This window comes from Glycomyces lechevalierae (genome assembly GCF_027622945.1).
Lineage (GTDB): Bacteria > Actinomycetota > Actinomycetes > Mycobacteriales > Micromonosporaceae > Glycomyces > Glycomyces rutgersensis.
Window position 1 is genome coordinate 1 of record NZ_JAPZVQ010000011.1, and the last position, 97,855, is coordinate 97,855.

Here is a 97,855-nt window from a genome sequence, read left to right on the forward strand (position 1 = left end):
CTTCCAACTGGGGGAGGCGGCCGGTGTCCTTGCCTTGCAACGTCTCGATGTCCACGACTAGGTCGAGGGTGGCGGTGTGGCCGTGGCGGGTGGCGGCTTGCGGGGAGGATCCGTACCCGGCCAGGAGCTGGTGGAGCGCTTCAGCGTTCCGGTTCGCCTGCGCGGGCAGCAGGCCCTCACTGTCGTCTTCGCTGCCGGCCTCGGTGTCTTCCTGGCGAGGCGGCGGGCAGGCGGTCTTCAAGTACTTGTCCAACAGCCGCCCGGTCGCCTCCGAGAGCGTGCCTTCCAAGTGCCACATGCCATTGCCGGCCTCGGTGAGTTCGAGGCGCTGCAGGGACTGCTCACCCAACTCGTCGAACAGCTCGGTCTCCTCGGCGATCGACGCCCACAGCTCATCGAGGTGCCGCCGCAGGTCTTTGAAGGAAGCATGGGCGCAGTACTCAGCCACCATGGCCTCGGGAGTCGCGCACTCCACCGAGGCATCAAAGGGCGAAGCGACCGGGGCCCTGAACGGGGTGCGGGCGAAGAGTCTCATGGCGGGGGTCTGGTCGAGTTGGCGGACGGCATAGGCGACCTGGTCGATCCTGGCCGTTCCCGTCGTTGCCGCTTTGGCCAGGATCCGGAACTTCCCTGACAGTCTTGCGATGGCCGCGATGGATCCTGCCGTGTTGAACGTGAAGTCGAACTGGGACAGCAGGAGGTCCCTGAGGGCGGAGAACCCGAACTCCGAGCGGTGCAGGCCCTGTTCCTTCATCGCGATGACCGAGGCCAGTACCGAGGCGTGCTGGGTGTTGATCAGCGAGGCGGCCTCATCGAGGGCCGAACGGATCGCCGCGGCCTGAGAACGGCGGTCAGCAGAAGGAGAGAGGATCGAGGCGGAGGAGAGGGCCGGAGTGGTGTGGGTGTCGCATGCGGCCATGGGTCTCGCCTCCTCACCTGTTCTCGAATGATCTGCCTGTTTTCGCTTCCCTGTTCGTACTTCAATGATGACATCCCATCGTGCTGGTGTCATCACCCGATAGAGTGAACATTCCATAGAGGACTATCAATACCTCGCCCCACCTCCACCCCAACCCCCCTGAGGCGCAATACAAACCAAGGGAGAATCGCCGCCCAGAGTCCCACCCCCGCGCTGCCTGTCAGCCGCTGGGCACACCCACCCGCCCTCAGGCCTCTTTGTCGCTGCCCGCCTTAAGTCGGACCCAGACGGAGCGGCAAGAAGCAATGCACACCCGTGCTTTGAAACAAGCCCCTTCTGCCTTGCGCTCGGGCCCTTCGCGCTCATTCGTGGACGAGTCCCACCCCTGCAAACGATTCGAGGGCTTCGATCCTCCTCCGGAACCAGTGGCCTGATCGCAAGTCCAGCCGGATCAACTCGTCCGCCACCGCCTTCAAGCGCGCGAAGTCGACCGCGTTCGGGTCGAACCGGCGATCCTCCAACGACGCACGCGCCCCGACATCGCGCAACGCCAGATTGACCTCGGCCCAGCAGCGTTCGGTCTCATCAAGACCTGGATCATCCGCCAAGGCGCGCAGCCGGTCCAGCCCCTCGCGCTTCTTCTCGTATGAGATCGTCAGTGCCACCGAGACCCTTCCCAGACCGCCGAATTCGGGGTCGTCGGCGAAGCGGCGCTGCAGCGTGATGAACTCGGAGAAGTTCTCCACGGGCACGTCCTCCGCGGCCTCGGCCCGCGCTTGAGCCGGGACCGAGCGATCCTCGATCATCTGGCTGACAAGCTCACCCCCGATTACACGCTCGAATTCGACGAATCGGCGTGCGGCGACTTCACGGGCGAACGGTTCGAGTGAGTCGCCCTCCGCGAGGTCGCGCAGGATCGGCAATCCAGTGCTCCGGTCGCGCTCCGCCAGCTCGTCGGCGGCGATGACCCTGGTCAGCCCGCGATCATTCTCGTTGGCGGCCAACGCATGCAGCAGCCGTTTCCCTTCCGTCGGCTGGAGCTTCGCGATCCCGGCCGCCGCGCAGGCCACGCGCCCGTCGAGTGTCGGCGGCCCCTCGGCGATGTCGCGAAGTGCGGAGAGTCCCGCTTCGCGATCGACCCGGGCAAGTGCCAGGGCCGCATCGGTCTGGGCTCGGCTGTCCAGTCCGAGATCCGAGGCGAACTCGGTCAACAGCTCTGTGCCGCGCACACGGTCGAGTTCCAGCAGCCTTCGGGCGGCCTCCACTCGGGCCTGGTCGTCGAGTTCGCGGCCGGTCGCGTACGCGGTGAGGAGTGCCTTCCCACGGTCGTCTCCGGACTTGTAGAGCCAGTAGGCGGCTTCGACGGTGAACGACCGGCACAGACCGGTCTCTTGGGCGAGCGGGAGCAGGAGTGAACGCCCGGTCTCACGGTCGACTTCCGCGACGTGCTTCGCCGCGTTGACTCGCGCCTTGTCGTCGATGTCGGTGCCGGAAGCGAGGTCGCTCAAGAACGAGACCGCGTGATCGGGATCGAACCTGATCAGTTCACGCGCTGCGGACGCCCGTCCGTTGTCGCTCACTTCCTCGCTCTCCGAGATGCGGCGCAAGGAGACGACGGCGTGGGAAAGGTCGTAGCGTGCCAGAGCGGACGCCGCCTTGATACGGGCGTCTTCGAGCGCCTCGGGATCGTCTGCGAGTTCCGCGAGCTGGTCGGTCGCTTCGCTCTCGTCGAACTCGATGAGGCTCACCAGTACCTCAGCGCGATCCTCCGGCTGCAGTCGCTGGTCCGATCGCAGTGCTCGCAGGATCGTGAGTCCCTGTTCGCCGAGTCGCGGCATCAACGAGCGGACTGCCTCGATGCGGGCCGCGCCGGGAGCGTGGGGATCCTCGGCGAGATCGAGGAGACGCCGGCGCGCCGTCGGATGTCCGGCCCGCATCAGGGTCGAAAGGGCGTGCTCGCGCGCGAGATCGCTGATGGGGTCGTTGGCGATGTCCTCCAGCAAGGGGATCGCCGAGCGAAAGTCGTACCGCGACAAGTAGAACGCGGCACTGACTCGAGCGTGACCGTCGATACTCGGATCAGTCGCGTACCGGCGCAGCCGGTCGGTCATTCGTTCACGGCCGGCTCTCAGCATCTCATCGATCGCGTATACCTGGTCGCCGTCGCTCACGGACGGGTCGGATGCGATCGATTCGAGCATCGCGGTGTCGACCGGATCGCCGTCTTCCGCCCGCAGCCGTGCGACGACCATCCGGTTCACGGCGTCCAGCGACCGATCGGCCATCAGTCCCTCGAGTTCCCGTCGCGCGGGCTCGGGGTCCAGCTCACGGAGCTTGGAAAGAATCCAGATGCGCGTTACATTCGTCGCGAAGCGGTCCCTTGCCAGTTCCCACAGCAGGGCCACACCGGATTCACGGTCGTAGTCCGCCAGGCCCTCGGCGGCACTGGTGCGCAGGTTCGGATTCATCGCTCGGGTGGAGGCGATCGCTCGCAGCACAGCAGTTCCCGCATCTCGGTCGAACTCGCAAAGCCAGGTCGCGGCGAGAACTCGAGCGGAGTCTTCGAAGCCGCGCTCGTCGATGAATCGGCGGAGTCGGTCTTCTGCCACAGACGCATCATGATCGGTCAACGCTCGGGCCGCGACCACCCGGTCGCTCGCGCTCACCTTCGGATCATCCGCGAACTCGATCAACCGGGACACGGTCTGCTCGGGCCAATAACCCGCAAGGGTCCGCAGCGCGGCAAGCCGGGCATAGTCGGGGTTGCTCGGATCCGCGGCGAGCCCATCGAGGGTCTCCCTTGCGGCGTCCAGGTCGTGCCCCGACAGATCGGAAGCGGCGGACCAGCGAATCCAGGGGTCGTTTCCCTCACCTGCGAAGTCGCGGAGCAAGTCGATCCCGCGACGCTCATGGATCGCCAGGCTGCTGGAGATCTCGACCCGATCGGTTTCGGATCGCCGGCCCTCCTCCACGAACCGGAACAGCAGGTCCCTGGCATGCTTCACGGTGCAGAGCCCTCTGATCAATCGCCACCAGTCGGGATTCGGGTTCGGGGGCCAGGCCTCGAACACCGTCTCGATCAGCCCGTTCCGCAATTCGTGATCGATCCGGCCGGTCCCTTTGACGACGCACAGGCCCTCAGCCGCGATCCAGCCCAGCACTTGGGTGCAGTCCGCGCGTTCACCCATCATCTCGATGAGCGCCGACCTCTGGTCGTGCGGGAGCTGCGCGAAGGCGAAGATCGCGCTGATGCGGCGTTCAGGATCGAGGAAGGCGTCATTCCAATCTTTCGGGTTCCGGTAGGACGCAAGAGCATCGGGGGCCGCGAGGTATTCGGCGTAGGACTTGTGGACGAAGTGGGAGGTCGTGGTCCGAACATCGTGGACGAGACCGGTCGCCTCGAGGAGGGTCACCAGGGCCTCCAGTTCGCCGGGGTCCTTCGGGCGGACCTGGATCTCCATCAGGACGCAGGCGAGGCCGACCACCGGCGGCTGCCCGGCGGCCAGATACCGCGATGCCAACACGCGCAGAAACTTCCGGATGGCTAGGTCGGCGGTGTCATGTCCGGGTTCACCTTCGGCGCCGTGCCACTTGTGGAGGAGCCGCAATGCGGGACCGTGCTTCTCGTGCTCGACACTCATGCGCTTGTGGAACTGGGCGATCCAGTGCTCGATCGCGTCGTGATAGATGTCGACGCGCCGAGACGGCAGTTCGAGGTGCCGGTCGTGGAAGTAAACCGTGGCCGCTACTCGGGCGAGCAACGGGAGCTTAAGGAGCTCAAGCAGATCGTCCTCGCCCTCCCAGCGTTTCAGGAAGCGATCTGCCTTCTCGACGGCTGCCGTGAACGCGGGCGACTCGGTCTCGCGGTCGGGAATGCTCGTCTCGGCGTTCACGAAGAACGCATGGAGCTGATCTGTAGTGAAAGGCCGCAGTTCGAACTCGGCCACACCGCGGCTCTCGAAACTCCGTCTGCGGTCGTCGGTGAGACCGCGGGTGGTGAACACGAATTTGCGCGCGCGGCTGTGCTTCGCCGTGTCCTCGATCGCCTCGAACACCAAGCGCTCGACCTGGGCGCGATCCTTGGCCTCGGTGATCTCGTCGAAAGCGTCGATCATCACGAGCCAGGTGAGGCCCTTCCCGGGCGGCCGGGTCAGCACGTCGGCGCTGGTCTCGCCGAATGCCTCGAGGATCGTGCTGCAGCCGACAAGCCTCCTCGCCGCGACGAGCAGCGGCCTGAACCTGGACACCGGGTCCGAAGACGGGGTTCGGTGCCGCAACTCGTGTTCCCAGTACCGGAGCAGGAAGGTCTTGCCGACGCCCGCCTCGCCGGTGATCGCGATGTGCCGGACTTTCGGGTCGAGGACGATGCTGTCGAAGCTGCGGCGCTGCTCGGCCGTCGTCTCCTGCGGCGTCTCCTCGAACCGTCCGCCGCCCCTGGCGCCGGGTTCCGCGGCGAGGTCGTTCTTGGTGTAGACGCGCACGAGGTCGGGCAGGAAGTCGCGGTCGTACTCGAAGCCGGGCGCGGGCCGGTGTCCCGCTTCGAGGAGCTTCGCGGCCTCGGGGAGCACGCGGGGGTGGCGTCTCGCCCGGAGCCACGACCAGACGAGGACCGCGACGAGCACGGCGACGTACGCGCCGGCGGCGATCCAGCTCCATGGTTGGGGCGCAAGGAACACGGCGATCGCGGCAGGGATCGCGGCGAGGGCCAGGAGGCGGCGGACGCGCGCGGTGTTCGACGCCGGCGCGTCGGCGCTCGGGTCGTTCTTGAAGTACCGGGCGATCGCGGGGACCACGATGGGGGCGAGGGCGGCCGCCAGGGTCGCGACGGCGGGCACCCAGACTTCGGGTCGCATCAGTCCACCTTAGCGATCCGGGGCGAGACCAGGTGCTCCGCAAGCGAGGCCGTTGCGCGGCGCTGGTTCGTCGGGCGGCGGGTCGCTATCCTGGGGTTCCCTTCCGCTCCTCGCCCAATGGAGTCGCGATGACGTCCTCGGACGCCCCTCGTCATATCGAGATCCGGTACGCCCGCCGGTGGTCGGTCGTCATGTGCGCCATGGGCGTCGTGCTGCTGATCTGCGCGGCGCTGTCGCTGCTGATGCCGTTCGTGCCGACCATGGGGCCGTTCGCGCTCGCGGGCCTGGCGTTCCTGGCGGGCGGGGTCCGCTCGATGTTCCGGCCCCGGTACCGGTACGACACCGAGACCGGCGCGCTCACCGTGTACATGGCGGTCGGGCCGGGCACCAAGGGGATCGGGGCGGCGAAGGGCGAGCGCGTCTACTTCGACGGCAGGCGCGTCATGCGCGCGCTGCCGGACGGCGGCCGCCGCAAGGTCAGCACTGTCGGCGCGAACCGGGAGGACCTGGCGCGGCTGGTATCGGTACTCCCCAAGGCATAGCCGAGTTTATCGTCCCTAATGGATGTCGATCGAGTCGTGGATCTCGTCGAGGATCGCGATCGCGCCGTCTTCGCCGTCGAGGTCGGCGGTTGAACCGACGGTCATCGTCCAGAGGACCGACTGCTCTTCGCCGAGGTCGACGACCGTGGCGCGCACCCACAACGTCATGTCGTCCGCGCCGACGCCGGCGCCGGGGACGCTCGCGGTCGCGGTGGCGGCTTGGTGGTCGCCGATCGTGAAGGCCTCGGACTCGATGGAGTGGTCGGCGTGCACTACCGCCGGGGAGCTGACGGCGACCAGCTCGGCCTGGATGCGCAGCTCCTCGTCGGGGACCTCGCCGCCGAAGTACGCGCCGAGCGAGTGGACCTCGACCAGGACGAACACGTCCTCCGACGAGTGCAGTCCGGACGTGGGGACCTCGGAGCCGGTGAGTTCGGCGGCCGCTTCGCGTTCGGCGTCGGTCATCGCGGACCAGCCATCGGGGATGCGGTAGCAGAGCCGCGCCTCGTCGTCGATGAGGTGCGAGTCGTCCTCGGCGCAGGTGGAGCCGAACCGGTCCCAGGGCTGCCACACGAGCACCGTGATCGCCAGCAGCCCAAGGACTGTCGCGATGGCGGCGAGAGGCTTCCAGCGCGACCGCCCCCACCCCGGCGCTAGAGGCGGCGTCGGGTCGGGGCGGTCGGCGGGCGCGTGTTCCGTCACGCGCCCAAGGTAAGCGGACTTGCCCGGGACCGGTCCCAGGAGCAGGTCCGGTCCCGGATCGGGTCGGCCCGGCCCTCGGCTTGCGATAGGCGCTGGACGCCGAATCGCGCCTGATCGGGGGCCGGGATGAGCGGCCCTGCACGCCGACCCGGTCGCTCAGCGGCCGGGATGAGCGGCACTGCACACCGGCCCGGTCGCTCAGCCTCGCAGCTCGGCCAGGTCCTCTTCGCTGAGCACGACCGCGTCTGCCGCCATGTTCTCCTCCAGGTGCTCCAGCGAGCCTGTCCCCGGGATCGCCAGCACCGCAGGCGACTCGGCCAGGAGCGCGGCGAGCGCGACCTGCATCGTGGTGGCGCCCAAGCGTTCCGCGACCCTGGCGATGCGACCGAGGTCGCGCGGGTCGAGGCCGCCGCCGAGCGGGAAGAACGGCGCGTAGGCGATGCCCGCGGCCTCGCACTCGGCGAGCATCGCCATGTCGTCCGCGTACGTGTTCTGCACCGCCGCGACCGGGGCGATCGCGCGCGCCTCGGCGAGCTGGGCCGCGTCGACGTTGCTGACGCCCAGGTGCCGGATCAGGCCCTCCTCGCGAAGCGCCGCGAGTACCGCGAAGCGTTCGGCGATCGACTCGTTTCCCGGCCCGGTCATGCCGCCCACGCGCAGGTAGACCAGGTCGAGGCGTTCCAGGCCGAGCTCCTGGAGGTCCGTCTCGACCAGGTCGCGGAGTTGCGCGGCGACGGCCTGACCGCTCGGGATGCCGTCGGGGCCGCGCAGCGGGCCGACCTTCGTCGCGATCACGAGGTCGTCGCGGTACGGGCTCAGGGCGGTGCGGATCATGTCGTTGGCCGACACGCCGTCCCGGCCGTAGAAGCCGGCGGTGTCGATGTGGTTCACGCCGAGTTCGACGGCGCGCTCGAGCACCTTGACCCCGGTCGCGGGGTCGCGAGTCGGGCCGTGGAAGGTGCCCCTGACCAGACGCATCGCGCCGAAGCCGAGCCGGTTGACGGGGAGGTCCCCGCCGAGGAGGTGAGTCGTGTTCGTCATGGATCGAATCCTGTCCGCTGCAGGGCGGCCAAGGTAGGGCGTGGCAGCATGCTGCCACGCCTGCCAGACTTGAGCGATGCGCGAAGAGCAGGTTTTCACCGTTCACGGCGACACCGAACTGATGGTGCGCGCTGGTCACCTCTTCGAGTCCGCGCACACCGAGTTCATCTGCGCCGCAAGGGACCTCAGGACCTGGTCGCAGCCGGAGGCGCGGGCGTCGATCGGCTCGCGGATGCGCGCGGCGGGCGCTGCAGGGTTCAGCGTGCGGAAGCTGCTCAGCCCGGTCGCGCTGGCCGATGAGGAGGCGCGCGCGCATCTGCGGCACGTGGCGGGGCGGGGCGCGGTCGTGCGGATCAGCGGTTCGCAGCTGCCGCACGAGACGATCATGATCGACCGGCGGGTGATGATCCTCGCCGGGCGCGAGGCCGCGGGCGGCCGCGAGTACACGGTGACGACGTCGAAGCCCCTGGTCGACGGGGTTTTCTCGCTGTTCCAGGCGATCTGGGAGGCCGCGCTCGACCTCGAGGCCTATCTCCGGAGCGACGTGCCGCACCTCGATGCGGACGGCCGCATGGTCCTCGAAGCGCTCGCGTCGGGGCTCACCGACGCTTCCGCGGCGCGGCGGCTGGGCGTCTCGGTGCGCACGTACCGGCGTCGCGTGGCCGAGTTGATGGCGAAGCTGGAGGCCGATTCCCGCTTCCAGGCCGGGCTGCGGGCGGGCGAGCTCGGCCTGCCGCGCTGATCGTTCTTCCGCCGGGCCCGAACGTCGTCGCGTCCGGGCCCGGTTCGGGTGTCAGCGGGCCGCGAGCGCGGGGGCCTCGCTCGGTGCCGCCTGGTCTTCGGGTTCCTTGCGGCGGCGGGCGGGGATCGCGGCGGCGGCGATGCCGGCGAGCAGCATGATGAAGGCGGGCAACAGGAACCAGTTGCCGAGGCGGCCGTAGGCCGTCTCCACATGGCCGGTCGGAACATCGGCGACGGCGAGCCGCTCGTCCTCGGCGAGGACTGCTCCCGACGCGTCGCTGACGGTCATGAGGCCGATCTGTCCGGCGCGCACGAGCGAGAATCCTTGCTCCACACCACGAGTGACCGCGACGCGGCTGTGCCACCAGCCGTCCACAGTGAAGTCCAGGGCCGGAGCGAGCACGAGTCCGGCGCCCTCGTCGCCGTACTCGGCGATCGTCGCGGTGTGGTCGAGGTCCTTGCAGATCGTCAGCGCCCAGCCCCGGTCGCCGACGAAGACGGGGCCCGCGTCAGAGGCGGTCATCCAGTCCTCAAGTCCCGGAATGAGGTTCTGCTTGTGGTACTCCCCCGTCGCGGACCCGTCGGCGGGAATCCAGACGGCCGCGTTGTAGGTGCCCTCGGCGTTCTCGATCGCGAGGCCGAGGACCAGGTCGATGCCGGACCCGGCGGCGAGCGCGGACCAGCGGTCCAGATACGGGGCGGTCTCCTCGCCCTTGACGTGGAAGATCTTCTCCGAGAGGACCAGCACGTCGAGGTCGTCGGCCGCGGCGAGGTCGGTGATCGCGTCCTGGTAGTCGGCGAAGAGGGCTTCGGCCTTGTCGGTGTCGACGTCGATGGAGTCCTCGTCGGTCGGCAAAGCGAGCGCCCCGGCGCGGATCGTCTCGCCCTGGTCGACGGGCCGGGCGAGGCCGTAGACGAGCGTGGCGGCCAGGCCGGCGGCCGCGAGGGCGGCGATGCCGATGCGGGCCTTGCGGACCGGGCCCCGGGCGAGGGCCGTCGCGATCGCGGTCGGGACCGCGACGAGGAGGAACGTGAGGCCCCAGATGCCGGTCAGCGAGACGAGCTGGAGGATCGCCGGGTGGCCGGCCTGCGTGTAGGCGAAGCTCCACCATTCGCCGCCGGCCTCGGCGTTGACGACCGAGCCGACGTATTCGACGGCCACGACCCCGGAAGGCATGGCCAGGAACGCGAACCAGTGGCGGCCGCGCCGCATCAGGGCCCGGTACAGGAGCGTGACGGCCGTGTACATGCCGGTGAACATGAGCGCCGAGACGACGAGGAACACCGGCGGCATCTCGAGGGATTCGGCCAGGTAGCGCCAGATCCGGGCCGTGCCGCCGAGCCAGGCGGCCTCGGTGGCGAGCAGCGCGGTCCAGAAGCCGACGCGCGGCACGGCCAGCAGCAGCGGGACCGGGGCGATCCACATGAGCCAGGAGACGGGTTCGAGCGCGAACCCGAACGCGAGCATGACGGCCGTCGCGGCGGCGGCGAGGGCCGCCCGCAGGCGGGGGCGTTCAGGCGAGGATGCCATTGAGGAGCCTTTCGAGGGAATCGTGGCAGAGGTCGCGGAAGTCCTTGTCGGTCAAGGCGATGCGGCCGCCTTGGTGGAGGGCGACGAGGCCGTAGACGTTGGCGGTGAGGGCGAGGCCGACCTTCCAGGAGTCGGTCTCGGCGAGGGCGCCGTTCGCGATACCGGCATCGATGATGCCGGTGAGCAGGCCGAACAGGCGGGAGCGGCCGCCGCTGAAGTCGTCGGGGAAGGCGCGGGCGCCTTCGCGCGGCTCGATGAACATGAACGCGAACTGGCGGGGGCGTTCGAGCGCGAGGTCCACGAGGTCGTCGACGGCGCCGTGCAGGGCCTTGACGGTGTCGGCCGGGATCTCCTTGCGGCTCAAGCGCGCGAAGGTGTCGTCGAACAGGTCGTCGGCGACCCGCGCGAGCAGCGCCTCGCGGTTCGGGAAGTGCCGGTACACCGCCATCGGCGAAAGCCCCAGGGCGTCCCCGATCTTGCGCATGCTCACCGCCGCACTCCCGCCGTCGATGACGAGATCCTTTGCGACAGCCGCGATCTGCTCCGTAGTCGAAACCATGTTTACACCATACACTTTTCTGTGTACGCCGTAAACACACGGCCCGGAGCGAGCCGCCGGACCCGCCCCACCTGGGAATGTCGGAACCCTGTGTCACGGTGTTGAACCGGGGGCCCGCGAATTCGTCGGCCGACCAGGCCAACCCGACACGCCCGACCCCGGAGACGCGGCCGCGCCGGCCGCCGCCCGGACGCCAAACGTCCGGACACCGCACTCCCAGACGCCGACAACACGAAAGCCGGGGCCCGAACGCAGCAGCGTTCGGGCCCCGGCCTCATCGGTGTGCTGTTGGCGCGCTTAGCCGTTCGCCAGCGCGGGCTCCTCGCCCGCCGGGGTCTCGGCGAGGTCGACGGTCTCGCGCAGGCGCACCGGGCTGAGGAACAGCGCGGCGACGAACCCGGCGGCGGCGATGCAGGCCGAGATGAGGAACAGGTGCCCGGTCGCGTCCCCGTACGCGGCGCGCACGATCTCGGCGATCGGCGCGGGCATGGCGTCCAGGTTCAGGCTCGAGCTGCCGGAGCTCGCGGAGGCGTCGATGCCCAAGGCGGCCAGGCCGTCCGCGATCTTGTCGGCGACCTGGTCGGCGAGGACCGCGCCGAGGACGGAGACGCCGATGGTGCCGCCGAGCGAGCGGAAGAAGGTGATCGCGCCGGAGGCGGCGCCGAGTTCGCGCAGCGGCACCGAGTTCTGGACGACGAGCACGAGGTTCTGCATGGACATGCCGACGCCGGTGCCGACGAGGAACATGCCCGCGCCCATGAACACGAGGTTCGTCTCGTGGTCGATGGTGGCGAGCATCGAGAACCCGCCGGTCAGCACCAGGGTCCCGGCGACGATGTAGGGCTTGACCTTGCCGGAGCGCGAGACGAGGCGGCCGGCGATAGCCGAGGCGATCATGACGCCGAACATCATCGGGATGGTGAGCAGGCCCGCTTCGGTGGGCGAGAAGCCGCGCGAGATCTGGAAGTACTGGCCGAGGAAGACCGCGCCGCCGAACATGGCCATGCCGACTGCGAGGCTCGCGACGGTAGCGAGGGCCGGGTCTCGGCGTTTGAGGACGTGGACGGGGACGACCGGTTCGCGGACCTTGGTCTCGACGAGGACGGCCGAGCCGAGGAGGGTCACGGAGCCGGCGACCATGACGGCGGTCTGCCAGGAGATCCAGTCGAAGTCGTTGCCCACGAAGGTGACCCAGAGCAGGAGGAGGCTGACGCCGGCGGCGATGAGGGTCGCGCCGAGGTAGTCGACCTTGACGTCGGTGCGCTTGGTCTCGGCGAGGTGGAGGGTGCGCGAGAGCATGGCGAACGCGGCGATGCAGATCGGGACGGCGAGGAAGAAGCACCACTGCCAGCCGAGCCAGTCGGTGTCGGTGATCGCGCCGCCGAGGAGCGGGCCGCCGACGGTGGAGACGGCCATGACGCCGCCGAGGTAGCCGTTGTAGCGGCCGCGTTCCTTGGGGCTGACCATGGCGCCGATGATGACCTGGACGAGGACCTGCAGGGCGCCCATGCCGAGGCCTTGGACGGCGCGGAGGGCGATGAGCTGGCCGGTGTTCTCGACCAGGCCGCACAGGAGCGAGGCGGTCGCGAAGATGACGATCGCGATCTGGAGGAGGCGCTTCTTGTCGAAGAGGTCGGCGAGCTTGCCCCACACGGGGGTGGAGGCGGTGCTGGCGAGGAGGGTGGCGGTGACGACCCAGGTGTACTGGGACTGCGTGCCCTCGAGGTCGCCGACGATCTGCGGGAGGGCGACGGAGACGACGGTGGACGAGACCATGGCCGCGAAGAGGACCATGAGCAGGCCGGAGAGTGCCCTGAGGACTTCGCGGTGGGACATCGGCGCCGGTGCGGCGGTTGCGGCGGTCAAGAGACGGCCTCCTAGGGTGTTGCTGGAGGAGGGCCGAGGGGTCGTTGAGCCCGGCGGCCGGAGACGTGGTGATCGAGGCGCGGGCGTAGTGAACGCAGCGTCTCTTATACCAAGATAGCATTTAGTGAACGCGTCGTTCACTACAGAAGGGATGGCCGGTGACCGATTCCACAGCGAGCCGCCGACGCGGCGACGACCTCGAGCGCGCGATCTTCGAGGCCGCCCTGGAGGAGTTGGCCGAGGTCGGCTATGCGAACCTCCGCATGGAGGCCATCGCCGCCCGCGCCAAAGCGGGCAAGGCGTCCCTGTACAAGCGCTGGCCCGACCGGGCGCACCTCGTGCGCGCCGCCGCACGCTACAAGGCCACCGAGGTCGAGACCGATTTCGAGCCGAGCGACGACGTGCGCGCGGACTTCGTGCGGGTCATGCGCTACATCGCGGAGTTCCAGGACGGGCCGTTCGGCGAGGCCATCCGCGGCTGGGTCGGCGAGCTCGGCGCCTCCCCCGCCGACGAGGCCGAGGCCGAGGACCTGCGGCAGCGGATCGAGACGCCGCGCATCATGGTCTTCGCCAAGATCCTCAAGCACGGCGTCGACCGCGGCGAGGTCCGCCCCGAGGCCCTCCAGCCGCGCGTCGTCAACCTCGCCCCGAACCTCCTCACCCACTACTTCCTCACCCGCGGCCACGCCGCGCCGCAGCAGGTCATCGACGAGATCCTCGACCAGGTCGTCATGCCCCTGATCGCCGCCGAACGCTGACACGCCGAAGGGCCGGACGGTTTCCCCTCCGGCCCTTCGTCTTCGTTCGTCAGCCCTTGACGCAGACGACCTGGCGCAGCCGCGCCACGATCTCCACGAGGTCCGACTGTGCGGCCATGACCGCCTCGATGTCCTTGTACGCGCCCGGGATCTCGTCGAGCACGCCCACGTCCTTACGGCACTCCACACCCTCGGTCTGGGCGATGAGGTCCTCGGCGGTGAAGCGCTTCTTCGCCGCGTTCCGACTCATCTTCCGGCCGGCGCCGTGGGAAGCCGACTCGTACGCCGCCCCGTTGCCGAGCCCGCGCACGATGAAGCTCGAAGCGCCCATCGAACCGGGGATGATCCCCATGTCCCCCAGGCCGGCGCGGATCGCGCCCTTGCGGGTGACCAGCAGCTCCTGGCCGTCGTGGGTCTCCTCGGCGACGTAGTTGTGGTGCACGGAGATCTCGGGCTCGAAGCCGACCTTCGCGAACCGCTTCTTGACGACCTGGCGGAACAGCGCCATCATGATCGCCCGGTTGCGGCGCGCGTACTCCTGCGCCCAGAACAGGTCCCGCCGGTAGGCCTCCATCTGCGGCGTGTCCGCGACGAACACCGCGAGGTCGGGGTCGGGCAGATCCGTGTTGTGCGGCAGACCCTTGGCCTTCTCGATGTGGTGCTGCGCCAGAGCGTTGCCCACGTACCGGGACCCGGAGTGGAGCATCAGCCACACCGCGCCATCATCGGATAGACACAGTTCGATGAAGTGATTCCCGCCGCCTAGCGTGCCGAGCTGCTTCATCGCCTTCGCCTCGGCCCGCCGGGCCACCTGAGGCGCGAGTTCGCCGAAGCCCGACCAGAACTCGTGCCAGCCGTGCAGACCCGTCTTGACGTGGCCTGTGTCGACCGAGGTCTTGTGCATGGCCTGCCCGACCGGGATCGCCGCCTCGATCGCCGAACGCAGCCGCCCGAGATCGTCGGGCAGGTCGTCAGCGGTCAGCGAGGTCCGCTGCGCGGTCATCCCGCACCCGATGTCGACGCCCACGGCGGCGGGCGATACCGCCCCGCGCATGGCGATGACGGAACCGACGGTCGCGCCGATGCCGTAATGCACATCGGGCATGACGGCCACACCGTGGACCCACGGCAGCTTCGCGATGTTGTGGAGCTGTCCGAGCGCTTGCGGCTCGACGGCGTCGACGTCGCCCCACAGGCGGATTGGAGCCGCTTTGGACTTGAGATCGGTGAACGACATGGGAGGGGCTCCTTTCGTAGGGGCATTGTGGACAACCGGCCGAGTTGCGACGTCAATAGTCCTATGCGCGAAGACGAAAGGGCAATGCATTTATCGACTGGTACGTCGATGGGTTCTCGATCGCGGTCTTGTCGTGGTGGAGGGAGGCAGGGCGACGACCGCCGCAGTGGGCCGTGTCACAGGCCAATGCGTCACCGATGATTCACGGAGGCCGGCGGAGTCCCTTCTTCGGAACCACCCGAGAAAGGATGCGACTGATGGCCGACAGGGCAACCCGCCACACCAGAGCCGACAGCCGGGCGCTGTGGAGGATGATCCACGCTGAACGCGCCGCCTTGGCAGACGACCTCGCCGGGCTCGGCGACCGGCAGTGGGAGACGCAGTCGCTGTGCGAGGAGTTGACCGTGCGCCAGGTGCTGGCGCATCTGACCGCAGGCGCCAGTCTCAGCTGGAGCCGCTGGATGGCCGGGGTGATCAAGTGCCGGTTCGACTTCGACAAGCAGGTCGCCATGCGCCTGGCGGAGCGGATGGGTCGGACCCCGTCCGAAACGCTGGAGTCGTTCAAGGGCTCGGTCTCGAACACCAGCCGGGTGATCCCGCTCAAGGCGCTGCTCGGCGAGACCATCGTCCACGGCGAGGACATCCGCCATCCCCTCGGCGTCGAGCGTGCCTATCCGATGGAGACGATCACGCTCCTCGCCGAGTACTACCGGCAATCGGACTTCGTCGTCGTCGCCAAGAAACGCGTGGCCGATCTGCACCTGGTGGCCGAGGACGGCCCGTTCACCGCCGGCACCGGACCGATGGTCACCGGCACCACCCTGGCGCTGACGATGGCGATGACAGGTCGCGCGGCATACTGCGACCAGCTGCAAGGCGATGGCGTCACGCCGCTGCGGGAACGCTGCGCGAGCATGTAAGCCGGCAGGAACAGTACCGCCGAGACCATCGAGTCGCTGCTCAAGCATGCAAGGGGCCGTTCTCGGGTCCGTAGCCGGCGAGGAAGAGGTCCACTGCCGTCGCCACTGGGGCGGCGTGGCCGTCGGGGTCGTCGGTGCCGGCCAGCAGGCGGCGGTTCAGCGGGGCGCCGATCACCAGCCAGGTCAACTGCTCGGCGGCGAGGTGCGGATCGGGCGCGCGCAGGCGGCCGCGGTCGGCGAGGGCGCGCAGGGTCTCAGCCAAGGCGCGGATGTTGCGCTCCCAGCTGTCTTCGAGGTAGGCCGCCGCGACCTCGGGGAGGCGCTCGGCCTCGCTCGTCACGAGGCGGCGCATCCGCAGCACCTCGCGGCCGAGGATGCCCGCGCGCATGATCTCGGCCAGGGCGATCAGGCCCTCCCGCGTGTCCTCGGCCGACTCGAGGCGCTGGAGGTGGGGGCGCATCGCGTCGCGGCCGGCGTCGGCCCAGGCCCGGACGATCGCGGCGAACAGCGCGTCCTTCGAGGGGTGCTCGCGGTAGAGGGACGCCTTCGAGATCTGGGCACGCGCGGCGATCGCGTCCATGGTCGTGCCGGCGTAGCCGTGTTCGAGGAACACCGCGCGGGCGGTGTCGAGCAGGTCGGTGCCGGTCCGGCCGGAAGGGCGGCCGCGGCGGCGCGTCTCGGGAGGCATGGCGCGATTTTAGTACTTGACCGGACTGAAAAATGGAGTAGGCTCTTTCAGTACTAGACAGTACTCAAATGGAGCCGTCATGATCCTCGCCATCGCCGCAGCCACCGTCGCCTCGTTCGTGTTCAGCGCGGCGCTGTACGCCTCCCGGCCGGTCGCCGAGCTCGTGCGGCGCCACAGCACCCCGCGCCCGGGCGTGCCCGTCGCCGTCCAGATGGGCGCGGTGCTCGCCCGCAGCCTCGTCGCCGCCTTCCTGCTCCTCGGCCTCATGCAGGCGGCAGGGTGGGAAGGGGCCGGCGCGGGGGCCCTGCTCGGGCTGGCACTGGGCGCGCTGCCGGCGGCCATCCTCTCGGGCGCCATCGTCCACGAAGGCGTCCCCGTGGTCCTCGCCGCCGTCCACGCCCTCGACTGGGTCGTGAAGCTGACCGTCATCGGCGCGCTCGTCGGCCTGCTCGCCTGAACCGCGCACTCGTCAAGGAGGAACCATGCCCGAAGGACCGCTCGACCTCGAATTCACCGCCACGCTCGGCAAGGCCCGGCCCGGCGACACCTGGACCTGCGTCCAGATGCCCGACTCCGCCGAAGTCTTCGGCACGCGCGGCCTCGTCAAGGTCTCCGGCACCATCGACGGCGTCCCCTTCCGCGGCGCCTTCATGGCGCTCGGGGACGGCACCCACAAGCTCCCCGTCGCCGCCGCGGTCCGCAAGGCCATCGGCAAGACGGATGGGGACCCGGTGCGTGTGCACCTCACCCGGCGGCTGAACTGAACCCGCGCCGACGCCGTGCCGCGGCGCTGCCGAAGGGCGGCGCTATTGGAGGGCTTCCACGAGAAGGTCGGTGAGGGCCTTCGCGTATTCGCCGTCGGGGTCGTAGTCGGGGTCGAACACGGTGAGGTCCATGCCGGCGCAGCGGTCGTCGGCGGCGCACGTGGTGATGATCTGGCTGAGCTCGCCCAGGGAGATCCCGCCCGGGGCCGGGCCGTCGACGGCGGGCATCACCGACGGGTCGAGCACGTCGGTGTCGACGTGCAGCCAGAAGGTCGCGACCTCGCCCAAGGCGTCGAGCGCCCATTCGGCGGAGCGCCCTATCCCGTTGGCGCGCAAGGCGGGCACGGTGCGCATCGCGACGCCGGAGGCCTCGAGCTCGACCCGGTGCGGGTCGTCCGAGCGCAGACCGAGCACCACGAGGTGGTCGGTGTCCACATAGGGTCGCAGGCCCCCGATGTCGGTCAGGTCGGGCTGGCCGCGGCCGGTCGCGAGCGCCAGCTCCTCGGCCGCCGCCGCGCCCACGTACTGCGAGTTCCCCGGGTGGCGGAAGTCGGAGTGCGCGTCGATGAAGACCAGGCCCCGGTCCTTGCGGTCGCGTTCGGTGCGCCGCCGGGCCGCCAGCGCGGGCCCGAGGAGGATCGAGCAGTCGCCGCCGAGGACGAGCGGGAAGCGCCGCTCCTGCCACAGCCGCTCCACCCGGTCGGCGAGGCGCCGCGTGTACTCGGCGATGGCCTTGGCCTGGCCGACGCCGTCGCCGGGCCGCCAGGCGGAGGCGTCGAAGCGGGGCGGGGTGAGGCAGCCGGCGTCGACGGCGTTGAGGCGGGAGACGAGGCGGTGGTCGCGGAGCGCGCCGGGGGCTTTCGCACAGCCGGGGACGGTGCTGGGGGTGGGCGGGCGGAGTCCGAGGTTGGAGGGCGCGTCGAGGACCGCGATGCGTCTCGTCCGAGTCGCTGGCAACGCTCACCTCCCACAGGGCACCGGCCACGCTAGCTTGTCACAGAGGACGGCCTCGGCACCAGTTCCGGCGCCTCCACCGAACGGCCGAACCTCCACGTCACGAGGTGACGCGGAGGTTCGGGTGGCCTTGCGGCGCGGGTCGATCGGTTAGAACAGGACGGCGCTGAGCTTGCGGCGGGCCTTCGCGACGGCCGGGTCGTCGACGCCGGCGACGGTGAACAGTTCGACGAGGCGCTTGCGCAGGCGCTCGCGGTCGTCGCCGAAGTTCTTGGCGACCAAGGCGATCAGCCGCTCGTAGGCGGCTTCGGCCTGCCCGGAGAGGAGCTGGAGGTCGGCGGCGGCGAGGGCCGCGTCGATGTTGTCCGGGTCGGCGTCGCTGATGGCGACGGCGTTGTCGGGGAGCGCGCCGACGCGGCGCAGCATCCGCACCTGCGCGAGTCCGGCTTCGGCTTCGCCGGAGGCCGGGTGGTTCTTCAGGTACTTGTCGTAGGCGGCCTCGGCGGCGTCCAGGTGGCCTTCGACCATGAGGTTCTCGGCGTTGGCCAGCTCGGGGTCGACCGGCTGGGGGACGTCGAGCCCGGCGGCCTGGGTGACGCGGCCGATCCACTGGCGCAGGCCCTGCTCGGACTGCGGGCCCTGCAGGAGGTCGAGTGGGCGGCCCTGGGCGAGCGCGACGACGGCGGGCAGGGACTGCAGTTGGAGCGCGGCGGCGAGCTGCTGGTTCTGCAGCACGTCGGCCTTGGCGAGCACCCACGCGCCGCCGGCCTCGGCGGCGAGGCGCTGCAGCAGGTCGCGCACTTGGAGGCTCTCGGGCACCTGGTCGGCCCAGAAGGCGACGATGACCAGCGCGTCGAGGGAGCGCTCGAGCACTTCGCTCTGGACGGTCGCGTCGGTGACGTCGATCGCGAGGACGCCTCCGCCGGAGAGGCCGCCCTGCTGGGACTGCGCGGCCTGCTGCTGCGCGGCGGCCGCGAGGGTGCTGAGGTCGACGCCTCCGGAGAATCGTGACGGTACCTGGTCGCTCATGGTGGTGATTCTTCCATTCTCATCGTGGCTCTGGAGCGGGGGCCGGGCGCGGTGTGGGACGCGCCGGGCCGGGAATAGGCGGGTCAGCGGCGTCCGGCGGCTTCGTCGCGGCCTTTGCAGGCGAGGCGGTCGGCGCGTTCGTTGCCCGGGTCGCCGGCGTGGCCCTTGACCCAGCGCCAGTCCACGGTGTGGCGGGCGGCGGCCTCGTCGAGGCGGCGCCAGAGGTCGGCGTTCTTGACCGGTTCCTTCTTGGAGTTGATCCAGCCGTTGCGCTTCCAGCCGTTCATCCAGGAGGTGATGCCGTTGCGCACGTACGAGGAGTCGGTGTAGAGCACGACGTCCATGGGCCGCTTGAGGGTCTCGAGGGCCTGGATGGCGGCCATGAGCTCCATGCGGTTGTTCGTGGTGGCCTTCTCGGAGCCGTACAGCTCCTTCTCGTGCTCGCCCCACTGGTAGTAGACGCCCCAGCCCCCTGGGCCGGGGTTGCCGGAGCACGCCCCGTCGGTGTAGATGACGGCGGTGTCCGCGTTCGCGTCCGGTTTCGGCATGACCGACAGCTTAGTCCGCGAGCGCCGTCACGGCCTCGATGCCCAGCAGGACGCCGATCACGAGGAACAGTCCGGAGGAGACGTACCGGATGACCTTCTCGGGGATGCGCTTGGCGACCCAGGCGCCGGCGAACACGGCGAGGAGGTCGGCGGCGAGCATGCCGGCGGTGCCGCCGATCCACACGCCCCACGGCTGGTAGCTGGAGCCCATGCCCATCGCGATGATCATGGTCTTGTCGCCGAACTCGGCGAGGAACATGGCGGTGACGACGGTGAGCAGGCCGGTGCGGCGCTCTTTGATGGGGCCTTCGTCCTCGTCGTCGCCGCTCTCGGGTTTGAGGCCCCAGAGGCCGAAGCCGATGAACATGACGGCGGCGGCGAGGCGGATCCAGTCGGTGGGGAGGAGGTTCCCGGCGGCGGCGCCGACGCCCACGGAGAGGCCGATGAGGGCGCCGATGGCGATGACGAGGCCGAGGACGACCGTGCGCATCCGGTACTTGGTGGCGAAGGTCAGCGCCATGAGCTGGCTCTTGTCCCCCATCTCGCCGACGAAGACGGCGCCGAAGGCGATGCCGGCGGCGATGAGCAGTGCGTCCATTGAGGGTGATCCTCCCAGTGTTCATGCCGGGAGGAGGGCAGTCGCGAACCTCGACCCGGCCGTACGGCCTTGGTCGAAGGTCTCGCTCGCCCCGTGGGAACCGAGGCCGTGCGGCCGGGCCCGAGGGCCAGTGTGTCGACCGCAGCGTTGGGAGCTACTCCCCTTCTGCGCTGGCAAGTGTACGCGCGGGCCCGCCGCGGCGGCGACGGGCCGGTGCGTGACGTGCGCCGCGCCGGTCAGGCGGAGAGCGCGGTCGCCTTGTCGGCGTTCGGTTCGGGGGTCCGGTCTTTGAAGAGGCGGCGCAGGGTGAGCGGCCCGGCGAACGCGGCGAAGGCGGCGAGGACGGCGGGGACGAGGAGCCCGGTGGTGATGCTGGTGGCCTCGGCGATGTAGCCGATGGCGGCGGGGCCGATGAGGAGCCCGGTCGAGCCGGACATGGAGATGAGGGCGACGTTCGAGGGCGTCCCCCCGGCTTGGCCGATGGCGCTGAACAGGACCGGGACGATGATGGCGATGCCGCTGCCGGCGAGGAGCCAGCCGGCCCAGGCGAGGGGGAGACCGCCGGCCACATCCGAGACAAGGACGAGGACGTAGCCGGCGGTGGCCAGGGTGCCGGCCCACAGGAGGGTGGGGCCGGGGCCGAGCTTCGCGCGGATGGGGTCGCCGAAGAGCCGGAAGACGGTCATGGCGACGGCGAAGACGGTGTACGAGAGGGGTGCGAGGGCGGCGTCGGCTTCGAGGACGTTGGCGGCGTGGAGGTTCGCCCAGTCGATCGCGCCGGACTCGATGAGGTGACCGCCGAGGCCGAGCACGAACAGGGCGGCGAGGAGCAGTGCGCCGATGCGGCGGACGGGGGCTCCGCTGCTGCCGCCGGAGTTGTCTCGACCCGGGGGCGGCAGCAGCGGACGTGTGAAGGCGGCCATGGCGACCGCGCTGATGACGGCGACGGCGACGAGCACCGCCTGGCCGCCGAGGCCGACGCCGAGGGCGATCGCGGTGACGGCGCCGGCGAGGGCGCTGCCGAGGCTCCAGAGGCCGTGGAACGCGGAGATGATGGGGCGCCCGCAGCGCTGCTCGAGCTCGACCGAGTGGGCGTTGATGCCGACCTCGATGAAGCCCACGCCGACGCCGTACAGGGCGGCGCACGCCAGGAGCGTCGTGTAGTTCGGGGCGAGGGCCGGGGCGATGAGCACGAGCTGCGTGGCCGGGGCGGTCCACAGGAGCAGTTTGCGGCTGGTCACGCGGTCGGCGACGCGGCCCGCGACGACCATCGAGCCGAGCCCGACGAGCTGGATGAGCAGCAGCGCGGTGCCGAGCTTCGCTTCGCCGAGGCCGAGCCGGGCGTCGATGCCGGGCAGCGAGGCGGCCCAGGCGCCCATGACGAAGCCGGAGGTGGCGAAGGCGCCGTGGAGCCCGATGCGGGCGCGGCGCAGGACGAGCGGGTCCTTGGTGTTCGTTGCGGTGGGCACAGCCGTTGGGGTCCTTGCACTCTCGACGGAGACGGGCCCGATGGCGACCCGCACATTTTTGTTCGCGATAAGAACATAACAAGGGCGGGGTTCGCCCGTCAAGGTTTATGTTCAAGCCGAACACAAAAACTTCGACGCGACTGGCATAATCCCTGCATGCCCCAGACGATGACCAGCGCCGACCTCCGGATCCACAACCAGGTCCGGCTGCTGCGCGCCGTCCACGACGCCGCCGAGCCCTTCACCCGGGCCGAGGCCGCCCGGCTGCTCGGCATCGGCCGCAACACCGCCGCCGCCCTCGTCGGCGAACTCGAACAGGCCCGCCTGCTGCACGAGGTCCCGGCCGAGACCAGCGGCCGCGGCCGGCCCACGACCCTCCTCGTCCCGCACCCTCAAGGGCCCCTGGCCTTCGCGGTCGACTTCCGCGAGGACACCTGGACCCTCGCCGCCGCCGAACTCGGCGGCGCCGTCACCGAACTCGAGACCGGCGAACACGACCGCACCCCGAACGTCTTCGCCGAGATCCGCGCGGCCGTGGCGCGGCACGAGACCCCGCGGCTCACGGTGCTCGGCTTCGCCACCTCCGGCCCGATCCGCGACGGCCACCGCCTCCACATCTCCCACCTCGGCTGGGACGAGGTCGAACTCGGCGAACTCATCGGCCCCGACTGGCCGCGAACGGTGATCGACAACGACGCCCGCCTGGCAGGCCTCGCGGAAGCGAGACGGGGTGCGTTGCGCGGCATGGGAACCGCGCTCCACTTCCACATCGACTTCGACATCGGCGGCACCCTGCTGCTCGCCGGAGACGCCCAGCGCGGCGGCCACAACATCGCAGGCGAGTTCGGGCACATGCCGCTGAGCGGGTCGACGCTGCGGTGCATGTGCGGCGTTCAGGGCTGCTGGAGCCTCGATGTGGGGGCGAACGCGCTCATCCGCAGGTTCGGGGAGGCCCCGGGATACGGGGCGGGCAGGGAGCTCGCTCAGGAGGTCCTGCGCCGGGCCGAGGCCGGAGATGTCGAGGCGGGCGCGGCGCTGGACGACAACGCGGCCGCGCTCGGGAAGGGCCTGGGGGCGCTGGCGAACGCGCTCGACCCGGAGGCGATCAGCCTCTCGGGGCTCGGTGTCGAGCTGATCCGGTTGCGGCGCGCAGTGATCGAGGCGCAATGCGTCGAGGCGCTGATGGAGTTCCGCCGGAACGAACCACCGCAGATCGTGGCCGGGAAGCTGGGCGGGGCGGGCCCGCTGCGAGGAGCGGCGGAAGTCGCCTGGGACGCCGTCCTCAACGCCGACTGGGTGAAGGCCCGGCTCACGGGCGGGCGCTGAAACGGCCGGAGCGCGGTAGCGAATTCGCAGGTCAGGGGTACCTGACCCACGCTTGTGGTTCCGGTTGAGCCCTACGAGCGCAAGCACTGGGGATATCCAGGTCAGCGAACCATCCCTATCCCCCACCCTCCCAGAAGGGGACCGAAGTCTTGGGCCGAGCGTGACAGCGGGGACCGACAAGAACCGGCCGCAGACCGCCCCGCGAACACGGAATCCACTCGATCGGGTGAGGCAGGCGCGACCACAGTCACGGCGGCGGCCGGAGCGAGAGTACGGCATGTCCTTGCGGGCCAGCACCAGCGCGACCCTGAGGACGGTCCCGGGGCGGTTCGGGTGTTGCGACGGCGCTTCCCCTGCGCCGAAAGGCCGATGCCCGGGAATGCCGATCGGTCCGAGGACCGATGCGCGGCAAGGGGTTCGGGACGCAGGCTGGAGCGCGTCAACGCCCCTGAGGAGTCTGCACATGGTCCAGACGCTGTCCCCGTCGCGTCAGCGCCCGCTTGTCCGCCTGATCGCCGCTCGGCCGCTGCTGAGCTTCTTCGTCCTGTCGTTCGTGCCGTCGTTCGCGTACGAACTCGTCTGCATCTTCGTGCTGCGGCTCCCGTTGGTGCCCTGGATGTTCGCGGCGCCGTTCATCGGGCCGTTCGCGGCGGCCTTCGTCGTCACCGCAGCCACCGACGGCCGCGCCGGCGTGCGCGGACTGCTGCGCGACCTCGCCCGCTGGCGGGTGGGCGCGCGCTGGTACGCCGTCGCCGCGCTCGGCCTGCCCGCGCTGCTCATGCTGTGCGTGCTCCCGGTGTCCGGCGGACCGGCGGCGTTCCGGCCCGATCCCGCGGCGCTCGGCGAATGGGCGTTCGCGTTCGTCCTCGTGCTCATCGTCGGCGGCCCGCTCGGGGAGGAGCCCGGGTGGCGCAACTTCGCCACGCCGCGGCTCCAGGAGCGGTTCGGGCCGGTTGCCGGGACGCTCGTGCTCGGGGTGATGTGGGGCCTGTGGCACCTGCCGCTGTTCCTGATCGAGGGCTACAACCACGCCGGGAGCGACCTCGCCGCCACGGCCGCGCCGTACGCGGTGTTCCTCGGATTCACCGTGGCGATCGCGTTCCTGTTCACCTGGCTGTACAACCGCAGTGAGGGCAGCGGGCCGATCGCGGTCATCGCGCACACGTTCTGCAACGTGTCGCTGCTGCCGGTGCTGTTCCCCGGCGTGGAGAACGACCTCCACTACGAGATCGTGCAGCTCGCGGCGTTCTCGTTCCTCGCCGTCGTCCTGGTCGTCGCGACCCGCGGCCGCCGGGGGTGGCGCGGGGCGCGATAGGAAAAGGGGGGGGCCGGGCGGGGCCCCGCCCCCGGTATCGCCGGGCGGGGGGGGGGGCGGGGGCCGCTATCGCAACGGGGCGCCCCGGCCCGCCCCCCCCCTCCATGTATCGCCTTGCGGCGCTTGCTAGATGCCGCCCTCAAGGTGGTGGTACACCTGGTTCCAGCGGAGTTCCTGCTTGAACTCGCGGGCGTTGGTGCCCTCGCCGATGACGACCAGCTCGATGCCGGCGATCTCCGCGAAGTCCTCCAGGACCTCGCGGCCGAAGGCCTGCGTGAACGAGGTGTGGTGCGGTCCGCCCGCGGTCAGCCAGGACTCGGCGGAGGTCTGGAGGTCCGGCAGGGGCTCCCAGACGGCCCGCGCGACCGGCAGGTTCGGCAGGTCCTCGTCGGGCTCGACCGTGTTGACCTCGTTCGCCACCAGGCGGAGCCGGGTGCCGAGGTCCATCATGCCGACGCAGATCGCCGGGCCGGGCGGGGCGGTGAAGACCAGGCGGACCGGGTCCTCCTTGCCGCCGATGCCGAGCGGGTGGATCTCCGCCTTCGGCTGCTCCGAGGCGATCGTCGGGCAGACCTCGAGCATGTGCGCGCCGAGGATCTGCGGCGACTCCGCGCCCAGGTTGTAGGTGTAGTCCTCCATGAAGGACGTGCCGCCCTCGAGGCCCGTGGCCATGACCTTCATGAGGCGCACCAGGATCGAGGTCTTCCAGTCGCCCTCGCCGCCGAAGCCGTAGCCGTCGGCCATGAGGCGCTGCACCGCGATGCCCGGGAGCTGCTTGAGCGCGCCCAGGTCCTCGAAGGTGTCCGTGAACGCCTTCGCGCCGTGCTCCTCGAGGACGGAGCGCAGGGCCAGCTCGATGCGGGCCGAGTCGCGCAGCGACTCGTGGCGGTCGCCGCCGACGCGCAGCTCCGGCACCACGTCGTAGTCGGCCTCGTAGACCTTGACGAGGTCGTCCACGGCCTTGTCCTCGATGGACGCGACGCGCTCGACGAGCTCGTTGACGCCGTAGGTGTTCACCTCGACGCCGAGGCGGATCTGCGCCTCGGTCTTGTCGCCCTCGGTCACGCCGACGTAGCGCATGTTGTCGCCGAAGCGGATCAGTTTGAGGTTCTGGGCCTCGTTCCAGCCCAGCGCGGCGCGCGCCCAGTTGCCCACGCGCTCCTGGACCTGCGCGTCGGCCCAGTGGCCCACGACGGTCTTGCGGCGGTGGCGCATGCGGGTGAGCATGTACCCGAACTCGCGGTCGCCGTGGGCGGCCTGGTTCAGGTTCATGAAGTCCATGTCGATGTCGGCCCACGGCAGGTCGCGGTTGTGCTGCGTGTGCAGGTGCAGCAGCGGCTTCTGCAGCACGCCGAGGCCGGAGATCCACATCTTCGACGGGGAGAAGGTGTGCATCCAGGCGATTACGCCGACGCACGAGTCGTCGGCGTTGGCCTCCAGCAGCACCTTCCGGATCTCGTCCGGCGTGGTCAGCACGGGCTTCGCGACGACCTTGACCGGGATCGCGGGGGCGCCGTCGAGCCCGGCGACGATGTCGGCCGAGTTCTGGGCGACCTGCTCGATGGCCTCCGGGCCGTACAGGTGCTGGCTGCCGGTGACGAACCAGAGTTCCTTTGTTTCCATTGGTGTTACTGCTCCTTGGGGGCGGGCTGCTGGCCGTAGACGTTCTGGTAGCGGTCGTAGAGCTTGTCGATGTCCGCCTGCGGGATCGGGATCGGCTCGCCGAGCTGGCGCGAGATGTGGACGGTGCGCGCCACGTCCTCGGCCATGACGGCGGCCTTCACGGCGGCCTTCGGGTCCTTGCCGATGGTGAACACGCCGTGGTTCTGCATGATCACCGCCGGGGAGCGGTGCCCCCGCAGGGTCTCGACGATGCCCTTGCCGATGGCGTCCGAACCGATGCGCGCGAACGGGCCGAGCGGGATCTCCCCGCCGAACTCGTCGGCCATCGCCGTGATGACGCACGGGATCGGCTCGGCGCGCGCGGCCCACGCGGTCGCGTACGGGCTGTGCGTGTGGACCACGCCGCCGACCTCGGGCATCTCCTGGTAGACCACGTTGTGGCTCTCGGCGTCCGAGGAGGGCGCCAGGTCGCCGTCGAGGATCTTGCCCTCGAGGTCGGTCACGACCATCAGCTCGGGCTTCATGTCGTCGTAGGAGACGCCGCTCGGCTTGATGACGATCAGGTCGGTGCCCGGGACACGGCCCGAGACGTTGCCGCTGGTCCAGGTCACCAGGCCCCAGCGCAGCAGCTCGGCGTGCAGGTTGCAGACCTTGACCTTCATCTCCTCGACGGCCGGAGTCGTCTTGAAGCTCATTTCGTTGCCTCCGTGGCGATCTTGTGCAGAGTGTGCAGTGCGCGGGAGCCGCCGCGGCCGAAGTGGTCGTGCAGCTCCTCGTAGACGGCGTACAGCTCGTCGTAGGCGTCGGCGCGGGCCTCGTCGGGGACGTACGCGTTGCGCTCGACCTTGCCCATGGCCTCGGAGGCCGCGAAGATGTCCGGGTAGACGCCGGCCGCGACCGCGGCGTGGATCGCCGAGCCCAGAGCCGGGCCCTGGCCGGAGGTGAGCACCGTGATCGGCATGCGCAGCACGTCCGAGTAGGTCTGCATGAGCCACTTGTTCTTCAGCAGGCCGCCCGCGGCGACGAACTCGTTGATCGGGACGCCCGCCTTGACGAGGGTCTCGACGATCATGCGGGTGCCGAACGCGGTGGCCTCCACCAGCGCCCGGTAGATGTCCTCCGGCTTGGACTGCAGGCCCAGGCCGAGGATCACGCCGTGCAGGTCGTGGTCGACGAGGACGGAGCGGTTGCCCGAGTGCCAGTCGAGCGCGACCAGGCCGTGCTGGCCGACGGCCTGCCCCTCGGCGAGCTCGGTCAGGTACTCGTGGATCGAGATGCCGCGCTGCTCGGCCTCGGCGGTGTACTCGCCGGGGACGCCGTTCTTGGTGAACCACGCGAAGATGTCGCCCACGCCGGACTGGCCGGCCTCGTAGCCCCACAGGCCCTTGGTGATGCCGTCGCGAACGACGCCGCACATGCCCGGCGCCTCGGTCAGGTTCTCGCCGTTGACGACGTGGCAGGTGCTGGTGCCCATGATGGCGACCATCTGGCCGGGGCCGACGGCCTTCGCGGAGGCGGCCGTGACGTGCGCGTCGACGTTGCCGGCGGCGATCACGGTGCCCTCGTTCAGGCCGGTCCACTCGGCGGCCTGCGCGGTGAGCACGCCGGCCTTGTCGCCCAGCGGCAGGAGCGGGTGCTCCATCTTGGCGTTGAAGTCGGCGAAGTCGGGGTTGAGCGCGGCCAGGTACTCGCGGGAGGGACGCTCGCCGTCCTGCACGATGCCCTTGTAGCCGGCGGTGCAGGAGTTGCGGGTCTCCTCGCCGCAGAGCTGCCACACGATCCAGTCGGCGGCTTCGATCCAGCGCTCGGCGCGGTCGTAGACCTCGCGGTCCTCCTCGAGGAGCTGCAGGCCCTTGGCGTAGGCCCACTCCGAGGAGATCTTGCCGCCGTAGCGGGGCAGCCACGACTCGCCGCGCTCGGCGGCGACGGCGTTGATGCGGTCGGCCTGGCCCTGCGCGGCGTGGTGCTTCCAGAGCTTGGGCCACGCGTGCGGCCGGTCGGCGAGGTCGTCCAGCTCGCACAGCGGGGTGCCGTCGGCGGTGGTCGGGAGGATCGTGCACGCGGTGAAGTCCGTGGCGATGCCCACGACCTGGTCGGGGCTCACGCCGGCGGCGGCCACGGCGGCGGGCACGGCGTTGCGGAGCACGTCGACCCAGTCCTTGGGCGACTGGAGGGCCCAGCTGCGGCCGAGGCGGACGCCGGAGCCCGGGAGGGCCTCCTCGATGGCGCCGTGCTCGTACACGTGCTCGGCACTGGCCAGCTCGCGGCCATCGGCGACCGACGCGACGACGACCCGGCCTGACAGGGTGCCGAAGTCGATCCCGATAGCAACGGCACCGTTGTCGCTGCCAGTCATTGCGCCTCCTTTGGGGGTGCTCGTTTTCGACTCGTTCGTCGAGGTCCTTAAGGAAAAAGTGATCGCTCACATGCTGTTGTTCCACCGCGTGAGGGCAGCGTATGCACAGAGTTTGATCCCCAACAACCTAACGCATTCACACGTTCGATACCACCAGCGGTCCGGTGAACGGACGCCCGAACCGGAAATACCGGATCGATTCCGGCGCGCCTGAACCGCAACACGATACCCGGGTGTGACCGAGGTCCCGCGACGGCGCCCGTGCACAGCACTCCGTACATCGTATTCCGTACGCCGTATCCAGTGCGCAGTACGTTGTACGCCGCACACTGTACGACGTACGAGTAATGCGCATCCGCATCGTCTCGTACGGCGTACGCCGTACTAAGTACGAGGTTATCCGCGATCACCGCCGGGTATTCGCCGGGCCGGGACCCGGCCGAAGCCGAGGCCGGGCAGAGCGGAGAGGACAGACTGATGGGCAAGCCGGGACAGCAGCAGGAACCTCCGGGCATGACCGAGGCCATGACGCCGAAGCCCAAGGACTCCATGGAGGGGTACGAGGGCCGCGGCCTCCTCAAGGACCGCCGGGCGCTGATCACCGGCGGCGACTCCGGGATCGGGCGGGCCGTCGCGATCGCGTTCGCCAAGGAGGGCGCCGACGTCGCCATCGCCTACCTCGAGGAGCACGAGGACGCCGAGCGGACCGCGGAACTGGTCGAGGCCGAGCGCCGCCAGTGCGCGCTGCTCCCCGGCGACCTCGCGGACCGCGACCACTGCCGCGAGGTGGTCGACCAGACCGTCAAGGCGCTCGGCGGGCTCGACCTGCTCGTCAACAACATCGCGACCCAGACGCCGGTGGAGCGGCCCGAGGACATCAGCGACGAGCAGTGGGAGCACACGTTCAACGTGAACATGCACAGCTTCCACCGGGTGACGCGGGCGGCGCTGCCGCACATGGGCGAAGGCGACGCGATCGTCAACTGCGCCTCCGTGAACGGCCTGCGCGGCAACAAGACGCTCATCGACTACTCGGCGACGAAGGGCGCGATCATCGCCTGGACGTACTCGATGGCGCAGGCGCTCGCGCCGCGCGGCATCCGCGTCAACTGCGTCGCGCCCGGTCCCGTGTGGACGCCGCTCATTCCGTCGACACTGCCCGAGGACCATGTGGAGGGCTTCGGCTCGAACACGCCGATGGGCCGCCCGGCCGAACCGGACGAACTCGCGCCCTCGTTCGTGTTCCTGGCCTCGAACACCATGTCGTCCTTCATCACCGGCGAGGTGATCGCGGCCCTCGGCGGCGAGACCATGCCCGGCTGACCGATCCGATCCGCCCGTGCCCCGGCCGCATTGCGGCCGGGGCACGAACGTGCAGGTCAACGGCAGCGCGACGCACAATGTCGTACCCCTCTGTCAGGGTTCATACCGGGGGCCCATCGAAGTCCGATTTGCCGGGACCCTCCGCTCACCTTTCCCGACACCGGGGACGGCGCCGACCGACCGGCGGCGCACCCGGAGCCGGGCGAAGACCTTCTGCGGCGCTCCCCCGAAAGAGGCGGACCGGCGGGCCATGGCCCGCCGGTCCGCTGCTCCCGCGTCGCCTCAGTGGGTGAGGCGGCGCATCGCCTTCCTGCGCTGCTTCAGCACGGCCGTCGCGGCCGAGCCGAAGGCGTCCTTCGCCGCGGCCCAGCGCTTGCGGGCGGCCTTGCTCGCCGCCTTCCGGCGCAGCTCGGTCTCCTTGATCGCCTGCCGCGCCGCGTCACGCGCGGCCTTGGAGGACCGGCGCTGGTCGCGGATGACGTGCACGCCCACGATCGCGGCCACCGTCGCGCCCGCCGCCGCGACGGCCACCGTCAGCGGGTGGCGCCGCACCGGCGCGAACGGACCGTGCGCATGTCCGGCGTCAGGGTCGAGGCCCAGCCGCTCCTTCAGCTCCAGCACCGTGTCGTTGACCCGCCCGCGCGTGAACTCGGCGTCCCTCTCCAAGTCCCTGGTGGACTTGTACTGGTCCGCCTCTGCGTTCTGACGGGCCCATTCGTCCTGGTGCTCGCGCTTGAACTCGGTCTCGCTCGGGGCCTCCACGTTCGGCCAGTACGGCATCGACACCGAAGGCGGCGGCGAGAGCCCGACTCCGGGCGGAAACGGCCCGTTCGTCGGGCCTGGCATACCGGTCATCGGTCCATCCTCCCTTTCAGAGCCCGGACGTCCTCCCGGGCGTGCTCCATCGTCTCGTCAGGGACCGGCGGCAGTGCCGCGCGGAGCTTGGCGCGCCCCACCAGCGCGAAGATCCCCGCGACCGCCAGCAGCGCCACGCCCGTCACGATGGCGGCCAGCCAGGCCGGCCACACCAGCGCGAGCGCGATGCCCGCCGCGAGGGCCAGCGCCGCGCCGCCGTAGATCGCGATGACGCCGGCGAGGGCGAACATGCCGCCGCCGAACGCGCCCCGCTTGGCCTTGTCGCCGATCTCGCGCGCGGCCAGTTGGGCCTCGACGCGGGCCAGGTGCGCCACCTGGGAGGTCAGGTCGCCCACGATCTGGCCGACGGAGCGGTCCTGCTCGTCCCAGTCGTGGCGGCCGCGGCCGCGCCGGCCGTGGTCGGTCCGGGTGTCGTGGTCGGCGTCGGCCCAGCGTCCGCCGTGCTCGCGCTCGGCGGCGCGGATGGCCTGCGCCTCGGGGTGGTCGTGTCGGACCTCCATGTCGTCACCTCTCTCCGCCGGGCTCAGGAGCGCCTGTCGACGGCGCGCTGGAGCTCGGCCTTGTTCATCTTGGATCGGCCTTCGATGTTCTTGCGGCGGGCCTCTTCGTAGAGCTGGTCCTTGGTGCGGCCCTTGGGCCCGGAGTGCGAACGCTGACCGCCGCGTTTCGCGGACGACATGTCCTTCGTGGAAGTGCGGCTGGCCTTCTTGGTCTCGCCCTTGCGGGCGCGTTCCTTGTTGACGGTGCGCGCGGCCATCTCCTCGGCCCGGTCGTGGCCCATGCCCCGGTCCTCGGCCTGGTCGCGGATGTGCTTGTACTGGCGTTCTTCCTTCTTGGTCCACTGTCGCTGCGGCATGGCCCTTCACCTCCGCGGTGTCCGGTTTCGGCCAAGTGCGATGCGGATCGGGTTCCCCGCCCGGCTCGGTGGAAACCTCGCGTGCGGCGGGCCCGGCGCTGGTCGGGGCGGTGCGCATACTTCGGCGGCGTCCGGGTAGCCCTCTTCGGCAAGCCAGGCTTGCGGGGGACTCCCGCCGCTCGGTGCGGTCTGTAGAGGGCTGCCGTGCCGCCCGGCGGAGCACCATAGATGAACGGCACTGCGGGAATCCGTCCCGCAGTGCCGTTCTGCGCGCGCGTCGGGTCAGCGGGCGGCGCCGCGGTTGGTCTCGCCGAAGTCGCCTTCGCCGCGGGCCTCGCTCTCCTTGGGGAGCTTGGTGTGCAGGAAGAGGCCGAGCGCGATCATGCCGAGGCCGAGCACGAGGTGCAGCCAGTCGTCGGCGGTGTTGGCGGGCAGGAAGTTGCCCGCGTCCTGGTCGCCGACGGGGAATCCGTACATGCCGAGCAGCAGGTAGAGGACGCCGCCGCCGATGAGGTACCAGCGGGCGGCCCTGACGAACCAGGCCATGAAGAGGCCGAGGAGTCCGATGGCGATGTGGATCAGGTTGTGCAGCACCGAGACCTGGAATATGCCGAAGAGTTCGGCCCCCGAGTCGGTGCCCGAGAAGGTCATGCTGGAGAAGTCCGTCGTGATGCCCGGGAGGAACCCGAGCACGCCGATCAGCACGAACACGAGGCCGACGCCCGAGGCGCCGTCCTGGACGGCGGTCGTGCGGCGCCGTTCGGCCTCCCACCAGTGGTGCCCGGTGGTGGACATCGGATGCGAGTTCATCGTTCCCCTCCTTTCGGTGTACCGAGCGCGCCGCCGCGCCCGCCTATGGGCTTCCGGACGAGGCGGCTCGCTGCGGGATCCGAGCGGACCCGCGTGGTTCGAGTACCCGTGTGCGGCGCTGTGACACCCGGTTTCGGGCCGGTGGGCGCGGGTAGTCCTGCCATTCAGGGACCCGACGCCATGGAGGAGCCGTGAGCCTCATCGAGGAACGCACCAGTGACATCGCCGAGCTCGGCCAGCAGCTCCGCGTGGATGCGGTGCGCGCGTCGGCCCGCGCGGGGTCGGGGCATCCAACCTCGTCGATGTCGGCGGCCGACCTGATGGCGGGTCTCCTTGCCGGGCATCTGCACTACGACTTCGATCGCCCGCATCTGCCGGGGAACGACCGGCTGGTGTTCTCCAAGGGGCACGCGTCGCCGCTGCTGTACGCGATGCTGCGCGCGGCGGGCGCGATCGACGAGGAGCATCTGCTGACGTACCGCAGGCTGGGCTCCGACCTGGAGGGGCATCCGACGCCGCGGCTGCCGTGGGTGGACGTGGCGACGGGGTCGCTCGGGCAGGGCCTGCCGATCGGGGTGGGGATGGCGCTGGGCGCGCGGCTGTCGGGGTCGCCGGCGCACGTGTGGGTGCTGTGCGGGGACGGCGAGATCGCGGAGGGCTCCATGTGGGAGGCGTTCGCGGCGGCCGCGGACTTCGGCCTGGGGAACCTGTGCGCGATCGTGGACGTGAACCGGCTGGGCCAGACGGGCCCGACCCGCTACGAGTGGGACACGGGGGCGTACGCGGCGCAGATCGGCGGGTTCGGCTGGCACACGATCGAGATCGACGGGCACGACCCGGAGCAGATCGACCAGGCGTACGCCGAGGCGGAGCGGCAGGACTCGCCGACGGCGATCCTCGCGAAGACCCGCAAGGGTAGGGGGGTCGCGGCCGCGGAGGACAAGGAGGGCCTGCACGGCAAGCCGCTGGACGAGCCGGAGAAGGCGGTCGTGGAGCTCGGGGGCGTGCGGGAGGCGCGCGTTCGCGTGAACCCGCCGCGGTCGAGCGAGCCGAGGCGCTCGCAGCCGTCGCTGCCGGTCGAGCGGCCGTCGTTCCCGGTCGGGAGCGACGCCGCGACGCGGGACGGTTTCGGGGCGGCGCTCGAGGCGCTGGGCGACGCGAACCCGGACGTGGTGGTCGTGGACGGGGAGGTCGCCGATTCGACGCGCACGGCCGCGTTCAGGAAGGCGTTCCCGAACCGGTTCTTCGAGTGCTACATCGCGGAGCAGCAGATGATCGGCGCGGCGGTGGGGCTGCAGTCGCAGGGGTGGATTCCGTACGCCGCGACGTTCGCCGCGTTCCTCACGCGCGCGCACGACTTCCTGCGGATGGCCGCCATCGGCGGGGCGGATCTGCGGGTCGTCGGCTCGCACGCGGGCGTGTCGATCGGCGCGGACGGCCCGAGCCAGATGGGCCTGGAAGACCTCGCGATGTTCCGGGCGCTGTGGCGCAGCGTGGTGCTGTACCCGTGCGACGCGAACCAGTGCGCGCATCTGACCGCGACGATGGCGGACCTGCCGGGAATCAGCTACCTGCGGACGACGCGCGCGGAGACGCCGGTGATCTACCGGGGCGACGAGCTGTTCCCCGTTGGCGGCAGCCGGACCCTGGTCGGTTCGGCGCACGACCGGGCGGTGATCGTCGCGGCGGGGATCACGGTCTCGGAGAGCCTGAGCGCGGCCGAGCGCCTGGCGTCGGAGGGTCTCCCGGTGCGGGTCATCGACGCGTATTCGGTGAAGCCGCTCGACGCGGCCGCGATCCGTCAGGCCGCCGCGGACACCGGGCGCGTGCTCACGGTCGAGGACCACTGGCCGGTCGGGGGTCTCGGGGACGCCGTCCTCGACGCCGTGGCCGGGCAGATCCCTGATGTGCGCTTCCACAAGCTCGCCGTGCGCGGCATGCCCGGTTCGGCCGGGCCGGCCGAGCAGTTGGCGGCGGCCGGGATCGATGCGGCCGCGATCGTGCGGGCCACGCAGCGGCTCGTGGCCTGAGCTCGAGAACTCGAAAACGCCGCACAGGAGAACGACGCGAACGATACTCGTGTCAACGGCTCAACGAATGGAGACGAGCAGCATGGCAACCGCACGCGACCTCATGCACACCGGGTGCACCTGCGTCAAAAGCAACGACACCGCCGCGAACGCGGCGAGGATGATGGCCGAGCTGGACGTCGGCTCGATGCCGATCTGCGGCGCGGACGACGACAAGCTCCACGGCATGGTCACCGACCGGGACCTGGTCTTGCAGGTCATGGCCAAGGGCCACGACCCCGAGACGTACACGGTCGACCAGCTGCCGCAGGGCCACCTGTTCCTCGCGGACGCGAACGAGGACGTCGACCTCACCATCGCCAAGATGAAGGAGCACCAGATCAGCCGGCTTCCGGTGATCGATCAGGGCCGCCTCGTGGGCATCATCTCGCTCGGGGACGTCGCCCATCGCATGCCCGAATCGGTCACCGGGGACCTCGCGGGCTCCATCAAGTCCTGACCGCGATCGGAAGCGCAGTCGGGACCGGAGCCCCTTGGGACGCAAGACCACAGGGGGTGGAACGACGCCGCCGCGGCGAAAGCCGCGGCGGCGTCGCCGTCACCGCCCCGCTTCCCTAGGGCCGACGGCGGGACGCCGGTGTTTCGCCCGCACCGCCCCGGGTACCTCCGGGATCTAGTGGAGGAGGCGGCCATGACGCGCAACCACAACCTGATCAGAGTGCTCGCGGACGACTATCGGGCGATGGAGGAGGTCTTCGGCGAGATCGAAGCGCACGAGGGCCCGCCCGAACAGCGCAAGGACCTCGTCGACCACGCCCTCGCCGAAACGGTCCGCCAGTGGACCGCCGAGGAGCGGTACGTGTTCCCCGAAGTCCGCAGACACGTCCCGGACGGCGACGCACTGGTCGACCGCGAGATCGACGCGCACCACCGCATCGACGGTCTGCTGCTGGACCTGGAGGTCTTCGGGCCCGAGCATCCTCACTTCGAGCAGAAACTGCGAGAGTTCATCGACGACTACCGCCAGAACGTCCAGGAGGAGCGCCACAACCTCGTGCCCAGGCTCCAGGAATCCTGCAGCGAGGCCACGCTCGACGAACTCGGCGACAAGCTCCTGCGGGTCAAGGAGACCGCTCCGACACGGCCGCATCCGCAAGCAGCCCAGGTGTTCCCGCCCGAACGCGCACTGCAGCCGGGGGCGGGGTTCATCAACCGCATCCGCGACTCGATTCGGCCTTGAGCGGCACTTCGAGACGGAGCGGCGGGCCCATCGGCCCGCCGCTCCGGCGTGGTGCTCCGTTCATCGGACGACTCCCCTACCGGGGCGTCTTGTCCAAGCCGTCACGCAGATCCTCCAGCGTCCGGTGCAGGAGCCGGGAGACGTGCATCTGCGAGATGCCCACCTCCTCGGCGATCTGCGTCTGGGTCATGTCGCCGTAGTACCGCAGCGCCAGGATCTTGCGCTCCCGCTGCGGGAGCTCCTGGATCAGCGGCACCAGCGACTCGTGGTTCTCGACGAGTTCGAGCGCTACGTCCTCCTCGCCCACCGACTCGGCGAGCGTGGTGCGCTCCCCGTCGGCGAACGGCGGCTCGTCCAGCGATACCGCCCGGTAGGCCTGCCGCGCCTCGTAGCCCTCCTGCACCTCGGCGACCGTGATGTCGAGGTGCTCGGCCATCTCCTCATCCGTGGGCGGCCGGCCCAGGCGCTGCGACAGCTCGCCGCCGGCCTGGTTCAGCGCGATCCGCAACTCCTGCAGCCGGCGCGGGACGCGCATCGGCCAGCTCGTGTCGCGGAAGTGCCGTCTCACTTCGCCCATCACGGTGGGCACGGCATAGGAGAGGAAGTCCGCCCCCTGGTCGGGGTCGAAGCGGTCCACGGCGTGGATGAGGCCCACGGAGGCGACCTGCACGAGGTCGTCCTTCGCGATGCCCTTGCCCGCGAACCGCTGCGCGATGTGCTCCGCCAGGGGCAGGTGGCCGGTGACGAGCCGCTCGCGCACCTCTGCTCGGCGCGGGTCGGCCTCGTCCAGGGAGGCCAGCTCCCGGAACAGTGGCGCCAGGTGGCCGTACTCGTCCGAACCCTGTCGCTTGCTCTTCGATCGATTGTCTGCCATGCGATCGCCCTCCAGTCCACGTGGACATCGGTTGAAGCATGTCTGCCCGCTCGGGGCCTGACGCTTCTCATTGTAAGACTGATTGGGGGCCAAAGGCAATGATTGGAGGTGAATTACGGATAGCTTGGGCGATAGGGGATTTCACGGGGCAAGGACCCCAGGTATCGCGATAACTGCCTGCCTGGGTACCCGTACGCGCTTTCGCCGAAACCTCCGGCTGTGCCCATCATCGCCCTTCTTGGTAAAACTTCGTTGCGCCCCAACGCCTTCGGCTCAGAGGCCCGTGGTCTCGCGGTACTCGCCCCACTCCTCGCGCAGCGCCCCGCAGATCTCCCCCAGGGTCGCCTCGGCCCGGGCGGCCGCCAGGATCGGCTCGATGAGGTTCACGTCTCCCTTTGCGGCCGTGACGATCTCGGCCAGCGCGCGGTCGACGGCGGCGTTGTCGCGGGCGGCGCGGCGGCGGCCGAGCACGGCGTTCTGCTCGCGTTCGACCTCGCCGGAGATCCGCAGGATCTCGAGGTCGGGGGTGACGGTGTCGTGGAGTTCGGTGACGCCGACGATGTGCTTGGTGCCGTCCTCGAGCTGCTGCTGGTAGGTGAAGGCGGCCTCGGCGATCTCGGCGTTGAACCAGCCGTCCTCGATCCCTTGCAGGATCCCGGAGGTGACGGGTCCGATCTCGTGGCGGCCGGCGGCCGCCATGGCCACGGCGGCGGGGTCGTCGCCGGCCTCGCCGCCGAGGGCGAGGATCTGGAGGAAGATCTTCTCGGCCTCGGCCTCGATCTTGTCGGTGAGGGCTTCGACGTACCAGGAGCCGCCGAGAGGGTCGGCGACGTTGAGGACGCCGGTCTCGTCGCGGAGCACGGACTGGGTGCGCAGGGCGATCTCGGCGGACTGGTCGGTGGGGAGGGCGAGGGTCTCGTCGAGTGCGTTGGTGTGCAACGAGTTCGTGCCGCCCATGATGGCGGCGAGGGCTTCGACGGCGGTGCGCACGACGTTGTTGTAGGGCTGCTGGGCGGTGAGGGAGACGCCGGCGGTCTGGGTGTGGAAGCGGAGCCACTGGGCGCGGTCGGTCTTGGCGCCGTAGACGTCGCGGAGCCAGCGGGCCCAGATGCGGCGGGCGGCGCGGAACTTGGCGATCTCCTCGAAGAAGTCGATGTGGGCGTCGAAGAAGAACGAGAGGCCGGGGGCGAAGCGGTCGACGTCGAGGCCGCGCGAGAGGCCGAGTTCCACATAGGAGAAGCCGTCGGCGAGGGTGAACGCGAGTTCCTGCGCGGCAGTCGATCCGGCCTCGCGGATGTGGTATCCGGAGACGGAGAGCGGCTTGTAGCGCGGGATGTTGTGCGAGCAGTACTCCATGAGGTCGCCGATGAGGCGCAGGTGCGGCTCGGGCGGGAACAGCCACTCCTTCTGGGCGATGTACTCCTTGTGGATGTCGGTCTGGAGCGTGCCGTCCAGTGTGGAGATGTCGACGCCCTGGCGTTCGGCGGCGGCGAGGTACATGCAGAAGAGGGGGACGGCGGGTCCGGAGATCGTCATGGAGGTGGTGACGCCGCCGAGGTCGATGCCGGCGAAGAGCCGGTCCATGTCGGCGGTGGAGTCGATGGCGACGCCGCAGTGGCCGACCTCGCCGAGGGAGGCGGGCTCGTCGGAGTCGCGGCCCATGAGGGTGGGCATGTCGAACGCGACGGAGAGGCCGCCGCCGCCGGCCTTGAGGAGCATCTTGTAGCGGGCGTTGGTCTGCTCGGCGTTGCCGAAGCCGGCGAACTGCCGGATGGTCCAGGGGCGGCCGCGGTAGCCGGTGGGGTAGAGCCCGCGGGTGAAGGGGAACTCGCCGGGCCAGCCGATGCGGTCCATGCGCGGGTCGGCGACGCCTTCGGGCGGGCCGTAGACCGGTTCGGTCTCGAGCCCCGAGAGGGTGGTGAAGTCGGCTTCGCGCTTGGCGGCCGACGCGTACCGCTTGGCCCAGCGCTCCCGGCCCGCAGAGATCTGGTCAGCGTCCACGATGACACCCCATTTTCGCTCGTCACTGCCGTACCGGCTCGTCGCGGCCGCGGGCTCGTGACCCGCGGGCCCCGTCGGAGACCGTTCCGGCGAGCCCCGGTCGGGCTCAAGGCCCATACTACTGAACGCTCGTTCAGGCGTGCAGATTCGTGGTTCCTCTGGCTATTGCACCGCTTCAGGAGTGTCTTCGCAAATCGGGCGCCTTGGGGACCCCCCGATTCCATCGTTCCCGAGCGGTACGACACCGCATATGCGCCCGAGCGGGCCTTACGGTTCGCTCAGTCGATGTCGCGCCAGGCGCGGAAGGCCTCGAGCTCGACGGCCACGAGCTGGCCCGGATGGAAGAGGCCGGTCACGATCACCACGGTGGCCGTGGGCTTGACGACGCCGAAGAACTCGCCGTGGACCCGGCCCACAGGGTCGGCGTGGGCCGGGTCGGTCACGTACAGCCGGGAGCGCACGACGTCCGAGACGCCGGCCCCGGCGTGGACCATCGCGTCCAGGGCGGTCCGGAAGGCCTCGCGGGCCTGCCCGGCGGCGTCGCCCCGCAGCTGCGGGCGCGCCTCCACATCAGCGGTGCAGGCGCTCGTGACCACCAAGGGCCCCACCGCGACCGCCCGCGAATAGCCGTAGAGCTGCGCCCACGGACCGGTCTCAGGCACCCGTTCGACCAGTGCCATGCGCGCCTCCTCGGTTTAAAGTCCCTTCAACAGGTTCAACGCCTCAGCGACCGTGAAGTTACGCTCGTACAGCGCCGTTCCCACGATGGCGCCTTCGACGCCGATGCCGGTGAGCCCGGCCAGGGCGCGGAGGTCGTCGAGCGAGGAGACGCCGCCGGAGGCGATGACCGGCTTGTCGGTGGCCTCGCAGACCGAGCGCAGCAGGTCCAGGTTCGGGCCCGAGAGCATCCCGTCGCTGTTCACGTCCGTGACGACGTACCGCTCGCACCCGGCGCGCTCGAGGCGCTCCAGGGTCTCGAAGAGCTCGCCGCCCTCGCGGGTCCAGCCGCGCGCGGCCAGCCGCCCGCCCTTGACGTCGAGGCCGATGGCGACGCGGTCGCCGTACTCGCCGCAGATCCGGTCGCACCACTCCGGGTTCTCCAGGGCGGCGGTGCCGATGTTGACGCGGCGGGCCCCGGAGTCCAAGGCGCGCTTCAGGGTCTCGTCGTCGCGGATGCCGCCGGAGATCTCCACCTGCATGTCCACTTTCGACACGACCTCGGCGAGCAGCCCGTGGTTCGTGCCGCGCCCGAAGGCCGCGTCGAGGTCCACGAGGTGCAGCCACTCCGAGCCCTGGCGCTGCCATTCGAGGGCGGCCTCGATCGGGTCGCCGTAGGCCTTGCCGGAGCCGGCCACGCCCTGCACGAGCTGGACGGCCTTGCCGCCGGTCACGTCCACGGCGGGAAGAAGCTGAAGTTCGGTCATCATTTGCCTTTCAGGAAGCCAGGTCCTTGATCCAGTTGGACAGCAGCGCGTACCCGGCGTCGCCGGACTTCTCGGGGTGGAACTGGGTGGCCGACACCGAGCCGCGCTCCACGGCGGCGATGAACGGCTCGTCGTGGGTGCAGATCGCGGCCAGCGCGCCCGGCGGCACGGCCTTGGCGGCGTAGGAGTGCACGAAGTAGAACCGCTCGGCCGGGTCGATCCCCGCGAACAGGCGCATGCCCGCGGCGGCTTCGACGGTGTTCCAGCCCATGTGCGGGATGCGCTGGGCGGCGAGGAGTTCCACGCGGCCCTCGAAGATGCCGACGCCGCTGGTGCGCACGCCGTGCTCGACGCCCTCTTCGAAGAGCACCTGCTCGCCCACGCAGATCCCGAGCACGGGCGCCTCGGCGGCGGCGCGCTCGCGGATCACGGTGTCGAGGCCGTGCTTGAGCACGCCTTCCATGCAGGCGGCGTAGGCGCCCACGCCGGGGACGACGAGGCCGTCGGCGCGGCGGGCCGCGTCGAGGTCGCTCGTCAGGGTCACGTCGCCGCCGGCGCGCTCGAGGGCGCGGAAGGCGGAGCGGAGGTTGCCCGAGCCGTAGTCGAACAGGGCCACACTGGGTTTCGCCATCGGGTTCCCCTAGCCGTAGATCAGGTAGACGCCGCCGAGGAACGCGGCCACGGCGACGACCGCGACGACGATCGCGGCGGCGTACTTCGCTTTGCCGCGCAGGCTGAGGGCGCCGCCGAGGAGGACCCCGGCGAGCGCCATGAGCAGGATCGGCCCGGCGTAGCTCACAGGACGCCCTTGGTCGAGGGGATGTCCGTGCCGTCGATGCGGGTGGCGTACTTCAGGGCGCGCGCGAGGGCCTTGAACTGGGCTTCGATCACGTGGTGCGCGTCGGGCTTCTGGCCGGGGTTGGCGGCGCGGAGCACGGTGACGTGCAGGCAGATCCGGGCGTGGTACGCGAAGGACTCGAGGATGTGACGGGTCATCGAGGTCGGGTAGTCGGTGTTGATCATCGGCGCGATGTCCATGGGCTCCTCGTGGACCATGTACGGGCGGCCCGAGAGGTCGACGACGGCGCGCGCGAGCACCTCGTCGAGGGGCACGGAGGCGTCGGCGAAGCGGACCACGCCGGCCTTGTCGCCCAGGGCCTCGGCGAAGGCCTGGCCGAGGGCGATCGCGGTGTCCTCCATGGTGTGGTGGGCGTCGATGTGCAGGTCGCCCTTGACGGCGATCTTGATGTCGAACCCGCCGTGCTTGCCGAGCTGGTGGAGCATGTGGTCGTAGAAGCCGACGCCGGTCGAGATGTCGACGGTCTTCTCGGTGCCGTCGAGGTCGACGTAGACGTCGACGCTGGTCTCGCCGGTGGTGCGGACGATGTGCGCGGTACGGCTCACGGTTGTTGCTCCTGCAGGTCGAACATGTCGGGTCGCTGCTCGATCGCCGTGTCGAAGGCGTCGAGCAGCGCGGTGGTCTCGTCCTCGGTCCCGGCGGTGATCCGCAGGCGGCCGGGGAGGCCGACGTCGCGGATGAGCACGCCCCGGTCGAGGATCAGCTTCCAGACGGCGGCGGCGTCGCGCAGGCCGCCCACGAGCACGAAGTTCGCGTCGGAGTCGGCGACGGGGAGCCCCTTGAAGCGGAGGTGCTTCACGATGCGGTCGCGCTGGTGCTTGAGTTCGTCCACTTCGGCCTGCAGCTGGGCGGCGCACGCGAGCGCGCCGCGCGCGGCGGCCTGGGTGATGCTCGAGAGGTGGTACGGCAGGCGCACCAGCAGCAGCTTCTCGACGAGCTCGGGGTCGGCGGCGAGGTAGCCGACGCGGGCGCCGGCGAACGCGAAGGCCTTGCTCAAGGTGCGGGTGACGACGAGCCGTTCGCGGCCTTCCAAGCGGCCCAAGGCGGTCGCGCGCGGGTCGCGGGCGAACTCGGCGTAGGCCTCGTCGATGACGACGATGCCGCGGGCGGCCTCGTAGGCGGCGTCGACGACGTCCGCTTCGAGCGCGGTCCCGGTCGGGTTGTTCGGCGAGACGAGGAAGACCAGGTCCGGGTCGTGCTTCGCGATGGCGTCGCGCACGTACTGCGGGCTGAGCGTGTAGTCGGCTTCGCGGCCGGCGTCCACGAACGCGGTGCCGGTGCCGCGGGCGAGCAGCGGGTGCATCGAGTACGAGGGCATGAAGCCGAGCACGGTGCGGCCGGGCCCGCCGAAGGCCTGCAGCAGCTGCTGCAGGATCTCGTTGGAGCCGTTGGCGGCCCACACGTGGTCGGCGGTGAGCCCGTGCCCGAGGTAGGCGGCGAGCTCGGTCCGGAGCGCGACGGCGTCGCGGTCGGGGTAGCGGTTGAGGCCGCGCAGCTCGCGCCCGATGAACTCGGCGACCACGGCGGCCACCTCTTCGGGGATCGCGAACGCGTTCTCGTTGGTGTTCAACTGGACCGGCACGTCGAGTTGCGGCGCGCCGTAGGGCGACTGCCCGCGCAGGTCCTCGCGGAGCAGGTTCTCGATCTCGGTCATTGCTGCTCGAATCTCGCGGACACGGCCTCGCCGTGCGACGGCAGGTCCTCGGAGTTCGCGAAGTTCACGACGTCGTCGGCGACGGCCGCGAGCGCTTCGCGCGTGTAGTCGATGATGTGCACGCCGCGCAGGAACGTGTGCACGCTCAGGCCGGCCGAGTGGCGGGCGCATCCGCCCGTGGGCAGCACGTGGTTCGACCCGGCGCAGTAGTCGCCGAGGGAGACCGGCGAGTAGGCGCCGACGAAGATCGCGCCGGCGTTGCGGATGCGCAGCGCCACCTCGCGGGCGTCGGCGGTCTGGATCTCCAGGTGCTCGGCGGCGTAGGCGTCGGCCACGGCCACGGCCTCGTCGATGTCGGCGACGAGGATCGTCCCGGACTGCTCCCCCGCGAGCGCGGTCATGATGCGCCCGGCGTGGCGGGTCTCGGGCGCGCGGCGCTCGAGCTCGGCGTCCACGGCGTCGGCCAGGTCGGCCGAGTCGGTGATGAGGACCGAGGCGGCCGCCGGGTCGTGCTCGGCCTGGCTGATGAGGTCGACGGCGACGTGCGCCGGGTCGGCGGTCGCGTCCGCGATCACGGCGATCTCGGTGGTCCCGGCCTCGGCGTCGATGCCCACGAGGCCGCGAACGGCCCGCTTCGCGGCGGTGACGTAGATGTTCCCGGGCCCGGTGATCATGTCGACCGGGGAGCACTCGTCGGTCCCGTACGCGAACATGCCGATCGCGGCGGGGCCGCCCACGGCGTAGACCTCGTCGATGCCGAGCATCCCGGCGACGGCGAGGATGCCCTGGTCGGGCAGGCCGTTGTTGTTCTTCTGGGCGGGCGAGGCGAGCGCGATCGAGCCGACCCCGGCGATCTGGGCCGGGACGGCGTTCATGATCACGGAGGAGGCGAGCACGGCGAGGCCGCCGGGCGCGTACAGGCCCACGCGGCCGACCGGCAGGTACCGCTCGGTGACGGTGCCGCCGGGCGCGACCTCGGTGACGACCTCGGGGAGGCGCTGGGCCTCGTGCGCGGCGCGCACCCGGTCGATCGAGGTCTGGTAGGCGCGGCGCAGCTCCGGGTCGAGGTCCTCGACGGCGGTCTTGATCGCCTGCTCGGGGACGCGCAGGTGCTCGAGGCGCACATGGTCGAAGCGCTCGACGATCTCCACGACCGCGGCCGTCCCGCGATGCCTGATGTCGTCGATCAGCGGCTGGACCGAGCGCAGGGCTTCGTTGACGTCGAAGGCGGCGCGCGGCATCAGCTCGCGCAGGGCGCGGGCCGAGTAACCGGGTACTTCTCCTGAAAGGTCGATGCGTCTGAGCACGGTCCAAGCGTAGTTGCCCGGGTTTCCAGGTCAAAAGGCATACCGCTATTCGGGAGCGTCCGTTCGAAGGCTGGGCCGACGTGACCAGCCGGCGCAGACGGTGTAAGTGAAGGTCGCGGCGAGGGCCATGACCGCCAGGGCCCCGAGCTGGAGCGCGTCGAGGGCCGTTGTGAAGTTGCCGACCTTCAGCGCCGCCCAGGCCGCGGCGGGGTCGAGCTCGACGAACAGCACCGACGGCGGGCGCCACATGTGGGCGCCGGCGGGCGCGCGCTCGACCGCGTCCCAGAACGCCTGCCACTCGTTCGCGCCGATCTTCCAGGCCACCACCTGGCAGCCGATCGAGCCGATGACGAGCCCGAGGAGGAGGATCGGGCCGCGCCGCCCGCGCATGGCCGTCCACGCCATGATCGCGGCGACGATCCCGAGGACCAGGCCGATCCCGGCGAACACGAGGTCGCCTTCGACGTAGCCGCTCGGGTAGGTCTCGGTAGAGGCCCATCTGCCGCTTTCGACGATCACGAACTCCACGCGCGGGGTGAGGATCTGCCACAGCATCGCGGCGGGCAGGCCGATCGCGGTCAGGACGACGGCGAGGAACCCGGCGGCGGCGAGGTCGCGGCCGATGGTCCGCTCCGAGCGCGGGGTCCTGCCGTAGACGTTCGCGTCGTCGCGGGCGTCGGCTCGCGGCGGGTCCGCCGGAGCGACGGCCGCGCCCTCCCTGCCCGCACTGTCGTTCCGGCCGGCACTGTCGTTCCGGCCCGCGCTGTCCTCCCAGCCCGCACTGTCGCCGGGGCGGAGGTTCACGGTGCGTTCGGCGTCGTCAGTCACGCCTGGAATCCTGCCACAGCGGTGCCCGCGCCCGGCAGGGATGTACGGGAGCGGACGGTGCGGTACGCGGCGGTTACAAACCGTCGACAATGGTCGCGGCGGCCTCGAACCACGCCGCGCGCGTCTCCGGCCGCAGCGCCGAGAACTCGATCTTCGCGCCCGGCTCCAGCGACGGGTCGTACGGCACCACCGCGCACGCGCGGGTGCGCTGCGAGAAGTGCCGCTGGAGGTCGTTGAGGAGCGGCCCGGGGTTCGGGGTCGGCATCGAGAGGAGCGTCACGGCGTTCTTGACGAGGTTCCCGTAGCCGCCCTCTTCGAGGTGGTCGAGCATCCAGTCCGCGGAGAACGCCGCGTCCTCGCGCGGCACCGTGGTGACCACGAGCCGGTCCACCGAGGAGACCACGGTGCGCCAGTTCGGGGACTCCACGTTGTTGCCCGTGTCGATGCAGACGATCCCGTGCGTGCGGGTGAGGATGTCGAGCACGCGGAGCACCGTGGTCGGGTCGAGGCGACGCTGCAGCTTCGGGTCCTCGTCGCCCGCGAGCACGTCGAACGAGCCGTCCGAGGAGTGGCGCAGGAACTCGTCGAGGTGCTCGGGCAGGTGCACCCCGGCGGCCTCGACCTGGTCGAGGTGCTCCACGAGGTGGCGGATGGTGCGCCCGTGCCGCGCGGACCCGGCCCGCAGGCCCAGGGTGCCGCGCAGTTCGTTGTCGTCCCAGGCGATCACGCCGCCGTTGCGGGCGGTGCCCATCGCGGCGGCCGAGAGCACTGTGGCGGTCGTCTTGTGCACGCCGCCTTTGGGGTTGATGAAGGCGATGACGCGGCTGCGGCCCAGGTCGCGGCGCAGGCGCTGCAGTGCGACGGGGCTCGGCTCCGTGCTCGCCTGGCGGCGCGGCTGCGGCGGCAGCCCCTGCTGGGGCGGGCGCACCTGGCCTTGGAGCTGCGCGGCCGTCGGCGGCGTCTGCGTGGCGACGGGAGGGCGGCGGCCGGCGGTGGGCACGGAGTAGTGCGGCTGTCCGGGCGGCGGACCGACCGGCGGGGACGGCGGATAGGCCTCGCGCGGCGGGGGCGTCGGGGTCTGCTGCGCGCCTCCGGCGCGCCCGCGACGTCCCAGGAGTTTCTGCCAACGGGAACCGTCTGACCGGTCGTTGTTCCAAGCTTCGGGCGTGTTCACTCACAACCTCCTCTCGGGCGGACCAAGCTGCGGCGCGCAGTTGTTCAAGCCGACTCGAGCGTCGCCACCCCGACCGGAAACCATTACCACCCGCGACTATTAGATCACGACGATCCCTCAAGGCCCGTTGCGAATCGCGGGCCCGGCGGCCCGGGGGTGAGGCGTGCGTTACGCCCGGAGCGGCGGTGCTTCAAGCGACAGTGCTTCAAACGTCGGTGCAGCGTCTTCTGCTCCCTCAGTCTAATGGCTCCCTAGGAGTCGTCTCGCAACCGCGCCAGTGCCAATTCGAGGTCGGCGGGGTATTCACTCGTGAAGGTGACCGTCCCGCCCCGCGTCGGGTGCACGAACTCGAGCCGGTACGCGTGCAGCCACTGCCTGGTCAGGCCCAGCCGCTCGGCCATCGTCGGGTCCGCGCCGTACGTCGCGTCACCGACCAGCGGGTGCCCGAGCGCCGAGAAGTGGACCCGGATCTGGTGGGTCCGACCGGTCTCCAGCCCGACGTCCATGAGGGACGCCCCGGGGAAGACCTCGATCGTGTCGTAGTGCGTGACGCTCGGCTTGCCGTCCGCCACGACCGCCCACTTGTAGTCGTGGCGCGGATGCCGCCCGATCGGCGCGTCCACCGTCCCCGACAGCGGGTCCGGATGCCCTTGCGCCACAGCGCGGTAGCGCTTCGAGACCCGGCGCTCCTTGAAGGCGCGCTTCAGCTCCGAGTACGCGGCCTCGCTCTTGGCGACCACCATCAGGCCCGAGGTGCCCACGTCGAGGCGGTGCACGATCCCCTGCCGCTCATCGGGACCGTGGCTCGAGATCCGGTAGCCGGCCGCGGCGAGACCGCCGGTGACGGTGGGACCGGACCAGCCCGGGCTCGGGTGCGCCGCGACCCCGACGGGCTTCATGACCACGACGATGTCGTCGTCGTCGAACACGATCTCCAGGCCCTCGACGGGCTCGGCGGCCCGCACCAGCAGGTCCTCCGGCGGCGGCGGGAGCACCACGTCCAGCCACGCCCCCGCGCTCACGCGCTCGGACTTGGTCTGGCAGGGCGCCCCGTCGATCTGGACGTCCCCGGCCGCGACGAGGTCGGCGGCCACGGTCCGCGAGAGGCCCAGCAGGCGCGAGACGACCTGGTCGACCCGCTGCCCCTCGAACCCCTCGGGCACCGGGACGGAACGGGTCTGGCGCGCGGCGAGGTCGTTCATGCCGCGGCCTCCTTCTTCTTCTCGTCCGCTTTGCGGGACTCGGGCGAGAACCCGTGCCCCGTCAGCTCGAGCAGCACGATGAGCACCACGCCGCAGCACAGCGCCGAGTCGGCGATGTTGAAGATCGGGAACGCTTGCGCGTCCGGCTTGAACACGCTGATGAAGTCCACGACATGCCCGTTCGGGAACCCCGGCTCCCGGAAGTACCGGTCCAGCAGGTTGCCCGCCGCGCCGCCGAGGACCAGGCCGATCGCGATCGCCCACACCGGGTACACGATCCGGCTCGAGAGCACGATCAGGAACACCACGACCGCCGAGGCGACCGTGGTGAAGATCCACGTGTAATCGGTGCCGAGGCTGAACGCCGCCCCCGAGTTCCAGGTCAGGTCCAGGTAGACCAGCCCGCCGAGGATCCGCACCGGATCGCTCGGATCCAGGTTGGCCTCGGCCAGGTTCTTCGTCCACTGGTCCAGACCGATCGCGAACGCGGCGATCAGCAGTGCCGCGATCATCAGCCCGACACGGCGGACGGGCTTCTTCTTCTCAGGGGTGGTGGGGCCCGGACCGTCGGCGGTCCCGGGCGGCGTGTCCTCGCTCAGCGTCGCTCCTCTAGCTGTTTGCAACCGACGTCGAGGGTAGCCGACGGGAACGCGGCCAACCGCGCCGCCGGGATGGGTTTACCGCACCGCTCACAGAAGCCGTACGTGCCCTCGTCGAGGCGCTCGAGCGCGTGGCTGACCTGCCTGATCCGCTCGGAGAGCGAATCGGCCACCGCGACCTCGTGCTCGTGCTCGACGGTCTTCGAACCGGAGTCGACCTGGTCGTCCCCGGCGGTGTCGCTCAACCGCTCGCGCTGGGCGAGGGTGATCGAGTCGCTGTACCGCTGCTGCTCGTCGATGAGCTCGTCCAACCGCTCTTTCAAGGCGGAACGCAGCTCCGCCTGCTCGTCCTCGGTGCGCAACTGCTGGGCCTCGGTCTCCTCGGGGGCGGACGGGACGGACGCGGCCTGCTTCGCGGCAGGCTTCGCCGCGGCGGCCTTCTTCACCGCCGCCTTCTTGGCCGGGGCCTTCTTGACCGCCTTCTTGGCGGCCTGCTTCTGGGTCTTCTTCGCTGGACTCATGACGCGCCTCTGGAGGGGTATGTCGGCTCGGATTCCGGTGGCGTCAGAGCACGGCGGCGCCGCTCGTGCGGCCCGGATCGGGTGTTCGGCATGGCGTCTCCCGAAATCGCGTACTCGTGACGGCCTCGTCGAAACGAGGACAATGCGCGCCAGGCCCCGCCGAGGCGGGGTCCTGCCGCGCAGTTGAGCACACAGGATACGCAAGTCCTGCAAGTAGGTCAATTACTTCGAGAACTTGTGTCCGGACTCCCCGTCACGACCAACCGCCATAAAAGCCGCTGGTCGGAAGAAGTGCCGCATAGGCAATCCCTTGCCGATTCCCGGAGCCGCTCAGCGACCGGCCGTCGGGACGAGGAGCAGGCGCGACACCGGCTCGCACATCGCGCACGGCGTGAAGCCCAGTTCGAGCGCCTCGGACACCGCCAGCGGCTCGTGGTCGCGGCCCGTCAGGTGCGAGCAGGCGGAGTGGTGGAAGCGGGGGCGGCCGTCGATGACGGCGACCTCGGTGTCCAGGCGCATGAGCGCCGCCGCCTCGATGCTCGTCATGCGCTGCTCGGTCGGCTCGTCGGACGTCGACTCGGGGGCGCGGTGGCGGCTGGCCGCCCCGCCGCGCGACTGGCGCGGCGGCATGTCCTCGAACCGCAGTTCGGGGTCGCGGTCCACCGCGTAGTCCGTGGGCTCGAAGACCTTGCCCTCGAGGAGCGGCATCTCCGTGGTCGGGGTGTCGTCCGCCCCGATCCGGCGGAACTGCTGGGTGTCGTCGTTGTCGACCCTCCGGCGCGTCTCCCGGGCGAGGTCGGCGCGGCGCGAGGTCACGCGGGGGCGCCTGGCCCCCCGGCCGCGGATGCTCGCATAGAGGGCCGCGCCGGCGGCGAGACTCGCCGCTATCGACGAGACCAGCAACTGGTTGTTCCCGGTGATCATGCCAGTGACCAGCAAGACCGCCGCGGTGACGAGGATCAGCAGGCTGCTGACGATCACGTCGATTCCTCCCCTGCGCAAGGTAGCGGGGCCCTCGCGCGGTCCTTCGCGGCCCCCAGCGGGGACCGCGGCATCGTTGAAGCATGGTGCGGCGGTGAGGGCGGCGGTGCTACCCGCGCCCTCACCCGCTCAACCATGGTTAACGAGGCGATCCCCGTTCAGGTTATGGCTCGGCGCAACGAATCTGCTCGAGCCGACCGGAGGAGGGTGTCCCGGGGAGGAGCGGGAGGGGTTACCCGCGCCCGCCCTGCATCACGAACGCGGACCGGGCGCCGGTGCGCTCGCTCGGGGGCGACTGCTGCGGGGCCTCTTCGAAGCCCTCGTCCTCGGTCCGGCCCTGCTGGCCGTTGAGGTCGCGCAGCTGGCTCTCGAGGTACAGCTTCAGTCGAGTGCGGTACTCGCGCTCGAAGGTCTTCAGCTCCTCGATGTTCTTCAGCAGCGACGAACGGGAGTCCTCCAGCTGGCCGATGACCTTCTGGCGCTCCTGCTCGGCTTCCATCTCCATGCGCTCGGCCTTGTCGCGGGCCTGGCCCACCAGGTCCTCGGCCGCGGCACGCGACTCGGTGACCAGGGACTCGGACTCGCGCTGGGCGTCGGTCAGGAGGGCCTTCGACTCGCGCTGGGCGTCGGCCATCATGGCCTTCGACTCGCGCTGCGCCTGCGAGACCATGGTCTGCGCCTCGCGCTGGGCCTCGGACACCATCGACTGGGCCTCGCGCTGCGCCTCGCCGAGCACGGTGTCGGCCTCCCGGCGGGAGTCCTCCAGGTGCTCGTCCGCGGTGCGCTGGGCGACCATGAGGAGGCGCAGGGCCTCCTGCTCGCCGCCGCCGGCGGGGGCCGCGGCCTGCTGCGGCTGCTGCGCCAGCTCCTGCTGGAGCTGCTGCGCCTGCTGCTGCGCGGACACCATCTGCTGGTGCATCTCGTGCAGCTCGGCGTCGAGCTCCTGGAGCTGCTGCTCCATGGCGTGCTTCTCACGCTGCACCCGGTCGAGTGCGGCGGCCATCTCGGCGTGGTCGGCTGCCCCGGGGGGAGCGCCGGCGCGGAGACTCTCGAGCTGTGCGCGAAGTTCGCCGTTCTCATCGCTGAGGCGTGCGAGCTCCCGCTCGACCTCATCGAGGAAACCGTCGACCTCGTCCTCGTCGTATCCGCGCTTCCCGAGCATGGGTTTCTTGAACGTGACGTTGTGAACGTCGGCTGGGGTCAGCGGCATTCGAAACTCCTTCTCAGCTATTCGCCTGGCGCACAAGGCCACTCGACACGATAACCGTGCCGTGCACCCCCGCCCGGCGCTGCTAGGAAATGTTCCGCCCGACGACGAAGTCCATCAGGATCCACGTGATCAGCAGCAGCGCCAGGAACGCCAGATCAATCGATACAGTACCAAGCCTGAGAGGCGGAATCACCTTCCTCAACCCCTTCAGGGGAGGGTCGGTCACGCTGTAGACCGTCTCGAGCAGGGCCGCGGACTTCGGTCCGGGCTCCCAGCGGCGGGAGAACTGCACCACGACGCTGGCCACCAGGCGGGCCAAGAGGAAGAGGTAGAACGCGAAGAGCGCCAGATAGATCAGCTGCAGTGCCAGGTTCACGGTTCGCAGTGTATCCCTCGGATCAGGTCTGGTTGAAGAACCCGCCCTCGGCGATCTTGGCCTTGTCCTCCGCCGTCACCTGAACATGAGGAGGCGAGAGCAAGAACACGCGATTCGTCACCCGCTCGAACGACCCGCGGGTGCCGAAGATGAGGCCCGCCGCGAAATCGACGAGGCGCTTGGCGTCGGCCTCCTCCATCTCGGAGAGGTTCATGATCACCGGGGTGCCGTCGCGGTAGCGCTCACCGATGGTGCGCGCCTCGTTGTAGGTCGTCGGGTGCAGCGTCGTGATCCGGTAGTTCGCGTGCTCCTCCTCGGCCGGGACCGGCCGCACGGTGGCGGGCTCGGCCAGCGCGAGGTTGTCCCGCGTCAAGGTCTCTCGCACACCGGTGTCGCGGGTGCTCTCGCGAGAGGACAGCGGGGTCACCGAGCCGGAGCCGCGGTTGAGCTGGCGGACGGGACTGCGGTCCTCGGACGCGGTCCGGCCGACCCGGCCGGTGGTGCGCTGCGCGCCCCGCACCCGCTGAGGGGCCGCCTGCTGCTGCTCCTCGGCGAACTCGTCGTTTTCCTCGTAGCCGTTTCCGTAGCCGCGATCGTCCTCGTCCTCGATGAGGCCGAGCCAGATGCCTGCCTTCCGCATCGCGCCCATCGATCGTGCTCCCTCCTCGGGCCGCCCCTGTTGAGTCAGGTACGCGGTCTCATCCTAGCGCCGACTCCTTACACGGATGTGTTTTTGCCCGACTAGTAACCGTCGTCGGACGGCGATTCGTTCCACTGCTGCCCCACACCTTACGCCATCGGTTCACGTTCGCCGAGCACGTTTCTGCCCAGTCTGACCATTGTGGCCCCTGCTCGTACCGCGGCGCGGTAGTCGCCGCTCATGCCGGCCGAGACCTCGACGGCGGCGGGGTCGACGCGTTGCACCGCTTCGGAGCATTCGGTCAGTAGCGCAAAGGCTTTGGCAGGTTCCCAGCCGAGGGGGGCGACGGCCATGACGCCTTTGAGGGTGAGGCCGGGCGCGGCTGCGATGACCGCGGCGAGGGCTTCGAGTTCGGGGACGGGCGTGCCGCCGCGGGCGGTGTCGCCGTCGAGGCTCACCTGGATGAGGGCGTTCAGGTTGCGGCCGTGGGCGTTCGCGGCGGCACTGAGGGCGTTCGCGAGGGGGGCGCGGTCGACGGAGTGCACCCAGTGGGCGTACGCGGCGACGGACTTGGCCTTGTTGCGCTGGAGCTGTCCTACGAAGTGCCACACGGGTTCGAGGCCGGCGGCGGCGAGTTCGGCGGCCTTGGGGGCGGCCTCCTGGTCGCGGTTCTCCCCCAGGTCGGTCTGGCCGAGTTCGACGAGCGCGGCGGCGTCGGCGGCGGGGAAGGTCTTGGTGACGACGATGAGGCGGACGGCGTCCGGGGTGCGGCCGGCGTCGGCGCATGCGTCTGCGAGGTCCTCGCGCGTCCGGTTGAGGTTGTCCCGCAACTGGTCTCGGCGCGATCGGGTGGTCAAGGTGAAGGTCCTAGCGGGTTCGGATCGGAGGGCCGGCGGACTGTGCAGACTCATGGCTCGCAAGCTTCGCCAAGGGCGCGGCCGCCGAGACGCGTCAGAGTCTCGACGGTCCGTCGCCGCTAGAAGCCGTCTTTCAGGAAGGCCGGGACGTCGACGTCGTCGAACAGGACCTTGCCGTTGCTCGACTCGCGCTCCGGTTCGGGCTTGGCCTCGCGCACGGGCTCGGGCTTCTGCTCGGGGAGCGTGGAGATCCGGGTCGGCTGGGCCAGTTCGAATTCGGCCTCGTCCTCGACGTCGAACCCGGCGGCGATGACCGTGACGCGGGCCTCTTCGCCGAGGGCGTCGTCGATGACGGCGCCGAAGATGATGTTGGCGTCGGTGTGGGCGCAGTCGGAGACGAGCTCGGCCGCGTCGTTGATCTCGAACAGGCCGAGGTCGGATCCGCCGGCGATGGAGAGGAGCACGCCGCGCGCGCCTTCCATGCTCTGCTCCAGGAGCGGCGATTCGATGGCGGCGCGGGCGGCTTCGACGGCGCGGTTCTCGCCGCGCGCGGAGCCGATGCCCATGAGCGCGGACCCCGCTCCGCTCATGACGCTCTTGACGTCCGCGAAGTCGAGGTTGATGAGGCCGGGCGTGGTGATGAGGTCGGTGATGCCCTGGACACCGGAGAGCAGCACCTGGTCGGCGAGGCGGAACGCGTCCATCATGGAGATGGAGCGGTCGCCGAGGTGCAGCAGCCGGTCGTTGGGGATGACGATGAGCGTGTCGCACTCGTTGCGCAGATCGTCTATTCCCGAGACCGCCTGGGTCTGGCGGCGCTTGCCCTCGAAGGCGAACGGCCGGGTGACCACGCCGATCGTGAGCGCGCCGAGCTTGCGGGCGATGTTGGCGATGACGGGCGCGCCGCCGGTGCCGGTGCCACCGCCCTCGCCGCAGGTCACGAACACCATGTCCGCTCCCTTGAGGACTTCCTCGATCTCGTCGCGGTGGTCCTCGCAGGCCTTCGCCCCGACTTCGGGGTTGGCGCCCGCGCCGAGGCCGCGGGTCAGTTCGCGGCCGACGTCGAGCTTGACGTCGGCGTCACTCATCAAGAGCGCCTGCGCATCGGTGTTGATGGCGATGAACTCGACGCCCTTGAGGCCCGCCTCGATCATCCGGTTGACAGCATTGACGCCGCCGCCTCCGACTCCAACGACTTTGATGACGGCGAGGTAGTTGTGCGGTGGTGTCATCGCTGCTGCCTTCCTTCCCCTTCGGCCCTGGGTACGGCAAACGGGATGTGCGCGCACACCCGCTCCCCCCTTAACGCTAACTCACAGTGGGGGCATCTGGTGCGCTGACATCGACATGTTCGTAGCCGCCGGCCAACAATCGATCGGCGACCTCGGCTTTTTGCTCGCTTTGCGAACCGTCGCCCCACCGGAGCGTCCGTCCATCTTCGAGATACAGGGTGACGCCGGCGGGCGAGGGGGATTCGACGTGTTCGACCTCGTCGGCGAGGTCGGCCGGGAGTGCCTGCAGGACAGTGAGGGTTTCGACGGTCGCCAGGTCGTCCGGTCCCGGGTCGGCGAGCTCGACCCTCCAAATAGATCCGGGAGCGGTGTCGGTCTCGTCGAATACCACACCTTCCGAATCCACCATGAGAAAAGTCTCGTCGCCCACCGGAACGGCCATATAAGGCTCGCGTTCGGTGACGGCGACGCTCACCGCGTCGGGCCACGCGCGGGTGACGTCGACGGACTTGACGGGGGCGAGCGCGGCGACGGCGGTCGCGATGGCATCGAGGTCGGCGCCGAGCACCGGGCCGCCGACGGCGTCCTGGCCGAGGGCGGCGACCTCGTCGGGGGTGAGGACGGCGGTGCCGGTGACCTCGATCCGCTTGACCTCGAACAGGGGCGTGGTCCACACGATCGCGAAGGCCGCCGCCAGAACCGCGAGCACGCCGATCGCGATCCACCGCAGGCGGCGGTTGGGCAGCTTGCGGCGCACCACGTGGACGAGCCGCCAGGGCCCGGGTTCGGACGTGTTCTCTGGGCCGCGCATGGGTCGATGATTCCATGCGCCGGCCGTTCCGCGGTGGCGGCTCGCCCGAGGCTTCGGATAAGGTTAGGCAAACCTTATCTATGAGGAGGAGTGCCGCGTGGCGACGCAGACCGAGGAACCGACCGAATCCGGTGTGGTCGAGACCGGAACCGTCCGGCCGTTCGAACTGTTCCCCGTGACAGTGCGGGCGCTGCAACGGTTGAGCCCCTCCTTCGTCCGGGTCACCTTCGCCGGCGAGACGCTCGAGCACTTCGCCGACAACGGCTACGACCAGCGGTTCAAACTCATCTTCCCCGCCGCCGCGTGCGGCTTCGACAAGATGCCCACCAGCGACCGCTGGTACTCAGAGTTGCGCGCCCTCCCCGAAGAAGAACAGTGCGGCGTGCGCACCTACACCGTCCGCGCGGTGCGCCCCGGCGAGGTCGACGTCGACATGGTCGTGCACGAGGCGCACGGCGACGACGAGTGCGGCCCTGCGCTGCGGTGGCTGCGCGACGCGGCCGTGGGCGACGAACTCCTCCTCCTCGGCCCCGACGCGCGCTGGGAGGGCCCGCACGGCGGCGTCGACTTCCACGCCCCCGACGGCGCCGAACTCCTCATCGCCGGCGACGAGACGGCCGCCCCCGCGATCGCCGCGATCCTCGAAGACCTCCCGATCACCGCGCGCGGCAAGGCGTTCATCGAAGTCCCCGAGGCCGCGGACGTGCTCGACCTCGACGCCCCCGCGGACGTCGAGGTCGTCTGGCTCCCGCGCGACGGCGCGGTCTGGGGCGACAAGCTCATCCCCGCCGTCACCGAGGCGGCCCGCGCCATGGACTTCGCCAGGACTGAGCAGTTCGACGAGAACGACGACGAGATGATCTGGGAGGCACCGCAAGAGGTCGCCCAGTGCGAGGCGTACGTGTGGATCGCCGCCGAGACCGGCGTCGTCAAGGCCCTTCGCTTCACCGTCCGCAAGGAGCTCGGCCTCCCGAAGGAGTGCGGCGCGTTCATGGGCTACTGGCGCAACGGCGCCGCCTGGGACTAGCCCGCGGCAACCCTCATGCATCGATGCCGGTGCGCCCGCGCTGCGCGGTCGGTTTGGGGCGCAACCGGTTCTGAGTCGTGACCGCTTCAGATGCCGGTGAAGGCGGTCGTGTCGAGGTCGAAGTCGAAGGGGGCGGGGATCTCCGCCGGTTCGCCGAACCAGGACGTGCTCCGGGTGCGGTAGCCGCGGTCCGGGCCCGGGTCGGAGTGGACGGTGAGCATCCGCTCGTCCGTGTCGAAGAGCAGGTACACCGGCACGCCCGCGCGCCCGTAGATCTCGGTCTTGCGGTCCGCGTCCAGGTCGCGGGTGGCGGGCGTGGTCACTTCGGCGGCCAGCAGCAGCGCCTCGCCGGGGACGACGGCCGTCGCCGGGTCGAGCCGGGCCGTGTCGTAGACGGAGAGGTCCGGGCCGAGCACCGCCGCGGCGAACCCGAAGCGCATCGAAAGGGCCCCTATGTCGCGGCCCCGGCCGGCGCGCATGTCCAGTTGGCGCTGGATCGTGCGCAGCGGCTTCAAATACGGCGCCGGGAGCCAAGGGGTGATCACGATCTTGCCGTCGAGGACTTCCGCGCCGAGCCCGTCCGGGAGGACGAGCTCGGCCGCGGTCGACGTCAGGAACGCGAAGTCGTCGCGCAGTGGCGGTTCCACGGTTCGCAGCGCGCTCAGGCCAGGAGCTCGTCCGGCATGAGCTGCACGGGCGGGGCGCCCATGGTGACGACCACGTCGCCTTCGCCCGCGAGGGCCTTCACGGCGGCGGGCACGTCGTCCCACTCGGCCACGAAGACCTTGTCCGCGTCCGGGAGGTTCACGGCGTCCAGGAGCGCCTGGCCGCCTTCGCCCGCGGGAATGTCCTCGCCGGGGCCGAAGATCTCCATCACGACGACCTTGTCCGCCAAGGAGAGCGCCTCGGCGATGTCCTCGCGCATGGCGATCGTGCGGTAGACGCGGTAGGGCTGGAACACGACGATGAGCTTGCCGGGCGCGGCGACCTCTTTGAGGGTCGTCACCGCGGCGGTCATCGCGGTCGGGTGGTACGCGTACTCGTCGAAGACCGCGTAGCCGTCCTTCTCGCCGCGCTTCTCGAAGCGGCGCTTGACCCCGCCGAAGGCGGCGATGCCGGCCGCGACGTCCTCGGGCTCGAGGCCGACGTACAGGCCGACCGCGATCGCGGCGGCCGAGTTCAGCGCGATGTGCCTGCCCGGCATGGGCAGGTGGAAGCGGCCGAGCACCTGGTTCTGGTACAGGACCGTGTAGTCGACGCCGTCCTTGCTGGACTCGACGTCGCCGAGCTGGATGTCCGCGCCGTCGGCGAAGCCGTACGTGGCGACGGTGCGGCCCTCGGCGCGGAGCTTCTTCGCGAGCGCGAGCGTGCCGGGGTTGTCGGCGCACAGGACGAGCAGGCCGTCCTTGTCCGTGTTGCGGCAGAAGCGCTCGAAGGCCTCGGTGAGCGAGTCCATGTCGCCGTAGGTGTTCAGGTGGTCGACGTCGATGTTGGTGACGATGCCGATCTCGGGGCGGAACCGCAGGAACGAGCGGTCCGACTCGTCGGCCTCGGCCACGAAGTACTCGCCGTCGCCGTGCGCCCCGGTGTGGGCGCCGATGTTCTCGCCGCCGTTCACATAGGACGGATCGAGGCCGGCGTGCGCGAGCATCTGCGTGATGATCGCGGTCGTCGTGGTCTTGCCGTGCGTGCCGGTGACCACGATCGAGCGGCGGCCCGTCATCGCGGCGGCCAGCGCCTCCGAGCGGTGGTAGACGCGGATGCCGCGCTTGCGGGCCTCCACGACCTCCAGGTGCTGGTCGTTGATGGCGGTCGAGCGGACCACGGTGTCGATGCCGTCGAGGTTCGACGGCACGTGCTCGCGGTGGAGCGTGACGCCGAGGCGCTCGAGCTCGGGCAGGCTCGGCCAGTCCTTCGTCTCGGAGCCGGTGACGTCGAGGCCGCGCGTCGCGTAGAGCCGGGTGAGGCCGTTCATGCCCACGCCGCCGACGCCGATGAACAGCGTGCGGCCCAGGTCCTCGGCCGTGACGCCCTCGTCGATCGGGCTCGTCAGGTCGTTCGGGTCGTCGCTCATGCCTGCTCCAGCACTTTCAAGGTGTAGTTGCGCAGCGCCTCGTCGCCGGTGCGGCTGCCGAACGCGGCCGAGGCCCGCGACATCGCCGCGACCCGGTGCGGGTCGGTGATGACCGGGATGAGGTTCGCCTCGATCCACGAGGGGTTCAGGTTCTCGTCGTCGCAGAACATCGCGCCGCCCGCGTCCACGACGGGCCCGGCGTTGCGGTACTGCTCCTTGTTGCCCCAGGGCATCGGCACGAACACCGTGGGCACGCCCAGCGCCGAGACCTCCGCGACGGTCATCGAGCCGCCGCGCGCGAGCACCATGTCCGCGGCCGCGTAGCCGAGGTCCATGCGGTCGAGGTACGGCAGGGTCCGGTACGGCACCGGCAGGCCCTCGGGGATGTGGATCGGCTCCTCGCGGCGCGCGCCGGTGATGTGCAGGACCTGCACGCCACGGTGCGTGAGCGCTTGCGCCGCACCGGAGACCGCGTTGTTGATCGAGGCCGCGCCCTGCGAGCCGCCGTACACGAACAGCACGGGGCGGCGCGGGTCGAGCCCGAAGTACTGGCAGGCCTGGGCGCGCATCGCGTTCCGGTCGAGGTGCGCGATCTCGGGCCGCAGCGGCACGCCGGTGATCGTGCCGTCCGCGAGGATCGGCGAGGCCTGCGGCAGGTGCGGGAAGCCGAGCGCGAGGTTGTCGCTGAACTTGAGCGCCATCTTGTTCGCGACCCCGGGCGGGTCGTTGAACTCGAAGATGACCATGGGGGTCTTGCGGCGCCACGCGGCGAGGTACGCGGGGACGGCCACGTAGCCGCCGAAGCCGACCACCACGTCCGCCTGGACCTCGTCCATGATGTCGCGGGTGGCCTTCATGGCCTTGAGCATCCGCGGGGCGGTGAGCAGCAGGTCGAGGTTGATCTTGCGCGGCAGCTGGTGGGCCGGGACGTTGCGCAGGTCGTAGCCCGCCTTGGGGATGAGGTCGTTCTCGAGGCCCTTCTCGGTGCCGAGGCAGGTCACGCGGACGTAGGGGTCATGCCGGCGCAGGCAGTCGGCGTAGGCCAGGAGCGGGTAGATGTGGCCGCCGGTGCCGCCGCCGGCGAGGACGACCGATCGAAGCTGAGGCAACGTCATGTCTTTCTGGTCGTAGTGGTCTTGGTGGACGCCGTTGTCTTGGAGGAGGTCTTTGAGGAGGCTGCGGTCTTCGAGGAGGCGGAGTCGGACTCGGCGCGGGGTGCGGGCGGCAGGGGGGCCCACAGCAAGCGTACGAGACGCGACGGGTTGCGGGCCCGCAGCGCCGTGGCGGCGTCGGGTTCGGCACGTGCGAACCCGGCCAGCATCCCGATGGCCGCGAGGACGACGACCAGCGCCGTGCCGCCGTCGGAGATGAACGGCAGCGGCACGCCGGTCATGGGGATGAGGCCGAGCACGCCGCCGATGTTGATGAACGCCTGGCCGGCGATCCAGATCGTGACGCCCGCCGCGACGAGCGCCCGGAACGGGTCGTCGGTGCGGCGCGCGATGCGGAAGCCCGTGTACACGAGCACCGCGAACAGCGCGAGGATCACCAGGCAGCCCACGACGCCCAGCTCCTCGGCGATGAGCGCGAAGATGAAGTCGTTGTGGCCGTTGGGGAGCCAGTCCCATTTCTGGCGGCTCTCGCCGAGGCCCACCCCGAACCAGCCGCCGTCCGCGATCGCGTAGTACCCCTGGATGGCCTGGTAGCCCCACGAGTCCGCGAAGTCCTCGGGACGCGAGAACGAGATGATGCGCTGCATCCGGTAGCCCTCGAACGCGATGAGCACGGCCGAGCCGAGCAGGCCGACCGCGACGAGCACGCCGAGGATGCGCAGCGGCACGCCCGAGGCCCACAGGAGGCCGAGGAACATCGCCAGGATGATGAGCATCGTGCCGAGGTCGGCGTAGCCGATGACGATGAGCAGGAGCCCGGCGATCGGGAACATCGGGATCGCCAGCTCGCGCCAGGACGCGATGCGCGGGCCGAGGCGCACCAGCGAGTCCGCGGCCCAGAGCAGCAGCGCGAACTTGGCGATCTCGGCGGGCTGGAACTGGAAGGGCCCCAGGTCGATCCACAACTGGTCGGTGGCGAGGCCCGAGACGTCGCCGCCCGCGGCCTCCTGCTGCTTCTGCCGGATCGACATGACGACCAGGACGAGGCCGAGCAGGATCGCGACGACGAGCAGCGGGCGGGACACGGCGCGGTAGGTGCGGGAGGGGAGGCGCTGGGCGACCCAGAAGCAGACGAGGCCGACCACGGCCCACACGACCTGCTGGAGGATCACGGCGAACGCGTTCCCGGTGGCCTCGTAGGACTCGACCATGGTGGCCGAGAAGACCATCACGAGCCCGATGGTGAGCAGCAGCGCCGAGGAGGAGAGCAGCAGGTAGTACGAGGCGAGCGGCCGGTCGAGCAGGCCGCGCAGCAACTCGGTGAACCCGCTCCTCACTCGGTCTCGCCCTCGGTCAGGGCGCGGGCGGCGGCGGCGAACGCGTCCCCGCGGTGCGCGTAGGAGGTGAACATGTCGTACGAGGCGCCGGCCGGGGAGAGGAGCACGGTGTCCCCCGGTTCGGCCATGGCGGCGGCGTGCGCGGCGACTTCGGTCATCACCGCATCGTCGCGGCCGTCGAGCACGACCACGGGGAGGCCGGGGGCGTGTCGCGCCAGCGCGTCGGCCACGAGCGCCCGGTCCTGTCCGATGAGGACGGCGCCGCGCATCTTCGGGGCGTACTCGGCGACGAGGCCGTCGACGTCGACGCCTTTGAGCTGGCCGCCGGCGACCCACACGATGGAGTCGTAGGAGGCGAGCGCGGCGGCGGCGGCGTGCGGGTTGGTGGCCTTGGAGTCGTCGACCCAGGTGACGCCGTGGTGCTCGACGAGGGTGACGTTGCGGTGCGGTTCGGGCACGTACTTGCGCAGGGCGTCGCCGATGTCGGCGTGCGTGACGCCGACCTGGCGGGCGAGCGCGGCGGCCGCGAGGGCGTTGGCGACGTTGTGCCACCCGGCGGGGTGCACGTCGTCGACCGAGCAGATCTGCACCGGCTCGGGGCCGGTGTAGTCGACCAGGAAGCCCAGGGCCACGCCGAACTGGCCGGGCTCGGGGTGGTTGAGGGTGAACCCGGTGACCTCGGCCTCGGTGTGCTTGGCGAGGGCGACCACGGACGGGTCGTCGAGGTTGACGACGGCCTGCCCGCCGCGCCAGACAGCGGTCTTGGCCTCGGCGTAGGCGTCGAAGTTCCCGTGCCAGTCGAGGTGGTCGGGGGCGAGGTTGAGCACGGCCCCGGCGGTCGGCGCGAGCGCGGAGGACCAGTGGAGCTGGTAGCTGGAGAGTTCGACGGCGATGACGTCGAAGGGGCCGTTGGCGGCGTGCACGAGCGGGACGCCGATGTTGCCGAGCGCGGCGGTGCGCAGGCCGGCGGTCTCGAGCATGGCGGCGAGCATCGTCGTGGTGGTGGTCTTGCCGTTGGTGCCGGTGACGGCGAGCCAGCGGGCGGCGCCGGGTTCCCTGAGGCGCCAGGCGAGTTCGGGTTCGGAGAAGGTCTCGATCCCGGCGTCGTCCGCGGCGGTGGCGATCGGGTGGTGGGGCGGGAAGCCCGGGGAGAGGACCACCTGCTCGATCCCGTCGAGGAGCGCGGGGTCGAACGTGTCGGCGACGACGCAGCGGGCGCCGCGGGCGGCGAGCGCCTGCAGCCGTTCGGAGTCCTCGCGGTCGTAGACGGTGACGTTCGCGCCGCGGTCGAGGAGGATGTCGGCGCAGGCGGCTCCGGCGACTCGTGCTCCGGCGACGAGGACGTTGCTGGCGATCCTCATCCCGTTACCCCGCGATCCGGAGGAAGTCGGCGAAGAAGAAGCCGAGGGCGATGGCGACGCCGATGCCGGCGATGATCCAGAATCGGACGACGATGGTCACCTCAGACCAGCCGGCGAGCTCGAAGTGGTGCTGGATCGGCGACATGCGGAAGACTCTTCGTCCGGTGAGTTTGAAGCTGGTCACCTGGATCATGACGCTGGCGGTGGTGATGACGAACAGGGCGCCGATGATCGGCAGGAGCAGGATCGTCTTGGAGGCGAAGGCGAGTCCGGCGATGAGCGCGCCGAGGCTGAGGGACCCGGAGTCGCCCATGAAGATCTGGGCCGGCGAGGTGTTCCACCACAGGAAGCCGAACATGGCGCCGGCGGCGGCCCCGGCGATGAGGGCGAGCTCCAGGGGGTCGCGCACGTTGTAGCAGAGGTTGTCGGCGGGCTGGGCGCCGCCGCACCAGTGGCGGTACTCCCAGAAGCCGATGATCATGAAGGCGAGGAAGGCCATCATGGAGGCGCCGGTGGCGAGGCCGTCGAGGCCGTCGGTGAGGTTGACGCCGTTGGCCGTGGCGTTGACGAGGAGGACGATCAGCAGGACCATGCCGATCTTGGTGATGTTCGGACCGATGTCGCTGGTGAAGGAGAGGTACGGGGTGGCGACGGTCTCGGAGATCTCCTTGGAGTCGATCGAGCCGGTGTAGTAGACGGCCAGGAAGCCGAAGGCGGTGGCGGCGATGGTGAGGCCGAGGACCTTCGCGCGGCCGGAGATGCCGCCGGAGTGCTTGCGGCGGATCTTGAGCCAGTCGTCGATGAAGCCGACGAAGCCGCAGGTGACGAAGAGTCCGATGAGGACGATGCCGGTGGCGGTGAAGCCGGTGGGGCGGTTGAAGGTGACGCCGTTGACCCGCTCGGGCAGGGCCATGAGGACCAGGTGGCCGCTGATGTAGGCGAGTACGGTGGTGAAGATGAAGACGACGCCGCCCATGGTGGGGGTGCCGGCCTTGGCGAGGTGGGTCTGGGGGCCGTCGGTGCGGATGGGCTGTCCGGCCTTCAGGCGGCGGAACAGCTTCGCCGCGAGGGGTGTCAGCGCCATGGTGAGCGCGAACGCCACGAACGCGGCGACGATTACGGCTCTCACTGGTCTTTGTCCTCCTTGGCGCGCAAGTGGTCGGCGACGTCCCAGGTCCGGTATCGGGAGCCTTTCACCAGGACGGCGTCGCCGGGGCGCAGCCGGCTGCGCAGCAGCGCGATGGCTGCGGCTTGATCGGGTACGTGGGTCGCGGTGACGCCGTCGGCACCGTCGACGATGGGTTCCGTGCCGTCTCCGACGGCGATGATCTCGTCGATGCCGGCGTCGCGGGCCTGCTCGCCGAGGCGGCGGTGGCAGGTCTCGCTCTGCTCTTCGAGGTCGGCCATGAGTCCGAGGACCGCGATGCGGCGGCCCTCGGTGGGGAGCTGCCCGAGGGTGCGGACGGCCGCGCCCATCGAGGCGGGGTTGGCGTTGTAGGAGTCGTCGATGACAGTGGTGCCGTCGGGTCGGGTGAAGACGTCCATGCGGCGCTCGGAGAGGCGGCCGGACTCGGAGAGCCACTCGGCGAGCGCGTCGAGCGGCGCGTCGAGCCTCCAGAGGACGGCGGCCGCGGCGAGCGCGTTGTAGACGTGGTGGAGTCCGTAGAGCCGCAGGCGGACTCGGGCGGAGCCGCCGGGGGTCCGGAGAGTGAAGGCGTAGCGGCCGTCGCCGGGTTCGAGGTCGGCGGCGGTGACGTCGGCGGGCTGCTCGATGCCGAAGGTGGTGACGCCGGCCCGGGTGGCCTCGGCCATGCGGGCGACGCGCGGGTCGTCGGCGTTGAGGACCGCGGTGCCCTCGGCGGCGAGGAAGCGCGGCAGCTCGGACTTGGCGCGGGCGGTGGTCTCGATGTCGCCGAAGCCGTCGAGGTGGGAGATGCCGACGTTGAGGACGGCGCCGATCTCGGGCGGGGCGATCTCGCAGAGCTGCGTGATGTGCCCGATGCCGCGGGCGGCGAGTTCGAGCACGAGGTATTCGGTGTCGGGCTCGACGCGGCAGACCGTGTACGGGTGGCCGAGTTCGTTGTTGAAGTTGCCTTCGGTGGCGACGGTGGGGCCGAGGCGGGCGCAGAGCTGCCCGATGAGGTCCTTGGTCGAGGTCTTGCCGTTGGAGCCGGTGACGCCGATGATCCGGGCCCTGGACGCCGCGGCGACGTGCTTCGCGAGCCTGGTGAGCGCGTCGATGCCGTTGTCCACGTAGATCGCCGGGCCGTCGATCGGGCGGGTCGCGACGGTGGCGACCGCGCCCTGGGCGGCGGCTTTCTCGGCGAAGTCGTGGCCGTCGACCTTGTCGCCGGGGATCGCCAGGAACAGTCCGCCGGGCCCGGCCTTGCGGGAGTCGTACTCGACGCCGCCGGTGACGACCGCGTCAGGGTCGGCCGACTCGCTGAGCTTGCCGTCCATGACGGCGGCGACCTGGGCAAGGCTCATGGGGATCACGCGGCGGTCTCCTCCTGTTGTGGGTACGAGCGGTGTACGGGACTATCACGCTTCAACGTCGTGCGCCGGTTTCACCCTCGCGGCATCGCGTAGCGCACGCGCGAGGAGTTCCCGGTCGTCGCTGGCCACCGGGCCCGCGGCGGTCTCGGTGACGGTCTCGTGGCCCTTGCCGAGGAGGGCGATGGTGTCGCCGGGGACGGCCAGTGCGGCGGCCTCCATGACGGCGGTTTCCCGTCCCGGAATATTACGGCAGGGCACGCCTTGGACGGCGGCCGCCACCTCGTCGCGGATGCGCGCCGGGTCCTCAGTGCGGGGGTTGTCGTCGGTGACGATGACCAGGTCGGCGGCGTGCGCGGCGGCGGCGCCCATGAGGGGGCGCTTGGAGCGGTCGCGGTCGCCGCCGGCGCCGAGGATCGCGATGACGTTGCCGGGGGTGGAGTCGCGGAGGGCTTCGAGGACGGCGGTGATCGCCTCGGGCTTGTGGGCGTAGTCGACGACCCCGCGCACGGGGTTGTCGCCGGAGACGAGTTCCATGCGGCCGGGCACGCCGGTGCAGGAGGCGACGCCGGCGAGGGCGGTCGCGGTGTCGACGTCGGCGGCTTCGAGGAGGGCGACGGCGAGGGCGGCGTTGGCGACGTTGTGTCGGCCGGGCATGTTGACCAGGCCCTCGCCCTGCCCGCTGGGGGTCTTGAGGTGGAATCGCTGCGTGAAGCCGTCGGAGGCGATGTCCGAGGCGTAGTAGTCGGCACCCGAGTCGGTGAGGGAGAACTCCAGGTTGTCGCGGTCGGCGAGTTGGGCGACGCGCTTGTCGTCGGCGTTGAGGACCTCGATCTCGGCTCGGCCGTCGAAGAGGCGGGCCTTGGCGTCGAAGTAGTCGTCGAGGTCCTTGTGGAAGTCGAGGTGGTCGGTGCCGAACATGGTGAACCCGGCGGCGCGGAAGCGGCAGCCCGCGACGCGGCCGAGGACGAGGGCGTGGCTGGAGACCTCCATGACCACGTCGGTGACGCCCTTCTCGAGGGCGACGGCGAGGAGCGCCTGGAGCTCGGGTGCCTCGGGGGTGGTGCGCGCGGACTCGATGCGCTCGCCGGCGATGCGGGTCTCGACCGTGCCGATGATCCCGGTGGTGCGCCCGGCGTGGGCGAGGCCGGCCTCCACCAGGTAGGCGGTGGAGGTCTTGCCGTTGGTGCCGGTGATGCCGAGGAGGTTCAGGTGCTCGGAGGGGCGGCCCCAGACGCGGGCGGCGACCTCGCCGGTCAGTTCGCGGGGGTCGGCGGCGACGAGGACCGGGAGGCGGCCCTCGACCAGTGCCGCGCCGCGCTCGTCGGTGAGGACGGCGACCGCGCCGCGCTCGGCGGCCTGCGCGGTGAACTCCGCGCCGTGCCGGTTGGCGCCGGGGAGGGCCGCGAAGAGGTCGCCCGGCTCCACGGCGTCGGCGGCGAGACTCACCCCGGTGACGTCGAGGCGCAGGTCGGCGGCCTCGGGGAGGAGGTCGGCCAGGCCGTCGAGGCGGTAGGGAACAGTCGTCTCAGGACGCGGAAAGCTCGGCACGGCCTGACCCTACACCGGTACGCACCGTCTGCGAGCCTTACACCGGCGGGGCGCACCGAAAGCGTTTACGCGCCTGCGGGGTCCTTGTCGCCGGGGTACCCGATCGGGTTGCGGTCGTGCTCGTCGAGGTTGTCCGACCAGGTGCCGAGGAGCTTGTCGAGCTCGGCGGCCTGGTCGCAGTTGATCGCGTCGAGGAACAGCTCGCGCACCAGCGAGAGGATGCAGGGCGCGGCCCGCTCGAGGCGCTCGGCGCCCGCGTCCGTGAGGTGCACCCAGATGCCCCGGTTGTCGCGGCCGCACTTGCGGCGCTCGACCAGGCCCATCTCGGAGAGCTTGTTGATCTGGTAGGTGACGGCGCTCTTGGCGGTCACGATGCTGTCGGCGAGGTCGCTCATCCGCATCGCGCGCTCGTCGCTGTCGACCAGGCGCACCAGGATCTCGTACTGGGTGTGCGTGATGCCGTGCTGCTCCTGGAGCCGCCGGTCGATGTGGTGCTCGAGGCGGTGGGTGACCTGGAGGAAACGGGTCCAGACGCTGTTCACGTCGGGTGCGAGCCAGCGGCTCTCGAAGTCTCCCGCGCTCATTCGGCGGCCCTCCCTCCTCGGTTTCGGCACCCGCCCGGCCGGCTGGTTCGAATTCGAACAATCCTATCAGGCGGAACCTGTATGAACGGCCCGCGAGTAAGCCACGCCATACCGGCGAACAAGTACGGGGGTAGTCCCGTGACTACCAGCGGTTACGCGGATTGACCCGTTGCATTCGAGGAATCTTCCCGTTCTACGCTGTACGCCGACCTCCCGTCCAATCGGCTCCGAGCAACCGAAGGACCCCAAGCCTTGAACGCCGGTACTTCCTCCCCCGCGCGCACCCGCGCCCCGCGATCCTTCTTCAGCGGCGCCAAGCGGGTGCTCTCGCTCCCCATCGTGGCGCTCGCGGGAGTGGTGTTCCTGGTCGCGCCCGCCTCGCAGTCCTCCGCGCAGGAAGAGGAGGGGAACGTCTCGGACTCGCTGAGCGAGGCCGTCACCGCCTACCTCGACGCGCAGGACGAGCTCGCCTCGCTCAAGCAGCAGCAGGAGGACCTCGAGCAGGAGCTCGACGACTCCGAGGCGGAGTCGGCCGCGCTGCGGACCGAGCTCGAGGAGTACGTGTACATCGCGTCCACCACCTCCGACCTGCAGTCCACGGCCGCGCTCATGGCCTCGGGCGACCCGCAGGACGCCATCGCCGCCATGGAGCTCATGCAGTTCCTAGGCGAGTCCCGCGCGGACCGGCTCAACGAGCTCATCACCCGGCTGCAGGAGATCGAGGCGACCCGCCAGACCCTCGCCGACAACATCGAGGAGCAGGAGGACGTCACCCGGGACATGGAGGCCGCCCGCGACGAGGCCGCCCGCGAGCTCGCGGCCTCCGGCGGCGACGACGCCGTCGGCCCCTCCGCCTCCGACGCTCCCCCGGCCGAGCCCTTCGAAGGCGAGAGCAACGGCTGCACCGAGGACGACCCGACCACCGAGGGCTGTCTCACCCCGCGCACCCTCCACGCCCTCGAGCAGGCCCAGATCGTCGGGTTCACCCGCTACGTCAAGTGCTACCGGGTGTCCTCGTTCGGCGAGCACGGCAAGGGCCGCGCCTGCGACTTCGCCGCCCAGCCGGACGGCTTCGGCGGCAACGCAGGCGGGGACGACTACGACTACGGCCAGAACCTCGCGGCCTGGTTCGTCGAGAACGCCGACGAACTCGGCGTGCAGTACGTCATCTGGTACCGCCAGATCTGGCTGCCGTCCTCCGGCTGGAAGTCGTATTCCGGCGCCGGCGGCGAGCCGAACTCCGACCACACGAACCACGTGCACCTGAGCATCCGCTCCTGAGGATCGCCCCGGTTGCCTTGAGCTGGGGCCGAATAGGTCACAGGTGCGAAGTAGACGACGTGTCGCCGCCCCTGTGTACCGTGGTTCCATGAGCTTCGGACCGTCCTCCATCTCCCGCCGCGGCGCGCTGACCGCCGGCGGCCTCGCCGTCGTGGGCCTCGCGGCGGCCTGCACGAAGGAATCGGGCACCCTCGGCGAAGGGGAGGGCGACGCGTCCTCCGAAGCGCCGCAGAGCGCCGCGAAGGTGCAGATCACCCCCGCCGACGGCGCCGCGGACGCGACCGCCGCGACCGAGATCTCCTGGACCGTCGAATCCGGCGAGTTCAAGGAGTTCAAGCTCACCGACGCCTCCGGCGCCGAGGTCGAGGGGGCCATGCACCCTGACGGGACCACCTGGGTCCCCGCGAGCCCCCTCGAATGGGAGACCGCCTACACGGCAACGGTCACCGCCGACGACGCGAACGGCATCACCGCCACCGCCACGTCGACGTTCACCACGATCGCCTCCCCGGGCAACCGGGTCTCGATCGAGAACTACCTGCCCGGCCAGGACTCCACGGTCGGCGTGGGCGCGATCCTCGCGTTCCGCTTCTCCGACTACGAGGTCCCCGAGGAGCAGCGCGCCTCCGTCGAACGCCGCCTCTTCGTCACTTCCGAACCGGCGCAAGAAGGCTCGTGGCACTGGATCACCGGGCGGGCCCTGGAGTACCGGCCGAAGGAGTACTGGCAGCCGAACACCTCGATCTCGGTGCGGCTCGGGCTCGGCGGCCTCCCCCTCGGCGAGGACCGCTACGGCGAGTTCGACCAGGAGACCGCGTTCGTGATCGACTCCGAGTCGCGGTACCTGGAGGCGGACAACGACACCAAGCAGATGCGGGCCTTCCGCGACGGCTCGATCGTGCAGACCATCCCGATCTCGCTGGGCTCGGACACGCCCATCGACGGGAACGACGCGCGGTCCTTCTCCGGCACCATGACGATCATGAGCCGCGAGAAGGAGTCGACCTTCGTCTCCCAGGTCTACGACTACGAGACCCCCGTCAAATGGGCGATGCGCCTGACCTTCTCGGGCCAGTTCATCCACGGGGCACCCTGGGCGGCCGACCGGCTCGGCAAGAGCAACGGCTCCCACGGCTGCCTCAACGTCTCGGACGAGATGGGCGAGTGGGTCTACAACTTCGTGCGCTGGGGCGACCCGGTGATCGTGAAGAACACCGGCATCGACGTGCCGCAGGGCGACGGCTTCACCGGCTGGTCCCTCGACTGGGACACGTTCAAGTCCGGCTCGGCCCTCCAGTCCTGAGCAAGAGGAAAGCCCGGCGAACCGAGTTCGCCGGGCTTTTCCGCTGCGTTCAGACGGCCTCTTCGGTGCGCACCTTCGGGTCGGCCGCCTGCGGGTGCTCCTCGAGGATGCGGCGGTGCGCCCAGCGCTCCACGAAGAACGAGGCGATCGGGACGGTGCCGCCGAGCATGAGGCCCACGGTCTGCGGCCAGAACTTCCAGCCCGCCTGCTGGGCGAGGTGGAAGGCCAGCACCAGGTAGACCATGTAGCACAGGCCGTGGATCGGGCTGATGACCGAGACCAGGGTGTCGTCCTTCGCGATGTACTTCAGCGGCATCGCCACGAACATGAGCAGGATCAGGAACGTGCCGACGATGTAGGCGACGATCCGGAAGCGTTTCAGAGCGGCGTTCATGCATGGCCCCCATGGGACGGTTCGATTTCGGTCTGCCGGGCCCGCAAGATGTCGGACTCGAAGGGAGAAGTCATCGGCGGCGGCTCGGGTTTCCCGCGGCGCGCCTCCTCGGGGAGGTCCTTGCGCAGTTCGAGGCGCATCTGCCGAATCCACAGCGCGAGCGTGAAGAGCGCGAACAGGGGCCATTCGAAGGCGTATCCCCAGCTGATGGCGTTGCCGCCCTGCGCGCGGGAGAGCTGCCACCAGCCGAGCAGCCCGAAGGCGACCGTCAACACCACCGCGAAGCAGTGGAGGACGATCCAGGGAGGCGTCAGCAACCGTCGCACAAGGCCCAGACTAAGGTGACCGACCCGATGTTGCCGCCGGGGGGCCGGGCGTGGTGACATAGGCCGGTGACTCAGGACCTGCCGCTGCCCGGCGCCGTGAAGGCGTACCCCGAACCCGACGCCGCCGACGTCCGCGAACTCCTCCTCGACTGGTGCGGCGCGGAGGCCGACGACGCGGACGACGCGGTGAAGGCCCTCGGCGCGCTCGACCCCGCCGCGCGCGAGACCGCCGACCGCCTCTACCAGTCGATCGCCGCCGACATGGGCGGGCGCAAATGGCTGGGCTGGCCCAAGCCTCCCGAGGAGCACCCGCTGCTGGGCCTGTACCCGCTGCTCGCGGCCGTCCCGGACATGCTCGCGTTCCACCGCGGACGCGGCATCGACGAGGACCTCTCGCGGAAGGTCCTCGCCGACATCGGCGAGAAGCTGCGCTTCAACCGCCGCATCCACGGCCGCGCCGGCCTGGACGTGGCCAACTGGTTCACCGGGCACCTGCGCGGCGCGCTCCACCAGCTCGGGCGGCTCCAGTTCTGCGTCGAAGGGCCCGACCCGAAACCGTTCGTGGGCATGCACATCCGCGGCGAAGGCGGCCCGCTCACGCTCGACGCCGTGCGCGACTCGGTCGAATGGGCCCTCGAGTTCTTCCCCACGGTCTTCCCCGAGCGCTACGACGGCCCCGAAGACCTGGTCTTCATGTGCGAGTCATGGCTGCTCGACCCGCAGCTCCGCGACTGGCTGCCCGAGCACTCGAACATCCCGGGCTTCGGCGCGCTCTTCGACCTCCAGGGCCCGGGCGACCCGGCGGGCAACCGCTCCGACCTGTGGCGCTTCGTGTTCGGCCGCCCCGAGGACACGCCGGTCGAGGAGCTGCCGCAGGACAACACCCTGCAGCGGTCGGTGATGGCGGGCCTCAAGGCGGACGTGCCGTGGCGCAACCGCTTCGGCCGTCTGAACCTCTCCAGGCTCGGCTTGTAGCACCCGAACGCCAACGGCCGCACGGTGATCGTGCGGCCGTTTCGGCGTCTACTCCCCCGCGCGGGCCCGCTGCCAGGCCTCGCTCGCCACGTAGTGGTTGTCGTACCGCTCGCCCGAGGCCGGGATCTCCTTCGGGTCGGCCTCGCCGAGGTTGACACGTTCGAGCAGACGGTAGTAGTCGAACCGGTCGGCTGCCGGGGTGAACACGGCGAGGACGTCGGCGTCGTGCCCGGCGGCGGCGCCGAAGGCGTGCGGCAGGCCCGCCGGGATCGTCACGAAGTCGCCGGCCTCCAGGACGATGACCTCGTCGCCGGTGAGGACCTGCAGGCGGCCCGAGATGACGAACAGCGATTCGCTGGTGCCGGTGTGGAAGTGCGAGGGCGCGCCGTCGCCGCCGTTGGGGAAGGTCGAGCGGTGGACGGAGAGCGCCCCGCCGGTCTGGGACGAGTCGGCGAGCAGGGTCATGACCGACTGCTGGGCGTGGGCCAGCCGCTCGGCGGTGGCGGCGCGGGCGACGACGGGTGCGGCAACGGTGTTCACGTGAGGCTCCTCTGCTTGGCGTCCCGGCCCTCGCCGGAACTCATATCTAGACACTACATGTCCAGATAAAGATCCGCAAGTACAAGACCAGTGCCGAATCTCATGCCCAGAAACGGAGTACATCGAAAGCGCCTCCCTCAAACCAGGACAGCTAAGATCGAGGTATGAAGATCAGCGAAGGCGTCGAATGGGCCGCGCACTGCTGCCTGCTCCTGGACTGGATGGGCGTCGACGGCCCCGTCTCGACCGCCCGACTCGCCGCCGGGTACGGCCTGCCGCCCGCCTACCTCAACAAGCAGCTGCAGCCGCTCGTCAAGGCCGGCATCCTCACCTCCACCGCCGGCAAGAAGGGCGGCTTCCGGCTTGCCAAGGGCCTCAAGGACATCACGCTCATGGACGTGCTGACCGCGATCGAGGGCCCGGCCGAGGCGTTCCAGTGCGCCGAGATCCGGCAGAACGGCGTCTGGGGCGACGAGCCCGCGTCCGCGTTCCGCGCGCCGTGCGCGATCGACACGGCCATGCGCGGCGCCGAACTCGAATGGCGGCGGGCCCTCGCCGCGCAGTCCCTCGCGGCGATCCAGCAGAACGCCGAGCTCCAGGCTCCGAATCTCCGCACCCAGGTTCAAGACTGGTACCGCGAGCCGAGGCCATAGGCTGTCGGAATGCGGATCGTCATCGCCGGGTCGAGCGGCTACCTCGGCAAGCCCCTGATGCAAGCGCTCGAAGGCCTGGGCGAAGGCCACGACCTCGTCCGGCTGGTGCGCCACCGGCCCGACGAGGAGAACGAGATCCTCTGGGACCCTTACCGAGGGCCCCTCGACCCGCAGATCCTCGACGGCGTCGACGCGGTCGTCAACCTGTGCGGCGTGAACGTGGGCGGCCAGCGCTGGAACGCCGCGTACAAGAAGCGCATCGAGACGAGCCGGGTCATCCCGACGAAGGTCCTCGCCGAGGCGGTCGCGGCGGCCAAGGTCCCGGTGATGGTCAACGCCTCGGCCGCGGGCTGGTACGGCGACCGCGCGGATGTCGAGGTCGACGAGTCGACCCCGGCGGCGGCCGATTTCCTCGGGCGGCTCTCCTTGAAGTGGGAGTCGGCGACGGCCCCGGCGGAGGAGTCGGGCGCGCGGGTGGTCCGGCTGCGCACCGGCCACGTGCTCGGCCCGGACAGCCTGCTGCTTGATCGCTTCGTCCCGTTCTGGAAGTGGTTCCTGGGCGGCCGCTTCGGCAGCGGACGCCAGTACCTGCCGTGGATCTCCCTGCGCGACTGGGTGGGCGCGGCGGTCACCGCGATCGAGGACGACTCAATCCACGGCCCGGTCAACATGGTCGGCCCGAACCCGGCCACGAACCGCGAGTTCACCAAGGCCCTGGGCGCGGCGGTCCACCGCCCGACCCCCTGGATCATCCCCGGCTGGGCGGTCAAGATCGTCGCGGGCGAAGCGGCCACCGAAATCCTGCGAGGCGCCAAGATCAAGCCAGGAGTCTTGCAGGCCCACGGATACGAGTACCAAGACGAGACCCTCTTCGAGGCCCTGCGCTACGCCCTCCACGACTGACGCAGTGCGAAATCCGAGACGGCCCCACGCATGCGTGGGGCCGTTTACTTTTGCCCGCAAGGAGGTGGACGCAGCTCACAGGCCTCCGCTCTTCCCCTGGAAAGCCACGCCGAGATAAATTGAACATGTTCAACCTTGAACACGTTCAATTCGATCTCGCGAACGGATCCCGATGGACCCCACACCCCTTATCCCGGATTCCGCCCCGATCCCCGTACCCTCCAAGCGATCCGCACCCGGCGCGGTCATCGCCGCGCAAGTCCTCATGTGGCTGCACTTCGCGGCGATCCCCTGCCTCCTCGGCGCGTTTGCGATGGTCATCCTCCTTCGCATGGCCGATGTCGAAAGCGGCCCAGTCCAAGGAGACGAAGCGGCCGCCATGCTGCTCTTCAGCCTCGGAGTCCTGCTTATCCCAGCCGCAGTGCTGACCTTCGTCGGCATCCTCGCCGTCAAGCTTCTGCGCGGCCGCCGCTGGGCCAGGACGGCGACGCTCGTCTTCAACGGCGTCTGGATCACACTCGGTCTCATCGCCCTCTTCTCCTCCGCCTACATGCCGAGCGCCTTCATCCAACCTCTCCTCACCATCGGTTTCGAGGGATCCATCGCCATCTGCCTCTGCGCTCCCTCGGCGAAGGCCTGGTTCGCGAATCCCCGAGACGAATTGGAAACCTGAGGAAAGGGAATGACAATGCCTTCACAAGATCCAACAGCCCCCGGCCGCCGGCCGAAGAGGATCACGGCCGATCCCGAAATGCCGATCCTGGTTCGACCTGTGCCCAAGCCGAATCGGCCGACCGTCATCACCGCGACCCGTACGCTCACCTGGATTCAGGTCGCACTCGTCATGATCTGCGGGAACTGTTCATTCGGATGGGCTCTACTCGGTGCATTCGCCTGGGTTGCAATATATTTCGACCTATCAGATCCCTTTGGATTCGGAATGCTCTCGGCCTGGATCGTGGGATTCGCCGCGATCACCACTTACGCGTACTTCGTCCATCGTTGGAGCAGCAGAGCGGACCGCCGAGCCCGAACCACGGTCGTCATCGGAACGGCAGTACTCGTCGCCTGCATCGCCGGAGCTTTTCGGGCTCTTGGATCGAATCCGAATGAGGCCGGCATCGTTCTCTTTGCTTCCGTACCGTCACTCATCGTCCAGGCGATCGTCCTCGGGTGCGTCTACGGGCCCGAGGGCCGCCGCTGGTTCGCCAGCGGCGCGGTGGGCCGGATGGACGGCTCTGCCTAGACTTGGCGGACCCGCCGTTGAAGGACCCGCCCATGTACACGCCGCCTGCCGCCACGCCGCCCTCCAGCCCGCTTCCCCCTGAACTGCTGCACCGCAAGCCTGGGACGGTCACGGCCGCTCAGGTGATGCTCTGGTTGCAGTTCTCGTTTCTGATCTGCTGCGGGGCGGGCGGTGGGCTGACCGCGTTGTTCTGGTCTGACGCACTGAACTTCAGCGACCTTGAGTTCGAGCGGGACCTTTCTCAGGGATTCGAGAACCTCGCGGCCGTCGTCACGATCGTCATCGCGGCGACGATCGCACTGGTGATCCTCTTCGGCATCCTGGCCGTGAAGATCGGCGCGGGCCGCCGCTGGGCGCAGATCACGACGATCGCGGTCATGCTGCTGGCCTTCGTGTCCGGCTTCATCGGGATCTACACCGGGTTCGAGGCGAGCAACGACGTGGGCGCACCCGCGGACGGCACGCGGCTGATCTGGACCCTCCTCAGTCTCGCGATGCCGCTGGTGACGCTCATCTGCCTGTTCACAGGCTCGGCGAACCAGTGGTTCCGACAGAAGGGCCGGGACCCGCTCAAGGGGCTGCCGCCGCAGAGCCCTCCGGCAATGCCGTACCGGTCGTACTGAGAACTGCACCGAGGGCGGCGATGTTGTCGCCCACGGCATCCGGGTCGCCGATGCCTTCGACCATGAGGAGCTGGCGGCGGACCCCTGTCTTCTCGGCGGAGGACGCGAGGCGTTCGGCGACGTGGTCGGCGGGGCCGACGGCGTGCCGTTCGATCATCCAGTCGACGTAGGCGGCGTGGTCGCGTGAGCCGCGGCCGGGTTTGAGGCTCACGTACTGCCCGACCCCGCGGGTCAACAGCTCGGTGAGTGACCAACGGAGCCGGTCGACCGTGCCGGGCCCGTCGGCGACCTGGGCGAGGTGCGTCGAGACGTGTTCGGCCGCATCGGGATCGAACCCTGCGGCCTCGGCCTCCTGCCGCCACGCGCCGATGAGCGCCACATGATCGTCGTCGGGGGCGTGCATGCCGAGGAGGAGCGGCATGCCGAAGCGTCCGGCGAGTCGGGCGGTGCCTTCGCCGGTGGCCGCGACCCAGACGGGCCGTCCGGTGCCGGGCGGCATGACGCGCACGGGCAGGACGTCGAAGAACTCGCCGGCGTGGGCCACTTCGGCGTCGCCGGAGAGCCAGCGGGTCAGGAGCGAGAGGCCTTCCTCGAAGCCGCGCTCGTACCGGTCGAGGCCGGAGCCGAAGACGTCGAGGTCGATCCAGGGCCCGCCGCGGCCGACGCCGAGGCGGAAGCGTCCGGGGGCGAGCGCGTCGAGCGTGGCGGCCTCTTCCCCGAGGGCCACGGGGTGGCGGTTGGAGAGCACCGCGACGGCGGTGCCGATCTGGATCCGTGCCGTGGCGGCCAGGAGGTGGGCGGCCATGAGGGTCGCCGAGGGGCTCGCGCCGTACTCGATGAAGTGGTGCTCGGCGGTCCACACGCCGTCGAGGCCGGACGTTTCCGCTTGTCGCGCATAGGAGACGACTCGGCGGAGTGCCGCCGCCGGGGTGACGCCGGGGAACACTCCGCCGAGGAGGAAGAGATCGTGAGCGCTCATGCGCTCACCTTATGGGAATTCCCTAATGGCGCAACATCTCCGCGACGAGGAACGCGAGCTCGAGCGACTGCTGCGTGTTCAGGCGCGGGTCGCAGGCCGTCTCGTAGCGGTCGGAGAGCTGGTCGTCGCGGATCTCCTGGGCGCCGCCGACGCATTCGGTGACGTCCTCGCCGGTGAGCTCGATGTGGATGCCGCCCGGGTGGGTCCCGGTCTGGCGGTGCACCTCGAAGAAGCCGAGGACCTCGTCGACGACCTGGTCGAACGCGCGGGTCTTGTAACCCGAGGCGGACTCGTAGGTGTTGCCGTGCATCGGGTCGCACTGCCACACGACCTTGCACCCGGCGGCCTGGACCTTCTCGACGATCGGAGGCAGCACGGTGCGGACGTTCTTGTGCCCCATGCGGGTGATGACCACGAGCTTGCCGGGGATGTTCTCCGGGTTGAGCTTCTGGCACATCTCGACGACGCCCTCGGGCGTGGCGGTCGGGCCGATCTTGCAGCCGACCGGGTTGGCGACGCGGGACAGGAAGTCCATGTGGGCGCCGCCGATCTGGCGGGTGCGCTCGCCGTTCCACAGCATGTGGCCGGAGAGGGCGTACGCCTTGCCGTCGAAGATGCGGGTGAGCGCCCGGTCGTACTCGATGGCGAGCATCTCGTGCGAGGCGAAGACCTCGGCGGTGTGCAGGTTCTCGTCCTCGACGCCGCAGGCGGCCATGAAGCGCACGGCGCGGTCGATCTCGCGGCCGATGGCCTCGTAGCGCTCGCCGGCCGGGGAGGTGCGGACGAAGTCCTTGTTCCAGTCGTGCACGGCCATGAGGTCGGCGAGGCCGCCGCGCAGGTAGGCGCGGAGCATGTTCATGGTGGCGGCGGAGTTCGCGTAGGCGCGGATCATCCGCTGCGGGTCGCAGACGCGGGCCTCTTCGGTCGCCTCGAGCGAGTTGAACATGTCGCCGCGGTAGACGGGCAGGCCGAGCGAGTCGAGCGCGGCCGAGCGCGGCTTGGAGTACTGGCCGGCGACGCGGCCGACCTTGACGACGGGGAGCGAGGCGCCGTAGGTGAGCACGACCGCCATCTGGAGGAGCGTGCGCATGTTCGCGAGCACGTGGTGCTCGGTGTTGTCGATGAACGTCTCGGCGCAGTCGCCGCCCTGCATGAGGAAGGCGCGGCCTTCGCAGACCTCGGCGAGGAGCTCGCGGAGGTGGTCGACCTCGTAGGGGGCGACGATCGGCGGGACGCCGGCGAGCACCCCGGCGACGTCCTCGACCTCGGCGTAGTCGTCCCACGGGGGAACCTGCTCGCGGGGCAGGTTCCGCCAGGCGTCGAGCTGATAGCGCTCGGCTTCCTCCGCGTCGGCGACGACGGGGACGAGGCCAGGGTTTCGCAGGTCATGCCATTGGCGGTTCACGCGGTAATGGTACGTGGCGGGGCTCGGGGGCCACCACGCTGATTTACGTGTCTCATTGGGTGAACCCTCACAGCGGGGGCGGGCGGCGCGACACACCGGGACGAGCGAAGACATCCCACCTTTGGGGCCGCGTCTAGGCTGGCCGGGTGCGCAAGACGACTATTGAAGACTGGCTGACCGACCTCGCCTCGGAGCTTCCGGCTCCGGGTGGCGGGGCGGCGGCGGGGATGGGCGCGGCGATGGCCGCGGCCCTGGTGTCCATGGTGTGCAATCTGACGATCGGCAAGCCGAAGTTCGCCGAACACGAGGCGGTGATGCGGGAGGCCCTGGCCGAGGCCGAGCGGCTGCGGCTGGAGGCGCTGCAGCTCGCGGAGGACGACGCCGAGGCGTTCTCGGGCGTCGTGGCCGCCTACAAGCTGCCGAAGTCCTCTGACGAGGAGAAGGCCGCCCGGACCGCCGCCATCCAGGCGGGCCTGGTCGAGGCCGCGGCGGTGCCGCTCGCGGTCGCGCGGGTGTCTGCCGAGGTGATCAAGCTGTCGGGCCGGATCCTGGAGGGCTCCAACCCGAACGTGATCTCGGATGTGGCCGTGGCGGCTTCGGCGGCGAAGTCGGCGCTGGAGTCGGCGGCGCTGAACGTCGACATCAACGTGGTGGCGATCAAGGACCCGGCCGAGCGGGAGCGCCTGGCGAGCACGCTCAACGAAGCGCTCCAGGCGAAGGTGCAGGCTGAGGCGATCATGCAGATCGTGGCGAAGAGGATTCGGGCATGAGTGACATCGACGGGCGCGCGGTCGCCTCGGCCATCCGCGCGGAGGTCGCGGCCGACGCGGACCGGCTGCGCGAAGAGGGCATCGTCCCGACCCTCGCGGTCGTGGTGCCCACGGACGACGAGGGCACGGCCTGGTACGTGCGCTCGATCCGCAAGGCCGCCGAGAAGGAGGGCATCGACTGCAGGGTCGAGCACCTCAAGGACCCCGGTAGGGACGAGATCGTCGCGAAGCTCCAAGAGCTCTCGGCGGACCCGGCCGTGCACGGCATCATCTGCCAGACGCCGCTGCCGGAGGGCGTGACCCTCTCGCAGGTGGGCGGGTACATCAGCCCGTTCAAAGACGTGGACGGCGCGAACTCGGAGAGCCTGGGCCGCTTGGCCGCCGGGCTGCGGACCTTCGCTCCGGCGACGGCCGCGGCGGTGCTCGAGCTGCTCAAGCGCGAGGACCTGGTCCTCGAGGGCGCGAACGCGGTCGTCGTCGGCCGGTCCACTGTGGTCGGCAAGCCCGCGGCGCTGCTGCTGCTCAACGAGTCCGCCACGGTGACCGTGTGCCACTCGCGCACGAAGGACCTGGCGGCGGTCTGCCGCGAGGCGGACGTGCTGGTCGCGGCCGTGGGCCGCGCGGGCATGATCACCGCGGACTTCGTGAAGCCCGGCGCGACGGTGATCGACGTGGGCACCAACCCGACTGAAGACGGCGGCCTCGTCGGCGACGTCGACTACGAATCGGTCGCCCCGGTCGCCGCCCGCCTGACCCCGGTCCCGCGAGGCGTCGGCCCCGTGACGACCGCACTCCTGCTGCGCCACACCGTGGTCGCGGCGGAACTGACGAAGACTCACGGCTAGACGCCGTACGGACCACGAGGAGGCCGATCGCCCGAACGGGCGGTCGGCCTTCGCCGTACGAACCGCCGGCCGCCGGATCCGGCGCACGCCGAAAGCGCGCCGCACCTCTGGGTTTGGGTCCCCGGTTTTCCAAGGTAGCGGGGCGAACCTGAAGGGGAGCTGAAGCGCGGCCTGTTCGACCGCACGCCGAAAGCCGGTCTCGCCTCCGGGTAAGGACCCCCGGTTTCGAAGCTAGCTCAGCCAACCTGAAGGGGAGCTGAAGCGTCCGAAGGCCGCTCCCGCCTAGGCGCGGTCGCTGTGGGTGCGGTCGAGGCAGTCGGCAAGGGCTGGAAGGAAGTCCATGAAGCGCGCCCGCTGCTGGTGGGTGTCCGCGCCCGTGCCGTCGCTCTTCCAGGCCACAAGCCAGCCGTCCTTCGCCGCCCACGACCAGCGGAACAGGTCGAGGCCGGCGGCCTCAGCGGCGGCGGCGACGTTCGTCACGTAAGCCGGGTCGTCCGTGTGGAGCCGCCGGGGCACCGGCCGGAAGAAGCGATCGAGCGCGTCGGCGGTGAACCGCCCGATGCGGCCGCGCTGGCGCGTCTGCGGTCGCGGCGGGTCCGGCAGGACGATCGCCTGGTAGCGCGCCCGGTGCGGGTGCCAGTTCGCGGCCATTGAAGAGTGGCCGTCGAGCAGCCGGTGCTGCACCACGTCGGGCCCGTTCTGCCGCAGCCGCACGGCGTTGCACCGCAACTGGTAGATCGAGCCCGCGGCGGTCGCGTCGAGCGCACTGAAGGCGAAGCTCGGCCGCCCGCCCCACACCCCTTGCGTCCACCCGCGCACCCGCGCGACCGGGAAGCCAAGGCGCCCAAGGGAGCCCAGCACCTCAGCGGTCTCGCCGCCGAGGTCCTCCGCCTGCAGCTCGGCGCGGAACGCCAACCGGTACTTGCGGGCGAACTGCTGCCAGCCCGCGAGCGCGGCGCGGGCCTCGCGTTCGGCCGCCGGGTCGAGCCCGCTCTCGAGCGCGGCCCCCGCCCGGTCCGTGCCGCTCTGGCCGACCTGACCCACCACAGGTTCCTCCCACTGTCGATTCACGAGCACTGTATGGCGGCGGGGCAAGGCCGTCCTCCCCCGTTTCGCGCCGCGAGGCGCCCGAGCACGGCCCGTCACCGCCCCACTCCTCCGTCGCAGCCCCGTGGCCTCGGAAAATAACCCCAAGTGGCGGATACCCGACAGACACACACGATTACCGGACGTAGCGTTAAGGCATCGCACGCAGAGGAGGTTGCGCATGACACGTCGTCTCGCATTCGTGGCGACCGTCGCCGCCATGATCGTCTCGGTCTCGACTCCGGCGATGGCGTTCCAGCACGACAGGGTTCAGAACCCGGTGGTGCACTGGGCACTCGACATCGCGGTGCTCGCCATTGTGGTCGCTCCGATCTGGACCGCGCTGCTCTGGGGCAAGGGACGCAGCAAGTGGCTGCTGGTCGGCCTGGTCGCCTTCGTGCAGTTGCCGGTCGCGATCCTGGGCTTCTCAAAGACCGCCTCGGCACTGTTCGCCGGCAGCGGCCTGTTCGTCGGCCTCGCGATCACGATCGCGGCGATCTGGTACACGCGCCGGGTGACGCGGCGCGAAACCCTGGCGCAGAAAGAACTGCCGGGCGAGGCCGCCTGAGCCGAGCTCGAACCCGGAGAGCCGGTCGCCGTCGCGCAGCAGCCGGAACACCGGGCAGCCCTGGAAGGGGCCGTCGAAACCGCCGGTCGCGGGGTTCCGGTAGGCGTGCCACGAGCAGTGCGCCTCGCCCACCCAGCCCCAGGCCCGGTGCGTCTCGGCACCGCCGAAGCGGTACACGCCGACGCTGAGGGTCCGGCCGCCGACCGGACGCCGGTAGAAGTCGGCGTCGAGACCCGCCACGGGGATCGCCTCGAAGTCGATGTCCGGCAGGGTCTTGTGATACGTGAAATCGGCGAGATGCGGGATCTCGCCGATTTCCTCTAGAGAAGCCACGGGCACGCCTGGTCTAACGACCGGGCGTGCCCGTGGTTGCGCCTTTTGGACGGTCGGTCCCGGGCCCAAGGGACGCCCTGAGTGGAAATCTGACAAGGCTTCGTGAGGAGCTAGTACGTGTGCGGAGCGTACTTGCGACGAGCGAAACGCAGCTCAGATTTTCTCTCAGGGGGTCCACCGGAACCCCAGCGGACCTTTACTTAAACGCCGAAGAAGACCTCGGCGTCGGCATACCGCTCGACCGGGACGGTCTTCAGGACATCGGTGCCCTCGTGGATCGGGATGCGCACGACGTTGGTGCCCTGGATCGCCATCATCTTGCCGAAGTCGCCCTCGTTCACGGCCGCGGCGGCCTCGAGGCCGAGGCGGGTCGCGAGCACGCGGTCGAACGCGGTCGGGGTGCCGCCGCGCTGCAGGTGGCCGAGGATGATCGCGCGGGTCTCGATGTCCGCGCGCTCCTTGATCTCCTTGGCGACCCAGTCGCCGACGCCGCCGAGCTTGACGTGGCCGAACGCGTCAACCTCGCCGTCCTTGAGGACCATGCCCTCCTGGGCGTGCGCGCCCTCGGAGACGGCGACGATGGTGGCCTTGCCGGCCTCCTTGCGCTCCTTGACGAAGTTCGCGACCTTCTCGATGTCGAACGCGACCTCGGGGATGAGGGTGACGTTCGCGCCGCCCGCGATGCCCGCGTGCAGCGTCATCCAGCCGGCGTGGCGGCCCATGATCTCGACGACGATGCAGCGGTCGTGCGAGTCCGCGGTCGTCCACAGGCGGTCGATGGCCTCGGTCGCGATGTTCACCGCGGTGTCGAAGCCGAAGGTGTAGTCGGTGCCCGAGAGGTCGTTGTCGATCGTCTTCGGCACGCCGACGCAGTTGACGCCGTCGGCGGTCAGCTTCGTGGCGACGCCGAGGGTGTCCTCGCCGCCGATCGCGATGAGCGCGTCCACGCCCAGCGCGGCCATGTTCTTCTTGATGGCCTCGACGCCGCCCTCGATCTTGTAAGGGTTGGTGCGCGAGGAGTGGAGGATGGTGCCGCCCTGGTCGAGGATGTTCTCGACCGTGTCCCAGTCCAGGGGCTGGGTGATGCCCTCGATCGGACCCCGCCAGCCGTAGCGGAAGCCCACGAACTCGTGGCCGTATTCCTTGCTGCCCTTGCGGACCGCGGCACGGATGACCGCGTTGAGACCGGGGCAGTCACCGCCGCCGGTGAGCACGCCAATGCGCATGTGTCTTACTCCCTGGAGTCAGGACTGTTAACTGGGCGGCCCCATTGCCGAAACACGCCCAGCCTATATCGGGGACCGGGGGCGGCGACCAGGGGTTCGGCGAGGCGGCCTAGTGGTGGGATTCGACCGGGCCGTACGCGGCGCGCTCGGCGCGGAACGCCTCGAGGGCCTTCCAGCGGGCGAGGTTGAGCTTGGCGTCGGTGAGGGCGTCGTGCATGTCCGCGTCGGGGGTCGTCGGCAGCTCGGGGCGGCCGAGGTCCTCCCAGCGCTGGCGCAGGTCCTTGGTCATGCGCGGCAGCGCCCGAGGCAGCTCGGGCATGGTGCCCCAGAGCTGCGCGAACACGACGTGGTCGTACGCGCCGATCCAGGCCCACAGCTCGACCCGCTCGCCCGGGTGGGAGCCGGTCTTCTTGCGCACGGGCGAGACGAGGAAGTCGTACAGCTCGTCGCGGATGGTGGCGCGGCTCTTCCACAGGGTGCTCGCCGGCGGCGGGAGCTTGTCGAGGACGTTGCGGCGCACCCAGTCGATCGCGCGGGAGGGGTCGAACTCGGTCGACACGGCGTAGTACTCGCGCCCTTGCTCGTCGACGACGGCGATCGAGACCAGGTCGATCGTGCGACCGTCCTCGATGAACTCGCAGTCGTAGAAGTATCGGTACGCCACGCATCGGCCTTTCGTATGATCACGGGCGGTCTTTTCGGCCGTTCTTGGGCCCCGCCCGTATGTCGCCGGACTGGAGTCGACGCTACGCCATACGATCAGGCAGCCGGAATCTGACCTCGCGGTCCGCGCGCGAGCGAAGCGATACCGGACAATCGACGCGAAAGCACGTAGACTTGATCGTACACTCGGTCGAGTGACAAGTGCGCCGTCTGGACACACGGCCCAACGGAGCGTGAAGTTTCCGACACTGGGCTCTGTACAACGACGGAAAAGACAGCGATCATCGGAGGGAACCCGCGGACCCGGGACCCACCGAAGGGGGAGAACTATGGGTGTCAGCCCATCTGAAGACCCGCTTGCAGGCGTCGCCATGTTCGCCGGCCTCGACCCGCAGGCACGGCGGCAGATCGCGGGTGTGGCGGTACAGCGCCACTACCGGCGTGGGCACCTCCTGTTCTTCGAAGGCGAGCCGGGCGAATCGCTCATCATGATCCGCTCGGGCGCGGTGAGCGTCTTCCGCACCGCCGCGACCGGCGAGCGCGCGATGCTCCACGTCGCCCGCGCCCCCGAAGTGCTCGGCGAGGTCTCGCTCCTGGACGGCTCGCCCCGGTCGGCCAGCGCGGAGGCTTTGGAGGACACGTCGGCGCTGGCGCTGGCGCGGTCGTCGTTCCTCGAACTGGTGCACGGGAACCCGAAGATGCTGGACGCGGTGCTGCGGTCGATGGGCATGATCGTGCGGCGTTTGACGGAGCAGTCCTCGGACCACGTGTTCCTGGATCTGCCGGGCCGGGTGGCGAAGACGCTGGTGCGGCTCGCGGAGCAGCACTCCTCCCCCATGACCACGATCGAGTTGAACCAGACGCAGTTGGCGGAGATGGCCGGTGGTTCGCGCCAGAGCGTGAACCAGGCGATCGGGATCTTCGCGAACCGCGGGTGGCTGCGCACGGAGGGCCGCAAGATCGTCGTGGTGGACCTGCCTGCGCTTCGGAGGCGGGCGGGCTTCGGGGGGCCTGAGTAGCCGGGCGGGGGACCCGAAAAGAGGCACTGCGGGGGCCTGAGTAAGAGCGTGCGCCGGAACCCGGTTCGACCGGGGTTACTGCTTCCCCTTGTCCTTGAACTTCGCGGCGTACTCGTCGACGTAGTCCTGGCCGGAGAGTGCCCTGAGGGCGTCCATGACCTCGTCGGTGACGGCGCGTTCGATGAAGCGGTCGCCCACGAGGTCGCGGTAGCGGTTGAAGTCGAGCGAGGGCCCGAACTTGATCTTGACGCGCCCGACGCGGGGGATGCGCTTCCCGATGGGCTGCAGCTCACCGGTGTTGAGCATGGCGACCGGGACGACCGGGGAGCCGGTCTGGAGCGCGAGGCGGGCGACGCCGGTCTTGCCGCGGTAGAGGCGGCCGTCGGGCGAGCGGGTGCCTTCGGGGTAGATGCCGAAGAGGCGGCCTTCGGAGAGGACGCGTTTCCCGGTGTCGAGGGAGGCGCTGGCGGCGTCGCCGCCGGCGCGGTCGACGGGGATGGCGCCGACGGCGTTCATGAAGGTGCGCACGAACCAGCCTTTGAAGCCGGTACCGGTGAAGTACTCCTCTTTCGCGATGAACGTGACGCGGCGCTTGACGACGAGGGGCATGAAGAAGGAGTCGGTGACGGCGAGGTGGTTGGAGGCCAGGATCGCGGGGCCGTCCTCGGGCACGTGTTCGAGCCCTTCGACCTGCGGCCGGTAGACGACCCACAGCAGCGAGCCCAGCGTCGCCTTCAGCACCCAGTAGATCACGCGTTCAAGCGTATCGGTACCGGTCTATTCGCTTCGCGGCGAACGCTCCCCGCGGGCGTGGAGCGGGTCGGGGCGGCCCTCCCGCGCGGTGGCGGCGGTCCCCGGACGCGTGCGAGAATGGGCAAGCGGCGCGAAATGGGACCGTCCCGCCGCCGGTTCGGACCGGCGGGGCGTGAACGGGCCCGGGGGATTCCCGCGCCACGTCATTCAGCGATCCGGGAGGCGACGTGACGAACGATTCCGAGGAGTTCACGTTCGACCTCGGTGCCGACGCCAAGGCCACGATGGTGCTGTGCCACGGTTTCACCTCCGATCCGGCGAGCATGCGGCCTTGGGGCGAATACCTGCGCGGCGAGGGCTTCAATGTCGTGTCGCCGCTGCTGCCGGGACACGGCGAGACGTGGCAGGTGCTGGCGAAGGCGACGTGGCAGCAGTGGTACCGGCGGCTCGAGGAGGCGTTGGACGAGGCGCTGGCGCTGGGCCGGCCGGTGTTCGCGGGCGGCCTGTCGATGGGCGGGTCGCTGTGCCTGCGGTTGGCGGAGCAGCGCGGCGGTGACCTGTCGGGGCTGGTGCTGGTGAATCCGGCGATCTTCGACGACAAGCCGCAGGGTTTTCTGGCGCCGGTGCTGCGGTACGTGATGCCGAGTGTCGCTTCGATCGGGTCCGACTTGAACAAGCCGGACGTGCGGGAGAAGACGACGTCGCGGACGCCGGTGGCGGCGTACGCGTCGCTGCGGCGGTTGTGGGCGGTGACGCGGCCGGAGCTGGCGCGGGTGACGGTGCCGCTGCGGATCTTCACGAGTGCGGAGGACCATGTGGTGAGTCCGCGCAACAGTGCGGTGATCCGGGCGGGTGTGCGTTCCAAGGATGTCGAGTCGACGGTGCTGCCGCGGAGCTTCCATGTGGCGACGCTCGACTACGACGCCGAGACGATCTTCTCCGGGAGTGTCGAGTTCATGAACCGGCAGCTTGTGAAGGCCCGAGGTGTCCATGACTGACCGCAGTGAGCAGGAGGGCAACGGCGAGCCCGAGAGCGGCGAGCAGGACGCCGGGAAGGGCGGGCCTGGGGAGCTGCGCCCCGAGGACGTCGACCGCCGGTTCAACGAGCTCATCAAGGGCTTGGGGGACACGGGGAGCGGGCTCGTGAAGGGGCTCGACGCCGAGGAGCACCCGACCGAGGTCGTGCCGATGACGCCTCCGGTGGTGTCGTCCTCGTCGGACGACGAGCCGGGGCTGCTGGAGCTGTGGGACGCGGACCTGCCGGATGACGACGAGGACGACTACGAGCCGCCGGAGCCGCCTCCGGTGCCGTGGCCGAGCCTGCCGGCGGTCGGCGGGGTGCTGCTCATCATCGGCGGTATCGCGCTGCTGGTGAATCCGGGCATGGCGCCGCTGGGTACGAGCCCGGGCCGCCTGGTCGGGTTCGTGGGGTTCCTGATGGGCGTGTGGTTGCTGATCAGCCGCCTGCGCCCGGACAGGGAACCGGACGACACCGACGACGGCGCGGTCGTCTGAGCGCTGCGTGGAAACGGCGCGTCCGCGGCACGGTCGCGGGTGCGGAGGAGATGCGCTGACTCGAACGGGTGAATCCGCGCTGCGGGCGGGCCCGGCCCGGTCCGCCTTCAGCTCCGCTTCAGGTACGCCCGGCTAGCTTCGAAACCGGGGGCCCTTCCCGACGCCGACATGGACACTCGGCGTGCGTCCGAACGGCGCTCGCTGCCGCGGGCGGCTCGCGGCCGGCCGCCGCGGCTTCTTCAGCTCCGCTTCAGGTTCGCGCCGCTACCGTGGATAACCGGGGAACCAAACCCAGCCCGCAGTAAGGCTTTCGGCGTGCGCGGCAATCAGTGCTCGCCGTGCCCGCGTCAGTGCTTCTGGGCGTCGAGCCAGGACAGGATCGTGTCGAGGAGGGCTTCGGCGTTCGCGCCTTTGAAGACGTCGTCCGGGGCGCCCGCGAAGGTGAGCGGCGTGATGCCGTACTCCTCCGAGACCGCCTGGACTTCCTTCGACTGCGTCTCGGACTCGCTCACCACGAGGAGCACCGGCGGTTCGCCCACCGGTTTCGGGAGCTGCTTCGGGAACCGCTGCGGCGACACGAGCACGAGGCCCGCCGCCGGGTAGCGGCCTGCCGCCAGCGCGGCCCAGGCCGCGCCCTCGCGGTGTCCGATGAGGACCGTCTGGCGGGGCACGGTGACCGCGGCCTGCACGACGTCGTGGGCCTTCGCGTCGGGGCCGCCTTCGGCGGCGGGGGTGCCGCCCTGGCCGCGCACGCTCACGGCCGCCGCGTACCGTCCCGAGGTCGCGATCCGCTTGAGCCACAAGGCGTTGAAGGCCGCCGCCCCGGCCGGGTCGCCGGTGCAGCACAGCACCGGGTTCGTCTCGGGGTTGTCCTTGATCTCGATGTCGAAGAGGTCGGCGGGCTCGAAGACGGCGATCTCGCGCCGGACCGCGACCGGCTCGGGGGTGCGGGCGCGCCGGATCCAGGCGGTGAGGCTCATTTGGCGGGCTCCTGTTCGAGGGTGTCGATGATGCGGCCGAGGCTGGCCAGGTACTCCTCGGCGTCGACCACGAGGCGGCGGCGCGGGTCGACGTGCTCCACCGCGTTATGGCCCGACTCGGCGTTGACCTGCAGCTTGAAGCTCTCGGCGCGCTCGGGGTCGCTCTTGCGGATCTGCAGCCACCGCGCGATCGCGTGGGTCTGCCAGTGGACGATCGGGAGCACGCCCACGCCGGGTTCGACGAGCCCGGCGACCGCAAGGGTCTGGGCCTTGGGCGAGAACATGCGCGCGAACAGCCGCGGTGCGGGCGCGTCGCGGGTGCCGCCGAGCAGTTCCGGTGCGACGCAGGCGATCTTGGGTTGGTAGCCGGTGGCGAGGACGACGAGGTCGGGGCGGATCTCGGTGCCGTCCGCGAACGCGACGTCGTAGCCGTCGAAGCGGGCGACCTCCCCGCGGCGCTTGATGGAGCCGTCCCCGACGTGCTCGAGGTACCGGCCGTTGCGCACCGGCTCCTCGTCGCCGGGGCCGTGGCCGGGCGCCTCGACGCCCATGCGCTCGGCGAGTCGCTTGGGGCCCTTGAGGGTCCGGTCGGTGAGGAAGCGGCGCAGGAGCTTCGGGCGGGAGGAGAGGCGCGCGAGCGCGTAGTCGGCGGGCTCGCCGCCGAGGTACTTGGGCAGGTGCCAGGTGCCGCGGCGCACGGAGTGCACGCAGCTCGCGGCGTTCACGGCGGCCTCGCAGGCGATGTCGACGCCGGAGTTGCCGCCGCCGATGACGAGGACGTGCTTGCCGCGCAGGCGGGACGCGTCCTTGAGCTGCGAGGAGTGCAGGACGGTGCCGCGGAAGTCGTCCAGGCCCGGGTAGGACGGCAGGTTCGGGGCCCAGTGGTGGCCGGTCGCGATGATGACCGCGCCGTAGCGCAGGCGCCGGGCGGCGGCGCCGGCGGCGGGTTTGACGACGACCTCGAAGCGGGAGCCCTCGACCGGTTCGAGATGGGAGATCTCGGAGCCGTACCAGACGTGCTCGGAGAGCCCGAAGTGCTTGGCGTACGAGGTCAGGTACTCGAGCATCTGGGTCGCGGAGGGGTAGTCCGGCCAGTCGTCGGGCATCGGGAAGTCGGGGATCTCGGTCTGGGACCGGGAGGTGACGAGGTGGGTGTTGGGGTAGAGCGGGCTGTGCTGGTTCTGCGGGTTCCACAGGCCGCCGAGCACGGTGTCGCGCTCGTAGCAGTCCACTTCGAAGCCGTTCTCGCGGAGGTTCTTGACGGCGATGAGGCCGGACGCTCCGGCGCCGATCACGCAGACGGCCTCGCCGCGGTCGTAGGCGGCCTGGGAGGAGTACTCCTGCAAGGCAAAGGCTCCTTACGGTGGGCATGCAGTCAGATGCCGGACGGCGGCCCCCGCGGGGTCGACCGCCGGGGGCGGTTCGCGGTGCGGGGCGCCGAAAGACTGAGAGCAGATTACCGTGAACGGGACTCGTACTTTCGGGGGAGGTAGGCTGCGCGCGTGCTCTTCGAGCTGTGGAAACATCCCCGACCCGACGCCCCCGTCCTGCGGCGCGACGGGCAGGTGGTGGTGTCCTCGCACCGTCTCGCCAGGCAGGTGCTGGCCGACCGCGACCGGTTCTCGGCCGCGAACGCGCTCGACGCGGTCACTCCGATCCCCACTGACGCCCTGCGGGAGCTGACGCGGCACCGGTTCCGGCTGCCGGCCACCCTCGCCAACAACGACACCGATTCGCACGAGCGGATCCGGGCCGCGTTCGGCGAGGTGTTCGCGCCCGCGAACGTGGAGGCGCTGCGGCCGTGGCTCACGGGCCTGGCACGGCGGACCGCCGCCGGGGTCGCGTGGCGGCTGCGCGCGGGCGAGACCGTGGACGTGGACGCGGCGGTGTCCTCGGAGATCCCGCTCGCCGCACTGGCGCGGCTCCTGGGACTGGAAGTCGAAGCGGCCGTTGAGGTCAAGCGCTTCAGCCGGGCCGCGCTCGAACTGTTCTGGGGCGACCCGACGCCGGAGCGCCAGCGCGAGCTGGCCGGGATCGTGGGCCCGTTCCACGCACTGCTGCGCGGCTGGACGGCCGAATCGACCGGCGCGACAAGGGAACTGCTGGAGACGTACGGGGAGGACGCGGCGACGGCGGCTCTGTTCTTCCTGCTCGTGGCCGGCCAGGAGACGACCTCGCAGTTCTTGACGCTGCTGCTGCACCGGCTGATCGAGGAGCCGGAGCTGCTCGACGCGGCGCCCGCCGCGATCGTCGAGGAAGGGCTGCGGCTGCTGCCGCCGATCACGTCGTGGCGGCGGGTCGCCAAGGAGGACACCGAGATCGGCGGTTTCGCGGTGCGCGCGGGCGAGTCGGTGCTGGTGTGGCTCGGTGCGGCGGGCGTGGACGAGGGCGTGGCCGAGTGTCCGATGCGGATGGTCCCGGGCCAGCGGGGCTCGCGGCGTCACCTGGCGTTCGGGGCGGGCGCGCACCGCTGCCTGGGGAGCCAGTTGTCGCGCATGGAAGCCGAAGTGGTCGTGGCGGAGCTCGCGCCGCTGCTCCCCCGCTGCCGGGTCGTGGCGGAGCCGGTGAGCGAGCCGAATCTGTCGTTCCGGATGCCGAGCCCGCTCGTCGTGGCGCGGCGCTGATATCGGATTGCCGCCGTCGGCGTTCCTTGCGAGGCTGGCGGGATGCGTGAATTCCTGGACTTCCGTCAACGTGCCGCGTCCTATGTCCTGCGGCGGCTTCCCGGACGGCCCGAGCTCGAGGTCCTGGTGATCCTGCACCGCGACAGTCCCGAAGCGGGCGTGCAGATTCCCGGCGGCGGGGCGCTGGCGCACGAGACGATCGGGGAGGCGGCGGTGCGCGAGGCGCGTGAGGAGACCGGGGTCGCCGAGCCGGGGTTCGGGGAGGTGCTGGGCAACAAGCTGATGCGCGGCCCGATGTACGAGCACGGCCACCAGGTGACGAGTTACTGCTGGCTGCGGACGGCGGAGGAGCGGGACGCGTGGGACCACACGGTGGTGAGCCACGACGAGGACGACGGCCTGCGGATGCGCTGCGAGTTCCGGCCCGTCGGCGATGCCGGGATCGGGTTCGGGATGGACCGGTTCCTGCCGTTGGCGGCCGCGCGGTTCGCGGCGGCGTTCCCGGTCGCGAACGGGCAGGTGGGCGTGTAGTGCGATGCGGGCGCCGGGGGTAGAGGCGCCCGCATCGCACTGATTCGGCACCTATTGGGCCGGTTCGCTGTCAATGTACTGCGCGGGCGCCACCGCGGTGGGAGCGAGCGTCATCCTTGTGACGCGTCGAGGCCGGGCAGGTGGGGCAGGTCGTCCCAGTCACGGGTGAGGCGCACGGTGTCGCCGTCGAGTTCAAGGTCGCCCCAGGGCGCGTAGCGGGTGTCGCGGTGGAGGGTCTCGACGATGCGGCGCATGAGGATCGGGCCGTGCTCGCGGCGGTGCTCGTGGCCGAACATGCGCCAGTGGTGGCGGCCGACGATGAGGCCGTCGACGACGAGCCGGCCGTCCTCGGTGCGGGTACGCACGTCGATCACGTAGCGGCGGCGGCTTCCGGGCGCGTGGACGCGCCTGCCGATGAGCTCATCCGCTCGCATCGCCGGCTCCTGGAATCTTGCCGATCACCTTGCGCCTGATGCGTTCCCCGGCCGGGCTCGCGGCCGCTCGGGCTGCCTTGCAGGTGATCGAGACGACCGTGTCGAGGTCGGTGACCTGGCGACGATGTTCCCGATGTCGGCGAAGCCCCCGATCGCGCTGAACACGCCGAGGGTGTAGAGCAGCAACCGCTTCACCCGAACACGATATCCACAGAGAGTGAGCGTAAAACCGCGAAGTGTGGCGACTCGCGGGGACGAGATCTACTGGGGGTCGGCGCCGAAGCGGCGCAGGTCCCCTTCCATGTCGAACCATTCCGACGCGCTCAGCCGGAAGACCTCGGGGTCGAGGTCGGCCGCCCCGGCGGGGATCCAGCCGAGACGGCGGCCCGGAAGGTCCTTCAGGTTCTCGTACTCGGCGAGGCCCGGCTCGAGCGGCCACGACCCGATGAGGACGGACGCGGCGATGCCGCGCCGCGCCAGCGCTTCCAGAGTCAGGGCCGTGTGGTTGAGCGTCCCGAGTCCGGCCCGCGCGACCACGACGGCCGGGCAGCCGAGCTCGACGGCGAGGTCCCGGGCGGTCCAGCCGCCCGCGCCGAGCTGCACAAGCAGGCCGCCGGCGCCTTCGAGGAGGACCACGTCGGACTTCGCTTCGAGGACCGTCTCGGCGACCTCGTGCAGGTGGAGCAGCGGCAGCCCGCTGCAGCGCGCGGCCGTGAAGGGCGCCAGCGGGTCCGGGTAGAAGGCGAGGGCCCGGGCGGGCGCGCCGGAGAGGCGCGTGACCTCGGCGGCGTCGTCATCGTCGCCGGTCTGGGCGATCTTGACGACCTCGACGCTGCGGCCCTGCCGCATCAGGTAAGCGGCGAGCGCGGCGGTGGCGACGGTCTTGCCGACCCCGGTGTCGGTGCCGGTCACCAGGACCGGTCCTTCGAAGGCGATCACGGGTCCAACCTAACTGTTGAGCAAGCGGCGAAGCGAGCACGGCGGCCGGTCGGCGCGGTCGCGCGGAGGGTGGTGCGGAGTGGAAGGCGCTGTGTGACATGTGATGTGCCATGGGGCGAGGGCGAGTGTGGCAAGGGCGGAAATGCGTGACATGTGATATGCCACCGGCGCTTGGAGAGTGGCCGGTGGTCGGACTGCGGCGTGCTCATCGCCGCCTGGCCCCTTGCCTTCGCGATCGGGCCGTGGTGCGTGACATGTGATGTACCACTGGGCGACCCACAAGACCCGCTCACGCTTCCTCGGATTCCGGCCTGGTCGCTGCGATCACCTCGAGTGCCCTGCCGAAGTCGGCCGCGTCGACCCCCGTGTTGATCGTGACCCGCAGCCGCGACCGGTGGTCCGGTGTGGACGGCGGCCTGAAGCAGCCGACCGCCACCCCTGCCGCCGCGCAGCGCTCGGCCCAGCCGGTGGCCGCCTTCGCGTCCCCCGCAGGCGGCGAGAGCACCCCGGCAGCCGGAGTCGGCGCACCGAGAACCTCCGCCGCCAGAGCTGCACGGCGGGCGAGTTCGGTTTGGGCGCTTTCGGATTCGCTCGCGATCGCCAGCGCCGCGCCGGCTCCGGCGATCACCGCGGGCGGCGGTGCGGTGTCGTAGATGAAGGTGCGACCGGTGTCGTGCAGGTGGCGGCGCAGCGTGGCCGGTCCGGCCACCACGCCTCCCGCGGCACCCAGTGCCTTCGAGAGGGTGGCCGTGACGACCACCCCGGGATCGCCCGCGAGCCCCGCCGCCGCGACCCCGCCCGCGCCGCGCGGTCCGACCGTGCCGATCCCGTGGGCCTCGTCGACCAGCAGCAGCGCCCCGTGAGCGCTCGTCAGGGCGTGGATCTCCCGGAGCGGCGCCGCGTCGCCGAGGACCGAGTACACCGACTCGATCGCGACGATCGAGGGCCGCAGCTCCCGCAGTTGCCGTTCCAGGTCCTCGAGGTCGTTGTGCGAGAACGTGTCCGAGCGGCCCCCGGCGAGGCGGGCCGCGTCGTGGAGCGACGCGTGGGCGTGGGCGTCGAGCAGGACCGGCCCGGCCAGCGCGGCCACCGCGCCGAGGTTGGCCATGTAACCCGAGGAGTAGAGGACGGCGGTCTCGGTGCCGGTGTGCCGCGCGAAGTCCGCTTCGAACTGCTCGTGGAGCCCGGTCGTGCCGCGCACGAGCCGCGAGCCGCCCGCGCCGAGTCCGTACTCGGCGAGCGCGGCCGCCGCGGCGGTCAGTACCGCCGGGTGTCGGGAGAGCCCGAGGTAGTCGTTCCCGGCGAGGTCGATCGCGGCGGCCCGTGGCCGCACGGTGCGCGTCAGCCCGGCCTTCGAGCGGAGTTCCGCCTTGCGCGCCAGGCGGTTCCATACGGCGTCGGGCGATGAGGTCCCGACCGGGGCCGTCATCCCACGACCTCGTCGACCGCCTCGGTGAGGGCGTTCACGAGCAGGTCGGTCTCGTCGTCGCCGAGGGTCAGCGGCGGCATGAGCACCACCGTGTCGCCCAGGGGCCGCAGCCACACGCCGCGTTCGCGCGCGGCCTGGCACACCGCGAAGCCGGTGCGCTCGCCGACCGGTGCGACCTCGACGCCGATCATCGTCCCGAGCTGCCGGATCTCGACCACGCCGTCCTTGGCGCCCACCGGTTCCAGCAGTTTCGTGAGCCGTTCGCCGAGCCGGACGGCCTGGCCGACGACGTCCTGCTCCCCCATGACGCGCAGGTTCGCCAGCGCGGCGGCGCAGCACAGGGGGTTCGCGGTGTAAGTGTGGCCGTGGAAGAAGGTGCGCGGCGCGGTGTCCCCGGGCCGGGTCAGGAAGGCCTCGTAGACGTGTTCGGCGGCGAGCACCGCGGAGAGCGGCAGGTACCCGCCGGTGATGCCTTTGCCGCAGGTGAGCAGGTCGGGGACGACGCCGGCGTGCTCCGCGGCCCACATCTTCCCGGTGCGGCCGAAGCCGGTGGCGACCTCGTCGAAGATGAGGAGCGCGCCGTGCGCGTCGGCGAGTTCCCTTGCGGTGCGGAGGTAGTCGGCGTCGTAGTCGAGCATTCCGGCCGCGCCTTGGATCATCGGTTCGACGATGATCGCGCAGACCTGGTCGCCCGATGCCTCCATGACGGCGCGCAGGTCGGCGAGCGCCACGGCGTAGCGGTCCGCCCCGAGCGCCCGGTCGCCGGGCGAGCTGACGCCGATCGTGTCGAGCAGCAGCGGCTTGTAGGCCTGGTGGAAGAGGTCGTGGCCGCCGACGGCGACGGCGCCGAGGGTGTCGCCGTGGTAGGCGTGGTCGAGGCGCACGAACTTGGGTCGGGAGCGGCCGGTCTGGGTCGAGTACTGGTAGGCGATCTTGAGCGCGGCCTCGACGGCGGAGGAGCCGTCGCCGGCGTAGAAGACCTTGGTCAGCGGCGGCCCGTCCGACTTGGGCGCCAGGTCGATGAGCGCTTCGGAGAGTTCGATGCCGGGGGTGTGGGTGGTGCCGAGGAACGTGGAGTGGTCGAGCTTGGCGAGCTGGGCGGTGATGGCGGCGTTGATGTCGGGGTGGCCGTGGCCGAGTGTGGTGGTCCACAGTGAGGAGACGCCGTCGAGGTAGCGGCGGCCGTCCACGTCGATGAGCCAGGGGCCCTCGGCGCGGTCGACGACGACGGGCCGGTCCTCGGTCCAGTTGGCGTGCTGGGTGAAGGGGTGCCACACGGTCGATGCGTCGCGGGCGGTCCATTCGGCGCTGGCGGTCATCGCTCGACTCCTTAGACGGTTCCTACAAAGCTCATTGGAGGATACCGCCGGGCCCGGGCCTCCGAGCAGGGGTGCGCCGGCGATCTCATCGAGGCGAAGCATGCGAGTCGTGCGTTGACGCTGCCGCGCTGCTCCCTTGACACCACCGTTATCGAACCGAGGCCGCCGCCTCCCGGGCGGGGCGGGAGGCGTAGCTTTGTGCGGTCATTACGGACCCACCTGCTCCGTCCGGGTTTTTACACTTTGAACACAGTGGGACGCTTGACAACCACATGCGCCAGGGGCAGACTGGTGACACTTGCGGCAATCGCGGAGGATTGTCACTTACCGCCCTTCAGGTATGAACGCACTTCGGAGGCGGAGGCTCGGCGAACCCCTGCGCCGGCACGGTCCCTGCCGTGTCCGACGCCGACCGCGCCGCACCCCGACCCCGTGGCGGCAGGCTGCGACGGTGCAGACCGGCACCCGAGGCCGACGCTCGCGGAGCCGAGAACGAGGAAGGCCCAGTGTCGAACCAGAACCCCCCGCCGGCTCCGGCCGGACCCGCCGACGACGCTTCCGAATCCGACCGCAAGCCGTCGTTCTCCCAGGTCTTCGGCGACCGCGAGGCCGCCGCGTTCCTCCTGGCGTTCTGCCTCTCGAACGCCGGCGCCATGCTCAACCGCGTCGCCGTCACCTTCCTCGTGTGGCAGCACACCCAGTCCTCCGCGCTCGCCGCCGCCTCGTTCGCGATCAGCTTCGCCCCCTACCTCGGCCTCGCCCAAGTCCTCGGGGCCATTGTGGACCGGTACGCGTACCGGAACGTCATGATCGTGTGCGACGTGCTCCGCGCCGGCCTCATCGCGCTCCTCCTCATCCCCGGCCTCCCGATCGCGGCGATGATCGCCATCGTCTTCGCCGTCGCCGCCGTCCAGCCCGCGTACAACGCCGCCCGCGTCGCGACCCTCGCGCAGATCCTCACCGGCGACGCCCTCTCGGTCGCCATCGCGCTCACCTTCAGCGCCGCCGCGACCGCCCAGATCATCGGCTACCTCGCGGGCGGCCTCCTCGCCGCGATCGACCCGCACGTCGCGCTCGCGATCAACGCCGGCCTGTTCGTGGTCAGCGCGATCGCGATCAGCATCCTCGTCCAGTACCGGCCCTCCGTGAACAAGCGCGAAGAGCGCCGCCACGTGCTCACCGAGACCGCCGACGGCCTGCGGATGCTGCGCGACAACAAGGTCCTGCGCACCGTCTCGTTCGGGATCTGGGGCCTGTTCGCGCTCACCGCCGTCCCCGAGGGCGTCGCGGTCCTCTGGTCGGCGCACCTGCACGCGGACTCGAAGACGCAGGGCCTCATCATGGCCGTCGACGCCGCCGCCGCCGTGATCGCGACGCTCCTGTTCACGCGGTTCGTGCGGCCCTCGGTGCGGGACAGGCTCATCCGGCCGCTCGCGTTCATCGGCCCAGCCGTCCTGACGAGCGCGCTGCTCGACCCGCCGCTCGCCGGGGTGCTCCTCATCGCGGTCGGCGCGGGCGTCGCGAACATGATCATGGCCCCGATGAACGCGACCCTCGCGCAGTGCATCCCCGACGGCTGGCGCGGCCGCGTCGTCGCCGCCGCCAACTCCGGTCTCCAACTGTGCCAAGGCATCGCCATCGCCGGGGTCGGCCTCGTCGTCGAGCTCGGCGCGTCCCTGCCGTACGTCGTGGGCGCCTGGGGCCTCATCGGGTTCCTCATCCAGTACCTGGTCACCCGCAACTGGCCCGCGCCCGAGGAGATCGAGGCCGCGAAGGCCGCGGCCGCGCCCCCGCCCGCCGCCGCCTGAACCCCGCGGAGCCTGCCGCCGCGCCCCCGGGCCGGGAGCTAGGCTCGTCTCGGCACCGCTAGAGGCCGGGAAGCAACAGGAGCACCAACGTGGAACACTCAAAGACCGTCGAGCTGCGCGGACACCTCATCGACCAGGGCGTCTTCGCCCGCGTCATGGACGACGTCCTCGAGTACTCGGGGGCCTACACGATCGACCGCTTCGACGTGGGCCGCCACCACACCGACGAGTCCTACGTCCAGCTCACCGTCTCCGCCGAGACGCCCGAGCTGGTCGAGCGCATCGTCATGCGGCTCCAGACGCACGGCGCGAACCCGCTCGACCCCGGCGTCGCCGTGCTCAAACCGGCCCCGCGCGACGGCGTCTTCCCGGAGGACTTCTACTCGACCACGAACTTCGACACCCAGATCCGCCTGAACGGCAGCTGGATGGAAGTCGAGAACTCCGAAATGGACTGCGGGATCATCGTCTCGGAGGACCACGCCAGCGCCAAGACCCTCCCGGTCTCGGACGTCAAGGCCGGCGAGCTCGTCGTCTGCGGCGGCGAGGGCGTCAAGGTCCTGCCGCTGCCCGAGCCCGAGCGCAAGAGCCCCGAGTCCTCGAACTTCGAGTTCATGAGCGGCGGCGTCTCCTCCGAACGGCCGCAGGCGCTCCAGGTGCGCCAGATCGCCGAGCGCATGCGCGAGGTCAAGGCCCGCGGCGAGAAGATCCTGTGGGTCGGCGGCCCCGCCATCGTCCACACCGGAGCCGGCAAGGCCCTCGAAGCGCTCATCAACGAGGGCTACGCGGACGTCATCTTCGCAGGCAACGCCCTTGCGGCCCATGACATCGAGTCGAACCTGTTCGGCACCTCGCTCGGCGTCGACCTCGACAAGGGCCACGGCGTGCCGCACGGCCACGAGCACCACATCCGCGCCATCAACCAGATCCGCTCCTGCGGGTCGATCGCCGAAGCCGTCGAGCAGGGCGTCCTCAAGGGCGGCATCATGCACGCGATGGTCAAGAACAAGAAGGAGTTCGTGCTCGTCGGCTCCGTGCGCGACGACGGCCCGCTCCCCGACGTGTACACCGACGTCATCGAGGGCCAGCGCGCCATGCGCGCCGCGCTCCCCGGCGTGGGCTTCGCGATCATGGTCGCGACGATGCTGCACTCGATCGCGACCGGGAACCTCCTGCCCGCGAAGGTGCCGCTCGTGAGCGTCGACATCAACCCCGCGACGGTCACCAAGCTCGCCGACCGGGGCTCGGCGCAGGCGATCGGCGTGATCACCGACATCGGCCTGTTCTGCGAGCAGCTCGCCGGCGAGCTCGTGGTCGGCTACAAGCGCGACTAGGGCTCGGTCTCCTTAAGCGCCATATGACATGTGATATGCCACCGGCATATCGGGAGGGCGGTCGACGTGGTCGGCCGCCCTTCGCCGTGCCTTGACCGAAGGCGGGCGCGGCGGCGCTTCCTGCCCGGTTCCTCCAGGATCGGTTGCGGTGCTTGGAACATGCGATTTGTCCCGGCCAGCGCTTTCCAAACCGCGATCCGCCCGCTATGATCCCATTAAATCGATTCATATCGATATCTCAATTGAATCGTTTCATTGGATCAACCACTCCCAGGAGCAGCAATGTCCCTCGCACCGAAGCGAAGACTCCGCACCCTGATCGCGACCGCCGCCGCCGTCATCGCCGGCGCGGCCGGCGCCGTCGCACTCCCGGCACTGGACGGCGCCGCCGTCGCCCAGTCCACGTGCGGCGCCAACTCCCCCCACGCCACGGTCACCGGCTCCAGCGGCGCCTACGTCACCAAGGAGGGCTCGACCACCGTCTACAGCGGCGGCGACTACCGCGCCGCCGTCCAGGCCGGCGTCGACACCATCTCCAGCGGCCAACGCGTCGCCGTCATGGCCTCCGGCTCGATCGGCGCGAGCACCATCACCATCCAGAGCGGCAAGACCTTCGAAGGCTGCGGCACCATCAACGTGGGCAACCGCTCCGGCCGCGGCGCGATCGAGGCGATCAACACCACCGACGTCAACATCGCGTTCCTCAAGATGACCGGCAACCCGTACTTCGGGCTGCGGTTCTCGGGCACGAACGGCCTCAAGCTCGGCGACATCGACCTGACCCTGAGCGGCGGCCTCGGCATCCGCTTCGACCGCGACGCCGCCTGGAACTACAACGTGACCATGAACGACATCTACGTCTCGGGCGCGGGCAGCCACGCCGTCGAGACGTGGAACATCGACGGGTTCAACATCACGAAGGTGACGGCGCGGAACGTCGGCGAGTCGGGCCTCCTGATCCAGAACTCGCGCAACGGCTGGGTCGGCACGGTCGACGGGAACAACGTCGGCGCGGGCACCGGCTACGCGACCTTCCGGATGGCGAACACCAACGGCAAGACCGCGAGCGGCGGCTACGCCACGAACATCTGGGTCGACAACGTGATCTCCCGAGGGGGCGGGCGCGGGATCTTCTGCGTCTCGCAGTCCGGCGGCGTGGTCATCAAGAACGTCGACCTGGCGAGCAACGGGAACAACGCGGTCCTGATCGAGAACTGCTACAACGTCTCGATCCGGGGCGGGACCGTCAACGGCGGCGGCGAGGTGCGCCTCGCGGCCCGCACGGAGTTCGCGAACAACAAGGACGTCTGGATCACGATGCGGGTCGACAACACGTCGGTGCGCGAGTCGCCCTGCGGCGAGAACACGAACTGGACGATCACCGGCAACGCGTCCGTGAACGTCTGCTGACGGCAAGTGCATGAGAGAGGGGCGGGGCGGTCGGGGCGGCCCGACCCGGTTGGGGGGGGGAGGGGGGGGGGTAGCGGG

98 protein-coding genes and 1 pseudogene are annotated in these 97,855 nt (G+C 70.2%); 33 read left to right on the top strand and 66 right to left on the bottom strand.

The features are described from left to right. Both O2L01_RS16900 and O2L01_RS16905 read right to left on the bottom strand, forming a co-directional pair. Positions 1 to 919: hypothetical protein (locus tag O2L01_RS16900; protein ID WP_270123161.1), on the bottom strand; the 919-nt coding region annotated here is incomplete at its 3' end. Between the two features lie 362 nt (positions 920 to 1,281). After that, positions 1,282 to 5,772 carry an NACHT domain-containing protein gene (locus O2L01_RS16905; RefSeq protein ID WP_270123162.1) on the bottom strand — a complete coding sequence of 1,497 codons (4,491 nt, stop codon included), beginning with the start codon at positions 5,770 to 5,772 and terminating at the stop codon, positions 1,282 to 1,284. Positions 5,773 to 5,900: 128 nt separating this feature from the next. Between O2L01_RS16905 and O2L01_RS16910 the strand changes: the two genes are divergently transcribed. After that, positions 5,901 to 6,314: a hypothetical protein gene (locus O2L01_RS16910; RefSeq protein ID WP_270123164.1), complete on the top strand. Its 414-nt coding sequence runs from the start codon at positions 5,901 to 5,903 to the stop codon at positions 6,312 to 6,314. A gap of 15 nt (positions 6,315 to 6,329) precedes the next feature. Here O2L01_RS16910 and O2L01_RS16915 read toward each other — a convergent pair whose 3' ends face one another. Together O2L01_RS16915 and O2L01_RS16920 are read right to left on the bottom strand one after the other, a co-directional pair. Then, the gene (locus tag O2L01_RS16915; protein WP_270123165.1) at positions 6,330 to 7,016 is read right to left on the bottom strand and encodes a hypothetical protein; all 687 of its coding nucleotides are present in this window, start codon (positions 7,014 to 7,016) and stop codon (positions 6,330 to 6,332) included. A 198-nt stretch (positions 7,017 to 7,214) separates the two neighbouring features. Next, positions 7,215 to 8,057 (bottom strand): oxidoreductase, encoded by an 843-nt coding sequence (locus tag O2L01_RS16920; protein ID WP_270123166.1) that lies wholly within the window; start codon positions 8,055 to 8,057, stop codon positions 7,215 to 7,217. Positions 8,058 to 8,133: 76 nt separating this feature from the next. Between O2L01_RS16920 and O2L01_RS16925 the strand changes: the two genes are divergently transcribed. Then, entirely contained in the window at positions 8,134 to 8,799 is a 666-nt protein-coding gene (locus O2L01_RS16925) for a helix-turn-helix transcriptional regulator (RefSeq protein WP_270123167.1), read from the top strand. Positions 8,800 to 8,850: 51 nt separating this feature from the next. Here O2L01_RS16925 and O2L01_RS16930 read toward each other — a convergent pair whose 3' ends face one another. From O2L01_RS16930 to O2L01_RS16940, 3 genes are all read right to left on the bottom strand, one after another. Beyond that, a complete protein-coding gene (locus tag O2L01_RS16930) occupies positions 8,851 to 10,329 on the bottom strand; it encodes a nitrilase-related carbon-nitrogen hydrolase (RefSeq protein ID WP_270123168.1) in 1,479 nt (492 codons plus the stop codon). Further along, complete coding sequence (locus O2L01_RS16935) at positions 10,313 to 10,888, bottom strand: TetR/AcrR family transcriptional regulator (protein WP_270123169.1); 576 nt, start codon at positions 10,886 to 10,888, stop codon at positions 10,313 to 10,315. Before O2L01_RS16935 ends, O2L01_RS16930 begins: the two co-directional genes overlap by 17 nt. Positions 10,889 to 11,185: 297 nt before the next feature. Further along, the gene (locus tag O2L01_RS16940; protein WP_344469198.1) at positions 11,186 to 12,724 is read right to left on the bottom strand and encodes an MDR family MFS transporter; all 1,539 of its coding nucleotides are present in this window, start codon (positions 12,722 to 12,724) and stop codon (positions 11,186 to 11,188) included. A 188-nt stretch (positions 12,725 to 12,912) separates the two neighbouring features. Between O2L01_RS16940 and O2L01_RS16945 the strand changes: the two genes are divergently transcribed. Then, entirely contained in the window at positions 12,913 to 13,512 is a 600-nt protein-coding gene (locus O2L01_RS16945) for a TetR/AcrR family transcriptional regulator (RefSeq protein WP_270123171.1), read from the top strand. Positions 13,513 to 13,561: 49 nt separating this feature from the next. Here the strand turns inward: O2L01_RS16945 and O2L01_RS16950 are convergent, their stop codons facing one another. Next, positions 13,562 to 14,749 carry an RtcB family protein gene (locus tag O2L01_RS16950; RefSeq protein ID WP_270123172.1) on the bottom strand — a complete coding sequence of 396 codons (1,188 nt, stop codon included), beginning with the start codon at positions 14,747 to 14,749 and terminating at the stop codon, positions 13,562 to 13,564. Positions 14,750 to 15,006: 257 nt separating this feature from the next. Here O2L01_RS16950 and O2L01_RS16955 point away from each other — a divergent pair, with 257 nt between their 5' ends. Beyond that, positions 15,007 to 15,669: a maleylpyruvate isomerase family mycothiol-dependent enzyme gene (locus tag O2L01_RS16955; RefSeq protein WP_270123173.1), complete on the top strand. Its 663-nt coding sequence runs from the start codon at positions 15,007 to 15,009 to the stop codon at positions 15,667 to 15,669. A gap of 40 nt (positions 15,670 to 15,709) precedes the next feature. Here O2L01_RS16955 and O2L01_RS16960 read toward each other — a convergent pair whose 3' ends face one another. Further along, positions 15,710 to 16,357, bottom strand: a complete 648-nt coding sequence (locus tag O2L01_RS16960) for a TetR/AcrR family transcriptional regulator (RefSeq protein WP_270123174.1) — start codon at positions 16,355 to 16,357, stop codon at positions 15,710 to 15,712. Between the two features lie 79 nt (positions 16,358 to 16,436). On the opposite strand from O2L01_RS16960, the gene O2L01_RS16965 reads away from it, so the two are divergent. Together O2L01_RS16965 and O2L01_RS16970 are read left to right on the top strand one after the other, a co-directional pair. Continuing rightward, positions 16,437 to 16,814: a DUF1761 family protein gene (locus tag O2L01_RS16965; protein WP_270123175.1), complete on the top strand. Its 378-nt coding sequence runs from the start codon at positions 16,437 to 16,439 to the stop codon at positions 16,812 to 16,814. A gap of 25 nt (positions 16,815 to 16,839) precedes the next feature. Continuing rightward, positions 16,840 to 17,121: a DUF1905 domain-containing protein gene (locus O2L01_RS16970; protein WP_270123176.1), complete on the top strand. Its 282-nt coding sequence runs from the start codon at positions 16,840 to 16,842 to the stop codon at positions 17,119 to 17,121. A 42-nt stretch (positions 17,122 to 17,163) separates the two neighbouring features. On the opposite strand, the gene O2L01_RS16975 is transcribed toward O2L01_RS16970, so the two are convergent. From O2L01_RS16975 to O2L01_RS16995, 5 genes are all read right to left on the bottom strand, one after another. Further along, positions 17,164 to 18,078, bottom strand: coding sequence for an arginase family protein (locus O2L01_RS16975; RefSeq protein ID WP_270123178.1), 915 nt, complete (start codon positions 18,076 to 18,078; stop codon positions 17,164 to 17,166). A gap of 147 nt (positions 18,079 to 18,225) precedes the next feature. Further along, positions 18,226 to 19,104 (bottom strand): co-chaperone YbbN, encoded by an 879-nt coding sequence (locus O2L01_RS16980; RefSeq protein ID WP_270123179.1) that lies wholly within the window; start codon positions 19,102 to 19,104, stop codon positions 18,226 to 18,228. A gap of 83 nt (positions 19,105 to 19,187) precedes the next feature. Continuing rightward, complete coding sequence (rnhA, locus tag O2L01_RS16985) at positions 19,188 to 19,652, bottom strand: ribonuclease HI (protein WP_270123180.1); 465 nt, start codon at positions 19,650 to 19,652, stop codon at positions 19,188 to 19,190. A gap of 10 nt (positions 19,653 to 19,662) precedes the next feature. Next, the gene (locus tag O2L01_RS16990) at positions 19,663 to 20,250 is read right to left on the bottom strand and encodes a TMEM165/GDT1 family protein (RefSeq protein ID WP_270123181.1); all 588 of its coding nucleotides are present in this window, start codon (positions 20,248 to 20,250) and stop codon (positions 19,663 to 19,665) included. A 236-nt stretch (positions 20,251 to 20,486) separates the two neighbouring features. Beyond that, positions 20,487 to 21,719 (bottom strand): MFS transporter, encoded by a 1,233-nt coding sequence (locus tag O2L01_RS16995; protein WP_270123182.1) that lies wholly within the window; start codon positions 21,717 to 21,719, stop codon positions 20,487 to 20,489. 156 nt (positions 21,720 to 21,875) lie between these two features. On the opposite strand from O2L01_RS16995, the gene O2L01_RS17000 reads away from it, so the two are divergent. Further along, on the top strand, positions 21,876 to 23,045 hold the full coding sequence (locus O2L01_RS17000; protein WP_270123183.1) for an ROK family transcriptional regulator: 1,170 nt from the start codon (positions 21,876 to 21,878) through the stop codon (positions 23,043 to 23,045). Between the two features lie 463 nt (positions 23,046 to 23,508). Beyond that, on the top strand, positions 23,509 to 24,360 hold the full coding sequence (locus O2L01_RS17005) for a CPBP family intramembrane glutamic endopeptidase (RefSeq protein WP_270123184.1): 852 nt from the start codon (positions 23,509 to 23,511) through the stop codon (positions 24,358 to 24,360). Between the two features lie 126 nt (positions 24,361 to 24,486). Here O2L01_RS17005 and araA read toward each other — a convergent pair whose 3' ends face one another. Genes araA through araB form a run of 3 tightly spaced genes read right to left on the bottom strand, consistent with a single transcriptional unit; the run spans position 24,487 to position 28,339 of the window. Further along, positions 24,487 to 25,983: an L-arabinose isomerase gene (gene araA / locus O2L01_RS17010; RefSeq protein WP_270123186.1), complete on the bottom strand. Its 1,497-nt coding sequence runs from the start codon at positions 25,981 to 25,983 to the stop codon at positions 24,487 to 24,489. 5 nt (positions 25,984 to 25,988) lie between these two features. After that, a complete protein-coding gene (locus O2L01_RS17015) occupies positions 25,989 to 26,678 on the bottom strand; it encodes an L-ribulose-5-phosphate 4-epimerase (protein ID WP_270123187.1) in 690 nt (229 codons plus the stop codon). Continuing rightward, on the bottom strand, positions 26,675 to 28,339 hold the full coding sequence (araB, locus tag O2L01_RS17020; protein ID WP_270123188.1) for a ribulokinase: 1,665 nt from the start codon (positions 28,337 to 28,339) through the stop codon (positions 26,675 to 26,677). Before araB ends, O2L01_RS17015 begins: the two co-directional genes overlap by 4 nt. A 477-nt stretch (positions 28,340 to 28,816) precedes the next feature. On the opposite strand from araB, the gene O2L01_RS17025 reads away from it, so the two are divergent. Beyond that, positions 28,817 to 29,662, top strand: coding sequence for an SDR family oxidoreductase (locus O2L01_RS17025; protein WP_270123189.1), 846 nt, complete (start codon positions 28,817 to 28,819; stop codon positions 29,660 to 29,662). A 282-nt stretch (positions 29,663 to 29,944) separates the two neighbouring features. Here the strand turns inward: O2L01_RS17025 and O2L01_RS17030 are convergent, their stop codons facing one another. The 4 genes from O2L01_RS17030 to O2L01_RS17045 form a co-directional block, all read right to left on the bottom strand. Next, positions 29,945 to 30,517, bottom strand: coding sequence for a hypothetical protein (locus O2L01_RS17030; protein ID WP_270123190.1), 573 nt, complete (start codon positions 30,515 to 30,517; stop codon positions 29,945 to 29,947). Next, positions 30,514 to 31,038 carry a phage holin family protein gene (locus tag O2L01_RS17035; protein WP_270123191.1) on the bottom strand — a complete coding sequence of 175 codons (525 nt, stop codon included), beginning with the start codon at positions 31,036 to 31,038 and terminating at the stop codon, positions 30,514 to 30,516. The genes O2L01_RS17030 and O2L01_RS17035 overlap by 4 nt, the downstream gene beginning before the upstream one ends. A gap of 23 nt (positions 31,039 to 31,061) precedes the next feature. Then, a complete protein-coding gene (locus O2L01_RS17040) occupies positions 31,062 to 31,394 on the bottom strand; it encodes a plasmid stabilization protein (RefSeq protein WP_270123192.1) in 333 nt (110 codons plus the stop codon). Between the two features lie 282 nt (positions 31,395 to 31,676). Next, positions 31,677 to 32,189: a DUF4383 domain-containing protein gene (locus O2L01_RS17045; RefSeq protein WP_344469200.1), complete on the bottom strand. Its 513-nt coding sequence runs from the start codon at positions 32,187 to 32,189 to the stop codon at positions 31,677 to 31,679. Between the two features lie 206 nt (positions 32,190 to 32,395). On the opposite strand from O2L01_RS17045, the gene O2L01_RS17050 reads away from it, so the two are divergent. From O2L01_RS17050 to O2L01_RS17060, 3 genes are all read left to right on the top strand, one after another. Next, on the top strand, positions 32,396 to 34,234 hold the full coding sequence (locus O2L01_RS17050) for a transketolase (protein WP_270123194.1): 1,839 nt from the start codon (positions 32,396 to 32,398) through the stop codon (positions 34,232 to 34,234). Between the two features lie 82 nt (positions 34,235 to 34,316). Further along, positions 34,317 to 34,733, top strand: coding sequence for a CBS domain-containing protein (locus tag O2L01_RS17055; protein ID WP_270123195.1), 417 nt, complete (start codon positions 34,317 to 34,319; stop codon positions 34,731 to 34,733). Positions 34,734 to 34,925: 192 nt separating this feature from the next. Further along, positions 34,926 to 35,474, top strand: coding sequence for a hemerythrin domain-containing protein (locus O2L01_RS17060; RefSeq protein WP_270123196.1), 549 nt, complete (start codon positions 34,926 to 34,928; stop codon positions 35,472 to 35,474). Positions 35,475 to 35,550: 76 nt separating this feature from the next. Here the strand turns inward: O2L01_RS17060 and O2L01_RS17065 are convergent, their stop codons facing one another. The 21 genes and pseudogenes from O2L01_RS17065 to O2L01_RS17165 form a co-directional block, all read right to left on the bottom strand. Next, positions 35,551 to 36,348: a SigB/SigF/SigG family RNA polymerase sigma factor gene (locus O2L01_RS17065; protein ID WP_270123197.1), complete on the bottom strand. Its 798-nt coding sequence runs from the start codon at positions 36,346 to 36,348 to the stop codon at positions 35,551 to 35,553. A 273-nt stretch (positions 36,349 to 36,621) separates the two neighbouring features. Then, on the bottom strand, positions 36,622 to 38,349 hold the full coding sequence (locus tag O2L01_RS17070; RefSeq protein ID WP_270123198.1) for an acyl-CoA mutase large subunit family protein: 1,728 nt from the start codon (positions 38,347 to 38,349) through the stop codon (positions 36,622 to 36,624). 278 nt (positions 38,350 to 38,627) lie between these two features. After that, a complete protein-coding gene (locus tag O2L01_RS17075) occupies positions 38,628 to 39,029 on the bottom strand; it encodes a Rid family hydrolase (protein ID WP_270123199.1) in 402 nt (133 codons plus the stop codon). 15 nt (positions 39,030 to 39,044) lie between these two features. Beyond that, positions 39,045 to 39,776: a bifunctional 1-(5-phosphoribosyl)-5-((5-phosphoribosylamino)methylideneamino)imidazole-4-carboxamide isomerase/phosphoribosylanthranilate isomerase PriA gene (gene priA / locus O2L01_RS17080; RefSeq protein WP_344469187.1), complete on the bottom strand. Its 732-nt coding sequence runs from the start codon at positions 39,774 to 39,776 to the stop codon at positions 39,045 to 39,047. Between the two features lie 7 nt (positions 39,777 to 39,783). Then, positions 39,784 to 40,404 carry an imidazole glycerol phosphate synthase subunit HisH gene (hisH, locus tag O2L01_RS17085; RefSeq protein ID WP_270123200.1) on the bottom strand — a complete coding sequence of 207 codons (621 nt, stop codon included), beginning with the start codon at positions 40,402 to 40,404 and terminating at the stop codon, positions 39,784 to 39,786. 9 nt (positions 40,405 to 40,413) lie between these two features. Further along, entirely contained in the window at positions 40,414 to 40,572 is a 159-nt protein-coding gene (locus tag O2L01_RS17090) for a hypothetical protein (protein WP_270123201.1), read from the bottom strand. Then, positions 40,569 to 41,177 carry an imidazoleglycerol-phosphate dehydratase HisB gene (gene hisB, locus O2L01_RS17095; protein WP_270123202.1) on the bottom strand — a complete coding sequence of 203 codons (609 nt, stop codon included), beginning with the start codon at positions 41,175 to 41,177 and terminating at the stop codon, positions 40,569 to 40,571. The genes O2L01_RS17090 and hisB overlap by 4 nt, the downstream gene beginning before the upstream one ends. Continuing rightward, positions 41,174 to 42,286 (bottom strand): histidinol-phosphate transaminase, encoded by a 1,113-nt coding sequence (locus O2L01_RS17100; RefSeq protein WP_270123203.1) that lies wholly within the window; start codon positions 42,284 to 42,286, stop codon positions 41,174 to 41,176. The genes hisB and O2L01_RS17100 overlap by 4 nt, the downstream gene beginning before the upstream one ends. Further along, positions 42,283 to 43,593: a histidinol dehydrogenase gene (gene hisD / locus O2L01_RS17105; RefSeq protein ID WP_270123204.1), complete on the bottom strand. Its 1,311-nt coding sequence runs from the start codon at positions 43,591 to 43,593 to the stop codon at positions 42,283 to 42,285. Before hisD ends, O2L01_RS17100 begins: the two co-directional genes overlap by 4 nt. Positions 43,594 to 43,638: 45 nt before the next feature. Beyond that, positions 43,639 to 44,421: a DUF2567 domain-containing protein gene (locus O2L01_RS17110; RefSeq protein ID WP_270123205.1), complete on the bottom strand. Its 783-nt coding sequence runs from the start codon at positions 44,419 to 44,421 to the stop codon at positions 43,639 to 43,641. A 73-nt stretch (positions 44,422 to 44,494) separates the two neighbouring features. Further along, positions 44,495 to 45,595 carry a MinD/ParA family ATP-binding protein gene (locus O2L01_RS17115; protein ID WP_270123206.1) on the bottom strand — a complete coding sequence of 367 codons (1,101 nt, stop codon included), beginning with the start codon at positions 45,593 to 45,595 and terminating at the stop codon, positions 44,495 to 44,497. A 251-nt stretch (positions 45,596 to 45,846) separates the two neighbouring features. Continuing rightward, positions 45,847 to 46,797 carry an RluA family pseudouridine synthase gene (locus O2L01_RS17120; protein ID WP_270123207.1) on the bottom strand — a complete coding sequence of 317 codons (951 nt, stop codon included), beginning with the start codon at positions 46,795 to 46,797 and terminating at the stop codon, positions 45,847 to 45,849. Continuing rightward, the gene (gene lspA / locus O2L01_RS17125) at positions 46,794 to 47,420 is read right to left on the bottom strand and encodes a signal peptidase II (protein WP_270123208.1); all 627 of its coding nucleotides are present in this window, start codon (positions 47,418 to 47,420) and stop codon (positions 46,794 to 46,796) included. Before lspA ends, O2L01_RS17120 begins: the two co-directional genes overlap by 4 nt. Beyond that, a complete protein-coding gene (locus O2L01_RS17130) occupies positions 47,393 to 47,842 on the bottom strand; it encodes a TraR/DksA family transcriptional regulator (protein WP_374727679.1) in 450 nt (149 codons plus the stop codon). Before O2L01_RS17130 ends, lspA begins: the two co-directional genes overlap by 28 nt. A 405-nt stretch (positions 47,843 to 48,247) precedes the next feature. Further along, positions 48,248 to 48,898: a hypothetical protein gene (locus tag O2L01_RS17135; protein ID WP_270123210.1), complete on the bottom strand. Its 651-nt coding sequence runs from the start codon at positions 48,896 to 48,898 to the stop codon at positions 48,248 to 48,250. A 232-nt stretch (positions 48,899 to 49,130) separates the two neighbouring features. Next, positions 49,131 to 50,108, bottom strand: a complete 978-nt coding sequence (locus O2L01_RS17140) for a DivIVA domain-containing protein (RefSeq protein WP_270123211.1) — start codon at positions 50,106 to 50,108, stop codon at positions 49,131 to 49,133. Between the two features lie 82 nt (positions 50,109 to 50,190). Beyond that, entirely contained in the window at positions 50,191 to 50,484 is a 294-nt protein-coding gene (locus O2L01_RS17145) for a YggT family protein (protein ID WP_270123212.1), read from the bottom strand. Positions 50,485 to 50,506: 22 nt separating this feature from the next. Next, positions 50,507 to 51,133 (bottom strand): cell division protein SepF, encoded by a 627-nt coding sequence (locus O2L01_RS17150; RefSeq protein WP_270123213.1) that lies wholly within the window; start codon positions 51,131 to 51,133, stop codon positions 50,507 to 50,509. A gap of 140 nt (positions 51,134 to 51,273) precedes the next feature. Then, a complete protein-coding gene (locus tag O2L01_RS17155) occupies positions 51,274 to 51,981 on the bottom strand; it encodes a YggS family pyridoxal phosphate-dependent enzyme (protein ID WP_270123214.1) in 708 nt (235 codons plus the stop codon). A gap of 286 nt (positions 51,982 to 52,267) precedes the next feature. Then, positions 52,268 to 53,213: pseudogene (gene ftsZ, locus O2L01_RS17160) on the bottom strand (cell division protein FtsZ); the annotation flags it as partial. A gap of 76 nt (positions 53,214 to 53,289) precedes the next feature. Next, positions 53,290 to 54,024, bottom strand: coding sequence for a cell division protein FtsQ/DivIB (locus tag O2L01_RS17165; RefSeq protein WP_270123216.1), 735 nt, complete (start codon positions 54,022 to 54,024; stop codon positions 53,290 to 53,292). 133 nt (positions 54,025 to 54,157) lie between these two features. On the opposite strand from O2L01_RS17165, the gene O2L01_RS17170 reads away from it, so the two are divergent. Continuing rightward, a complete protein-coding gene (locus tag O2L01_RS17170) occupies positions 54,158 to 55,051 on the top strand; it encodes a siderophore-interacting protein (protein WP_344469204.1) in 894 nt (297 codons plus the stop codon). Between the two features lie 86 nt (positions 55,052 to 55,137). On the opposite strand, the gene O2L01_RS17175 is transcribed toward O2L01_RS17170, so the two are convergent. The 9 genes from O2L01_RS17175 to O2L01_RS17215 all read right to left on the bottom strand — a co-directional run bounded on the left by O2L01_RS17175 (position 55,138) and on the right by O2L01_RS17215 (position 65,563). After that, positions 55,138 to 55,698: a Uma2 family endonuclease gene (locus O2L01_RS17175; protein WP_270123218.1), complete on the bottom strand. Its 561-nt coding sequence runs from the start codon at positions 55,696 to 55,698 to the stop codon at positions 55,138 to 55,140. A 14-nt stretch (positions 55,699 to 55,712) separates the two neighbouring features. Continuing rightward, the gene (murC, locus tag O2L01_RS17180; RefSeq protein ID WP_270123219.1) at positions 55,713 to 57,125 is read right to left on the bottom strand and encodes a UDP-N-acetylmuramate--L-alanine ligase; all 1,413 of its coding nucleotides are present in this window, start codon (positions 57,123 to 57,125) and stop codon (positions 55,713 to 55,715) included. Further along, the gene (locus O2L01_RS17185) at positions 57,122 to 58,234 is read right to left on the bottom strand and encodes a UDP-N-acetylglucosamine--N-acetylmuramyl-(pentapeptide) pyrophosphoryl-undecaprenol N-acetylglucosamine transferase (RefSeq protein ID WP_310285531.1); all 1,113 of its coding nucleotides are present in this window, start codon (positions 58,232 to 58,234) and stop codon (positions 57,122 to 57,124) included. The genes murC and O2L01_RS17185 overlap by 4 nt, the downstream gene beginning before the upstream one ends. A gap of 2 nt (positions 58,235 to 58,236) precedes the next feature. Further along, entirely contained in the window at positions 58,237 to 59,574 is a 1,338-nt protein-coding gene (gene ftsW, locus O2L01_RS17190) for a putative lipid II flippase FtsW (RefSeq protein ID WP_270123221.1), read from the bottom strand. Beyond that, positions 59,571 to 60,935 (bottom strand): UDP-N-acetylmuramoyl-L-alanine--D-glutamate ligase, encoded by a 1,365-nt coding sequence (gene murD / locus O2L01_RS17195; protein WP_270123223.1) that lies wholly within the window; start codon positions 60,933 to 60,935, stop codon positions 59,571 to 59,573. The genes ftsW and murD overlap by 4 nt, the downstream gene beginning before the upstream one ends. A gap of 4 nt (positions 60,936 to 60,939) precedes the next feature. After that, complete coding sequence (gene mraY, locus O2L01_RS17200; RefSeq protein WP_270123224.1) at positions 60,940 to 62,064, bottom strand: phospho-N-acetylmuramoyl-pentapeptide-transferase; 1,125 nt, start codon at positions 62,062 to 62,064, stop codon at positions 60,940 to 60,942. Next, positions 62,061 to 63,431, bottom strand: a complete 1,371-nt coding sequence (locus O2L01_RS17205) for a UDP-N-acetylmuramoyl-tripeptide--D-alanyl-D-alanine ligase (RefSeq protein WP_344469190.1) — start codon at positions 63,429 to 63,431, stop codon at positions 62,061 to 62,063. The genes mraY and O2L01_RS17205 overlap by 4 nt, the downstream gene beginning before the upstream one ends. A gap of 45 nt (positions 63,432 to 63,476) precedes the next feature. Further along, positions 63,477 to 64,979, bottom strand: coding sequence for a UDP-N-acetylmuramoyl-L-alanyl-D-glutamate--2,6-diaminopimelate ligase (locus O2L01_RS17210; RefSeq protein WP_270123225.1), 1,503 nt, complete (start codon positions 64,977 to 64,979; stop codon positions 63,477 to 63,479). 65 nt (positions 64,980 to 65,044) lie between these two features. Further along, on the bottom strand, positions 65,045 to 65,563 hold the full coding sequence (locus tag O2L01_RS17215; RefSeq protein ID WP_270123226.1) for a MarR family winged helix-turn-helix transcriptional regulator: 519 nt from the start codon (positions 65,561 to 65,563) through the stop codon (positions 65,045 to 65,047). A 252-nt stretch (positions 65,564 to 65,815) separates the two neighbouring features. Here O2L01_RS17215 and O2L01_RS17220 point away from each other — a divergent pair, with 252 nt between their 5' ends. Both O2L01_RS17220 and O2L01_RS17225 read left to right on the top strand, forming a co-directional pair. Next, entirely contained in the window at positions 65,816 to 66,844 is a 1,029-nt protein-coding gene (locus O2L01_RS17220; protein WP_270123227.1) for a hypothetical protein, read from the top strand. 88 nt (positions 66,845 to 66,932) lie between these two features. Then, complete coding sequence (locus O2L01_RS17225) at positions 66,933 to 68,147, top strand: L,D-transpeptidase (RefSeq protein ID WP_270123228.1); 1,215 nt, start codon at positions 66,933 to 66,935, stop codon at positions 68,145 to 68,147. Between the two features lie 49 nt (positions 68,148 to 68,196). Here O2L01_RS17225 and O2L01_RS17230 read toward each other — a convergent pair whose 3' ends face one another. Continuing rightward, positions 68,197 to 68,541 (bottom strand): DUF3817 domain-containing protein, encoded by a 345-nt coding sequence (locus tag O2L01_RS17230; RefSeq protein WP_270123229.1) that lies wholly within the window; start codon positions 68,539 to 68,541, stop codon positions 68,197 to 68,199. Then, complete coding sequence (locus tag O2L01_RS17235) at positions 68,538 to 68,867, bottom strand: hypothetical protein (protein WP_270123230.1); 330 nt, start codon at positions 68,865 to 68,867, stop codon at positions 68,538 to 68,540. Before O2L01_RS17235 ends, O2L01_RS17230 begins: the two co-directional genes overlap by 4 nt. 66 nt (positions 68,868 to 68,933) lie before the next feature. Here O2L01_RS17235 and O2L01_RS17240 point away from each other — a divergent pair, with 66 nt between their 5' ends. Beyond that, on the top strand, positions 68,934 to 69,842 hold the full coding sequence (locus O2L01_RS17240) for an acyltransferase domain-containing protein (protein ID WP_270123231.1): 909 nt from the start codon (positions 68,934 to 68,936) through the stop codon (positions 69,840 to 69,842). Between the two features lie 48 nt (positions 69,843 to 69,890). On the opposite strand, the gene O2L01_RS17245 is transcribed toward O2L01_RS17240, so the two are convergent. Next, a complete protein-coding gene (locus O2L01_RS17245) occupies positions 69,891 to 70,382 on the bottom strand; it encodes a cupin domain-containing protein (RefSeq protein ID WP_270123232.1) in 492 nt (163 codons plus the stop codon). Positions 70,383 to 70,546: 164 nt separating this feature from the next. Between O2L01_RS17245 and O2L01_RS17250 the strand changes: the two genes are divergently transcribed. The 5 genes from O2L01_RS17250 (at position 70,547) to O2L01_RS17270 (ending at position 73,807) form a co-directional block, all read left to right on the top strand. Next, positions 70,547 to 71,035 (top strand): RrF2 family transcriptional regulator, encoded by a 489-nt coding sequence (locus O2L01_RS17250; RefSeq protein WP_270123233.1) that lies wholly within the window; start codon positions 70,547 to 70,549, stop codon positions 71,033 to 71,035. A gap of 9 nt (positions 71,036 to 71,044) precedes the next feature. Then, positions 71,045 to 71,938 carry a TIGR01777 family oxidoreductase gene (locus O2L01_RS17255; RefSeq protein ID WP_270123234.1) on the top strand — a complete coding sequence of 298 codons (894 nt, stop codon included), beginning with the start codon at positions 71,045 to 71,047 and terminating at the stop codon, positions 71,936 to 71,938. 265 nt (positions 71,939 to 72,203) lie between these two features. After that, positions 72,204 to 72,611: a hypothetical protein gene (locus O2L01_RS17260; RefSeq protein ID WP_270123235.1), complete on the top strand. Its 408-nt coding sequence runs from the start codon at positions 72,204 to 72,206 to the stop codon at positions 72,609 to 72,611. Positions 72,612 to 72,626: 15 nt separating this feature from the next. Beyond that, positions 72,627 to 73,184 (top strand): hypothetical protein, encoded by a 558-nt coding sequence (locus O2L01_RS17265; RefSeq protein ID WP_270123236.1) that lies wholly within the window; start codon positions 72,627 to 72,629, stop codon positions 73,182 to 73,184. A gap of 32 nt (positions 73,185 to 73,216) precedes the next feature. Continuing rightward, entirely contained in the window at positions 73,217 to 73,807 is a 591-nt protein-coding gene (locus O2L01_RS17270; protein ID WP_270123237.1) for a hypothetical protein, read from the top strand. On the opposite strand, the gene O2L01_RS17275 is transcribed toward O2L01_RS17270, so the two are convergent. Next, positions 73,755 to 74,786, bottom strand: coding sequence for an LLM class flavin-dependent oxidoreductase (locus O2L01_RS17275; RefSeq protein ID WP_270123238.1), 1,032 nt, complete (start codon positions 74,784 to 74,786; stop codon positions 73,755 to 73,757). The genes O2L01_RS17270 and O2L01_RS17275 overlap by 53 nt on opposite strands. A 22-nt stretch (positions 74,787 to 74,808) precedes the next feature. Then, complete coding sequence (locus tag O2L01_RS17280; RefSeq protein WP_344469206.1) at positions 74,809 to 76,170, bottom strand: class II 3-deoxy-7-phosphoheptulonate synthase; 1,362 nt, start codon at positions 76,168 to 76,170, stop codon at positions 74,809 to 74,811. A gap of 167 nt (positions 76,171 to 76,337) precedes the next feature. On the opposite strand from O2L01_RS17280, the gene O2L01_RS17285 reads away from it, so the two are divergent. Together O2L01_RS17285 and O2L01_RS17290 are read left to right on the top strand one after the other, a co-directional pair. Continuing rightward, a complete protein-coding gene (locus tag O2L01_RS17285; protein ID WP_270123240.1) occupies positions 76,338 to 76,961 on the top strand; it encodes a cyclodeaminase/cyclohydrolase family protein in 624 nt (207 codons plus the stop codon). Further along, complete coding sequence (locus O2L01_RS17290; RefSeq protein ID WP_270123241.1) at positions 76,958 to 77,806, top strand: bifunctional 5,10-methylenetetrahydrofolate dehydrogenase/5,10-methenyltetrahydrofolate cyclohydrolase; 849 nt, start codon at positions 76,958 to 76,960, stop codon at positions 77,804 to 77,806. Before O2L01_RS17285 ends, O2L01_RS17290 begins: the two co-directional genes overlap by 4 nt. Positions 77,807 to 78,088: 282 nt before the next feature. On the opposite strand, the gene O2L01_RS17295 is transcribed toward O2L01_RS17290, so the two are convergent. Continuing rightward, positions 78,089 to 78,850 carry a hypothetical protein gene (locus O2L01_RS17295; protein WP_270123242.1) on the bottom strand — a complete coding sequence of 254 codons (762 nt, stop codon included), beginning with the start codon at positions 78,848 to 78,850 and terminating at the stop codon, positions 78,089 to 78,091. Positions 78,851 to 79,073: 223 nt separating this feature from the next. Between O2L01_RS17295 and O2L01_RS17300 the strand changes: the two genes are divergently transcribed. Both O2L01_RS17300 and O2L01_RS17305 read left to right on the top strand, forming a co-directional pair. Next, positions 79,074 to 79,460, top strand: a complete 387-nt coding sequence (locus O2L01_RS17300) for a hypothetical protein (protein ID WP_270123243.1) — start codon at positions 79,074 to 79,076, stop codon at positions 79,458 to 79,460. 117 nt (positions 79,461 to 79,577) lie between these two features. Continuing rightward, positions 79,578 to 79,784: a hypothetical protein gene (locus O2L01_RS17305; RefSeq protein WP_270123244.1), complete on the top strand. Its 207-nt coding sequence runs from the start codon at positions 79,578 to 79,580 to the stop codon at positions 79,782 to 79,784. A 209-nt stretch (positions 79,785 to 79,993) separates the two neighbouring features. On the opposite strand, the gene O2L01_RS17310 is transcribed toward O2L01_RS17305, so the two are convergent. Then, entirely contained in the window at positions 79,994 to 81,019 is a 1,026-nt protein-coding gene (locus O2L01_RS17310; RefSeq protein ID WP_270123245.1) for a 6-phosphofructokinase, read from the bottom strand. Between the two features lie 109 nt (positions 81,020 to 81,128). Beyond that, complete coding sequence (locus O2L01_RS17315) at positions 81,129 to 81,683, bottom strand: polyadenylate-specific 3'-exoribonuclease AS (RefSeq protein WP_270123246.1); 555 nt, start codon at positions 81,681 to 81,683, stop codon at positions 81,129 to 81,131. Between the two features lie 328 nt (positions 81,684 to 82,011). Here O2L01_RS17315 and O2L01_RS17320 point away from each other — a divergent pair, with 328 nt between their 5' ends. Beyond that, a complete protein-coding gene (locus O2L01_RS17320) occupies positions 82,012 to 82,701 on the top strand; it encodes a Crp/Fnr family transcriptional regulator (protein ID WP_198667126.1) in 690 nt (229 codons plus the stop codon). 75 nt (positions 82,702 to 82,776) lie between these two features. Here the strand turns inward: O2L01_RS17320 and O2L01_RS17325 are convergent, their stop codons facing one another. Continuing rightward, positions 82,777 to 83,454, bottom strand: coding sequence for a lysophospholipid acyltransferase family protein (locus O2L01_RS17325; protein WP_270123247.1), 678 nt, complete (start codon positions 83,452 to 83,454; stop codon positions 82,777 to 82,779). A 227-nt stretch (positions 83,455 to 83,681) separates the two neighbouring features. Between O2L01_RS17325 and O2L01_RS17330 the strand changes: the two genes are divergently transcribed. Together O2L01_RS17330 and O2L01_RS17335 are read left to right on the top strand one after the other, a co-directional pair. After that, on the top strand, positions 83,682 to 84,452 hold the full coding sequence (locus O2L01_RS17330; RefSeq protein ID WP_270123248.1) for an alpha/beta hydrolase: 771 nt from the start codon (positions 83,682 to 83,684) through the stop codon (positions 84,450 to 84,452). Next, positions 84,445 to 84,969 (top strand): DUF308 domain-containing protein, encoded by a 525-nt coding sequence (locus O2L01_RS17335; protein ID WP_270123249.1) that lies wholly within the window; start codon positions 84,445 to 84,447, stop codon positions 84,967 to 84,969. Before O2L01_RS17330 ends, O2L01_RS17335 begins: the two co-directional genes overlap by 8 nt. Positions 84,970 to 85,316: 347 nt before the next feature. Here the strand turns inward: O2L01_RS17335 and O2L01_RS17340 are convergent, their stop codons facing one another. Together O2L01_RS17340 and O2L01_RS17345 are read right to left on the bottom strand one after the other, a co-directional pair. Beyond that, entirely contained in the window at positions 85,317 to 85,949 is a 633-nt protein-coding gene (locus tag O2L01_RS17340; protein ID WP_270123250.1) for an alpha/beta fold hydrolase, read from the bottom strand. Next, complete coding sequence (locus O2L01_RS17345) at positions 85,946 to 87,295, bottom strand: flavin-containing monooxygenase (protein ID WP_270123251.1); 1,350 nt, start codon at positions 87,293 to 87,295, stop codon at positions 85,946 to 85,948. The genes O2L01_RS17340 and O2L01_RS17345 overlap by 4 nt, the downstream gene beginning before the upstream one ends. A gap of 156 nt (positions 87,296 to 87,451) precedes the next feature. Here O2L01_RS17345 and O2L01_RS17350 point away from each other — a divergent pair, with 156 nt between their 5' ends. Both O2L01_RS17350 and O2L01_RS17355 read left to right on the top strand, forming a co-directional pair. Further along, positions 87,452 to 88,573, top strand: coding sequence for a cytochrome P450 (locus O2L01_RS17350; protein WP_270123252.1), 1,122 nt, complete (start codon positions 87,452 to 87,454; stop codon positions 88,571 to 88,573). 42 nt (positions 88,574 to 88,615) lie between these two features. Continuing rightward, a complete protein-coding gene (locus O2L01_RS17355) occupies positions 88,616 to 89,104 on the top strand; it encodes an NUDIX hydrolase (protein WP_270123253.1) in 489 nt (162 codons plus the stop codon). Between the two features lie 110 nt (positions 89,105 to 89,214). Here the strand turns inward: O2L01_RS17355 and O2L01_RS17360 are convergent, their stop codons facing one another. From O2L01_RS17360 to bioA, 4 genes are all read right to left on the bottom strand, one after another. Then, on the bottom strand, positions 89,215 to 89,538 hold the full coding sequence (locus O2L01_RS17360) for a hypothetical protein (RefSeq protein WP_270123254.1): 324 nt from the start codon (positions 89,536 to 89,538) through the stop codon (positions 89,215 to 89,217). A gap of 261 nt (positions 89,539 to 89,799) precedes the next feature. Next, the gene (bioD, locus tag O2L01_RS17365; protein ID WP_270123255.1) at positions 89,800 to 90,477 is read right to left on the bottom strand and encodes a dethiobiotin synthase; all 678 of its coding nucleotides are present in this window, start codon (positions 90,475 to 90,477) and stop codon (positions 89,800 to 89,802) included. Positions 90,478 to 90,766: 289 nt separating this feature from the next. Next, positions 90,767 to 91,906 carry an aminotransferase class I/II-fold pyridoxal phosphate-dependent enzyme gene (locus tag O2L01_RS17370; RefSeq protein WP_270123256.1) on the bottom strand — a complete coding sequence of 380 codons (1,140 nt, stop codon included), beginning with the start codon at positions 91,904 to 91,906 and terminating at the stop codon, positions 90,767 to 90,769. After that, positions 91,903 to 93,225 (bottom strand): adenosylmethionine--8-amino-7-oxononanoate transaminase, encoded by a 1,323-nt coding sequence (gene bioA / locus O2L01_RS17375; RefSeq protein WP_270123257.1) that lies wholly within the window; start codon positions 93,223 to 93,225, stop codon positions 91,903 to 91,905. Before bioA ends, O2L01_RS17370 begins: the two co-directional genes overlap by 4 nt. 506 nt (positions 93,226 to 93,731) lie before the next feature. Between bioA and O2L01_RS17380 the strand changes: the two genes are divergently transcribed. From O2L01_RS17380 to O2L01_RS17390, 3 genes are all read left to right on the top strand, one after another. Further along, on the top strand, positions 93,732 to 95,033 hold the full coding sequence (locus tag O2L01_RS17380) for an MFS transporter (RefSeq protein WP_270123258.1): 1,302 nt from the start codon (positions 93,732 to 93,734) through the stop codon (positions 95,031 to 95,033). An 89-nt stretch (positions 95,034 to 95,122) separates the two neighbouring features. Continuing rightward, positions 95,123 to 96,367, top strand: coding sequence for an ornithine cyclodeaminase, nickel-pincer nucleotide-dependent (locus tag O2L01_RS17385; RefSeq protein WP_270123259.1), 1,245 nt, complete (start codon positions 95,123 to 95,125; stop codon positions 96,365 to 96,367). A gap of 282 nt (positions 96,368 to 96,649) precedes the next feature. After that, positions 96,650 to 97,777, top strand: coding sequence for a hypothetical protein (locus O2L01_RS17390; protein ID WP_270123260.1), 1,128 nt, complete (start codon positions 96,650 to 96,652; stop codon positions 97,775 to 97,777). The last annotated feature ends 78 nt before the right edge of the window (positions 97,778 to 97,855 follow it).

Excerpts from the sequence above, each read along its gene's own strand:
- O2L01_RS17250 (WP_270123233.1), top strand. The coding sequence starts at position 70,547 with ATGAAGATCAGCGAAGGCGTCGAATGGGCCGCGCACTGCTGCCTGCTC.
- O2L01_RS17300 (WP_270123243.1), top strand. The coding sequence starts at position 79,074 with ATGACACGTCGTCTCGCATTCGTGGCGACCGTCGCCGCCATGATCGTC.
- O2L01_RS17015 (WP_270123187.1), bottom strand. The coding sequence starts at position 26,678 with ATGAGCTTCAAGACGACTCCGGCCGTCGAGGAGATGAAGGTCAAGGTC.
- O2L01_RS17100 (WP_270123203.1), bottom strand. The coding sequence starts at position 42,286 with ATGACCGAGATCGAGAACCTGCTCCGCGAGGACCTGCGCGGGCAGTCG.
- O2L01_RS16910 (WP_270123164.1), top strand. The coding sequence starts at position 5,901 with ATGACGTCCTCGGACGCCCCTCGTCATATCGAGATCCGGTACGCCCGC.
- O2L01_RS17340 (WP_270123250.1), bottom strand. The coding sequence starts at position 85,949 with ATGAGCCTCACCGCCTGGATCCGGCGCGCCCGCACCCCCGAGCCGGTC.
- O2L01_RS16960 (WP_270123174.1), bottom strand. The coding sequence starts at position 16,357 with ATGCCTCCCGAGACGCGCCGCCGCGGCCGCCCTTCCGGCCGGACCGGC.
- O2L01_RS17165 (WP_270123216.1), bottom strand. The coding sequence starts at position 54,024 with ATGCGCGGCCCAGAGAACACGTCCGAACCCGGGCCCTGGCGGCTCGTC.
- O2L01_RS16955 (WP_270123173.1), top strand. The coding sequence starts at position 15,007 with ATGGCCGACAGGGCAACCCGCCACACCAGAGCCGACAGCCGGGCGCTG.
- araB (WP_270123188.1), bottom strand. The coding sequence starts at position 28,339 with ATGACTGGCAGCGACAACGGTGCCGTTGCTATCGGGATCGACTTCGGC.
- O2L01_RS16925 (WP_270123167.1), top strand. The coding sequence starts at position 8,134 with ATGCGCGAAGAGCAGGTTTTCACCGTTCACGGCGACACCGAACTGATG.
- O2L01_RS17260 (WP_270123235.1), top strand. The coding sequence starts at position 72,204 with ATGTGGCTGCACTTCGCGGCGATCCCCTGCCTCCTCGGCGCGTTTGCG.
- O2L01_RS17255 (WP_270123234.1), top strand. The coding sequence starts at position 71,045 with ATGCGGATCGTCATCGCCGGGTCGAGCGGCTACCTCGGCAAGCCCCTG.
- O2L01_RS17335 (WP_270123249.1), top strand. The coding sequence starts at position 84,445 with ATGACTGACCGCAGTGAGCAGGAGGGCAACGGCGAGCCCGAGAGCGGC.
- O2L01_RS17265 (WP_270123236.1), top strand. The coding sequence starts at position 72,627 with ATGCCTTCACAAGATCCAACAGCCCCCGGCCGCCGGCCGAAGAGGATC.
- O2L01_RS16935 (WP_270123169.1), bottom strand. The coding sequence starts at position 10,888 with ATGGTTTCGACTACGGAGCAGATCGCGGCTGTCGCAAAGGATCTCGTC.
- O2L01_RS17370 (WP_270123256.1), bottom strand. The coding sequence starts at position 91,906 with ATGACGGCCCCGGTCGGGACCTCATCGCCCGACGCCGTATGGAACCGC.
- O2L01_RS17275 (WP_270123238.1), bottom strand. The coding sequence starts at position 74,786 with ATGAGCGCTCACGATCTCTTCCTCCTCGGCGGAGTGTTCCCCGGCGTC.
- O2L01_RS17025 (WP_270123189.1), top strand. The coding sequence starts at position 28,817 with ATGGGCAAGCCGGGACAGCAGCAGGAACCTCCGGGCATGACCGAGGCC.
- O2L01_RS17230 (WP_270123229.1), bottom strand. The coding sequence starts at position 68,541 with ATGAACGCCGCTCTGAAACGCTTCCGGATCGTCGCCTACATCGTCGGC.
- priA (WP_344469187.1), bottom strand. The coding sequence starts at position 39,776 with ATGATGACCGAACTTCAGCTTCTTCCCGCCGTGGACGTGACCGGCGGC.
- O2L01_RS17035 (WP_270123191.1), bottom strand. The coding sequence starts at position 31,038 with ATGGAGGTCCGACACGACCACCCCGAGGCGCAGGCCATCCGCGCCGCC.
- rnhA (WP_270123180.1), bottom strand. The coding sequence starts at position 19,652 with ATGCCGAAACCGGACGCGAACGCGGACACCGCCGTCATCTACACCGAC.
- O2L01_RS17225 (WP_270123228.1), top strand. The coding sequence starts at position 66,933 with ATGAGCTTCGGACCGTCCTCCATCTCCCGCCGCGGCGCGCTGACCGCC.
- O2L01_RS17355 (WP_270123253.1), top strand. The coding sequence starts at position 88,616 with ATGCGTGAATTCCTGGACTTCCGTCAACGTGCCGCGTCCTATGTCCTG.
- O2L01_RS16940 (WP_344469198.1), bottom strand. The coding sequence starts at position 12,724 with ATGTCCCACCGCGAAGTCCTCAGGGCACTCTCCGGCCTGCTCATGGTC.
- O2L01_RS16920 (WP_270123166.1), bottom strand. The coding sequence starts at position 8,057 with ATGACGAACACGACTCACCTCCTCGGCGGGGACCTCCCCGTCAACCGG.
- O2L01_RS17040 (WP_270123192.1), bottom strand. The coding sequence starts at position 31,394 with ATGCCGCAGCGACAGTGGACCAAGAAGGAAGAACGCCAGTACAAGCAC.
- O2L01_RS17390 (WP_270123260.1), top strand. The coding sequence starts at position 96,650 with ATGTCCCTCGCACCGAAGCGAAGACTCCGCACCCTGATCGCGACCGCC.
- O2L01_RS17290 (WP_270123241.1), top strand. The coding sequence starts at position 76,958 with ATGAGTGACATCGACGGGCGCGCGGTCGCCTCGGCCATCCGCGCGGAG.
- O2L01_RS16970 (WP_270123176.1), top strand. The coding sequence starts at position 16,840 with ATGCCCGAAGGACCGCTCGACCTCGAATTCACCGCCACGCTCGGCAAG.
- O2L01_RS16930 (WP_270123168.1), bottom strand. The coding sequence starts at position 10,329 with ATGGCATCCTCGCCTGAACGCCCCCGCCTGCGGGCGGCCCTCGCCGCC.
- hisH (WP_270123200.1), bottom strand. The coding sequence starts at position 40,404 with ATGGCGAAACCCAGTGTGGCCCTGTTCGACTACGGCTCGGGCAACCTC.
- O2L01_RS17005 (WP_270123184.1), top strand. The coding sequence starts at position 23,509 with ATGGTCCAGACGCTGTCCCCGTCGCGTCAGCGCCCGCTTGTCCGCCTG.
- O2L01_RS17310 (WP_270123245.1), bottom strand. The coding sequence starts at position 81,019 with ATGCGCATTGGCGTGCTCACCGGCGGCGGTGACTGCCCCGGTCTCAAC.
- O2L01_RS17000 (WP_270123183.1), top strand. The coding sequence starts at position 21,876 with ATGCCCCAGACGATGACCAGCGCCGACCTCCGGATCCACAACCAGGTC.
- O2L01_RS17320 (WP_198667126.1), top strand. The coding sequence starts at position 82,012 with ATGGGTGTCAGCCCATCTGAAGACCCGCTTGCAGGCGTCGCCATGTTC.
- O2L01_RS17045 (WP_344469200.1), bottom strand. The coding sequence starts at position 32,189 with ATGTCCACCACCGGGCACCACTGGTGGGAGGCCGAACGGCGCCGCACG.
- O2L01_RS17060 (WP_270123196.1), top strand. The coding sequence starts at position 34,926 with ATGACGCGCAACCACAACCTGATCAGAGTGCTCGCGGACGACTATCGG.
- O2L01_RS16905 (WP_270123162.1), bottom strand. The coding sequence starts at position 5,772 with ATGCGACCCGAAGTCTGGGTGCCCGCCGTCGCGACCCTGGCGGCCGCC.
- bioA (WP_270123257.1), bottom strand. The coding sequence starts at position 93,225 with ATGACCGCCAGCGCCGAATGGACCGCCCGCGACGCATCGACCGTGTGG.
- O2L01_RS17140 (WP_270123211.1), bottom strand. The coding sequence starts at position 50,108 with ATGCCGCTGACCCCAGCCGACGTTCACAACGTCACGTTCAAGAAACCC.
- O2L01_RS17270 (WP_270123237.1), top strand. The coding sequence starts at position 73,217 with ATGTACACGCCGCCTGCCGCCACGCCGCCCTCCAGCCCGCTTCCCCCT.
- O2L01_RS17150 (WP_270123213.1), bottom strand. The coding sequence starts at position 51,133 with ATGGGCGCGATGCGGAAGGCAGGCATCTGGCTCGGCCTCATCGAGGAC.
- murD (WP_270123223.1), bottom strand. The coding sequence starts at position 60,935 with ATGAGGATCGCCAGCAACGTCCTCGTCGCCGGAGCACGAGTCGCCGGA.
- O2L01_RS17120 (WP_270123207.1), bottom strand. The coding sequence starts at position 46,797 with ATGAACGACCTCGCCGCGCGCCAGACCCGTTCCGTCCCGGTGCCCGAG.
- O2L01_RS17065 (WP_270123197.1), bottom strand. The coding sequence starts at position 36,348 with ATGGCAGACAATCGATCGAAGAGCAAGCGACAGGGTTCGGACGAGTAC.
- O2L01_RS17055 (WP_270123195.1), top strand. The coding sequence starts at position 34,317 with ATGGCAACCGCACGCGACCTCATGCACACCGGGTGCACCTGCGTCAAA.
- O2L01_RS16990 (WP_270123181.1), bottom strand. The coding sequence starts at position 20,250 with ATGGACGCACTGCTCATCGCCGCCGGCATCGCCTTCGGCGCCGTCTTC.
- araA (WP_270123186.1), bottom strand. The coding sequence starts at position 25,983 with ATGGAAACAAAGGAACTCTGGTTCGTCACCGGCAGCCAGCACCTGTAC.
- O2L01_RS16980 (WP_270123179.1), bottom strand. The coding sequence starts at position 19,104 with ATGAGCGACCAGGTACCGTCACGATTCTCCGGAGGCGTCGACCTCAGC.
- O2L01_RS17360 (WP_270123254.1), bottom strand. The coding sequence starts at position 89,538 with ATGCGAGCGGATGAGCTCATCGGCAGGCGCGTCCACGCGCCCGGAAGC.
- O2L01_RS16950 (WP_270123172.1), bottom strand. The coding sequence starts at position 14,749 with ATGTCGTTCACCGATCTCAAGTCCAAAGCGGCTCCAATCCGCCTGTGG.
- murC (WP_270123219.1), bottom strand. The coding sequence starts at position 57,125 with ATGAGCGACGACCCGAACGACCTGACGAGCCCGATCGACGAGGGCGTC.
- O2L01_RS16965 (WP_270123175.1), top strand. The coding sequence starts at position 16,437 with ATGATCCTCGCCATCGCCGCAGCCACCGTCGCCTCGTTCGTGTTCAGC.
- O2L01_RS17215 (WP_270123226.1), bottom strand. The coding sequence starts at position 65,563 with ATGAGCGCGGGAGACTTCGAGAGCCGCTGGCTCGCACCCGACGTGAAC.
- O2L01_RS17030 (WP_270123190.1), bottom strand. The coding sequence starts at position 30,517 with ATGACCGGTATGCCAGGCCCGACGAACGGGCCGTTTCCGCCCGGAGTC.
- O2L01_RS17075 (WP_270123199.1), bottom strand. The coding sequence starts at position 39,029 with ATGGCACTGGTCGAACGGGTGCCTGAGACCGGTCCGTGGGCGCAGCTC.